Source organism: Clostridium sp. KNHs214, from assembly GCF_000744935.1.
Taxonomy (GTDB): Bacteria; Bacillota; Clostridia; order Clostridiales; family Clostridiaceae; genus Haloimpatiens.
In genome coordinates this window covers 1-115,343 of the sequence record NZ_JQMW01000004.1, presented here as the reverse complement: position 1 = coordinate 115,343, position 115,343 = coordinate 1, and the positions used below count along the sequence as shown (strand labels likewise).

The 115,343-nt window shown below is 29.9% G+C and carries 116 protein-coding genes and 7 pseudogenes (1 of these 123 running past the window's edge); 101 read left to right on the top strand and 22 right to left on the bottom strand.

Annotated elements, in window-relative coordinates:
- The 16 genes from CC89_RS00740 to CC89_RS00660 form a co-directional block, all read left to right on the top strand.
- On the top strand, positions 1-1,036 hold the 3' portion of the coding sequence (locus tag CC89_RS00740) for a hypothetical protein (RefSeq protein ID WP_035287963.1). Its footprint begins 632 nt before the window's first position; only the last 1,036 of its 1,668 coding nucleotides appear in the window; the start codon falls outside the window, past its left edge; it ends in the stop codon at positions 1,034-1,036.
- 63 nt (positions 1,037-1,099) lie between these two features.
- The gene (locus CC89_RS00735) at positions 1,100-1,510 is read left to right on the top strand and encodes a phage holin family protein (RefSeq protein WP_035287961.1); all 411 of its coding nucleotides are present in this window, start codon (positions 1,100-1,102) and stop codon (positions 1,508-1,510) included.
- A complete protein-coding gene (locus CC89_RS00730; protein ID WP_035287958.1) occupies positions 1,503-2,177 on the top strand; it encodes an N-acetylmuramoyl-L-alanine amidase in 675 nt (224 codons plus the stop codon). The genes CC89_RS00735 and CC89_RS00730 overlap by 8 nt, the downstream gene beginning before the upstream one ends.
- A gap of 79 nt (positions 2,178-2,256) precedes the next feature.
- Positions 2,257-3,546, top strand: a complete 1,290-nt coding sequence (locus CC89_RS00725; RefSeq protein ID WP_035287956.1) for a recombinase family protein — start codon at positions 2,257-2,259, stop codon at positions 3,544-3,546.
- The gene (locus CC89_RS00720; protein ID WP_035287954.1) at positions 3,491-4,822 is read left to right on the top strand and encodes a recombinase family protein; all 1,332 of its coding nucleotides are present in this window, start codon (positions 3,491-3,493) and stop codon (positions 4,820-4,822) included. Before CC89_RS00725 ends, CC89_RS00720 begins: the two co-directional genes overlap by 56 nt.
- A 269-nt stretch (positions 4,823-5,091) precedes the next feature.
- On the top strand, positions 5,092-6,336 hold the full coding sequence (locus CC89_RS00715) for a protein NO VEIN domain-containing protein (RefSeq protein ID WP_035287952.1): 1,245 nt from the start codon (positions 5,092-5,094) through the stop codon (positions 6,334-6,336).
- Between the two features lie 85 nt (positions 6,337-6,421).
- Complete coding sequence (locus CC89_RS00710; protein ID WP_035287950.1) at positions 6,422-8,083, top strand: hypothetical protein; 1,662 nt, start codon at positions 6,422-6,424, stop codon at positions 8,081-8,083.
- A 123-nt stretch (positions 8,084-8,206) separates the two neighbouring features.
- Positions 8,207-8,716, top strand: a complete 510-nt coding sequence (locus CC89_RS00705) for an RNA polymerase subunit sigma-24 (protein ID WP_035287948.1) — start codon at positions 8,207-8,209, stop codon at positions 8,714-8,716.
- Between the two features lie 1,127 nt (positions 8,717-9,843).
- Positions 9,844-10,317 (top strand): hypothetical protein, encoded by a 474-nt coding sequence (locus tag CC89_RS00700; RefSeq protein ID WP_185750629.1) that lies wholly within the window; start codon positions 9,844-9,846, stop codon positions 10,315-10,317.
- Positions 10,318-10,418: 101 nt separating this feature from the next.
- Positions 10,419-10,607, top strand: a complete 189-nt coding sequence (locus tag CC89_RS21370) for a type I restriction endonuclease subunit R, EcoR124 family (protein WP_051931354.1) — start codon at positions 10,419-10,421, stop codon at positions 10,605-10,607.
- A gap of 138 nt (positions 10,608-10,745) precedes the next feature.
- Positions 10,746-11,270 carry a KwaA family protein gene (locus CC89_RS00690; protein ID WP_035287944.1) on the top strand — a complete coding sequence of 175 codons (525 nt, stop codon included), beginning with the start codon at positions 10,746-10,748 and terminating at the stop codon, positions 11,268-11,270.
- Between the two features lie 4 nt (positions 11,271-11,274).
- Positions 11,275-12,162 (top strand): Kiwa anti-phage protein KwaB-like domain-containing protein, encoded by an 888-nt coding sequence (locus CC89_RS19340; RefSeq protein ID WP_051931353.1) that lies wholly within the window; start codon positions 11,275-11,277, stop codon positions 12,160-12,162.
- A gap of 223 nt (positions 12,163-12,385) precedes the next feature.
- On the top strand, positions 12,386-13,222 hold the full coding sequence (locus tag CC89_RS00680) for a Hachiman antiphage defense system protein HamA (protein WP_035287941.1): 837 nt from the start codon (positions 12,386-12,388) through the stop codon (positions 13,220-13,222).
- On the top strand, positions 13,219-16,224 hold the full coding sequence (locus tag CC89_RS00675; RefSeq protein WP_051931351.1) for a DEAD/DEAH box helicase: 3,006 nt from the start codon (positions 13,219-13,221) through the stop codon (positions 16,222-16,224). Before CC89_RS00680 ends, CC89_RS00675 begins: the two co-directional genes overlap by 4 nt.
- A gap of 425 nt (positions 16,225-16,649) precedes the next feature.
- Entirely contained in the window at positions 16,650-17,159 is a 510-nt protein-coding gene (locus tag CC89_RS00665; protein ID WP_035287936.1) for a superinfection exclusion B family protein, read from the top strand.
- An 18-nt stretch (positions 17,160-17,177) separates the two neighbouring features.
- On the top strand, positions 17,178-19,652 hold the full coding sequence (locus CC89_RS00660) for an HD domain-containing protein (RefSeq protein WP_035287932.1): 2,475 nt from the start codon (positions 17,178-17,180) through the stop codon (positions 19,650-19,652).
- 221 nt (positions 19,653-19,873) lie between these two features.
- On the opposite strand, the gene CC89_RS00655 is transcribed toward CC89_RS00660, so the two are convergent.
- Both CC89_RS00655 and CC89_RS20225 read right to left on the bottom strand, forming a co-directional pair.
- Positions 19,874-20,407, bottom strand: a complete 534-nt coding sequence (locus CC89_RS00655) for a transposase (RefSeq protein WP_035287930.1) — start codon at positions 20,405-20,407, stop codon at positions 19,874-19,876.
- A 54-nt stretch (positions 20,408-20,461) separates the two neighbouring features.
- A complete protein-coding gene (locus CC89_RS20225; RefSeq protein ID WP_185750628.1) occupies positions 20,462-21,355 on the bottom strand; it encodes a transposase in 894 nt (297 codons plus the stop codon).
- A 302-nt stretch (positions 21,356-21,657) separates the two neighbouring features.
- On the opposite strand from CC89_RS20225, the gene CC89_RS00645 reads away from it, so the two are divergent.
- The 5 genes and pseudogenes from CC89_RS00645 to CC89_RS21485 all read left to right on the top strand — a co-directional run.
- A complete protein-coding gene (locus CC89_RS00645) occupies positions 21,658-22,233 on the top strand; it encodes a GNAT family N-acetyltransferase (RefSeq protein WP_035287928.1) in 576 nt (191 codons plus the stop codon).
- 135 nt (positions 22,234-22,368) lie between these two features.
- Complete coding sequence (locus CC89_RS00640; protein WP_051931350.1) at positions 22,369-23,298, top strand: GNAT family N-acetyltransferase; 930 nt, start codon at positions 22,369-22,371, stop codon at positions 23,296-23,298.
- 115 nt (positions 23,299-23,413) lie between these two features.
- Positions 23,414-23,596, top strand: coding sequence for a helix-turn-helix domain-containing protein (locus CC89_RS00635; protein ID WP_035287927.1), 183 nt, complete (start codon positions 23,414-23,416; stop codon positions 23,594-23,596).
- An 84-nt stretch (positions 23,597-23,680) separates the two neighbouring features.
- On the top strand, positions 23,681-24,226 hold the full coding sequence (locus tag CC89_RS00630) for a helix-turn-helix domain-containing protein (RefSeq protein ID WP_286161266.1): 546 nt from the start codon (positions 23,681-23,683) through the stop codon (positions 24,224-24,226).
- A 337-nt stretch (positions 24,227-24,563) separates the two neighbouring features.
- Positions 24,564-25,216, top strand: a pseudogene (locus tag CC89_RS21485) (IS91 family transposase); the annotation flags it as partial.
- 63 nt (positions 25,217-25,279) lie between these two features.
- On the opposite strand, the gene CC89_RS00615 reads toward CC89_RS21485, so the two are convergent.
- Positions 25,280-25,930, bottom strand: a complete 651-nt coding sequence (locus CC89_RS00615) for a Crp/Fnr family transcriptional regulator (RefSeq protein ID WP_035287924.1) — start codon at positions 25,928-25,930, stop codon at positions 25,280-25,282.
- A gap of 113 nt (positions 25,931-26,043) precedes the next feature.
- On the opposite strand from CC89_RS00615, the gene CC89_RS00610 reads away from it, so the two are divergent.
- The 9 genes from CC89_RS00610 to CC89_RS00575 all read left to right on the top strand — a co-directional run bounded on the left by CC89_RS00610 (position 26,044) and on the right by CC89_RS00575 (position 30,900).
- Positions 26,044-26,526, top strand: coding sequence for a permease (locus tag CC89_RS00610; RefSeq protein WP_035287923.1), 483 nt, complete (start codon positions 26,044-26,046; stop codon positions 26,524-26,526).
- Positions 26,523-27,236 (top strand): permease, encoded by a 714-nt coding sequence (locus tag CC89_RS00605; protein WP_035287921.1) that lies wholly within the window; start codon positions 26,523-26,525, stop codon positions 27,234-27,236. The genes CC89_RS00610 and CC89_RS00605 overlap by 4 nt, the downstream gene beginning before the upstream one ends.
- Positions 27,237-27,531: 295 nt before the next feature.
- Complete coding sequence (locus tag CC89_RS00600; protein WP_035287919.1) at positions 27,532-27,789, top strand: type II toxin-antitoxin system Phd/YefM family antitoxin; 258 nt, start codon at positions 27,532-27,534, stop codon at positions 27,787-27,789.
- A 1-nt stretch (position 27,790) separates the two neighbouring features.
- Entirely contained in the window at positions 27,791-28,105 is a 315-nt protein-coding gene (locus CC89_RS00595) for a type II toxin-antitoxin system RelE/ParE family toxin (RefSeq protein ID WP_035287916.1), read from the top strand.
- Positions 28,106-28,312: 207 nt separating this feature from the next.
- Positions 28,313-28,663, top strand: a complete 351-nt coding sequence (locus CC89_RS00590) for a TIGR04076 family protein (protein ID WP_035287913.1) — start codon at positions 28,313-28,315, stop codon at positions 28,661-28,663.
- Positions 28,660-29,322: an alpha/beta hydrolase gene (locus CC89_RS00585; RefSeq protein ID WP_035287910.1), complete on the top strand. Its 663-nt coding sequence runs from the start codon at positions 28,660-28,662 to the stop codon at positions 29,320-29,322. Before CC89_RS00590 ends, CC89_RS00585 begins: the two co-directional genes overlap by 4 nt.
- A gap of 10 nt (positions 29,323-29,332) precedes the next feature.
- Positions 29,333-29,461 carry a hypothetical protein gene (locus CC89_RS20895; protein WP_286161265.1) on the top strand — a complete coding sequence of 43 codons (129 nt, stop codon included), beginning with the start codon at positions 29,333-29,335 and terminating at the stop codon, positions 29,459-29,461.
- A gap of 215 nt (positions 29,462-29,676) precedes the next feature.
- Positions 29,677-29,904 (top strand): N-acetyltransferase, encoded by a 228-nt coding sequence (locus tag CC89_RS00580; protein WP_035287907.1) that lies wholly within the window; start codon positions 29,677-29,679, stop codon positions 29,902-29,904.
- Positions 29,905-30,279: 375 nt separating this feature from the next.
- Complete coding sequence (locus CC89_RS00575) at positions 30,280-30,900, top strand: nuclear transport factor 2 family protein (protein WP_035287905.1); 621 nt, start codon at positions 30,280-30,282, stop codon at positions 30,898-30,900.
- A gap of 73 nt (positions 30,901-30,973) precedes the next feature.
- On the opposite strand, the gene CC89_RS00570 is transcribed toward CC89_RS00575, so the two are convergent.
- From CC89_RS00570 to CC89_RS00555, 4 genes and pseudogenes are all read right to left on the bottom strand, one after another.
- Positions 30,974-31,525, bottom strand: a complete 552-nt coding sequence (locus CC89_RS00570; RefSeq protein ID WP_035287903.1) for a TetR/AcrR family transcriptional regulator — start codon at positions 31,523-31,525, stop codon at positions 30,974-30,976.
- Positions 31,526-31,535: 10 nt separating this feature from the next.
- On the bottom strand, positions 31,536-32,114 hold the full coding sequence (locus tag CC89_RS00565; RefSeq protein ID WP_286161280.1) for an MFS transporter: 579 nt from the start codon (positions 32,112-32,114) through the stop codon (positions 31,536-31,538).
- A gap of 101 nt (positions 32,115-32,215) precedes the next feature.
- Positions 32,216-33,439: an IS701 family transposase gene (locus CC89_RS00560; protein WP_035287900.1), complete on the bottom strand. Its 1,224-nt coding sequence runs from the start codon at positions 33,437-33,439 to the stop codon at positions 32,216-32,218.
- Positions 33,440-33,563: 124 nt separating this feature from the next.
- A pseudogene (locus CC89_RS00555) lies at positions 33,564-34,199 on the bottom strand (MFS transporter); the annotation flags it as partial.
- A 268-nt stretch (positions 34,200-34,467) separates the two neighbouring features.
- Here CC89_RS00555 and rhuM point away from each other — a divergent pair.
- Positions 34,468-34,902, top strand: coding sequence for a RhuM family protein (rhuM, locus tag CC89_RS00550; RefSeq protein WP_081896912.1), 435 nt, complete (start codon positions 34,468-34,470; stop codon positions 34,900-34,902).
- A 1,031-nt stretch (positions 34,903-35,933) separates the two neighbouring features.
- Here rhuM and CC89_RS20890 read toward each other — a convergent pair.
- Positions 35,934-36,543, bottom strand: a pseudogene (locus CC89_RS20890) (IS6 family transposase); the annotation flags it as partial.
- Here CC89_RS20890 and CC89_RS20220 point away from each other — a divergent pair.
- The 5 genes and pseudogenes from CC89_RS20220 to CC89_RS19335 all read left to right on the top strand — a co-directional run bounded on the left by CC89_RS20220 (position 36,535) and on the right by CC89_RS19335 (position 40,416).
- Positions 36,535-36,684 carry a hypothetical protein gene (locus CC89_RS20220; protein WP_185750627.1) on the top strand — a complete coding sequence of 50 codons (150 nt, stop codon included), beginning with the start codon at positions 36,535-36,537 and terminating at the stop codon, positions 36,682-36,684. The pseudogene CC89_RS20890 and the gene CC89_RS20220 overlap by 9 nt on opposite strands.
- Positions 36,685-37,652: 968 nt before the next feature.
- Positions 37,653-37,766: pseudogene (locus CC89_RS21365) on the top strand (transposase); the annotation flags it as partial.
- Between the two features lie 130 nt (positions 37,767-37,896).
- Complete coding sequence (locus tag CC89_RS00545) at positions 37,897-39,117, top strand: alpha/beta hydrolase-fold protein (RefSeq protein ID WP_035287897.1); 1,221 nt, start codon at positions 37,897-37,899, stop codon at positions 39,115-39,117.
- 102 nt (positions 39,118-39,219) lie between these two features.
- On the top strand, positions 39,220-39,426 hold the full coding sequence (locus CC89_RS00540) for a hypothetical protein (RefSeq protein WP_035287895.1): 207 nt from the start codon (positions 39,220-39,222) through the stop codon (positions 39,424-39,426).
- A gap of 150 nt (positions 39,427-39,576) precedes the next feature.
- On the top strand, positions 39,577-40,416 hold the full coding sequence (locus tag CC89_RS19335) for a GNAT family N-acetyltransferase (RefSeq protein ID WP_051931346.1): 840 nt from the start codon (positions 39,577-39,579) through the stop codon (positions 40,414-40,416).
- A 228-nt stretch (positions 40,417-40,644) separates the two neighbouring features.
- Here CC89_RS19335 and CC89_RS00530 read toward each other — a convergent pair whose 3' ends face one another.
- Positions 40,645-41,679, bottom strand: coding sequence for an MBL fold metallo-hydrolase (locus CC89_RS00530; RefSeq protein ID WP_051931345.1), 1,035 nt, complete (start codon positions 41,677-41,679; stop codon positions 40,645-40,647).
- A 340-nt stretch (positions 41,680-42,019) separates the two neighbouring features.
- Here CC89_RS00530 and CC89_RS00525 point away from each other — a divergent pair, with 340 nt between their 5' ends.
- From CC89_RS00525 to CC89_RS00460, 17 genes are all read left to right on the top strand, one after another.
- On the top strand, positions 42,020-42,244 hold the full coding sequence (locus tag CC89_RS00525; RefSeq protein ID WP_035287892.1) for a DUF6608 family protein: 225 nt from the start codon (positions 42,020-42,022) through the stop codon (positions 42,242-42,244).
- Positions 42,245-42,300: 56 nt separating this feature from the next.
- Positions 42,301-42,957 carry a hypothetical protein gene (locus CC89_RS00520; RefSeq protein WP_035287889.1) on the top strand — a complete coding sequence of 219 codons (657 nt, stop codon included), beginning with the start codon at positions 42,301-42,303 and terminating at the stop codon, positions 42,955-42,957.
- Between the two features lie 309 nt (positions 42,958-43,266).
- On the top strand, positions 43,267-44,334 hold the full coding sequence (locus CC89_RS00515; protein ID WP_035287886.1) for a radical SAM protein: 1,068 nt from the start codon (positions 43,267-43,269) through the stop codon (positions 44,332-44,334).
- 99 nt (positions 44,335-44,433) lie between these two features.
- The gene (locus CC89_RS20885; RefSeq protein ID WP_286161264.1) at positions 44,434-44,559 is read left to right on the top strand and encodes a hypothetical protein; all 126 of its coding nucleotides are present in this window, start codon (positions 44,434-44,436) and stop codon (positions 44,557-44,559) included.
- Between the two features lie 75 nt (positions 44,560-44,634).
- Positions 44,635-46,356 carry an ATP-binding cassette domain-containing protein gene (locus tag CC89_RS00510; RefSeq protein ID WP_035287883.1) on the top strand — a complete coding sequence of 574 codons (1,722 nt, stop codon included), beginning with the start codon at positions 44,635-44,637 and terminating at the stop codon, positions 46,354-46,356.
- Positions 46,357-46,363: 7 nt separating this feature from the next.
- Positions 46,364-48,070, top strand: a complete 1,707-nt coding sequence (locus tag CC89_RS00505) for an ATP-binding cassette domain-containing protein (RefSeq protein WP_035287880.1) — start codon at positions 46,364-46,366, stop codon at positions 48,068-48,070.
- A gap of 399 nt (positions 48,071-48,469) precedes the next feature.
- Positions 48,470-48,664 (top strand): hypothetical protein, encoded by a 195-nt coding sequence (locus tag CC89_RS20205; protein WP_185750626.1) that lies wholly within the window; start codon positions 48,470-48,472, stop codon positions 48,662-48,664.
- Positions 48,665-48,793: 129 nt separating this feature from the next.
- The gene (locus CC89_RS00500; protein ID WP_035287878.1) at positions 48,794-50,380 is read left to right on the top strand and encodes an ATP-binding cassette domain-containing protein; all 1,587 of its coding nucleotides are present in this window, start codon (positions 48,794-48,796) and stop codon (positions 50,378-50,380) included.
- Between the two features lie 40 nt (positions 50,381-50,420).
- Positions 50,421-52,079 (top strand): ATP-binding cassette domain-containing protein, encoded by a 1,659-nt coding sequence (locus CC89_RS00495; RefSeq protein ID WP_035287875.1) that lies wholly within the window; start codon positions 50,421-50,423, stop codon positions 52,077-52,079.
- Between the two features lie 362 nt (positions 52,080-52,441).
- Entirely contained in the window at positions 52,442-52,816 is a 375-nt protein-coding gene (locus CC89_RS00490; RefSeq protein WP_035287873.1) for a YncE family protein, read from the top strand.
- A gap of 33 nt (positions 52,817-52,849) precedes the next feature.
- Positions 52,850-53,500, top strand: coding sequence for a serine hydrolase domain-containing protein (locus CC89_RS00485; protein ID WP_035287870.1), 651 nt, complete (start codon positions 52,850-52,852; stop codon positions 53,498-53,500).
- Between the two features lie 5 nt (positions 53,501-53,505).
- Positions 53,506-53,694, top strand: a complete 189-nt coding sequence (locus CC89_RS20200) for a hypothetical protein (RefSeq protein ID WP_185750625.1) — start codon at positions 53,506-53,508, stop codon at positions 53,692-53,694.
- 44 nt (positions 53,695-53,738) lie between these two features.
- Positions 53,739-54,236 carry a GNAT family N-acetyltransferase gene (locus CC89_RS00480; protein ID WP_035287867.1) on the top strand — a complete coding sequence of 166 codons (498 nt, stop codon included), beginning with the start codon at positions 53,739-53,741 and terminating at the stop codon, positions 54,234-54,236.
- A 312-nt stretch (positions 54,237-54,548) separates the two neighbouring features.
- On the top strand, positions 54,549-56,756 hold the full coding sequence (locus CC89_RS19330; RefSeq protein WP_051931344.1) for a lectin like domain-containing protein: 2,208 nt from the start codon (positions 54,549-54,551) through the stop codon (positions 56,754-56,756).
- Positions 56,757-56,875: 119 nt separating this feature from the next.
- On the top strand, positions 56,876-57,568 hold the full coding sequence (locus CC89_RS00470) for an FAD-dependent oxidoreductase (RefSeq protein WP_207641489.1): 693 nt from the start codon (positions 56,876-56,878) through the stop codon (positions 57,566-57,568).
- A 354-nt stretch (positions 57,569-57,922) separates the two neighbouring features.
- Complete coding sequence (locus tag CC89_RS00465; RefSeq protein WP_035287862.1) at positions 57,923-59,047, top strand: radical SAM protein; 1,125 nt, start codon at positions 57,923-57,925, stop codon at positions 59,045-59,047.
- A 178-nt stretch (positions 59,048-59,225) separates the two neighbouring features.
- Positions 59,226-59,405, top strand: coding sequence for a DUF2281 domain-containing protein (locus CC89_RS00460; protein ID WP_035287859.1), 180 nt, complete (start codon positions 59,226-59,228; stop codon positions 59,403-59,405).
- A 110-nt stretch (positions 59,406-59,515) separates the two neighbouring features.
- Here the strand turns inward: CC89_RS00460 and CC89_RS00455 are convergent, their stop codons facing one another.
- Together CC89_RS00455 and CC89_RS00450 are read right to left on the bottom strand one after the other, a co-directional pair.
- Positions 59,516-61,186, bottom strand: a complete 1,671-nt coding sequence (locus CC89_RS00455) for a hypothetical protein (RefSeq protein ID WP_035287857.1) — start codon at positions 61,184-61,186, stop codon at positions 59,516-59,518.
- Positions 61,187-61,203: 17 nt separating this feature from the next.
- Complete coding sequence (locus CC89_RS00450; RefSeq protein WP_035287855.1) at positions 61,204-61,986, bottom strand: ABC transporter ATP-binding protein; 783 nt, start codon at positions 61,984-61,986, stop codon at positions 61,204-61,206.
- A gap of 347 nt (positions 61,987-62,333) precedes the next feature.
- Between CC89_RS00450 and rd the strand changes: the two genes are divergently transcribed.
- The 3 genes from rd (at position 62,334) to CC89_RS00440 (ending at position 65,601) form a co-directional block, all read left to right on the top strand.
- A complete protein-coding gene (rd, locus tag CC89_RS19730) occupies positions 62,334-62,498 on the top strand; it encodes a rubredoxin (protein ID WP_081896905.1) in 165 nt (54 codons plus the stop codon).
- Between the two features lie 253 nt (positions 62,499-62,751).
- Positions 62,752-63,414 carry a ferredoxin-like domain-containing protein gene (locus CC89_RS00445; RefSeq protein WP_035287853.1) on the top strand — a complete coding sequence of 221 codons (663 nt, stop codon included), beginning with the start codon at positions 62,752-62,754 and terminating at the stop codon, positions 63,412-63,414.
- A 393-nt stretch (positions 63,415-63,807) separates the two neighbouring features.
- Complete coding sequence (locus CC89_RS00440; protein ID WP_035287851.1) at positions 63,808-65,601, top strand: oleate hydratase; 1,794 nt, start codon at positions 63,808-63,810, stop codon at positions 65,599-65,601.
- A 128-nt stretch (positions 65,602-65,729) separates the two neighbouring features.
- Here CC89_RS00440 and CC89_RS00435 read toward each other — a convergent pair whose 3' ends face one another.
- Entirely contained in the window at positions 65,730-67,700 is a 1,971-nt protein-coding gene (locus CC89_RS00435) for an alpha/beta hydrolase family protein (RefSeq protein ID WP_035287850.1), read from the bottom strand.
- 489 nt (positions 67,701-68,189) lie between these two features.
- Here CC89_RS00435 and CC89_RS00430 point away from each other — a divergent pair, with 489 nt between their 5' ends.
- The 21 genes and pseudogenes from CC89_RS00430 to CC89_RS00335 all read left to right on the top strand — a co-directional run bounded on the left by CC89_RS00430 (position 68,190) and on the right by CC89_RS00335 (position 84,552).
- Positions 68,190-68,486 carry a GNAT family N-acetyltransferase gene (locus CC89_RS00430; protein ID WP_035287847.1) on the top strand — a complete coding sequence of 99 codons (297 nt, stop codon included), beginning with the start codon at positions 68,190-68,192 and terminating at the stop codon, positions 68,484-68,486.
- Positions 68,487-68,708: 222 nt separating this feature from the next.
- Positions 68,709-69,239, top strand: coding sequence for a dihydrofolate reductase family protein (locus tag CC89_RS00425; protein WP_035287845.1), 531 nt, complete (start codon positions 68,709-68,711; stop codon positions 69,237-69,239).
- A 523-nt stretch (positions 69,240-69,762) separates the two neighbouring features.
- Complete coding sequence (locus CC89_RS00420) at positions 69,763-70,200, top strand: GNAT family N-acetyltransferase (RefSeq protein WP_035287842.1); 438 nt, start codon at positions 69,763-69,765, stop codon at positions 70,198-70,200.
- Positions 70,201-70,435: 235 nt separating this feature from the next.
- The gene (locus CC89_RS00415) at positions 70,436-70,825 is read left to right on the top strand and encodes a cytidine deaminase family protein (RefSeq protein ID WP_502685615.1); all 390 of its coding nucleotides are present in this window, start codon (positions 70,436-70,438) and stop codon (positions 70,823-70,825) included.
- A gap of 116 nt (positions 70,826-70,941) precedes the next feature.
- Positions 70,942-71,073 carry a hypothetical protein gene (locus tag CC89_RS20880; RefSeq protein WP_286161263.1) on the top strand — a complete coding sequence of 44 codons (132 nt, stop codon included), beginning with the start codon at positions 70,942-70,944 and terminating at the stop codon, positions 71,071-71,073.
- Positions 71,074-71,325: 252 nt separating this feature from the next.
- Positions 71,326-71,679, top strand: a complete 354-nt coding sequence (locus CC89_RS00410; protein WP_051931343.1) for a putative RNA methyltransferase — start codon at positions 71,326-71,328, stop codon at positions 71,677-71,679.
- Positions 71,680-71,955: 276 nt separating this feature from the next.
- Entirely contained in the window at positions 71,956-72,657 is a 702-nt protein-coding gene (gene mtnN / locus CC89_RS00405) for a 5'-methylthioadenosine/S-adenosylhomocysteine nucleosidase (protein WP_035287838.1), read from the top strand.
- A 658-nt stretch (positions 72,658-73,315) separates the two neighbouring features.
- Positions 73,316-73,837, top strand: coding sequence for a hypothetical protein (locus CC89_RS00400; protein WP_035287836.1), 522 nt, complete (start codon positions 73,316-73,318; stop codon positions 73,835-73,837).
- Between the two features lie 179 nt (positions 73,838-74,016).
- Positions 74,017-74,691, top strand: a complete 675-nt coding sequence (locus tag CC89_RS00395) for a DUF5680 domain-containing protein (RefSeq protein WP_035287834.1) — start codon at positions 74,017-74,019, stop codon at positions 74,689-74,691.
- Positions 74,692-74,703: 12 nt separating this feature from the next.
- Positions 74,704-75,204, top strand: coding sequence for an ATP-binding protein (locus CC89_RS00390; RefSeq protein WP_035287832.1), 501 nt, complete (start codon positions 74,704-74,706; stop codon positions 75,202-75,204).
- 228 nt (positions 75,205-75,432) lie between these two features.
- Positions 75,433-76,185 (top strand): methyltransferase domain-containing protein, encoded by a 753-nt coding sequence (locus CC89_RS00385; RefSeq protein WP_035287831.1) that lies wholly within the window; start codon positions 75,433-75,435, stop codon positions 76,183-76,185.
- A gap of 95 nt (positions 76,186-76,280) precedes the next feature.
- Positions 76,281-76,388, top strand: a pseudogene (locus tag CC89_RS21360) (GrpB family protein); the annotation flags it as partial.
- 131 nt (positions 76,389-76,519) lie between these two features.
- Positions 76,520-77,581 carry an alpha/beta hydrolase gene (locus tag CC89_RS00380; RefSeq protein WP_035287829.1) on the top strand — a complete coding sequence of 354 codons (1,062 nt, stop codon included), beginning with the start codon at positions 76,520-76,522 and terminating at the stop codon, positions 77,579-77,581.
- A gap of 146 nt (positions 77,582-77,727) precedes the next feature.
- On the top strand, positions 77,728-78,468 hold the full coding sequence (locus CC89_RS00375; RefSeq protein WP_035287826.1) for a class I SAM-dependent methyltransferase: 741 nt from the start codon (positions 77,728-77,730) through the stop codon (positions 78,466-78,468).
- Positions 78,469-79,022: 554 nt separating this feature from the next.
- Entirely contained in the window at positions 79,023-79,475 is a 453-nt protein-coding gene (locus CC89_RS00370; RefSeq protein WP_035287823.1) for a GNAT family N-acetyltransferase, read from the top strand.
- Between the two features lie 358 nt (positions 79,476-79,833).
- The gene (locus CC89_RS00365; protein WP_035287820.1) at positions 79,834-80,094 is read left to right on the top strand and encodes a TfoX/Sxy family protein; all 261 of its coding nucleotides are present in this window, start codon (positions 79,834-79,836) and stop codon (positions 80,092-80,094) included.
- Between the two features lie 466 nt (positions 80,095-80,560).
- Positions 80,561-80,848, top strand: a complete 288-nt coding sequence (locus CC89_RS00360; RefSeq protein ID WP_035287816.1) for a hypothetical protein — start codon at positions 80,561-80,563, stop codon at positions 80,846-80,848.
- 126 nt (positions 80,849-80,974) lie between these two features.
- A complete protein-coding gene (locus CC89_RS00355) occupies positions 80,975-81,946 on the top strand; it encodes a MerR family transcriptional regulator (protein ID WP_035287813.1) in 972 nt (323 codons plus the stop codon).
- A 497-nt stretch (positions 81,947-82,443) separates the two neighbouring features.
- On the top strand, positions 82,444-82,920 hold the full coding sequence (locus CC89_RS00350) for a GNAT family N-acetyltransferase (RefSeq protein WP_035287812.1): 477 nt from the start codon (positions 82,444-82,446) through the stop codon (positions 82,918-82,920).
- A gap of 98 nt (positions 82,921-83,018) precedes the next feature.
- Positions 83,019-83,594 carry a flavodoxin family protein gene (locus CC89_RS00345; protein ID WP_286161262.1) on the top strand — a complete coding sequence of 192 codons (576 nt, stop codon included), beginning with the start codon at positions 83,019-83,021 and terminating at the stop codon, positions 83,592-83,594.
- Between the two features lie 346 nt (positions 83,595-83,940).
- Positions 83,941-84,552, top strand: coding sequence for a class I SAM-dependent methyltransferase (locus tag CC89_RS00335; protein WP_035287810.1), 612 nt, complete (start codon positions 83,941-83,943; stop codon positions 84,550-84,552).
- A 236-nt stretch (positions 84,553-84,788) separates the two neighbouring features.
- Here CC89_RS00335 and CC89_RS00330 read toward each other — a convergent pair whose 3' ends face one another.
- From CC89_RS00330 to CC89_RS00320, 3 genes are all read right to left on the bottom strand, one after another.
- Positions 84,789-85,592 (bottom strand): ExeA family protein, encoded by an 804-nt coding sequence (locus CC89_RS00330; RefSeq protein ID WP_035287808.1) that lies wholly within the window; start codon positions 85,590-85,592, stop codon positions 84,789-84,791.
- Positions 85,585-86,844, bottom strand: coding sequence for a DDE-type integrase/transposase/recombinase (locus CC89_RS00325; protein WP_035287805.1), 1,260 nt, complete (start codon positions 86,842-86,844; stop codon positions 85,585-85,587). Before CC89_RS00325 ends, CC89_RS00330 begins: the two co-directional genes overlap by 8 nt.
- Positions 86,845-86,951: 107 nt before the next feature.
- A complete protein-coding gene (locus tag CC89_RS00320; RefSeq protein WP_035287802.1) occupies positions 86,952-87,527 on the bottom strand; it encodes a DUF6431 domain-containing protein in 576 nt (191 codons plus the stop codon).
- 401 nt (positions 87,528-87,928) lie between these two features.
- On the opposite strand from CC89_RS00320, the gene CC89_RS20195 reads away from it, so the two are divergent.
- From CC89_RS20195 to CC89_RS00295, 6 genes are all read left to right on the top strand, one after another.
- On the top strand, positions 87,929-88,069 hold the full coding sequence (locus CC89_RS20195; protein WP_185750624.1) for a class I SAM-dependent methyltransferase: 141 nt from the start codon (positions 87,929-87,931) through the stop codon (positions 88,067-88,069).
- An 817-nt stretch (positions 88,070-88,886) separates the two neighbouring features.
- Positions 88,887-89,318 carry a hypothetical protein gene (locus CC89_RS00315; RefSeq protein WP_035287799.1) on the top strand — a complete coding sequence of 144 codons (432 nt, stop codon included), beginning with the start codon at positions 88,887-88,889 and terminating at the stop codon, positions 89,316-89,318.
- Between the two features lie 213 nt (positions 89,319-89,531).
- On the top strand, positions 89,532-89,789 hold the full coding sequence (locus CC89_RS00310) for a hypothetical protein (protein WP_035287797.1): 258 nt from the start codon (positions 89,532-89,534) through the stop codon (positions 89,787-89,789).
- 1 nt (position 89,790) lies between these two features.
- Complete coding sequence (locus tag CC89_RS21355; RefSeq protein WP_035287795.1) at positions 89,791-90,126, top strand: CPBP family intramembrane glutamic endopeptidase; 336 nt, start codon at positions 89,791-89,793, stop codon at positions 90,124-90,126.
- A 76-nt stretch (positions 90,127-90,202) separates the two neighbouring features.
- Positions 90,203-90,385 carry a hypothetical protein gene (locus tag CC89_RS00300; RefSeq protein ID WP_035287793.1) on the top strand — a complete coding sequence of 61 codons (183 nt, stop codon included), beginning with the start codon at positions 90,203-90,205 and terminating at the stop codon, positions 90,383-90,385.
- Between the two features lie 61 nt (positions 90,386-90,446).
- The gene (locus tag CC89_RS00295; RefSeq protein ID WP_035287791.1) at positions 90,447-90,887 is read left to right on the top strand and encodes an LNS2 domain-containing protein; all 441 of its coding nucleotides are present in this window, start codon (positions 90,447-90,449) and stop codon (positions 90,885-90,887) included.
- A gap of 406 nt (positions 90,888-91,293) precedes the next feature.
- Here CC89_RS00295 and CC89_RS00290 read toward each other — a convergent pair whose 3' ends face one another.
- Positions 91,294-91,779: a methyltransferase domain-containing protein gene (locus CC89_RS00290; RefSeq protein WP_286161279.1), complete on the bottom strand. Its 486-nt coding sequence runs from the start codon at positions 91,777-91,779 to the stop codon at positions 91,294-91,296.
- 44 nt (positions 91,780-91,823) lie between these two features.
- Entirely contained in the window at positions 91,824-91,976 is a 153-nt protein-coding gene (locus CC89_RS20190) for a hypothetical protein (protein ID WP_185750623.1), read from the bottom strand.
- Positions 91,977-92,354: 378 nt separating this feature from the next.
- Between CC89_RS20190 and CC89_RS00285 the strand changes: the two genes are divergently transcribed.
- The 7 genes from CC89_RS00285 (at position 92,355) to mutT (ending at position 97,457) form a co-directional block, all read left to right on the top strand.
- Positions 92,355-92,816, top strand: a complete 462-nt coding sequence (locus CC89_RS00285) for a low molecular weight protein-tyrosine-phosphatase (protein WP_035287789.1) — start codon at positions 92,355-92,357, stop codon at positions 92,814-92,816.
- Between the two features lie 132 nt (positions 92,817-92,948).
- A complete protein-coding gene (locus CC89_RS00280; protein WP_035287786.1) occupies positions 92,949-93,872 on the top strand; it encodes an exonuclease domain-containing protein in 924 nt (307 codons plus the stop codon).
- A gap of 41 nt (positions 93,873-93,913) precedes the next feature.
- Positions 93,914-94,363 (top strand): NUDIX hydrolase, encoded by a 450-nt coding sequence (locus CC89_RS00275; protein WP_035287783.1) that lies wholly within the window; start codon positions 93,914-93,916, stop codon positions 94,361-94,363.
- Positions 94,364-94,533: 170 nt separating this feature from the next.
- Positions 94,534-95,175: a phosphotransferase enzyme family protein gene (locus CC89_RS00270; RefSeq protein WP_286161261.1), complete on the top strand. Its 642-nt coding sequence runs from the start codon at positions 94,534-94,536 to the stop codon at positions 95,173-95,175.
- 103 nt (positions 95,176-95,278) lie between these two features.
- Positions 95,279-95,401, top strand: a complete 123-nt coding sequence (locus CC89_RS20800; protein WP_081896903.1) for a GrpB family protein — start codon at positions 95,279-95,281, stop codon at positions 95,399-95,401.
- Positions 95,402-95,750: 349 nt separating this feature from the next.
- Positions 95,751-96,605 (top strand): AAA family ATPase, encoded by an 855-nt coding sequence (locus CC89_RS00260; RefSeq protein ID WP_035287780.1) that lies wholly within the window; start codon positions 95,751-95,753, stop codon positions 96,603-96,605.
- Positions 96,606-97,073: 468 nt separating this feature from the next.
- A complete protein-coding gene (gene mutT / locus CC89_RS00255; protein ID WP_035288454.1) occupies positions 97,074-97,457 on the top strand; it encodes an 8-oxo-dGTP diphosphatase MutT in 384 nt (127 codons plus the stop codon).
- A 187-nt stretch (positions 97,458-97,644) separates the two neighbouring features.
- Here the strand turns inward: mutT and CC89_RS00250 are convergent, their stop codons facing one another.
- The gene (locus CC89_RS00250) at positions 97,645-100,623 is read right to left on the bottom strand and encodes a DEAD/DEAH box helicase (RefSeq protein WP_035287777.1); all 2,979 of its coding nucleotides are present in this window, start codon (positions 100,621-100,623) and stop codon (positions 97,645-97,647) included.
- 694 nt (positions 100,624-101,317) lie between these two features.
- Here CC89_RS00250 and CC89_RS00245 point away from each other — a divergent pair.
- From CC89_RS00245 to CC89_RS00225, 5 genes are all read left to right on the top strand, one after another.
- The gene (locus tag CC89_RS00245; RefSeq protein ID WP_035287775.1) at positions 101,318-102,181 is read left to right on the top strand and encodes a hypothetical protein; all 864 of its coding nucleotides are present in this window, start codon (positions 101,318-101,320) and stop codon (positions 102,179-102,181) included.
- 96 nt (positions 102,182-102,277) lie between these two features.
- Positions 102,278-102,568 (top strand): hypothetical protein, encoded by a 291-nt coding sequence (locus tag CC89_RS00240; RefSeq protein WP_035287772.1) that lies wholly within the window; start codon positions 102,278-102,280, stop codon positions 102,566-102,568.
- Between the two features lie 344 nt (positions 102,569-102,912).
- Entirely contained in the window at positions 102,913-103,368 is a 456-nt protein-coding gene (locus CC89_RS00235; protein ID WP_035287769.1) for a LytTR family DNA-binding domain-containing protein, read from the top strand.
- A gap of 1 nt (position 103,369) precedes the next feature.
- Positions 103,370-104,068: a LiaF transmembrane domain-containing protein gene (locus CC89_RS00230; RefSeq protein WP_035287766.1), complete on the top strand. Its 699-nt coding sequence runs from the start codon at positions 103,370-103,372 to the stop codon at positions 104,066-104,068.
- 106 nt (positions 104,069-104,174) lie between these two features.
- On the top strand, positions 104,175-104,660 hold the full coding sequence (locus CC89_RS00225) for a cysteine hydrolase family protein (RefSeq protein ID WP_035287763.1): 486 nt from the start codon (positions 104,175-104,177) through the stop codon (positions 104,658-104,660).
- A 48-nt stretch (positions 104,661-104,708) separates the two neighbouring features.
- On the opposite strand, the gene CC89_RS00220 is transcribed toward CC89_RS00225, so the two are convergent.
- Complete coding sequence (locus CC89_RS00220) at positions 104,709-105,185, bottom strand: YbaK/EbsC family protein (protein ID WP_035287760.1); 477 nt, start codon at positions 105,183-105,185, stop codon at positions 104,709-104,711.
- A 438-nt stretch (positions 105,186-105,623) separates the two neighbouring features.
- On the opposite strand from CC89_RS00220, the gene CC89_RS00215 reads away from it, so the two are divergent.
- From CC89_RS00215 to CC89_RS00195, 5 genes and pseudogenes are all read left to right on the top strand, one after another.
- Positions 105,624-106,511, top strand: a complete 888-nt coding sequence (locus tag CC89_RS00215) for an AraC family transcriptional regulator (RefSeq protein ID WP_035287758.1) — start codon at positions 105,624-105,626, stop codon at positions 106,509-106,511.
- A 66-nt stretch (positions 106,512-106,577) separates the two neighbouring features.
- Positions 106,578-107,336: a class I SAM-dependent methyltransferase gene (locus CC89_RS00210; RefSeq protein ID WP_035287755.1), complete on the top strand. Its 759-nt coding sequence runs from the start codon at positions 106,578-106,580 to the stop codon at positions 107,334-107,336.
- Positions 107,337-107,987: 651 nt separating this feature from the next.
- Complete coding sequence (gene licT / locus CC89_RS00205; RefSeq protein ID WP_035287753.1) at positions 107,988-108,827, top strand: BglG family transcription antiterminator LicT; 840 nt, start codon at positions 107,988-107,990, stop codon at positions 108,825-108,827.
- 171 nt (positions 108,828-108,998) lie between these two features.
- On the top strand, positions 108,999-110,840 hold the full coding sequence (locus CC89_RS00200; RefSeq protein WP_035287751.1) for a PTS beta-glucoside transporter subunit IIBCA: 1,842 nt from the start codon (positions 108,999-109,001) through the stop codon (positions 110,838-110,840).
- Positions 110,841-110,851: 11 nt separating this feature from the next.
- Positions 110,852-111,672 (top strand): annotated as a pseudogene (locus CC89_RS00195) (PHP domain-containing protein).
- A gap of 396 nt (positions 111,673-112,068) precedes the next feature.
- Here CC89_RS00195 and CC89_RS20180 read toward each other — a convergent pair.
- Entirely contained in the window at positions 112,069-112,353 is a 285-nt protein-coding gene (locus CC89_RS20180) for a MarR family transcriptional regulator (protein WP_185750622.1), read from the bottom strand.
- A 312-nt stretch (positions 112,354-112,665) separates the two neighbouring features.
- On the opposite strand from CC89_RS20180, the gene CC89_RS00185 reads away from it, so the two are divergent.
- A complete protein-coding gene (locus tag CC89_RS00185; RefSeq protein ID WP_286161260.1) occupies positions 112,666-113,637 on the top strand; it encodes a MalY/PatB family protein in 972 nt (323 codons plus the stop codon).
- A gap of 348 nt (positions 113,638-113,985) precedes the next feature.
- Here the strand turns inward: CC89_RS00185 and CC89_RS00180 are convergent, their stop codons facing one another.
- A complete protein-coding gene (locus tag CC89_RS00180; RefSeq protein WP_353600884.1) occupies positions 113,986-115,002 on the bottom strand; it encodes a transposase in 1,017 nt (338 codons plus the stop codon).
- A gap of 34 nt (positions 115,003-115,036) precedes the next feature.
- Positions 115,037-115,343: pseudogene (locus CC89_RS21350) on the bottom strand (hypothetical protein); the annotation flags it as partial.

Here is a 115,343-nt window from a genome sequence, read left to right as displayed (position 1 = left end):
GTTCGACTATGCTAGAAGGATAATGTTTACTAGTCCGTCAAAAGGATGGGTTCTACTGGATGGTAAAGATACTAATATAACTCAAACAAGTTATATTCAATTTCCAGAACATTTAAAAGGTCACTGGTTAATGATTCCTTTTGATCTTAATATAAATGATGTAGCTATTTGGGAGCAAACAGTAAAGCTTTTAAATACTGATGGAAATCCCTTAGTTGTAGACAGTGCTGACCCAATTAAAAAGTATGATGGTTTGAGCGGAGGATGTCCTTACATTCAACCCGATGGAAATCTTGTGTTTATAGGGTATTATACTTACAGTGTTAATAGCGAGAATATGCTGAGGATATATAAATGGAGCAAAGTTGGGGTTCAACTAAGCTTTGTGGATATAAATATGAGTCAAGATTTTAAGGATATAGATTACAATATATTATTCTCTTATAGAAGCGTATCCGATGATGGGATTTATTTGGATGGGTGTCTTGATATAATTGGATACACCTATAGAACAGATGAACAGTATAATGAGAGTATTTACACAAGCAGATGGATAAGAGTTGATGCATTAGGTAATAAGGTTCAAGATATGAACATGAAGCCAAAGATAGGAAATTCTAGTTGGTTTGCAAAGATGGGTATGGATAGCGGAAATATTGAAAGAAGAGTGAGGATATATAACTTTTATAGAAGTGCAAATAGAATTTATCTGTATTATAGCGGTACCCAGGGAGGAACAAGTTTTTACCAAGTAATTACACCTCAAGGTAATCTTCTTGAACCTTATAAGATGTATTTTGGGTTTAATAGTGAAAGCTATACTACGTACCACAATATATTGGGAACAGATAGATGGATTAGCAGATACTATGGGAAATATGATGATCATTTATTAATCCAAAATATGCTAACAAGCAAACCAATAGGTGCCCACACAAAACTAACGTTACCTGTTGAAAAAACAGATGCTAATACTATGAAAGTTCAATACATGTTTGAAATTGACCTTGTTGATTACGGGGAAGATTATTTCTAAAGCCAAGACCTAATTTATAATGAAGGTCTTTTTATTTTGCTAAAAAAGGAGATGAAGATAACTATGAAAGATGTATTAAATGTTATTCAAATGATTATTACAGCCATTGGAGGTTATTTAGGGTGGCTATTGGGAGGGGTTGATGGGTTCTTGTATGCTTTGATAGCCTTTGTAACTATTGATTATGTAACAGGGATTATGTTAGCAATACTACAAAGAAAGCTTTCCAGTGACATAGGGTTTAAAGGTATTTTTAAAAAGGTACTGATATTTACAATGGTAGCAATCGGTAACACCATCGATGCCTATATCATTCAAAACGGTAGTGCTATTCGTACAGCCGTTATTTTTTTCTATCTTTCCAATGAAGGTATAAGCATTATAGAAAATGCTGCAAATATAGGACTCCCTATACCACAAAAGCTAAGGGAAGTATTGGCTCAACTTGGAAAGGAGGATAACACGAATGAGTAAGATTGTATACTTAAGTCCATCAACCCAGGAAAGAAATATTGGCTATGGTAACTATGGTACAGAAGAAAAAAGGATGAATGAAGTAGCTGATGTAGTTCAGAAGATTTTAGTAGAGCATGGAATAACAGTCTATAGAAACAAACCAGAATGGAATCTAGGGCAGGTGGTAAAAGACAGTAACTTAAAGAAACCTCACCTTCATTTTGCTATTCATTCTAATGCAGGTGGTGGCAGAGGTGCTGAAATATATGCATATTCCCCAGGCGGAGAAGGAGAAAAAGCTGCTAGACTAATTTATAAAGAGATTGAACCATTAACTCCAACAGGTGATAGAGGTGTGAAGTATAATCCGAGGTTCTATGAATTGAACTCAACCAATTCACCAGCTGTCCTTGTTGAAATAGCATTTCATGATAATAAAGATGATGCAGAGTGGATTGTGAAAAATATAGAAGTTGTAGGTACTGCACTTGCTAAAGGAGTACTAAAACACTTTAATGTTTCCTATAAAGAATCATCAGTCCCACAGGAACAACTAACCGGTGGCCAAACCTTATATAGAGTGATGGCAGGTTCCTATGGGGTTAGAGAAAATGCTGAAAACCAAGTAAAAAGATTAAAGAAAGCAGGCTTTGATGCTACAATTATGATTTTTAACAAGGAATAATCCAACCGTTAATAGCTTGACTTCTATCAAGTTTAGAGTGATATATAGTAGTATCAAATGATAGAAAGGGGTGACTAGAGTGCGTGTAAGGATTATAGAACCGATAAAGAAGGTTCAAAAGGCGAAGAAAAAGGTATGTGCCTATGCAAGAGTTTCAACTGATACTGAGAAACAAGGTGAATCCCTAGAGAACCAAATACAATACTATGAAAACATGATATCAAGCAATCCTGAATATGAATTTATAGGTGTGTTTGCAGATAGAGGAGTTACAGGAACTACTGAAAATAGACCAGAGTTTCAAAGAATGCTTCAGCTTGCAAGAGGAGGAATGGTGGATTTAATCATTACAAAGTCCATCTCAAGATTTGCAAGGAATACAGCAATCATGCTACAGAGAGTAAGGGAACTAAGGGATTTAAGAGTAGAAGTAAGATTTGAGAAAGAAAATATAAATACATTGTCAGGGGACGGTGAGTTAATGCTTACCGTCCTCTCTTCATTTGCACAGGAAGAAAACAAAAACGTAAGTGACAATCTTAAGTGGAGAGTAAGAAAGAAGTTTGAAAAAGGAGAGTTGATAATTAATACCACAAGATTTCTAGGCTATGACAAAGATGAATATGGAGATTTGGTTATAAACAGAAAAGAAGCAGAAGTGGTTAGAAGAATTTTTACAGAATACCTAAGTGGGAAAGGGAGCTTTACTATAGCTAAAGGGCTTAACAAAGATGGAATTCCTACCATAGGAAGTGGTAAATGGCATGATACCACCATTCTAGGGATTTTAAAGAACGAAAAATACAAAGGTGATGCCATACTTCAAAAGTATTACACTCCAGACCATTTAAAGAAACACTCTGTAAGAAATGATGGTGTAATTGACAGCTATTATATAGAAGATAATCATTCTGCTATTGTTCCTAGAGAGATGTGGGAGCAGGTTCAAGAAGAAATTGAGAAAAGAGCAAAAGCCAAGGGAAATATTGCAGGAGAAACAGATAAGTACACAAAGAGGTACCCACTCACTGGAATGCTTTATTGCAGTAAGTGTGGCGCTACTTTAAGACGTAGAACTTGGAACAGCAAGCATTCATGCAGAAAGATTGTATGGCAATGTAGTAACTACATTAAAAACGGAAAAGATGCCTGCCCAGGAACAAAGATAGATGATGAGGTTATAAGCAGGCTTAATATAAAAGAAGAAACTATTGTAAAGGAGGGCATAAAAGATGGCAAGAAACATTACAGTTATACCAGCAAGAGCAAGCAGGCAGAGCACAGCAGAGAGACTAGAGCCACAGAAAAAGAAAATGGCAGCATACTGCAGAGTGTCAACAGACCAACTAGAACAGTTATCAAGCTATGAAGCACAGGTAAATTATTATACTACTTATATTGAAAATCACCCAGATTATGAGTGTGCAGGTATTTATGCAGACGAAGGTATATCAGGTACCAACACGAAAAAGAGAGAACAGTTTAATAAAATGATTGAAGATTGTAAAGCAGGTAAAATAGATATGATCATAACCAAGTCCATATCAAGGTTTGCAAGAAACACACTTGATACTTTAAATTATGTTAGAATGCTTAAGGAGCATGGAGTAGGAGTGCTTTTCGAGAAGGAGAACATTAATACATTAGACTCAAAGGGTGAGGTACTCCTAACAATCTTAAGCTCCTTGGCCCAAGATGAATCGAGGAGTATTAGTGAGAACTCAACCTGGGGAATTAGAAGAAAATTTGAACAAGGCAAAGTCTTTGTAAACCATAAAAAGTTTCTAGGATATGATAAGGATGAAGAAGGAAATCTTATCATAAATGAAAAGCAAGCCAAGATTGTAAGAAGAATTTATAAAGATTATCTTGATGGTAAGGGTTCAAATAGAATAGCAAGAGAGCTAGAAGATGAGGGAGTTCCTAATTGGAATGGAAAGGCTAAATGGTATGAAAGTAGCATAAGAAAAATGCTAAGCAATGAAAAATATAAGGGAGATGCCTTGCTTCAGAAGACATACACTGTGGATTTTCTTACAAAAAAGAGAGTAGAAAACAATGGGGAAGTTCCTCAGTATTATGTTGAAGAAAGTCATCCCGCAATAATTGATAGAGATATGTGGGAGGCGGTTCAGCTTGAGATAGAGAGAAGAAAGGCCTTCGCTGAAAAATATGGGATTAGCAAACTTGATTATGCTTCACCTAATAATCCTTTTGCAGGGAAGATAATATGCGGTTGCTGTAGCAGTCCTTTTGGAAGGAAGGTATGGAATTCTAATGATGAAAGATTTAGAAAGATAATATGGAGATGCAATAACAAGTATAGAGTCAAAGGGGAAAAGGGGTGTAAAAACAAGCATATAGATGATAGAGTTTTACATCAAACATTTATAAATGTTTTCAATGCAATGATTGAGAACAGGGATTATTTCATGGAAAAATGGAAGGAGCACTTAAAGAGCAAGAATGCTTTGGTAAGGTACAAATCAAAGGAATTGATTGGAATTCTGAAAATCGCAGAACCAATAGAAGAATTTGATATGGATTTATTCATTAGTATTATTGAGAAGATGACTGTCTTTGAGGGGGAAAAAATAATTGTAACATTGCTTGATGGTACAGAGATTGAATGTGAAATTGAATAGATTGGAGATATACCGGTTGGGGTGAATTTTACCTTGACCGGTGTTTTTTGATTGGATTGAATATTCTGCCAAATAATGTTATAATTTAGTCTTAAAAAGATAAAAAACTATTGATTACTTTTGGTGCTTAGTGCAATCATTTTTAAGAGATTTGGGGAAATAAGCAAATAACTTCAAGCAAAAAATATGGTTATAAATTCACTGAAATTGATCATGTGGAATTATGTACGCATATTTTTATACGAGTCTATGGTGAGGGAGAGATTATTATGGATATAGCTTATCAAGTTCATATAGCAGGTTTTGAAGAAAGTAAATTTTTAGATGTAGATAAGGAAAAGGAAATAGAAGAACTAAGAGTTAGATTTGTTGCCGATTACTCCAAAGATTCAATATTGAACATGAAAATAGATGAGTATATAAATGGCAAGGGTGACAGAAACACGTTTTGTAATAGAATAGAAACGGAATTGAGAGACTTGGGTAATATGAAAGGTGCTTTTGCTACAAAGTTTGGGGTTTACTATGGCACTTTTGGTGCAGATACGGAGAAAAAATATAGAATTGTTGGTAAATGGGGGGACACAGTAGAAGAAGCCTTTGAAGCAATTAAAAGAGAAATAGTTAATTTAATTGAAGCGGGTGCCATTAAAGATTTCGATAAGATTAATAATAACTTAATATCACCAATGCTAAAAGGAAAAATACTCTCTATATACTATCCTAACGATTATCTCAATATTTTTTCCAGTAGTCATTTAGATTTCTTTATGAATCAGTTAAGCTTAGGACTTACAAAAGGGATTTCTGAAATTGATAAGCAGAAAATAATCCTAGAGTATAAAAATAATGATCCCATAATGAAGTCATGGAGTATATATAAGTTTGGAAAGTTCTTATATTATTTATTTGGAAGCCCTACCAATAATAAAGTTAAAGGTGTAATTGATGTTGATAGTAATAAGCCAATGGTAGAGGTATTTTCGGGTATTAGTGATGTGAATTACACAATTATTGAATTAAGGCCTAAAAGCATTCCAACAACTAAATCTACTTCTACAAACAATAGTGGCGGAAAAGTGGACTTTGAAGAGAAGAATAGGAATAATAAAAGACTAGGAGATAGAGGAGAACTAATAGTTTTACAGTCTGAAATAAATAAGCTTAAGACTTGTGGCAAGAGAAATCTTGTAAAAGCTATTAAACATATCTCAAAAGAAAATGATGCGGCAGGTTATGATATATTATCATTTGATGAAAATGGTAATGAAATTTATATAGAAGTAAAATCAACTAGAGCAAAACCAGGAGATGCTAATTTTTACTTGACAGCAAATGAGTTAGAACGAGCAAAAAATGATATTAACTACTGGGTGTATATAGTTTTTGAAGCTAATTCAGCTAATCCTAAAATATGGAGAATCAATAATCCGTTTGAAAATAATAAAGATGAGATTAGTTTAGTGCCAGTAGCATTTAGGGTTCGAATTGGTGTGGAAGAAAATTCGTACTAGAATCTATAGCAACTTTTATAGATAGAAATGAAATCAAATTACAACTTATGTCGGTATAAGTTAATATGATATTGGGGGGAAACTATTGAATAGTAATGAATCATTTGAAGAATTAACCTTATTTCTTTCCGATTATGAAGTGAAGTTATCAGAAAAAGTATTTGATAAATGTGTTTGTACAATAGAATTTGTAAAAATTATTGATTATCTATATTTGACTAATTTACGTAACAAAGATAAATTGAATAAAGCTTTAACAGCATATTATTTAGGAGCTTGGCCAAATATTTTAAATATATGTTATGAAGATTTTAGACGTGATGAGTATCCCTTGTTTACAACAAGTGGTGAAATAGAACGCTTTAGTCATCAGGTATTTTGGTTATTTTCAAAGATATGTGCTATAAAAAAATTACTATCAATGACGAAGTATAACCTTATAGGATTGAAGAAAATCAAGGATAAAGAGTATGAATTTAATGTTATGGTAGAAGGTCATCCTATTGAACAAGAAGAAAGAAATGACTATTTTAAGTTTATGGAGGAGCAACCTAAAGTACTAGCATTTACGGAGAATATAGAAGATGTCCATAAAATTATGGAGAAAATGGTTTATTTATATAAAAATCATTATATAGGATATTCAGCAAATAAAGAGATAGATGATTTCTATTTAGTTTTAGGTACTTGTATTTCTGATACATATTGGGGTAAGCATGATTTTCCTGAAGATGCTATGTTTGGGGGAGTAAAATATGTGGACTACATAGCAAGCATTGTTGTTTTTATTGGTATAACTTTAAAACACTTAGACTTTTGTGATTTGCTGATTAGACAGAATCCTAATATTAAATTAATAGATATTCTTAACGTATTTCATACTATAGAGGAAGAAATAGAAACCTTAACTACAGCATTAAATATTTCTGAGGATACAGCAAAAATAATAATGGATGTTTTGACTTATAATCAAAATGATTTGTCTGATTCAGTTGACAATTTTAACAATACATATCCTATGTTTTTAAAAGTTGCAAACAAAATGTTATTAAGAACAAATTTGGCATTTTTAACAGATCCATTTATGTGTTTGTTGCAACAACTAAGTAGAAGGTTTCCAAGGGATTGGAGCCGAGAAATAAACACAAGGGAACAGATTTTTAGAACTCAACTATATGATACTATTAAAGATAGTGGTATCTTTATAAAAATTGATAAAAATATTAATATATATGAAGATAAACGACGACTTACAGATATTGATGCTTTAGTTATCGATACAGAGTCTAAAACAATGGCAGTATTTCAATTAAAGTGGCAGGAGCCATTTGGTGGATCTATGAGTGAAAGGAACAGTAAAAAGAATAATTTTATTAACGCAAGTAATAAGTGGATAGATGATGTATCAAAGTGGTTATCGTCAAGTACTATCAAGGATAAGGCAGATGTGTTTGGAGTTAAAAAAGAAGTATTAAATGGAGATTGGAAATACAAGTTTTTCGTAGTAGGAAGACACTTTGCTCATTTTTCAGATTGCAACCATAATAATGAGAAAGCTGCATGGTGTAATTGGTATAAGTTAAATGAAATATGTAAAACACTTGAAAATGCAACATATGATAATTATTTTGAAACTCTATATTCAAAAATAAAGAGCGAATATGAAATAGCTAGAAGTAAAAAAGCTGAGATAGATAGTGATTGTATTGAACTTGAGAATTATAAATTTTTTTTAAGGAGCAATTAATTCTTTAAATTCTCTATTACAAGAATACCTACCTAAAAAATAAGTAATGAAGAATAAAATTCTTGACACATAGTTGATTTAGAGCAATTACTAGACTACTATTTGTTAAGGAGCTGATGTAAGGTGACTAATGAGCAAAAAGAAAAAATCAGACAATTGAGGCTAGAGGGGATAGGATATAAAAAGATATCAGATCAAATAGGACTATCAAGAGATTCTGTAAGAGGTTATTGCAGGAGACATGGACTAGATGGCTTTGGTGAAGAACTAGCCTTAAAGCGAAAGATATTGATGCAGGAAGAATTTATATATATATTCTGTCCTCAATGTGGTAAAGAAATAAAGCAGAATGCCAAGGGGAGAAAGAGGAAATACTGTTCCATGGAATGTAAAAGGAAGTGGGACAAAACTCATCGTAAAGCTTTTAATTTAAAATGTTCCTACTGTGGAAAAGAATTTAAGTCTTTAGGTATTAAGCACCTTAAGTATTGCTGTAGAGACTGTTACATTAAAGATAGATTTTGGAGGAAAGAAGACGCTAAAGAAATCGCTGATAAAATCTTAGAATTTAAAAAGGTTAGTAAACTACCTAAATGGCTTAAAGAACTGCTACTTGGAGATGAAGAAGTATAAAAATAAGAGGGTATATTTCGGATATTTGCAACATGCAAAATGAAGAAATAAAGAAAGGTGGGTATTGCAAAATAGGTAATATAGCCAATTTTAACCCAAGAACCCCCTCTTATAAAAAGACCTAGGGGGTCGAATTATTATTTTTGAGTATTTGTATTTATAGCTTGTCTACACACATGTGGAGACTGTGGTGAGCTTAACTAAGAAAATCAAGGGTTAAGCAATTTAGATAGGTTGAAATATATGATTTTTCCACTATTCTTCCAAACCACTGAAATTTGCACTAATTCATGGTGGAAGCCTCATAAGGGGTGGAAATATCTAAAAAAATCAAACAAAAACTAGAGCTGAGAGCAAAATCTTGGCTCTTTTTTTATGACCAGAATTAGATTTAAGGGAGAAAGGGAGTAGGGTTAAAGGGAGATATAGCAAGGGTTTTAGTAGGTTTATAGGATGGTAATGGGATGCTTCAGCTACGCCTTAATAGGAGTTAAGGATGATAGAAATAAGGTGGAATTTAGTCCTTATTACTAATAGATTTAGGCAAACTTTATTAGAATTGACCGAGAAATTAGGGCTGGCGGGGTGGAGTTTCGTCAGGGTTTATGGGGGGAGTACAAAAGATACATTATAATCCTTGAATTCATGTACTTTACCAGCTTTTTTAACTTTAGCACAAAAGGTGATGATTTTAAGAATAAAGAAGAAATTAATGGTGTTAAGGTAAGAGTTGGTATTTGATAGGGTGTAAGGGGATATGTTGTTGTAAATTTAATATAAAGTAGAAAAAGATCATAAAGAGAGCTATGGCTTAAAACTTCATGGTCCTTTTGTGTTTTATAAATTGTATAATGGTAAATTAATATTTATTTTGTATATCGATGACAAAATATAAATATATTGGAATATTTACTGATATTTAAAAGGTAAAGCTAGAAGTTTGTAGAATATTATAATGAATTGTTATTTTTAAGAAATCAATTAATAGCATTTAAGTAATTTATATCTTAATGAAAGGAAATAAATTATGAGCACATATAAAGAGGAAACATTAAAACAATTAATTAAATATATTAACGGGAAGAATGAAAATTTAGATAGAACAGCAATATTAGCTAGTTCTGTTATTGCAGCAGGCACAATTTGTTCAAGGAGTATCAACTGCATTTACAATTTTGGAAGCAAGTATTGCTCCAGAAATAAAAAAAGGATTCGAGTACTTTAATAAAAAAAGTAAAGAAAATGAAGCTTATGCTAATTATAAAAGAGGCAAATTTGCTGAGAGCGTTTTAGCTAGACTTGCAGTGAAACATGCTGTTGAGAATATGACTCAAGGTAAAGAACGGTTTATTAGCAGATGGAAGATATCTAATACATTGCGTGAAGATAAAAAGCAAGAAATCTGTGAAAAGGATATGCAGAGAGAAAATAAATATAATAAATTATTCATTGATACTTACGAATTTAATCGTGATGATTATTGGAATGAATTAATTGAAAAAGTTATAGAGATAAAAGAAGAGGAAGTTTTAGAATTTAGAGATATAATGAAGAACAGATTAAAGCGTGTTATAAGGCTTTTAGAATTCAAATTGAACTAGAATCTGAGTTGTTTTATAGAAACCCAAAAAAGTTTTTTGCTCTGCTGCAACCTTTTTTTTGCAGTACCCCTAGGGTCGTTACATGAACTGGAAGTTTATGTTTGCTAAATCAGCGTGAAAAGGAACTCCAAGCCATTATCACAGAGGAAAAGCTAAAACCAGCGGACACTAGAAAGTTTATTGAGAATGCATTCCGAGATGGAGAGATTAAGACAGTCGGAACAGATATTGAGAAGATTATGTCACCTGTTTCTAGATTTGGCAGTGGTGGTAGGGCAGAGAAAAAATAGAGGGTTATGGATAAACTGAAAGTATTCTTTGAAAAATATTTTGATGTTGGTGGTTCTAATTCATTTGAGAAGAAGTGGGTGAATGTGGTAAAAACAAGAAATAAAACGAGCATTATTTGAAAAGTGAGGTGAGTTTTTATGGGAAATATTGTACAGAAATTTATTTATAATGTTTCTACAGTAGCACCACTTAGTTTTATCTTTGCTTTGGTTTGGTATTTGCAAAAGGAAACATTAAAAGTTCCACTTATTAGTATTGCAGTTGGAATTGTACTCATTGTGTTGTTTTCAGTTTCTTTTTCTTATGGAAAAACACACATCGCTCCAATAATAATAAGAACAAATGATATTTCTCCATATGATGGGTGGGTAGTTTTGTATGTGTTAAGTTATGCATTACCATTTGCAAGTATGGCAATTAAAGACTTTGATGTGACAATATGTGCAATATTAGGTGTAATACTTGCTGTTGTAGCACCCTATGTTAATACATCAATTCCAAACCCACTTTTATGGGTAAAACAGTATCACTTTTACCAAGTAAGTGGTGAACATGGTATGTCTGGATATACAGTAATAAGTAAGAGAAAATTGAGAAGGTCAAAAGATCTAGGGACTGTAAACCGTATTTTTGATTTTTTACTTTTAGATACAGGGAGATGATAATATGTTTGAGGATTGTTCTGTAATGATTATTGCTGCTGGCGCCCATGCAAATGAAATATATCGACTTGATGTTGATGCGGATACGCAAAAAGATATTTGCAGTGCATTTGAAACTGCATTAGGTGATTTGATTACTGACAAAACAAGGATTAAATTTGATGGAAGTTACAAACCTCACAGGGATGAATTCTTGGCTGTTGAAAATTTTCAACTGGCAGACAAAATTAAGGATGCAATAAGAGATCCATTAGGAGTAACGGTTTATGAAAAGAAAGATGGGAATTTCCTTGAGATAAAGGCTGTGTTTCTTGGAAAAAGAACAGAGGCAGATGATACAGAAAAATTTAAAGTGGCATTTCAACGTTTTCGTAAAGAGCAATATATATCTACATCATGGTTTAACCTGTTTTTTACTGACGACACATTTCATAGAGAAAAAAATTTTGGAATTAGTATATCTGATAATATTGATTGCTTTTATACAGAAGGCGAATTACAGTTTTCTTCTTTTTTCTTTGCAAGGCAGGTGTTTGACTTGGGTGACTATTATCGTTCGGCAACAGATCAAGAGGTTGAATGTTTTGCAGGATCAGACAAGCTGAGTTTAGAAAATGTAGATAATTTTAAAGGAATGGCAAATACATGGAATAGAAGAAAAATTGCTATGATTAACGATTCTAAGGTACTTGAAAATTATTCTGCAAATGAAATTAAGGATTTGGCTTATGAATCTGGAATAATTGTGAATATAAAAGATGAAAAGGTTGTTATTCCAAATGATAAGGAACAGGTAAAAATTATTCTTGGATTTTTAGATGAAGAGGCGTATAAAGGACCATTTTCTCGGAATACATATCTTGCTAATTCAAAGAGAAAAGTAAGTAATTAATTCAGATAGAATAAGCAGAAGATTAATATTTTGCCTTACAGAAAGGATGTAAGTGCTTTGTGCATTCTGTGTCAAGCGTATTTTTGCACAAGAATGTCAGCATAAATAAAAATCAATAAGGGGAGGAGAATGTAGTAGACGGTATTTATTGTAAATAAAGTAATAAATGCTTATTATGTAATATTTATATGCATAATATACGGTTTGCTGCTAAGGATAAATTATGATGCAACCTGAGTATCTAAAATGGCTTACAAAAGAAAAAGATGTTATTTTTGATAATGGGAAATCTTTATTCTGTTATGAAATAGATTATGATGAGGAAGAATCAATACTTGATGATTGGGCACTTCATTTAAGAAGACATTATATTTCAGATGAGGAACTAGAAGAAGATAGTGAAGAGTTAAATCTGCCAGTAGAGGATTATTTGAGAAAATATATTATTCCACAAAAAACGGATCCAATGGGTGGAACAGCAAGGTCAAATACTATTAGTGAGATATTATTTTCTGATTTACTGGAGTTTGTCTATAATTATGAAGTTCCAAGATGTAGACAGTATAATATGTCAGGAAAAACTTTGTCAGAGCATGGAACGGACATTATAGGTTTTAAATTCCATAATTTAGATAAAAGCCCAAGTGAAAAAGATAAGTTGATGGCAGTGGAGGTAAAGGCTCAATTGACATCAAAGAGTACAAATCCAATTGAAGATGCAGTTTTAGATTCTGTAAAAGATGAGTATCGAGTTTCAATAACGCTTAATTATATGCGAAAGAAATTAAAAATGATGGGTAAGACTAATGTGGCAGAAGATGTTTTGCGTTTTCAGAAGAAAACAAAGGAGGGGTATAATTATAAGCTTAGATATATTGGAGCAGGAATATCTAGTTTGGATAATATTCCTGAAAAAAAGGTTAACGAGAAAACAATGAAAGTTATTCCTAATATTGAAGGGGATAAACTGCAAATAAAAACAGGAACAGCAGTATTCTATGTACATGGTAGAAAATTAATGGATTTAGCACATGAGGTTTACGAGAGGTGTAAAAAGTGAGTTCTAGAAGATCTGAATATATGTTAAAATACCAAAAAGCAAAAGTGAAACTTTTGGAATATAATATACCTGAAGATAGTCATCCTAAATTTCCACTAAATTATAGAGATTTGGTTTTTCCAACAGTGTTAACATTGTCAGAATATGCAGAAGCAATTATAAATAATGACAAGGATACTCAATACAAAATAAAAGAAAGATTACATTATTGTTCGGAATATTATGATGCAGCTGTCAAAGCTAGGGAACAGGAAGAACATGATCAAGATTTCTTGATTTCTGGTGCGGCTGCATATTTCTTTTTAGACGATTTTGGAAGTGCAAAAGTACTATCAGAAGCTGTAAATGATAAACAAATTCAGAATGATACAAGGGGGATTTTGGTTGAAGTATTCAACTTACTTTTTACAGGTCGAAGAAAACAATCTTTTGAGAGTACTCTTTTAAATTTAGTAAAAAATTATTTACAAACAGGAACAGAAGAGCAAGTTCTTCAAGAGGCAGATGAGTATAAGAAACAAATGGATATTAAAGGAAGCCCATTGGATTTGTTCTTCTCAGAAGTTTTGTGTGCAGTTTTAAGAATTATGCTAGGATATTCTGCGAGAAAACTTCTTCCGAAATATTCAGCTGTAGAAGAAGAAAAATGGAAAGTTTATTTTAATCAGAAAAATGCAATAAAGTTGATATGGCCATCTCAAAAACTTATTGGGGAAAGTGGAATATTAAGAGGGAAGAATGCAGTTGTTCAATTGCCTACAGGGGTTGGAAAAACAAAAAGTATAGAATTAATAATTAGATCAATGTTCTTGGCCGAAAGAGGGGATACTGCCTTAATTGTTGCACCGTTAAGAGCTCTTTGTAACGAGATAACAGATGATATGCATAGAGCATTTCTGAAAGATGTTATAATTAATCAGTTTTCGGATGTATTAGAATTTGATTTTGAAAGTCTATTTGAAAATAAAAAAAGGCATAAAATCTTTGTATGTACTCCAGAAAAATTGCAATATATATTTCATCATCAACCAGATTATATAAATGAAATTAATCTTTATATTTTTGATGAAGGTCATATGTTTGATGATGAAAGTAGAGGGGCATTGTATGAATTATTAGTTTCAGATATTACAACGAATCTACAAATTACTCATCAAATGGTTTTAATGTCTGCAGTTCTTTCAAATGCTGATAAGATATGTCATTGGGCATTTGGAGAAGATGGAATACTGGCTTATGACAAAAATATTAGAAGTACTCCTAAAGTAATTGGGTTTACATCAAAAACAAAAGAAATTCATTACTATTCAGATTCTTTTTCAGAAGAAGATTTTTATATACCAAGAGCAATTAATATAACGAAACTTAGCATGAAAAAACGGGAAAGAAAAGAGAAAGTATTTCCTGAGTTGAGCAAACCACAAGATGTTGCAATATATTATTCGAATTTATTATGTAAAAACGGTGGTATAGCAGTATATTTAAATCAAAGAAGATCTATTCCTAAAATACTAGATCGGGTTGTTGAACTAGAGGATAGAAGTTATGATTTGAGTAATATAAAACAATCAGCAGACATGGATGAACTAGATAAATTGAAAAACCTTATTCAAGCGTACTATGGTGATGATTATGTGTATACTAAAGCATGTGAAATAGGCATATTACCGCATTATTCTTATTTGCCAAATGGATTACGTATAGCTATTGAATACGCATTTCGAAAAGAAAAATTAAAAATTATAGCGTGTACATCAACTTTGGCTCAGGGAGTTAATATTCCTATTAAGTATTTAATAATGACAAGTATGAAGTCTGCTCAGAAAATGATGACAACTAGAAGCTTTCAGAATTTGATGGGAAGAACAGCAAGGTCAGGTGTTTATACGGAAGGAAGTATTATAGTTACAGATTCGAAACTTTTTGATAATAAAAGGAATGGTAGAGGCTTTTATGAATGGAAAGAGGCAACAGATTTATTTGATTCACAAAACGCTGAGGCGTGTGGAAGTGCAATTTTAAGTGTAGTCCAAGACTTTAAAGGAAATTATCAACTTACGGTATATGGTGAATTTGTTACGAAATATATATGTGATAATTTTTGTGAAAAATGGGAATATACTCTTGTAGAAGAATTGATGATGGATATTAAAGAACGGTATCCTGATGTAAACCAAGATCAATACCGGCGAAATATTACAAGTAAAGTTCAAAATTATAAAAGCATAATAGGTATCATAGAGAGTGAAATAAGTTATGTGCTTTGTAAAAATAATATACTAGATGATTACAATGAGATGCAGGAAGAGGCAGCTAGAGCATTTCAAAACACCTTGGCAATGTATTTGGCAACAGAAGAAGAGGAAAAACGCCTATCTATGATTATTTATACGATAGTAGAGGATATTTATAATAATAGAAAAGATATTAAACAATATTCAGCGGCAATACTTCCAAGGGATATTGCAAAAAATGTAAAGAGCTGGATTGAAGAATATGATGTTAATAACGAAACATACTCAGAAGAGCAATTAATAGAGATGACAGTTGGATTATATAATGAAATATATGAAGCGGATTTAATTACAGCAAATTTGTGTCAAGATTGGATTCATGGTATGTCATGCGTAGAAATGAGCCAAGCATATGATAAGACTATGATGGATGTCGAAAAAATATGTTGCCACTACATTTCGTATAAACTTAATTTTCTAATTGGTAATATTATGGATTTTTTAAATTCAGAAAGCACGAATCTCAGTCGCTTAATGATGCTTCAGAAAAAAATTAAATATGGTGTTGATTCACAAACTAGTATATCAATTTGTGAAAAAATTTTTAATGACCGATATCTAGCAACAGTACTATCAAATAAACTAGGAAATAAATTGATAAAAGAAGATGAAATAATAAAATACATAAAATCAAAGACTGATAAGGTAAAACAATTGCTGGACGAATATCCAACATATTTTAAAAAACGTATCAGATGCATTAAATAATAGGTGGTTAAATAGAATTTTATATTATTTAATGCGATAGGGCTAAAAAATAAATAAAGGGAGAAGATAGCAACCAGAAAAAGTTTTTCGCTCCGTTATAACCTTTTTCTGGAAGTGCCCCGGGGATTGTTACATAAACTGGAAGTTTATGTTTGCTATTCGTCAGGGTTTATGTGGGGAGTGCAGAAAGATATATAGAAATCCTTAATTTCAGGCACTTTCACAAGTATATTGTGTTTACTGATTGGGGTGAGAAAATGCGGAATAAGGAGATTAAGGATTATATCAATGTTTCGGTAGTGGTCGATATAGAGTGTGGGGATACAAAAACTAAGTTTTGATATGATGAGAAATAAGTTTTAACTTATAAATGATGAAAAAATACGGAATTCATTTATTGAAGGTTTAGAAGGAAGTGTGATAAGATGAAGGATTTTATAGAGTTTTTGAAATTACCACCAAATATATTAGGGGCATTAGCAATAGCAAGTGGTTTTTTGCTTTTTTTGCCTAATCGTATTATAAAAAAGTTGTATATGTTGGAGTTTCGTAATCGGTATGGTTTTGTAATCGGGGTAGTATTTGTTGTTTCATTAGCAATATTAGTTGTACTTTTGATGTCAAAAGTGTATCACCATTTCCATGATAAAAAAGTTGCAAAGAAAGTTTCTGAAGGACAAATTAAATATTTAAAGAATATGAATCAGGAGAAAGTTATGATTATAAAGGCTTTTTTGAGGGAGAGCACACATACGTTAGAGTTACCGATGAATAATGGTTTGATTATTGAATTGCAACATTATTTTGTAATTACGCCAGCTGGACAAAATCATATGGTAGACATGGTGAATCCACATATCAAATATTTTTTGCAACCGTGGGTTGGTGAAAAAATAGAAACTGATGAAGAATTAAAAAATAAGTTTGCTATATAGAATAAAGGGGGAGGTTTTTTGATAGAAAAAGTACAAGAGACACATCTATATGAGTGGTTAAGAAAAAAAGATAGTAAATTTTTAACACAACTCAACGAAGTTATTAAATATGCAAATGATGTATTGCCATTAATTAATAATGTTTTTACGAATTATACAGTTCATGGGATTAGACATTCTATAGATGTAATGGAATATATGTATAATCTAATATCAGATATAGATCAATTAAGTGAATTAGAGGTGATTTCATTAATATATAGCGCTTTATTACATGATATTGGAATGGTAACAAATAATGATGAAATAAGAGACATTAAAAATGATAATTCAATTTTAGGAGAGAGAAAGTATAGCAAAGTATTAGAAAAATTTGGAGAAGAAAAGATTGCCTTACAGGAATGTATTAGACCAATACATGGGAGACGTGCTAAAGAATATATAGAAAAAAATATGGATGAGAAATTGTTCTTGATTCCAGAATCAACAATTATATCTTTCAGAATAGAAATTAGTTTGATATGTATGTCGCATAATGAAGATTTTGAATGGATAGAGAAGAATCTATCCTATGAATCAACAAAAGGTAGATATGCTTTGAATTCACAGTACATTGCAGTATTGTTGAGAATTGCAGATTATTTGGACATTGATGAACAACGAGCGCCATTGTATTTATACAAATATTTAGCGCCAACAGAATATAGTGATCTTGAATGGAAACAGCATTTTGTTATAGAAAATTATGATAAAGTTTTTTTAAATGAACGCACTGGATTAAAGGAACTTATTTTTCAAGGTTCTAGTCAGAATCCCACGGTTCATAGAAAATTATTAAAATATTTTGATTCTATTAATGGAGAATTGAAAAATGCAGTGAGTTTATGTGAAAAATACGCCAGTGAAAAGTATTTGTTGGTGCTAAAGACAAATGTGATTAATAAAATACAGACAAATGGATTTAGTTTTTCGGATTTAAGATTATCACTGGATTATAATGCAGTAACAAATTTATTGATGGGTGAGCATATTTATGGAGATAAAAAATTTGGGCTTAGGGAGCTGATTCAGAATTCAATTGATGCATGTAAAACAATGGAAGAAACATCGAGGCGAATGGAGGATTTTCGATATCAAAAATATCAGCCATTTATTTCTATAACGCTAGATAAGGATAGAAAACAAGTAACTATTATGGATAATGGAAGTGGCATGTCTATAAATATCTTAAAAAAATATTTTTTAAATGTAGGCGTATCTTATTATGTATCTGATGAATATTTACTGCAGGGAAGAAAATATTCTCCGATTGGGCACTATGGAATAGGGTTTTTAGCTTGTTTTATGTTATCTGATAAAGTTGAGGTAAAAACTGTTTATTATGAAGATTATAAAATGAATAGAATTTCATTTGAAAGAAATAGTGAATATATTTGTTTGACGTATGAGGATGCACATAGGCCACAAGGAACAGAAATTATATTGGATTATGATCAATGTCTAAGTGTTTTTGATAATAAGATAGAGCATATAGTATCATTTATTGAAAACAATTTTCTTTATTCAGGGATTCCAATTAAGCTTTCAATGGTGGAGAATGGGGAAGCTACTGAACTTGAGTGCAAATTAAAAAGAGTAGAAAATACTTTTACTCAAAATATATGTTTGAATGAGTACTTGAATGGAGTAGAGGCTTATATTGATTGTAATTATAAGCAAATTAATTTTGCCGGTCAATTAAGGGATATTAATGGATGTGAAAGTTATTATTATAATAATGAAAAGTACTCTTTGGATGATGAAGAGTGCTTATTAATTAAAGATTGTGTTGAAGATGCTAAAATTCGATTATTAAATATTCCGATTATTTCTGATTGTGATGAATATGATTTCCTTAAGGCATATGAAGTACTAGAAGATTATGATGAAGCTCTTAATAAAATTGGAAATTATAATTCGATTAATGTTTGGGGAAAGAAAGAAGAAATAGATTATGGCGACCTTTGGGTAGATATGTCAAGTGATAAAATTGTTGGAGGATATACATTAGGTGGTTTTCGAGATCAGTTTGGGCATGGTGAAAATACTCCAGTAAAGATTTCTACTATTGTTCAGGATGTAATAAACAATGGAAGCCGAATAGTATTACCATATAATAAGGATTGTAGGGTTATTGGCAAATACAATTGGATTTATACAGATCGATGCTATTTAAAAGATGTATTGCTTTCAGGATTAAAATTAAAAATTCCGAATCTCGTGGATGGAATTTCTTTAAAAGAGGCTATTGTAAATATTACGAATTCAGAATTTGTTCCTAATGTATCAAGAAGCAATATTGGAGAGGTTCAACAGAAAGAATTATCATATGCAATAGGAAAAGCATTACATATGTGGATACGTGATAATGCGACTTTAAATCCAGAACAAAGAGAATTATTAACTTTATTTATCGAAACAGAGTATAGTCAAAAGAATAGTTGCTTGAAATAACGGAAACAATGGTATGGTTTGAAGCAAAATGTTTTACATTTAACAGGCAGTCCAACCGGAGGCTTGCGAAGCGAAAGCCGCTGTAATGGACTGGCCTGTGTTGGATTGGCGGTAGCAACCAAAAGAAGTTTTCCGCTCCGCTACAACTTTTTTTGGTAGTACCCAGCAGGTTGTGCGTAAATTAACTATAAAAAGATTACTTGGAAACTTTATTTCCTTTTTTAAGGGACTATAGTAATCTTTTTGTTCTTTCTCATAAAATGTATATAAATATTAGCAAGAAGGGCTCCTAGGAGCCTTTCAACTCCTAGAATATTTATTACTCTTTTTAAATTATAGGTAAAAATGGCAAGACTAATCTCACCCCTCACTTTTTTGAAACCTCTCAAAAGTAAGTAGTAAAAACCCATTGTCCTTTTTAATGTTCCAAAAGGATGTTCAACAATTGTTTGGCGAAGCATACATTTTGATTTATTCTCCTTAACTCTTTCGTTAACCGCTTCTGTAATATTTTCATTTTCGCCTCTTGTTATTGTTCTTCCTTTAGATGAATTTGTGCATTTAGATTTGTTTTTGCATTTACTACATGCATCATAATTACAATATCTTTTCTTTTTAGCATTAATTTTTTTGGTAATACAATGTAAAGTTTGTCCGTCAGGACAAATATATGCATCTTCTTCTTTTAAATATTTGAATTTATCAGTATAATATGTTGGATTTCCTATGCCATTAGAATACGTTGGTTTAGACACATAAGCTACAATATTTCCTTCAGCGCATTTAATAAAATCTTCTGTATGAAAGTATCACTTATCTGCAAGAACTTCTATAGAATCTACATCAAGAGCTTCTTTAGCTTTTTCACTCATATTAAACAACTGACCTTGATCTGCTGAATTATTAATAACATCATAAGCAGCTATAAGTTTATTTTTAGCATCTACTGCTACTTGAACATTATATCCCAAATCAGTACCTTGATTAGCTCCAAATTTTACTGTTTTAGCATCAGGATCTGTAAAATTAATCTCAGTTTCATCGTTTAATATTATTTGAGTATCTAATTGTTTGTAGTATTCCAATTTTTCTTCTAATGTTTTTATAGCAGACTCTATGGCTTCTTTATCAAAATCTTTATTTTTATTCTCATCTAAATTATCATTAATTTCTATTGCATGCATATATTCTTCAATTTTATTTTGGGTTATTTCCTTCATTTTAGATAGCTTATTTAGGCTGTAATTTTTTCTCTTAGATGCGGAAGCCTCTACTTTAGTACCATCTATAACAATTAGTTCTTTACCATATAAGCCCAGCTCAATACAGTAATTAAAAAATTTTTTAAAAATATTTTCAAGAGCTTCAACATTTTCTTTTCTAAAATCTGCAATAACTCTATACTTAGGTTTGATACCTTTAATTAACCAAATAACTTCCCTATTAATAAGGCATTGCTTTGCTAATTTACGTGATGATCTTATTCCGTAAAAATATCCATAAACGTATAATTTCAATAAATCTTTTGGATTGAATTTAGGTCGTCCCACTTCATCGTTATTTCCAACTTTGAAACCCATACTTTCTATATCCATAACATCAATTATTTTATCAATAATTCTTACTTCACTATCGTTATCAACATAGTCTTCCATTATTTCAATTTTTGTTTGTTTTCTATCATCACCATAAATATAATTCATTGCAACAACCCCTTAATAGAAATTTAATACTTATATATTAAATTATACCATAAATTATGGATTTTCGCACAACCTGCCAGGGGTCGTGACATAAACTGGAAGTTCATGTTTGCTAAATTTAATACCAACACCTTACTGTTAGATACATAAAAATTTGAAAGTAAGGTTTTTTTATTTTATAAATCTATAGGAAATATTTATAATATTTAATTAAATTAATACATTAATGTAATATAGCATGATATAATTATATAAGCAAGCTTGTTAAAAATAGTAATTATTTAGGATAACTGAATAGTTACATGAAATATTTAAAAAAATTAATCGGTGAAAAGTGTTATTTGGCACAAATGGTTTATGATGATCATGAAAAATTTGCAGAATGGTTTACAGACATGAATACAGCTATTGGGCTTGGAGATGCAGCAGGCAATTATTCTATAGAAAGAACTAAAGAATTTTTTGGAAAACATTATAGTAGCCAAGGTAATCATTTTTCAATAGTTGATTTAAAAGAAGATAAGTTAATTGGATTTTGTTGGCTTAAAGAAGTATGCTCTGTAGATAGGTCAACGGAATTAGCTATTTTAATAGGTGATGAGAATTTCAGATGTAAAGGGTATGGTGTTGAAGCAATGCAGCTTATTGTAGATTATTGCTTTAACATATTAAACCTACATAATGTGATGGTAGTTGTTTATTCTCATAATAATAAAGCAATACAAATGTATAAAAAAGTTGGTTTCAAGGAATTTGGAAGAAGGCGTGAATCTCATTTTATAGGTGGAAAGGCTTTTGATGAAGTGTATATGGATATTTTACCTAAGGATTATAAAGGAAAATCAATTACAGATGTATATTTTTCTAATAATTTATAGTTTTAAATAACGAAGAGATTAGTGGAAATATCACATATGCTACTGTATAGTTCAAGAAAATTATGAGGGTAGGGGGCGGTTCTCAAAATTGAAGCTATAAAAATTTGATAACCGTCCCTATATGGGGGGAAAGCTATGAATTTTGAAAAATGGTCAAAAGAAACAATAAAATATGATTTAGGTGATGGGTTTGTATTAGAAAGAGTAGATTACATAGAGTTTTCTAAATATCATGCAGTTTATCATGGGTTACAAAAGGCTAATGGATGGTTTAAGAAGAGCTTTGATATTATGCGTTCTACAGTTTGTAAAGATGATGATTATTTTTGGATAATGAAAGATGGGCTTAAAGTTGGTGGAGTTCTTATAGAACCAAACCTTATAGGTGAATTATTTGTTATCCCACCTTATTCAGATGAATATGAATTATTAAAAAAACTAAAAGAGATTTTAGTTTATTGGTCAGATGTAAATAAAGATATAGAAGCATCTGTAGTTAATCCATCACAGATAGATATATATGAAAAAATAGGTTTTGTAAAAGTCGAGAGTGGTTGCTGGATGATAAGACCAACTGAAGAGTTTAACGTCATTTGGGAAGGTGATTTTAATATTATTTTGCCTAAAGAACAGAACAAATTAGAAGTTGCACAATTAATATTTGAAGCATTTCAAAATGATGTAGGATCAAATTCCACATATAGTGTAGAAGAGCGTGCTTCGTGGATTGAAGATTATTTTAAAGATAATTATCATATAGAAATTTTAAATAAAGCTTCTACACTTATATATGATGAGAAAACTAAAGAATTAGTAGGAGTTTGCTTAATATCTTTATGGCAGGAATGGCCGCTAGTATGGGAAGTAGCTGTTAAGCCAAGCTATGCAGGCAGAGGGCTTGGAACTAAAATGCTAAAAAAAGCATTATCAGTTTTAAAGGAAGAGTATCCAGTACTTAGGTTATATGTAGATGTGGAAAATGAAGCTGAAAATGTATATCATAATTTGGGATTTTTAAAGGGGCTTGAGCTTATGGATATGAAGCTTATAGTAAATGATAAATAATTAATGAAACATAAATTTTATAAATGAAAGTAGAAACCAGAAAAAGTCTTCCGTTTCACTTCAGCCTTTTTCTGGAACAACCCCAGGGGTCGTGACATAAACTGGAAGTTTATGTTTGCTATCAATAAAACAGACATCTGAAAAGTGGGGCATCTCCGTTAGAAGGATCCAGGTATTATGTTCGGAGGATCGTATTCCAGGAGCGATGAAAGTTGGCTCATATTGGGCCATTCCTGACGATGCGGAGAAGCCGGATGATCAGAGAATTAAAAGCGGAAAATACATAAAAGGAAGATAAATACTTGTCGATTTTTTCGTTACTACTAATACTTGGGTAGTCAATTTTGTGTTGCAATATGCAATACTGGAGGTGCAGGAAGTTATGGAAAAAGAAGTCTTTGCAGCGCGCTTAAAAAGAATTCGCAAAGAAAGATGCTATACTCAAGAAGAACTTGCTAAAATAACAAAAATTTCTGTTCAAACTATCAGAAATTACGAACAGGGGAATAATGAGCCGGTAGCAGTGTATTTACTTGAATTAGCAAAAACTTTAGATGTAACTCCTGACTACTTATTATTAGGAGAAGAAAATATGAATACATATACAAAAGCAATTGAAGCAGAACTTAAACAACTTAGTGAGTTTGAAAAAATTAAAGAAATTAAGGCTCAGGAACTTAATGCTACAATTCTTTCACACCTTGAATTAAGCGAAGAGCTTGTAACTTCTATTAAAGATGCATGGGAAGAAATGAAACTTTTTACACGTGAAAAAGAAGATAACAATGGAAATAAGATTGTAGAAGAAAGTTATTGCACTCGCAATTATGTGCGTGAAATCATTTTGAGATATTGTCAAAATAGAACGTACTTTAAAACAAAGTTTGAAATTCAAGATGGAATGATTCTTAATATGAAACAAGAATAGTTTTTAAAAGAAGGATAATGTTATTTTATGAAAATGAATATACCGTATTAAGGCGGGGAAATTGTTGTAGGTAGAGACTTTGTTAATTATAAAGAAGTGGTAGAAGATTTTAAGAAGGCTAAGTGTATTCGGCTGATGACCTATAATATTTCAAAGAATAATTAGAACCCAGAAAAAGTTTTTCGCTCTGCTACAACCTTTTTCTGGCAGTACCCTAGGGGTCGTGACATAAACTGGAAGTTTATGTGTGCTAATAATGATTATGAAATAATTTAAGGAACTTACTATTTGGGGTAGGTTCTTTTTTATTTCTAAAATTAGAATAGGATTGATATAAATGCGTGGAGTAATAAAACAAATATTTGTTGATAATTGGGAAAAATTCCGTGAAATCAATAAGGGCAAAATTAGAGCTAACATAGATAGAGAAGTTTACAAAATGATTAACTGTGGATCGCTAGACAAAGGGTTTATTGAATTTAACTGTGAGAGTTGTGGAGAAATTAAGAGAGTTGGTTTAAAGATTTAAATAAAAAAGAATGTTTTACTCCAGGAATAATATCAGTTATTCATACTTTTGGTAGAGATTTAAAGTGGAATCCCCATGTGCATTTGATTGTTACCGAAGGTGGGGCAGGTGAAATTACAGCCTGGAAAAATATCAAGCATATAAACTATACAGCATTAAGAAAAAGATGGCAGAAAATATTGTTAGATGAGATAGGAAATAACCTTGAGAGTGACAGAAAGAAGTTTAAAAAATTAAAAAATGAACTGTATAAAAAATTAAAAAATGGATTTTATGTATATGGAAAAGGAAAAATAAAAACAGCAAAGGAAGCAGGAAGATATGTTGGAAGATATACTGCAAGGCCAGTAATAGCTGAATCAAGAATAAAAAGATATGATGGTGAAAAGGTAACTTTTGTTTATGAAAGGCATGAAGATGGACAGAAAATAGAAGAAGAACTTGATGTTTTTGATTTTATACTAAGATATGTGCTTTTTTTATTTAATGTGTAAAGTCAATATATTAATTATGTATAAAGTTGTTTAATATTTATATTTTTTTATTGCGATTGTACGGTTATTAATTTCAATAATACCTTCTTCTTTTAATTTTTTAAGTTCTCTAAACAGAGAAGGTCTTTGCACACCGAAATAATCTGCGAGTTGCCTTTTACTCATTGGAAGCAGAATTACTGAAGATTTCTGTATGATGGTTTGCTGTTTAAGATAATTCATAATATTTTCTCTAAGAGTTCGTTGTGTAAACATTGCTATCTTCTGATTTATTCCTTGCGAATTATGTGAGAGTGACCTTATATAATGCAATGTAAAATTGTAGTCGTGCAAGAATTCTAATACAGCATTTATGTCAATGTGGATAATTTGACAATCTGTAAGACAATAGATATTAAGAGGGTAATCGTGGCTTTCATCAAATAATAAATTTGTTCCGAGCATACTTCCCTTACTAAATTCAAACATCGTAGTCGATGAACCGTTGGTTGATAAAGAGTATGCAACTAAACTTCCTGATAATACAATATCTAATGTTTGGCAAGTTTCATTTGCATTATGAACGGTTACGCCTTTCATATAGTGTTTTTGATAAATATGATTACTTGCTATTAGTCTTTCTAAATCAGGTTCCCTTACAGTTGAAAATAATGAAATGTTTCGTAAAACGTCAATATTCATATTAATTAAGTCCTCCATTTTTAAATATTATATCAAAAAGAAACATCGGTGTCTATTTGAACATAATAAAGTAATTTATAATTATGTTATTACAAAAAGAATGGAGGATTTGTATGGATATTTTTACAGCAGCAATGTGGATAGGAACAATCATATTCCTTTTGATTTCTATAAAAAAGGATAAATCTAAGACATTGAAAGCACTTAAAATGGCATTTGGTATGGGCAAGGGTATGCTGGGAAGCATCTTATCAATTATTTTTTTAATTGGCTTAATTCTAACAATATTACCGCCAGAAAATATTGCCAAATTTGTAGGAGGTCAATCATTGCTCATAGCAACGGTGGGTTCGGCGGTATTTGGAACAGTTACTCTGATTCCTGCCTTTATTGCTTTTCCGCTTGTTGGAACATTGGTTGATGCCGGGGTTAGTATAGTTCCTTCTGTGGCATTTTTAACTACACTTACTATGGTAGGAATCGCAACATTTCCACTTGAAAAGCGTGAATTTGGGCTTAAATTTACTGCCACGAGAAATGGATTAAGTTTTTTATTTGCCATAATGATTGCTATGGTAATGGGGGTGATTGTATGAAAATCTTAAAGAAAGCAAAAGATAATACTTTTTTGGTAATGGTTATAGCTGCCTATATTATAATGTTTGTAACTAAACCATCTATGGGTGTTACATCAATTAAAAACAGTGCCTATTATATAAAAGAAATGCTTATGATAATGCCAGTGATATTTATTCTTACTGCGCTTTTGGATACATGGATTGCAAAAGAAAAAATTTCAAAATACTTAGGAAAAGAATCCAAGGTTAAAGGTATCATATTGTCGTTTGTTTTAGGTAGCATATCTGCGGGACCCATATATGCAGCATTTCCTATGTGCGTAATGCTTCACAAAAAAGGGGCATCTATACGAAATCTAGTTATAATCTTAAGTTCCTGGGCAGTAATAAAGGTTCCAATGCTATTAAACGAAGTAAAGTTTTTGGGTATAAAGTTTATGGCAATTCGTTGGGTATTAACTGTAATTGCTATAGTAGTATTTTCGTGGATTGCTTCAAAGATTATAAAAGATGAAGATCTAGCACAAAAAGAAGAAAAAGCAAGGGGACTTTCGTTAAACAGGGAAGCTTGTATGGGATGTACAATATGCAGCAGAAATTATCCCGAGATTTTTGGTATGCAAGGTAAAAAGGCATATATTAAATCTTATGATGTAGATATAGACAGAGAGAGGCTTCAGCAAACAATTCTTTCTTGTCCAGCAAAAGTTATAGATTATATTGAATAATATTTTAGATAATAATTTTGTAAATACAACATGGCTATGACCCCAGGGTCATGACATAAACTGGAAACGTATGTTTTCTAAGTTTTACCTAAGGGAAGCTGATGGTCAATATAGATTTATTGCTGATGAGGATGGCGTTGAGGTGGACGCAACAATTATTAGTGGATGGTTTACTGCGGTACCTAGTGAACCCGTAGTGACACCATAAATAAAAAAAGTTGATTTACGACAGAATATTGATTAATATATCAATAAAGTGATATAATATTGATATATTAATCAGGAGGTGTATGTTATGCCATCAATAAGACCGAGTTCAGATTTAAGAAATAATTATAGTGAAATATCAGCATTTTGTCATAAGTATAAAGAACCAGTTTATATAACAAAGAATGGGCAGGGAGATTTAGTGGTTATGAGCATTGAAACCTATGAAAAGCTTGTAGGCAAATTTGAGCTGTATAAATTGCTTGACGAGGGTGTTGATGCTATGCAAAAGAAAAAAGTTAGACCGTTTAAAGAAGCATTGGCTGATATAGAGAAGGATTTATAAAATGAGTATGTATGATATTCAAATTACTGAACCCGCTGAAAAAAATTTATATGAGATTGGTGCATATATATCTAAAGAACTTTTAGAACCTGAAACTGCAAAAAAGGTAATTTCAAAAATTGCTAAAGGAATTAATCCTTTAGAAGGTATACCACTAAGGAATGCATTAGTAGATGATGATAGACTTGCTTATAAAGGTATACGAAAAATTATGGTGGATAACTATATTGTATTTTATATTGTGACTGAGGAGAGTAAAACAGTTACAATTATTAGAATATTATATAGTAGAAGAGATTGGATAAATTTATTATAGATTAAGTCATTAACAGGGAAATTAAACCCTGTTTTTTTCTTGCCTAAAAATACAAAGGAGTTGATTATTTTGAAAGCATCGGAACTTAAAAATAAAGGTATAAAAATAAATTGAGAAGCTTTCAACAAATACTTGAATCAATGTTGTATTTTTATTGAAGTTTATGTATTATATAGATAGAAGTAAAATGGAAAGGAGGGTGGAAGTGTGAAAAAATGGTATGACGAAGAATATGAATGGGAAATTGAAGTTACAGGTTTTCTTCGCAGTGACCACACTGAAAGATATTGCAGAAATGGAGAGGAAGTGGGGGACAAATATACCTGTACATACGGCTGCCCTGTAAATGAAGATGGACAGGGAATCTGCTCCAAGGTAATGATGATTTTGTTTCCAATTATGGAGGCAGTAAGAAGTGGCGGAGATTTAGAAAATATCGGGGGTAGCAGCAGATATAGCAAGGATATCGTATGTCCAGATGGTTGCGTTATGTTTAGGGTCACAGCAAAGAACCTCAGAAATGAAAATTTCTTCAAAGGAAAATTTTTTGAGGAGTGATTTGTACGAAAATTGGAAGAGTTTTAAGAGTTGTTAAGGACAATAGCAGAGATGAAATATTTAGCTGCAGTAAGGAAAAAAGAACTATAATCATGAGCATATTCTATCCTGCAGAAGAACAATCCTGCAGTGGAGAGGGCATATTGTACAAGGATTTATTCCAGCCCCATACAGAGTTTTTTATAGAAGATGTAGGCAATACAAAGGAAGCTGTAGAATATATTAATAAGTTAAGGATAGATGTATTTTTAAATGTTCCTATTAAAAATGGTGTGGATAAGTATCCCGTAATTATTTATTCACCAGGGATATTTCAGGACAGGGATTTTGCAATATTTACTGCAGTAAACCTTGTAAAGGAAGGCTATATTGTAATTACCCTTGGCTCCTTATATGAAACTGATTATACTGTTATGCCTGATGGTGATGTTATCAGGGTTACAGGGAAGCTTCAAAAGGAAATGATGGGTTCAATAACAGATGAAACCTGGAGACAGTTAAGGGATATTAGAAAAAGAGACATGTTATTTATGGTAGACCATGTTTTTAATATTAATGAAAAAGATGAATTATTTAAGGGCAGGATTGATATAAACAGTATTGAACCTTCAGTATGCAGAGTGTTTTGGTGGGAGAATCTCAAGCAAAAAGGTTCATGAAATTGTAAGCATGGCATCCTTGAAATTCTTTAATGAATTTCTACGTCATAGGGATATGGAATATGAGAACTTTATTAAAAATAAAAATAACTATGCAGAGCTTAAAAAAATTAATGCTGAAGGTGAAGTTATAAGGTGATTTTACTAATCTAACATGATAAACTGTGCTCATACTGGGTGTATAATAAGAATTATAATGCCAGGAGATTAGGAATAATACTCTTGGTATTTTTTTATTCTGTACACACTTTATGTAATAGAGAGTAAACAAATATTATTTGCACAATAAGTGACATTTGTTAAGTAAACGTCAAATAATACAGTGCATTGTATGGATCGACCGATTCAACGTTAATGACGCCTGATAACGGAGTAGAGCTAAGTATCTCAGGTAGTTGCGGTTCTCAAAGTGGAAATGGTGTTGGTAAAAAGCTAATGAATGAAGGTTATAGAATCATGAAAGAAAAGGGATATGATTATATAACAGCAGATTGGAGGATAATGAATCTTACCTCTTCAACATTTTGGCCTAAGTGTGGATTTAAGCCTATAGAATGGTTAGATATATTGATAACAATGTAGCATGGGCAAACTTTGATAACCTGGGTATTAAGTCATTAGATTAATAAGTAACAGACACCGTATTTCCGTACTTGTTTAAAACCGCAGTTACAGTGATACGGTAAACCGTACCATAGTGTGACACGTTGCAATTTGAAAAGAATTGCCTAAGCAATTGAAAGAAATTGTTTAAGAACTGATAGTTTGAAAAGTCAAATGAGAGGGTAACGCCTTGAAGGGCTTTCTCTGATACTCCGAATAGCGAAGCTTTTAGCAACCAGAAAAAGTTTTTCGCTCCGCTACAACCTTTTTCTGGCAGCACCCCAGGGGTCGTGACATAAACTGGAAGTTTATGTTTGCTATGTTTTGTAGAATTTTATATTAGGGGGATTTTTTATGTTGATTTATGATAATAAAAGCAGAGTAGCAGTTAAAGGTAACGCTTGTGAAGAAGTGCAAAAAAATGTTAGGTTAACATTAACACGATTTCAAGAGGGATATGGAAAGAGAGACTTGGATGCATTGGATGAATTTGTTGAGGAGCTTTTTGTAAATGACGATGATTCTCTAATAGTTGGAACAGCAGATTCTGAATGGTGTAACGGAAAAGATGAAATTAAGAATTTAATTGGTTCAGACTGGAAGTATTGGGCGAATGTTGTCCTTGATATTGATGGAGCTACAGTTTCTTCACTAGGAGATGTTGCTTGGGTTACTACAGAGGGATTCTTACATAGTGCACTTAAAGAAGCTAGAGCATATGAGAAGTGCCTAGATAAAATCAAACAAAGTATAGATTCAGATATCAAATCAAAAGATAAAGTGCTAGATACACTAAGAACTATTTCAATGAGTTTGTTTGATCTTAATCTAGGTGAAGAAGTAATAAGACCGTTTAGATTTACTGCAGTCTTATTGAGATGTAATAATTGCTGGAAGTTTCATAGTATACATTTCTCACATCCAACAAATTTACCAGCAGATGTAAGAATAGTTGGAGATATGAGAATCAGCTAACTTTGGGCATCGTCTAACAATACACTCCCATTAATACAATTATTGAGTTCCATTAAACATAACTTATATTCTATTAATTTTTTAAAATACCATAAAGAAGTATCTTTAAAGTGTCATCCATTGCATCTTTCATAGTTATATTGTTTTTACTTAAAAATTTATAATCTAAAAGGGTACTACTGACACTTTCTAATATAAAACTTATAATGTGAATATCTATACCCTCTTTAAGCTCACCTGATTCCATAGCTTCTTTTAATATATTTTCTATGAGTTTTAATTTAAAATTTTTAAGAGATTCAATTTCCTTCCATTTTTCATAATAAAACTTATAGGCTTCATCTAATATGCTAACAGGAAGCTTATATTTATGATAAGAAAAAATTATTGAACTTAACTTATCTTCTAAAGAGCTTTGTTTTTCTATTCCTTCCATAGTGTATTTTTTATCACTTTCAATTATTTCTTTAAAATATTCAAAAATAATATCATTTTTACTTTTAAAATACTTATATATAGTTTTTTTACTTATTTTAAGCTCTGAAGCTATTTCATTCATAGTAAACTTTCTTAATCCGTGACACTGTATTTTTTCAGCAGCAACTTTCATTATTGTATTTTTCAATTGATCACCTCTATTTTAGTTTTAACTCTCTAGATAAAATATTTTTAGGCCTTTCTACAGTAAATATGCCAAGGACACATATTAAAATTATTAAAAATAATTCAATATCTTTATGATTATTCCACAAAGCGCCTGTAATCACAGATCCTACAAAGGAGCCAACATATTGAAAACTATTTATTATTCCATTTGCAGTTCCTCTATAACTATTTTCTGCGATATCATTAGCTACAGAAGGTATTACAGTAGCTAATAAAATATATCCTGTCATAAATAATATACTTCCTATTAATATAAAATAAAAGGAGTTTTCATTAAAATAAAAGCATATTCCTACAGCAGCCAAAACAAAGGCTAACATAATTAAAGTTGAACTGTACCCTTTTTCAACTAATACAATAGATTTTCTCATAAATATTATTGCAATAATAACAGAGGGCATAAAAATCTTCCACATACCACTTGACCCAGTAATTGGGTTAAGGTAAATAGGAACTATATAAAATACAGCAACCATTATATAATTATTTAAAAACCCTGCTATATTAAGCCCTAAGAATTTCTTATTCTTTAACTTAACTTCTTTAATTTTAAAAGCTAAAAATCCATTTATAGATAAATATTTATATATGTGAATATTATTACATTGGTAATACTTATAGTTATCCTATAAATAACTAACAAATTTTTCTAACAGGCTAACTTTAGCTCGGTAAGTACTTTTTCTATAGGTACATCTTGTTTAGCTTGCTCATAAACAAAATATACTAGTTCTTTAGCCGCTAGGCTTTTGATGGATTTTATGGTATCTCCAATTGTTTTAAGCTCCTTAAGATGATATAACCTATAAATCTCTAGGAAATTGATTGCTAAAAATGTAAGCAGAAAGTATCTCTCTATAGAGAGTATACCTTGAACTTTATATTCATCAAATCCTAAGTGTGTTTTAAGATATTTGTAGTTAGTTTCAATACTCCATCTTTTTAGATAGTATTTTATTATAGCCTCGTTGTTAAGTTCTACATCCGTAGACATTAGGTATACAGGATCTTTGAAGCCATCTCCATCAACTTCATAGCAAATTAAGGCTGTTGCATTTTCAAACTTTGAAACTTTACCTTCGTATCTATATATTCTATACTCAGTACCTTCGATGGTAACTACATCTAAGGTAGCTGGATTTATATATTTAGCGAATTCCTTAATTTGCATTGTGATTCCTAATGGAGAAATTTTTCTGTTAGATTTTAAAGCACCAATAAGGTTAAAACCTTTTAGCATACAACCGTTTATTAACTTTTCGCTAGTATACCAACTGTCAACAAGACAATATACTTTATCGCAGTTAATAGGTTTTTCAAAAGAACTAATAAAATTTAAAGCTATATCCGACTTTCCCATAAAAGTTTTATTGTGTTTTTTACAGTTTTCTTCACTTAAATAAGGCTTGTAGGTTAAAGGGATAGACATATTCCCTGCAACAAAATTAGAAGTAACTACACAGTGAGACCAAAGAGTTTTACCTTCTGTATGGCAGTGATTATAGCTTAATCCTTGCATTTTCTTTGCTTGTATTTTAGGATTCACGGTATCATCTATCACTAAGAATCCTACGGATTTTGATTTTATGAGTTTATTGAAATGTAAATTTAAATAGTTAATGCGATTTCTATCAATGAGACTATCGTCCCACTTGGAGTGACTCAAAAATCTATATATTGAGCTACTACTTTTAGCAGTTAGTATATGTTCTGAGATTTTAAGTAAAGACTTTGTGCCATCTAAATTTATTAATCCATTAATAATAGTGGTTATATGATGAAATTGCGGTTTACTCATTCCATAATTTACATCATTTAAGTAATTGTAAAGTTCATCATTAATGGATATAATATTATTAAATTTATTTGGCATACTGACCACCTCCGGGTAATATTTGTGTTGTAACTTATATTTTACACGGAAAAAGTCAGTGTGCCATATTTATTTTTTGGTAATAGTACCAATTCAACTTTTTATTTTGCAGAAGTTAAGTCTTTAATAAAATCTTTACTCCATCTTTAATTTTAACTTTATTTTCAATGGTTTTATGAGAGTTTTTATTATGATCTTCTTTTAAAAAAACTAATATAATAAGCCATACTAATAAAATTAAAATAGCACATACTAAGAACATTTGTCTTACAGATAAATAATTATTGATTAAAGGACCTATAGCAAAGGCTGATGCTGCTGCAAATCCTATAATTATCCCTAAAATACTTAAAGCTCTAGGCCTTTTTTTATTATCTACACTACTACTAATCCATGAATATCCAGTAGCTAACACAGCTCCACTTCCTTGCAAAGCTCTAGCAAAAATAAGCATATATATGCTTTTAGAAAGAAAAGCAATAAAAAGTCCTACTATTACTTGTAAAAGTCCAATTAAAATTACAGGTTTGTTTCCTATTTTATCACTCCATATTCCAAAAGGAATTTGAAATACAGCTTGCATTAAACCAAACATACCAAGGGCTACCCCAGCTAAAGTTGCATTACTATAGGTTAAAGTTTTACTATAGGTAGAAATAAAGGGCATAACCATAGTCATTGCCATTTGTCTAATACCTAAAGCTAAACTTATTGTAATTAAAAATAAAAGCTCTTTTCTAGAAAATACCTTGTTTTTCATTTTAAAAACCCTCTCTTTCAATCAGGAAACCAATTAAGTTTTTGTGGTTTCCTGATTGAAATTATAGTTTTTATTTATGTAATTGTCAATATGTAACTATTCAGCTATAACAAAATTTAACTATATTTTAAAATAAAATTTAATATATTGCCATTATCATTGAGTATTATAAATATATCTAAAAAATTAGCAACCAGGGAAAGTCTTTCGTTTCACTTCAGCCTTTTTCTGGAACGACCCCAGGAGTCATGACATAAACTGAAAGTTTATGTTTGCTAAAAACAATAATAAACTTCAAATAAGGAACAGCACAGCAGAATTTTTAATTTTTACTTCACAAACAGAAGAAAATTCCATAGAGGTTATGGTTGTAGATGATAACGTGTGGTTAACACAAGAAATGATTGCAACTCTTTATGAAAAAGGTCGTTCAACCATTACAGAGCATTTAAAAAATATTTTTTTAGATGGTGAATTAGATGAAAATTCAGTATGTCGGAAATTCCGACGAACTAGTTCTGATGGGAAAGAATATAACACTAAATTTTATAATTTAGAAGCAGTTATTGCAGTTGGATTTAGGACTAATTCTGAAAGAGCAATAGAAACCAGAAAAAGTTTTTCGCTCCGCTACAACCTTTTTCTAGGAGTACCCCAGCAGGTTGTGCGAAAATTATTTTCAATGCAATATTTTGATAATTAACTTTCAAAAATAACTTATGTTTTATCTTAAATCAATAAAATAAGACTTTTTAAAACTATTTTAAAGGCACATTTTTGGTTTTTTTATCAAAAATAAAATGCCAAACTAAAAACTTGCAAGCAATTTTGATTTTCGCATAACCTGCCAGGGGTCGTTACATAAACTGGAAGCTTATGTAACAGCGACTAGTGGGAATATTTTCTGAAGTAGCCTTTCGGATCTTAAGTAGAATGAGCGGAAAGCTTCAAAAAAATCTGCAATGCTTTTAATGACAACGTTTTTTTTATTAGGAAGCTTTTTATTTTTGTTTTTAGATGTTTTTTCTTATATAAATATGTCTTTTTAAGTTTACTTCTGTCCGATGATAGATTTAAGAGGCATAATCTAGATATAAAATCATAATGAGTACCAAGTGATGGGACATTACTTTTAGTGAAATCTATACAGGTCGCAAGTAACTCACTAGTATGAAGCTTTTAAACTCAGTTAGTAATGCTTGTTTTTTTTGAAAAAGCATTAAAGAAAATGAACGAAATATTTCAGGTTAAAGGGTTGTAGGTTTACCAGTATTAGAATAATAAGGTTTTAATATCTCGCTAAGAATATCTAAGTCTAAGCAATACAACTTAGAGATAGAAGGTTCAAGTTCTATAAAATTTTTAGAAAAAGATTTGTATAAACAAGGAGATTTTAAAAATAATTGCTGATAATTAGCATGAGAGCTCCAATTTTTAAGCATAAAATAAATCTTGTATTAAAACATGTTTTTAATAGGGTGGTCGCAACTTTTTACAAACTTGTCAGGTGTTTTATGTAAAAAAGTGGGGTTGAGTAATAAAAATTGATGATACTAAAAATGAGCAATTACAGGAGCTAAGGACTTTCTGTGAAAGCTCAAATAGGGAATCTGTTAAGTTGATATGAAAAAGGAGTTTAATATTTCATACAATTACTCGTTCTTTGAAAACTATATAAGTTTGATTATTTTATTGTATGGCAAACAAACCTGCAATAAAGCGGATTTCTGCAGGTTAATCAAAGATATTAATAAAAATTATACAGCGTACAAACCAAGAAAATTTATTTAATTCATCACTTTCCAACCTTGCTACCTAGTAGTAGTTAGTTTATTTAGTGAACTATGTGGTCTAATAAAGTTGTAGTAAAAGATAAATAAGGATATTAGATTATTCGCTTTCTCAAAAGAATTAAATCTTTTTTTAGCTTTATACCATGCTTTGAATGTTTTATTAAAAGACTCTATTAAGTTATTAGTTATGTCGCTAGGCATAGCAGTAACAGGTACATGTTTGCTTTCATTCAATAGCTTCGAGCTTGGTTATAAGAAGGTAGTTTATCAGTTATAAAGTTTAATGGATTTAGAAAGTGTTTAGCTTGGTTTATCAGTGTGAATGATGAGTCTTCACTGCGTGATTTTTTTATATGAAAGGGCAAAACAAATCGTGTTTCAGAGTCAATGACTAGCCATAAATAATAACGTTCACCATTAATGAAAATGACTGTTTCATCAGCCTGGCAAGCGTTAGATTGTAAATTTAAATTAGTCTTAAATTTATCAGCTTTCGCTTTAAAGTAAGGAGCAAATTTATTAGTGCAATTAGATATAGTAACATGTTTTATAGTAGATGTAATAGCATCTTTTGGGTTAAAAATAACTATGATAAATCAAAAGATACACTTATAATAAATGCTGATAATGGATTAGAAAATAGAAGTTGTAGAATTCAGTTTATAAAGAAATTAGTAGAAATTTTTAGCTGAATATGATAAAAAGTGATACTAGCTTATTATCCCTAATATCATAGTAAAGATAATACTATAAAAGGGATATGAGGGTAATTAGAGAAACGTTAGAATAAAAGCAAAAAAGAAATAATGAAGGGATATAAAGACGTATTAGAAAAAATGAAAATATTGAAAATGGATTATTGCAATAAATATTGAAAAATGAAAGAAGGGGTATTTAAGTATATAGAATTAACTTTGGAGTAAGGGGCATTATATTCATTTTGGAGAAAAACAATATTTTAATTTATATTTTTGTATAATAAAAGCAAAAATTATTTTGTTAGATTAAGTATATTATGCTAAAATTAAGTATAAATCAACAATTGTTTTAAAGTAATCTGTTATTTTTTTATTGTGCCTTAAATAGCCTAAATGGGGTAACATCGCAAACAAACCCATGAATATATTGTTATAGATGTAGATATTTTGTGAAAGAAAGTATCTTTAATCGTTAAAAAATAAGCTTAAGATGTATCCATTGTCATCATAGAGAAATTCCAATTAAAATATCATTTTTACAAAAACATCAAAGAAAAATTGATAGGTTTAAGGAGTAAATTATTAAAGTTGCTTTGAAAACAAGTGTTAATGAAGTTGCAGAAGAATTAGAAAATTGATATCACAAAGTAAAGAATATATTTCACAATTATATAGATGAGTTAATTTAAAAATTTAAAGAAACTTTATACAAAAAAAGTGTAGAGTATTTTGAAATTGATGAATTTGCTGTAAAGAAAGGACATAAATATGTGATAGCAATTATAAATTCATATTCAAAAAGCAATAAAATAATTTATATTCTTGATAATAGGAAAAAGAAGAGTTAATAGTTTACCTTAGAAATTGGCTAATAGATGCTTAAAAAATGGTGTGTAAAAGTAAAAGAATATGGGATTAAAGAATATTATAAGGTTATAAAAATCATTTAAAATTGGTTTGGAGAAATTTTAAATGATTTTGAGAATAGATTAATCAATGATTCAATAGAAGGTATAAATAATAAAACGAAATTTATAAAAAGAACTGGAGTAGGAGTGATTATCTACAGTGCCTAAGGTTAAAAAGTTTTTGGAAGGGGGTGTTGAAAAAGATTAAAGTTACTACAAATTTTTATATTCACTTTGCATAACATTTATTAAATAGGCAATAAAATTGAAAATGACAATAAATTTAAGGAGTGAAATTATGGAAAAATCATTATTAAGAAGTAAAAAAATTATAGAATTAGAAGAAAAGATTCAACAAGGAAATAATCAAGCTGTGGAAAAATTTTGGTGTGAGATAGAGGAGAATGGTACCCCTTTAATAGAGAAAATTGATGGAGATCATGAAAATGTATTAGTTTCTTTTATTTATAAAGCTGATAAACAAATTGAAAATGTAGTATTAATACCACCAATAGGAGCAGGGAATTTTAGTGAGAATAAAATGGAAAGACTTTTAGACACAGATATATGGCATATAAATTATAAAATAAGAAATGATGTACGCTTTAGTTATTTTTTCTCTCCAAATGATTTTTTTGATGATGATTGGGAAAAAAGATATAAAAATTCAACACATGATATATTTAATAAAAATCTAATAGTTTTTACAGATGATGACGGGGAAGATGAGTTAATAAAATCTTATGCGCTAATGCCCAATGAAAAAGAACATTTCTTTGTTAAAGAGAGAACTGATGTTCCAAAAGGTAGTATACATGAACATAAATTTCATAGTGAAAAATTAGAAAAAGATCGCAGAATTAGAATTTATACACCTTATAATTATGATGAAAGTAATAAACCATATAGATTTTTGGTTTTAACTGATGGAGATGAATACATTAATATGCTTTCAGCTACCAAAGTGTTGGACAACTTAATATCTGATAAAAAAATACCATATGTAGTTGTAATATTTATTGATTCTACTGAAACAAGAGAAGAAGAATTAATGTGTAATGATACATTTGCAGATATCATAGTTAAAGAATTAATTCCATGGGTTAGAGATAATTATAATATTTCTAATAAAGCTGATGAAGGTATAATAGGGGGACTTAGTTTAGGAGGATTGACAGCAGCATATTTAGGATTAAAGTATTCAGAAGTTTTTGGAAATGTAATTTCTCAATCTGGATCATATTGGTATAAACCAGAAAGCTATGAGGGTGCTGAAAGTGATTGTTGGCTTAGTACTCAATTTGATGCAATAGATAGATTACCTCTTAAGTTCTACCTAAATGTAGGTGTTCTAGAAGATAAAGAAGATATGATTGATACAAATATAAAATTAAGAGATGTGTTAATAAAAAAAGGATATCCTGTTGAATTTGAAGAGTTTAAAAGTGGACATGATTATTTATACTGGGGAGAAACATTGGCTAATGGGTTAATTTCACTCATTGGGGTGAATAATTAATTAGAAACCAGAAAAAGTCTTTCGTTTCACTTCAGCCTTTTTCTGGAACGACCCCAGGGGTCGTGACATAAACTGGAAGTTTATGTTTGCTAAGCCCAAGTTGTGGCTTTTGAGTTCTGGAGTAAGGCAAGGAATGACAGGGAAAAGGCCTGGAAGGATTATGTTAACTTATGTAAAGCAGGTGGAGCTTTCACATTTAATGAAGTTATTAAGACTGGAAATATGAAAAATCCATTTGAGATTGGAAGCATTGAAGGAATTGTCAAGGAAATTAAGGAATGGATATTTGAAGCAGAGAAAAGATTATAAGAAGATTTTGAGGTACAGGTAGTGGTATGTGCTCTGTTACTGTTGTAATATTTAGCAACAAAAACTAGAAGTAAACTTCCAGTTTTTGAAAGGGATCTGGCTCATTACAGAATTAAAAGGGCATAAATAAATGTAAAAAGAGGGATAAAAGTGAGGTATATAGAGGACAAAAAATTTCAATATAAGGATATACTGATAAAATATTTAAGAGATTACAACAAAAAATATACTGGTGAAAGAGAATCATCAACTGAATATTTTTATGCTGTTGATGGTGAGAAACTGGTTGGAGTTGTATATACAAATTATTTTTGGGATTGGGTAAGTATTGGTAGTGCGTTTTATGAGAATATTGATGTTCTAAAAAAGTTGATTTCAGAAGTCAGTGATTATTATAAGAATAAAGCGGTAGGATTAAAATTATATACTGAAGTTGAATCTAGAGTTGAAGATTTTAAGTCTATAGGTTTTGATATAGGAGGAATTACAGAAAAAACACCAAGAACAACAAAATATTTCTATTTGAAGAATACTGATTTTAATATAAAAAGCAATGCGCAAACAGAAGTTATTGTAGCTACTGATAAAATTGATAAATATAACTCTATTTTATTAAATCAAATAGAGAGATTTAATATAGATAACAATATTCATCCAATTAAAGAAAGAAATATAATGTTTGTGGCATTAGATGATAATAAATTTGTTGGCGGAGTTCAGGGGATCATTACTGAAGATTCAATGTATATAAGCAGGCTTGTAGTTGATGAAGAGTATAGAGGCAATAAAATTGGTAAAAACCTTATGTACAAGATTGAGGAAAAAGCAAAGGAGTTAAATGTCTATAGCATTAATCTAGGTACAGTAGAGTTTCAAGCAGAAAAATTCTATGATAAATTAGGATACAAGATAGTTTTTATAAAAGAAAATGATCCAAGAGGTTATAAATCATATAGTATGGTAAAAAAAATATGTGACCAAAATAAATAAGTTGAGTTCTCTGAGGAATGGAGGAGTGGCTTTTTTAAATGGTGGAGAATATTTGGAGCGAATGCTGAAACTATTAGCCACGAAATGCAGGTGTTGGAAAGGACAATAATATCCTGGGATTAGAAGTCAGAAAATATGTAGTCGTTATTGCAAGACTACATATTTTCATGTGATTCTAAGGTGTAGCATGGTACATACTTTTTTATGTCTTATGCAAAATGTACTGCATTAATTTTCATATATACTTCCAGTTTCATTTACAAATGTCTGGTTTGGCATCTGTTCCTTGAACATTTTTGTAGCCTTAGGACCTGTACAATGAGAAAGCCCTATTTTTTCAACTCCAAGTTCCTTGAAACGATCAATAGTGGACTGAATCTTTTCATCTGATGCATCAAGAAGATGGAATCCACCTATAACAGCATAAACCTTTTTGCCAGTTCTCTGCTGAACTGTATTTACAATATTAAGTATTCCTGTATGAGAACAACCTGATAGAATTACAAGTCCCTTATCTGTTTCAATAGAAACTGCTACTTCTTCGTCAAAGTCATCTACTATGTACTTGTCTCCATCTTTCACCAACATATTTGGTGCTAGCTTGTCTCCTTTGTTAATAGTGAAATGCCCATGCACTGTTATGCCTTTTTCCATGTCTTGACTGTCACCATTAACATAGCTGATTTTCACACCTTTGTCTGTAACATCCTTTTCCTTAAAATTAATTCCTACTGGAAAATAACCTGGTTTTCCATCTGTAAAGTCAAACTTCTGACCAATTTTATCATAATAATATTTGTTATCTGATAATTCAAAGAAGGAATCCTTTAAATATAACTTTGTGTCCTTTGCATCGTATTTGTTTAGATAAGGCATAAGTCCACCACAATGGTCGTAATGAGCATGACTTAACACCATATCATCTACCTTGCTAATATTCACATTCATCTTTTCTGCATTTTTTATAAATTCTCCGGCTTTTCCAGTGTCAAAAATAACTTTTTTGTCACCATATTCAATTAAAACAGAAAAACCGAATTCATTCTGTAATGTTTGATGTTCCTCATTTTTATTTTCAGCAAGAGTTGTTATCTTAAGCTTTGGACTAGCATTGTCAGTGTTTGCTTTTTTTGCCACTGCACTATTGTTTTTAGTTTTGTCCTTAGTGCTATTATCTGTTTTATTACTATTGCCACAACCTGTAATACCTAATAAACTGATTAATAATGTTGTAGCTATTAACTTCTTAATTCTTTTGTTCATTTGTATACCTCCTAAAAAGCATATAATACCGTTGTACAACATGTGTCATTATATATTTGTAAGAATTATTTGTCAAATTGCTTTTTGAAATAGTTGTTTTGATATCTATGGATATTATATATGCCTTTTTTGACAACATTCCATGGGTCGTTACATAAACTGGAAACTTATGTTTGCTATGTTTGAATTAAATTGATTATATTAGGGTTTTTAGTCAAGATAAATGTACCTCAGATATGTTTTTTGCTTATACAACTTAAATATTTCAAGTTGTAGGATAAACAGGAGATTGTTGTAATTAAGAAGAAGCGTGATATAATTTATATGAAAGGAGGATAAATTGAAGATTAATTATTATGAAGATAAAATGATAGAAGGAAATGGCACATTATATAGTGAAAAAGACCACGAAATCATGAACTATTTAGAACTATATGAAATAATTTTAGTAAAGAATGAGGAATTGACGAAAAAGATACTCCCTAATTCATATAGGAATATATTTTTATCATTTGCAATTTCATATATTATAGGTGTTGCTATTTATTATTTAAATGTGTTATGAGAAGTAAAAAATGCTAATCAAATATTAAGGAATATAAAGAAGAAAGGAAATTGAATATGGAAAAGAAAATTACTGGGTGGGATTATTTCTCATTAGGAATGCTTGCATTTGCTGGATTAGGGCTAGAAGCATTATATGCTTATTTATTAGAACCGATGATATATGGAGTCGCAATGCAGGAATGGAATACAAGTCAGACAATCCTTCATTGGATTATAACCTGCATTTCTTGGGGGATAGTAGGTTATCTGCTTATCCTTACATCTAAGAAGAAGTATCAGTTTAATCTTTTTGAAACAGCAGATAGGATGACAAAATGGCAATGGGTAGCTATTATATTTTGTGTTGTTCTAGCATTAGTGGCAAGCTATATAGATTGGAAAGGATTTAAGGTTATCAGAGAGTTTCAGCATAAAGGGTTATTATTATTTGTTTTTCAGTATATATATTATGTATTTGAAACAGTGTTATTTATGCTTATTATAATTTTTACTCAGAAGGCATTTGAAGTATGGTATAAAAGAAAAAACATCCCATATGGGGGAATAATCTGTGGAATTACATGGGGATTGGCGCATGCATTTACAAAAGGTAGTATATGGATTGGATTAGAAGGAATTGTCATGGGATTTTTCCTAGGAGTAACTTATTTATTAGTGAATAGAGACATAAAGAAAACATATATAGCATTGTTTATTATGTTTGTACTATAGTTGATTGATATAGGCACTTTTTAGCTGGTGGTAAACATAGTAAGGTATAATACTAAAATACAGATGAGATATTAAGGCTAAAATAAAAATCATTATTTCCAATGTTAATACAGAATACATTAAGCTTGTCTTAATATATTCTAGAACCTTATTTTGACAAAATATCAAAAAATAATTGTAATAAGTATATAACGGAGATTCAAAAAATATGTATAAATAACATAATTTTTTAATTGATAAATAGTAGGGAGAATTTTTCTTAATATGTATGGTATATACTAATAAACTATAATTTAAGGAGATAAAATGATGGAATTAAAGCATATGACCATGTTTTTGACAACCCAATGTAATCTAACATGTACATATTGTTTTTGTGGTAAGAAATATAATTCTTCTATGAAGTGGAATGTTGCAGTTGGGGCAGTGAACTTTTTTGAAAAAAATAGAGATTATAAGGATAATACTATAACTTTTTTTGGCGGGGAACCTTTAATTGAAAAAGAATTATTATTTAGAATTGCAGATTATGTAATGGAAAATTGTCCAGATATAAAAATGCACGTTACTACTAATGGTACATTATTATCAGAGGGTGTATATGATGAATTAAAAAAAAGAAATATAAATATTTTATTGAGTTTAGATGGATATGAAGAAAATCATGATTTTTATCGTAAATACACTAGTGGAAAAGGGTCTTGGAATACAATAATAAGAAATTTGAATTCTCTTCATATAGATGTTTTTCCACCTATTAGAATGACTGTAACTGTTAAAAATGTAGAGAAATTGAGTAGCAATGTAATAAATTTATACAATATGGGTTTTAAGTCAATAGCCTTTTATATAGCCTATGAAGATAAGTGGGATGAGAATAAAATTTATATATATGAGTCTGAATACAGGAAAATTGCATTATTTTATGAGCAATGTTTTGAAAATGGACAACCTATATATATAGATTCAATAGATAAAGTAATTGATAGTAATATAAATAATATTATAAATCAGTGTGCTATTGGAAATCAGTGTATAAGTGTTTTGCCGGATGGTACTTTTTATCCTTGTCATCGGATAGATTTTACAAAAAAACCTTTAAATATGGGGGATGTTTATAATGGAGTAAAAAAAGAAGCCTGTGAATTTTATAGAAATATATTAGATTTATCTGATCCAGAATGTGATGAGTGTGTGCTACATACAAGGTGTTTACAATGTCCTATTCAAAATAAAAATATTACAGGGGGGTATCACTTGGTACCAGAAATTTCATGCGAAGTTAATCGTATTCATATAGTATATGGTGATAAGATTGCAGGAGATTTATATCAATCAAACAATAATATGTTTTTAAAAAAGTTTTATAATAGTTAATTTGTTCTACATTAAATATGTGTATGTGTATCCAAAAGGAGTATTATAAATAAAAAAAATGTAGTAAATTAATATAAAAATAAGGAGGAGGTGATAGGTGTGAAAAAAATAGTTAAGAAATATGAAGTGTTATATCCAGTTAAAAATAATTTAAAAGGATTAGAGAAAGTTGAAAAAAGTGATCTTTGTCAATATATAGATACTTATGCTAGTCCAAGTCGTTAGTATTAAATAAGAATCCCAAAAAACTCCTTTTGAATACATACTATATATGTAATTATGCTAGGAAGGAGAACAATTATGATTACATCTACATGGGGAAAAACAGTAAAAAATTATACAAAGAAACATGTTTTTAAAGTTTTTATACTTATAATTTCTATTAGCTTGGTTTCTGTAATTTCTAGTGCTGTATATGCTGACATTATCAAAAAAATAGTAAGTGCGGTAATAAATACTGATTCATCAAAACTAAAAAAAGTATTAATATGGCTTATTGGTGTTATGACCACTTCAATTATTTTTAAAATAATTATTGCAGAGCTTACATTCTTTTTTAGGAAGAATATTAAAATTATTTTAGAAGATAAAGGACTTTTTCATGTGTATAACACCCCAAATTTAGATAAGGTTAAACCAAATGAAGTTATGCCAATAATGCAAAATACCATAGGAAAAGTTACAGATAAATTAGTGGATACTTCGAAAAATTTTATTAGTACTACAGCTTGTATTATTACTGCGGTTATTTATGCAGTTAGTATTAGTTGGCAGGTAGTCCTTTTTTGTTTTTGTGTTTGTGGTATTATGATATTTTTTTCAATAAATAATAATAAACAAATTCCCTTAAAAGCTAAAAGAGTAGGTGAATCTTTTAATAATCTTTTTTCTATTATGTGGGACCATTTATATAATGGGGAGGTGACTCCCTTTTTAAATAGTTCTAAGGTGTTTTCGAATTATGATAAGGCTGTTTTTAAAAATAGCCAATTTCAAATCCAGGCTAGTAGAGCACAGAATGTAGCACGTATCTTTTCAAGATTTGGTACTGTCATGATAGTTATTGCAGTTTCTTTATATGGTGGATTTATGGCTATAAACTATAAAATGCAAGTTTCAAATGTCTTAGCTCTTATAGTTGTAATACCAATTTTGTCAGATTCACTTTTGAAGTTTCCAAGTATCATAATAGATTTTAAGGCAGTTTGTGGAGAAGGTAGTGTGATTGACAAATTATATGAATTGAATATACAAAATTTGAAAGGTGAAGAAAATTTTAAAACTATTATAAAAGACCTAAAGAGGATAACAGTTAAGGGGGTTAAATATAGATATTCAAAAGATACACCGTACATATGTAATATAGATTCTTTAAAGATAGAAAAAGGTGAAATGCTTTGTATAGTAGGGGAATCAGGGGTAGGCAAATCAACTCTTATTAATATTTTTTCATCAATAATCAATGACTATGAGGGTTCTATTTGTTGGGATGATTTAGACATTAAAAAAATTAATCGTAAGTGTATGTGGAGTTATATGGATATTTTACAACAGACTCCTTGCTGTCTTGCAACTACTATAAGAAATAATATTATTTTAAATGATAAAGAATACGATAAAGAACGTTTTGAAAAAGCAATTAGAGATTCCGGAAGTTATGAATACATAAAAAAACTACCATCTGGCATAGAAACCATTATAAATAGTAAAAAATTATCTAGTGGAGAGATGCAAAAGATATGCATGGCAAGGGCATTTTATCAGAACAAACCTGTACTGATATTAGATGAGGCCACTTCCGCTATGGATCCAAACTCTGAAAATAATATATTAGAGGAATTAAAGAAGCGTACAAGGGAATTAGGACTAATTTTAATAGCGGTCACCCATAGTGTCAATTTTATAAAGAGTAGTGATAGAGTTCTTTTTTTACAAAAAAATGCACCAGCACTTTTGGATAGACACGATGTGTTAATTAAAAACTCTAGTGAATATAAAGAAATGATCTGTGGGGAAAGGTAGTGATTTGATGTTTAAAGATTTAATATATGCTTCTAAAGAGACTTGGAGAATTTTAGAGGGAAAAAGAAAAATGTTTATGCTTATTTTACTTCCTATTTCCTTAATTACTATTTTAGCACCACTTATCATACCATTTATGTTAAAGCAAATATTTGATGCAGTGGGAACTGGAGATGGAAATACAATACTTATGTCAGTGGGAAAATCATCAGGGTTATTTTTGGTACTTCTTGTTCTTGTTTTTTTTATAAATATATATGGAGATGCATGGGCCACAAGATTATCATTTTATGTTACTAAGGATATGTATTCACAATTCTATAAATTACCAGTGTCAGAACTTATTTTAAAATATAAAAAAGAAGAGGTTTTTAACCGAATACAGTCAGGTTGTAGCTGCATAATTGCCTTATGGATTCAATTGGTGAGTTTTTTAAGCAATATAGTTTCTATTATTATTTTACTTATGATGGCTTATTTTATATCACCATATTTTTTTATAATAGCATTTATTTTGGCTTTATCTGAAATCATTAGAGCAATATATGCATGGAAGAGGAATAGGGAAATAAGTAAAAGTGTTCAGGAAGGGGAAGAAGAGAGATTAGAAAATCTACATTCACTTATATACCAATATAGATTTTTAAATATTACGGATTCTAAAGATTTTGCATACAAATTATATAATGAGGCTAGAGAGAAGAAGTTTAATAGAGAATATAAAGAGGTACACCTTAATGCATGGCTTAGTGCAATTATGGATGTATTATCAATATTTTACCATATACTACTTGGTAACGTGTTAATTTCCCTAAGAAGGGATGAGAGGGTATCTTTAGGTGGAATCACTTCATCTACATCCATATTTACATACTTGCGAAATAAAAGTTCAGATTTTGGAAATGTGTCTATGAAATTACCCAGTGTTATTGTGCCTATTAAAAGGATGATAGAATTTATTAATGATGCTAAACCTTATAGTAACTCTAATGTAACCGCTCATAATAATGATATAGCAGTTACGATGAAAAACGTAAGTTTTTCAATAAAAGATAAAAAGATTCTTAAAGATATAAATATAACTATAAATAGAGGAGAAAAAGTTGTTATAATTGGTGAAAACGGAAGTGGAAAATCTACGTTAATAAAGCTTTTAGGCGGATTATATGAGAGTGAAACAGGGAGTATAAAGATACTTGGAAGAGATATTTCTTATTATTTAGATAAAAATAAAAGAAGTGATTTTATATCATATATCCCTTCAGATTCACAGTTATATTCTAAAGAAACAGTATTTAAAAATATAGATATGGGATCATTTAAAGATAAAGGTGAAGAAATTTATGAAGTAGTAAAAAAGATAGAAATTGATGATGATGGGATTTTAAACAATTTAGGTAACAAAATTTCTGGTGGACAAGCACAAAGGGCTAATATAGCAAGAGCATTAGTAAATGATAAATCTTTAATATTATTAGCAGATGAGCCTACATCTTCTCTAAATGTGGAATTATCTAAAAGGGTTTTAGAGTGCTTACTAGATAGCAAAGAAACCGTAATATTTATAACACACAATCCATCTTTTGCTTTAAAAGGGGATAGAATATTATACGTAGAAAATGGATATTTGGTAGATGATTTTTCATCAAATGGAGGGGCCAATAATGATAATTTTATAAAGTGGTCTTCAAAGACTTCTTTGGAAGAAGTATAAGAGATTTACAAAAATATATGCATAATTAGATTACAAAAATAAATATAAAAATTTTAGATATAAAGGGAAATGAATATTTCAGCGTGGACAAAATACCACTATACACAGGCACTTTAATCTTGAGTATAGTGGCTTTTCATCATTTTGGTTGTAAGTTTATGGTAAAGTGTTATAATTGAATAAAAGATTTTAGTGGAACCAGTTGGAGTGAGTTTATCGCTTTGACTGGCTTTTTTTATTTAAAATACACTTTTAAAAAATAGCAAATGAAAAAGCTTGTCATCAATCCTAGTGTAGGCATCGTAGGCTTAGAAAACACTTAATGTCAGGTATTATTGAAAAATAGAGAAGTTTCTGATAAATAGTTCTATAAATGTTATTGTTTTTATTTATTGTCGTATGATATACTTAGATGGTGTTATTTATAAATTTTTAATAAATTATGGAACTATTTTGTATATGGGGGAAATGCTATTGAAGCTAAATGATGAAAAAATGAAAAATATATGGAATGAATCTGAGAGAGTAAGGAAGTTAAGAAATTTCAAGTGGGGAGATACAGAAGTTTGTTGGACATGTAACATGAAAGATTAGTGCAGTATACGTCCTCAGTATGCTGTAAAGTTTTATCGGGTTGCTTCTGGGAAAAATAGCAAAACATGTGATTGGACAGCTATTACTAAAGATGTGTACACATCCATAATGGATTAGGAGAAAAGTATTATGAGAAAATATTTTAAAAGTATAAGAACAGATTTAATTATAAGCATAGTAGCTGATGGACTAATAACTGCATCTAGTTCCATGCTTATTTATATTCAAAAGATACTGTTTGATTCAATAGGTTCAAAAGAAAAGGTTAAGATTTGGAGTTACCTGTTGGCTATGGCTATATGTATAGGAGCAATTATACTTTTTTCATATGTAACAATGATATTTAGTATAAAAGGCAGGGTAAAGGTTGGAAAAGAAATGAGAAGTGACTTTTTTTCAATTATTACAAGATATAATAGTGAAAAATTTCATTCAAAACAGTTAGGTGAGTATATATCCATACAAGGAAATGATATAAAGGTATTAGCTAATTCATATTTGAATTCTGTAGTTGATATAATAAAATCAATTAATATGTTTATTATTTATGGAGTAATAATGTTTGTATTTGTCAATTGGAAAATGGCAATAATAGCTTTATTTTTAGCACTTTTTTCAGCCTTGGTGCTTCCTAAAATAACTCAAGAAAAATTATCAAGGGGAAATAAGGACTATTTAGATGATACTGGGAGATGTAATGCAAAAATACTAGATTTACTGTACGGATTTAAGCTCATCAACAGTAATACTAGAGAAAGTTTTAATAGAATTCTTAATGATACTATAAAAGTCAACGCCAAAGTGGAGTTTTTGTATAAACATGTGGTTGCAATTGCAAACGCAATGAACTCAACGGCCACATACTTAATTAACGGAATTGTAATTATTATGGCTTCAGTTATGATGTATAGTGGAGAAATAACAATTGGAACAGCTGTTGCATCTATTGGATTTATAACTTTATTTGAAGAGCCAATTGAAACCTTTATCTATGCTGTAAATGGGTATAAAGCAAGCAAAGGAGTCAAAGAAAAAATAAGGGATATGATGAAAGTCGAATCAGTTGGAGTGGTTGAAAAGAAATCATTTAATAAAGGAATTGAATTTAAAAATGTAAGTATAAGATATGATGATTTTTGTATGGAAAATATATCTTATAATTTTATTAAAGGAAAAAAGTATGCCATAGTAGGCGGTAGTGGTTCAGGAAAGAGTAGCTTGATGAGAGCATTAATTAAAGAGAAAGTAACTTCTGAAGGTGAGATATTAATTGATGGAATAGATATAAAGGATATAGATATAAGTCCGATTATTAGCTATATTAGTCAAGAAGAGCATATATTCCAGGATAATTTCTATAATAATATTACATGTTTTTCTTCATATTCTGATAAAGGGTTACAGGAGGTTAAGAACTGTCTCAAAGAAGAGTTTTTTGAAGTAATTAAAAATAACCCTAATTCATCAACGCTGAGTGGTGGACAAAAAGGGTGCATTAAATTTATTAGAAGTTATCTTGAGGATAAAGAAATATGTATATTTGATGAGATATTTGCAGGTGTAGATAATCAGACTATGAATAGACTTAAAGAATATATATTAAAAACAAATAAAACAATTATAATGATAACGCATAAAATGGTTGATAATTTAGAGGAATTTGATGAGGTCTTAACCTTGGATAAAGGAAAAATTTTAAATAAAAAATATTGTTAAATATGTTTTTATGCAAGCTTAAGCTGAGGAGAATGATATTATGAAAAAATATATAATGAAAGTGAAGAAATATCTTATTGCCCAAATTGCAATAGATGCTTTATTGATAATAATACTTTCATTTTTACCGGTTATTCAAAGAAATTTATTTGATACAATTGAGCAAAAGCATGAATTAAACATAGGATATTATATATTTTTATATATGCTTAGTTTAATTGTTATAGCTGCCTTATCTTACTTTGGTTATTTAATAACAAGTAGAGGAAGCATTGAGTTTAGAAGAATATTGAAAAAAGACTTATTTAGGGCAATGACATTCTACAGTAATAAAAAATTCATAGAAAAATCAGTTCCGGAGTATATATCAATATTCAATAATGATATAGCTTCCATTGATGATGACTATCTTTCAGGGATAGTGAGCATTATTAAGGCTGTTAACATGATTATTATTTATAGCATTACTATAATACTATTTTTTGACTGGAGAATTGCAGTGTTGCTTTCGGTGATATCAGTCATAAGTATAACAATTTTCCCTCGGTTTACTTCAAAAAAATTAGCAGAAGAGAAATATGAAGAACTTAAAAAAACAGAATTATATACATTAAAATTTACTGATTTACTTCAAGGAATTAGATTGTTTAATAACAGAACGAGAAAGCATCTAGAATTAGAACATGATAAAAAGTTGCGGGAAATGGCTGATATTGAATATAAATACGGACGAACGAGAACAATTGCTATAATTATAAACGGTGGTTCTACATATTTGATAAATTTTTTTTCTGTAGTATTAGCAGCATATCTTTGCATTAAAGGAAAAATTACAATAGGAGCTGCAGTAGCATCATTAGGCTATATATACTCATATATAGCTCCTATGCAAATGTTAATGAAAGCTATAAACGGGTTGAATGCATCGAAAGATGTAAGGGCAAAATTGGAGAATCTTCTTGATAGTGAGAAAGGAACAACCCATTGTGAGAGGGTAAAAGAATTAAAATCCAATATAGAAATAAAAAATATGAATATTAATTTTGATGAATTTGAAGTAAAGGATTTTTCATTTAAGTTTGAGAAGGGAAAAAAATATGCACTTATCGGAAGTAGTGGCTCTGGAAAATCAACTGTGTTAAAAAGTTTAGCAGGTATTAATAAAATAGAATCAGGAAATATTTATATAGATGGATTGGATATAAGTAAGATTGATACAAGTGATGTTTTAGCATATTTAGATCAGAATGAATATATTTTTTCTGATGGATTTGAAAATAATATTACTGTATATAACTCTTATTCAATGATAGGAATAGACAGGATAAAAAACAGTATAGACAAATGTATATATAATACAATTGCTAAAAGTAAAAATTGTAATAAGCTAAGTGGTGGAGAAAAAAAGATTGTTGCTATCTTTAGAAAACTTATACAAGAGCCATCTATTCTTCTATTAGATGAGCCTTTTACTGGAGTAGATAAGAAACTTGCAAAAACTCTAATGAATGAGCTATTGAAACTGGAAGATAAAACTATTATTATGATAACTCATGATATAAAAGAAGAGTTAGAAAAATTTGAAGAAATAATACTTATGGAAGATGGGCAAGTGATTAAAAATGGAGAATTTAGTGCGATAAGCGAAACGTCGGAGTATAATAGTTTGGCAAATGCAGAAATTGCTACAACTGAGTAATAATTAATAGAGTATATATGAGGGGAGATTATAAAATCCAGAGAACAGAAATAAAAAAACAATATATCTCCAATATCAGATATTAGAGGTAGTAACCAGAAAAAGCTTTCCGCTCTGCTACAACCTTTTTTGGCATTAATCTAGGGGTTATGATATGAACTGGAAATTTATGTTTGCTTTCTGATTGGAGTAAATGTATAATGAAGTATAGAATAAATAAGGAGATTATTGGAAAACATAATTTAATTTAGCATTAAATTTAATGTATCTGCAAGTAGACTCTATTCAAAACAATGCAATAAAATATGATATTAAAGAAATGACTAGGATTAAAAATAATGACGTGTTTATAGGCAGTTTAAGTGAAACGAAAAATTCAGGAATTTAAAAGTATTGATGGAAAACATTTGAAAGATATAAGGCTAAATTGTTTACCATCAAATATAGTTATTGATAAAAATGATATTGCCTATATAACCAATAGAGATAAAAATAGTTTTTGGGATCAGATGGGAGAAAAAATAACTATAATAGATACTAAAAAAGATGAAATTATAGGAGAATTAGAAAGATTTAAAGGACCATCGACTATGGTGCTTAAGGATTTTTATTTGTTCATATCAGATACTGGAAATAATGTTATTGTAGTGATAGATATAGATTCAAAGAAATTAATTGGAAGAATTAATTTAGGTAAGGGTATGTATCCATATAATATGGCTATTATAAAAAATTAGAGGTATAGCTAATAGTTTAATAAGGGGCTTAGCATGAAAAAATTTTTAAATATCATAAGCATAATAGTGTTTTCTATAATTATACTTTGTTGTGTAATTTCAACTAGGGAGGCATTGGCATATGATAATTTGGATTTGAAAAAAATAGATAAATATATTAATGAAAAGTTTAATGCATCAAATGCGCCGGGACTTGGAGTAAGTATAATTAGTAAGGATAAAGTTTTATATATGAAAAGTTTTGGGTATAGAGACGTGGAAAATAAGAGAGTATTAAAAAATGATACGCCATTAATTATAGGATCTACAACTAAATCTTTTACAGCACTGGCTATAATGCAATTGGTTAAGCAAGGCAAAATAGATTTGAATTCTACAGTTCAAAATTATTTGCCGTGGTTTAAGTTAGAAAATATTAGAGCTGCTAGTGAAATTAAAGTAATAAATTTATTAAATCATACTAGTGGATTAAGTAGATTTTCAGCTATTAAATATGTATCTAAGAATGATTTAGATAATACTAAGGATTATATTGAAGAATTGAGAAATGTTGAGACAAAAGATCCGATTGGGATTAATTATAACTATTCTAATGAAAACTATCAGATACTTGGGTTAATAATAGAGAAAGTTTCAGGATTATCATATGAGGAATATATAAAGAAATATATATTTCAACATTAAATTTTATGTTGCCTATTTTATCATTAATTTATATTACTAGTATACTAGGAAGTTCATGGTTTTATATATTTAGATACGCACTAGATGTTGGGTGTGTAATGATATTAAGCTATGTATTGTTGTTTATTACAGGTGTTATAGAAATAATCATTGTAAAGAAAAAAAGAAGATTATTGGAGCATGCTGAACTTTAAATAAATGTCTTTATAGAGGATAAATTTTATTTTGGGAGGTTAATATGTTAGAGACAGAAAGGTTAGTTTTACGAAATATGAACAAAGAGGATGCAGAGGAGATTTTTCGCATATGGGGCAATCCGAGAGTAAATAAGTATCTGTGGGATTCTTTGTATAAAAATGTTGAAGATATAAGGAACATGCTTCCTGACAGTAATAGTGATTCAGATTATTCATTTGTAATTATTAGGAAGGATACGGAGAATATTATTGGAACATGCGGAATTGGATCAGAAGGATTAGAAGATGAATGGGGATTTGGATATTGTTTAGAACCCGAGGCTTGGGGAAATGGTTACGCTACCGAATTACTTCAGGCTCTGATTCGATTAGCGCAGGAAAATGGCATTAAAACCATTGTTGGAGAAGCAGCAATAGAAAATCCACAATCGATAAAAGTGATGGAAAAGAATGGTCTAAAATTTCATCATAATAGTGTTTTCACCAAGGCAGACGGTAGCGCTACATTTGAATCAAAGATATATAAGATGGTGCTATAGTTAGAAATTAGGAAAAAGTCTTCCGCTTCACTACAGTCTTTTTCTGTCAGTACCTCAGGAACTGTGACATAAGCTGGAAGTTTATGCTTGTTATTCAGATTTCATCCCTAAAGTGAAAAAAGTCAGTAGTGAATTTTTGTTATTGTAGACTTTTTTTTTGCAACCCATTGTTAATAAAATACTATAATGGTAAGATATATACTATATTACATTATATTCCGTAAAAGTTTCTTAAGAACAATTATAAATCTACAAAGGAGGGAGGTCATAATATCGCATTAAATCGTAAAGGATATAAGGGGGTATATTTTTATGAAGGGGAAATTCTTATCAAAGGGTATTAGTGCTGTTTTAATTACAGCAATGCTGATGCCTAGCAATGCAGTTTTGGCTAAAGAGAAAGAACAAAAGGTAATACAATCTCCACCAAAGTATCAATTTTTAGAAAAAGAAAACCAAGCTAAGAACTATCCAGATAAATTTGACTTGAGAGAAATAAACAAGGTGAATCCAGTTAGAGATCAAGGGAATGTTTTATGTTGCTGGAGTTTTGCCGCTATTGCTTCATTAGAAAGTAATATACTAATGAAGGAAAATAAAAGATATGATTTTTCTGAGATAGATATTGCAACTCATAATCTTTATGATAGACCAAATTATGTAGGAACTATGCTTGAGGCTGCTGCTTATTTCCTACGTGGAGAGGGTCCTGTACTGGAAAATCACGCTCCTTTTCCTGCTTCTGGGGAACCTAAAGATGTTGTAAGACGTGATGGCAACAAGCCTGTAATGCGTGTAGAAAATATAAATTTTATACCAGAACGCCAAAATCCACTAGATAACGACATGTTTAAAAAGGCTATAATGGAAAATGGTGCTGTAGATAGCTACTTACATTTTTACGAAACTTTAGAGGATAGAGCAAAGGTGTACAATAAAGAAAAAGCATCATTTTACTGGAATACTGATTATACTGGGGCTGGTAGTCCATTAAATCACCAGGTAACTATTGTTGGTTGGGATGATAATTATTCAAAGGAAAATTTTGTGAATACTCCTCCTGGAAACGGTGCTTTTATAGCACAAAACAGTTGGGGACCAAAGTGGGGAGATAAGGGTTATTTTTATGTATCATATTATGATAAATATATAACTAAGTACATGTCAACGCAATTTTTAAGGGGTGCTCCTGTAAAGGAAAATGACAAAATATATCAATATGATCCTTTAGGTTTTGTTACTACTACTGGTGTAAATGATAGTAATAGCGTTTGGTTTGCTAATGTATTTACTTCAACAGAAAAAGAAAAATTTACTTCCGCTGGTTTCTACGCTTTAGGACCAAATACAACTTATGAGCTATATTTGCAGCCTGATTATGAGAAAAATGGTTTTAATAATGCTATAAAGATAAAGAAAGGTACCTTTGAATATGGTGGATACCATACTGTAAAGGTGGACAAACCTATAGACCTTATAAAAGATAAAAGATTTGCGGTATTAGTTAAAGTTACTACTCCTGGAGAGGTTGAACCTATTGCTATAGAGTATCCTTGGGAAGGTTATTCATCAAAAGCTACAGCAAATGCTGGTGAAAGTTTCATAAGTGGAGACGGTAATGAATGGAATGACCTTACAGATATCTACAAGAATACTAATGTATGTTTAAAGGCATATACTGAAAAAGATAATGTTTCAGCTGCAAAGCCAGAAAATATTATATCAGTAAAATCTGCAAAAGCTCTTTTAGCTAAGGATAATGATGCTGATAACAAGAAGGTAATTGTTCAAGGATACCTAACTTCTAAAGATGCAGCGTTTGGTGAGGAAAAAGTATTTATTTTATCGGATAATAAGACAAGCACTGATTACAGGAATGATCCAAGTGCAATAATTATTCCTCAGCAGGTTATTTCAAAGTATTTTAACCCATTAGAAAACAAGAATATTTTAGATAATGCTAAGGTTGGAGATTTTATTGAAATAAGAGGTTCTAGGGATTTATATAGTGGTACACCATCTATAGAGTCAATTACAGAGATAAAAACAAAAGTAGCAGCTCCAATGATAACTATCCAGGGATTTGAACATGGTAAGACTTATACTGCTCCAGTAACTCCATCAGTAGCAATAAATAATGAAACTGCTGCAGTAAATATGGAGCTTAACGGAAATACATTTAATAACAATACTGAAATATCAAAACCTGGTGTTTACTTCTTAAAGGTTACTGCTGTTGATGGTTTTGGAAACATAGCTGTTAAGGTAAAGGGGTTTACTATAACTAATCCTAAGCCAGTAATAACTGTTACTGGAATAGAGGACAACAAGACTTATAATGAGGCTGTAACTCCAGTTATAAGTGTGGATCTTAAGGATTCTCATGTTGTTATGCTGTTAGATGGTAGATTTTATGACGGAAAGGAAATATCTGCTAAAGGCAAACATGAGATGAGAATTACTGCTGTAAGTAAGGATGGAGAGGTCACAATAAAAACTGTTAAGTTTAATATTGAATAAAAATCAACGGGGTTGTGGTACTAAGAATAAATTCTACAACACATATTGTTGTAGGTAAAAAAGATATTTATACTGTAGAGGTATAAATGTTGAAACTGTTAGCCACGAAATGCTGCAGCTTGATTAAGAAGTTTAATACAAAGGTAGATATGGAATTAATAAAAGATCAATTTGATGCAATGGTATTTGCTAATGGTACAAGGGATATTGTTCCACCATTTGAAGGTTTAAAAAATACTCCTTATGCAATGGCTACCGAGGCCCTTGTAGATGCTTCTATTTTAGATGGAAAAGAGAAGATAGTAGTTATAGGCGGTGGTGTTGTAGGAGTTGAAACTGCATATAAATTAGCTTATGAAAATAATAAAAAAGTAGATGTATTAGAAATGGCAGATAATTTTATGGAAGGTGTATGTACAGCTAATCGTGGACATTTATTGAATTATTTAAGATTAAATGATAATGTGAATTTATATAATGGTTGTCGTGTTGAAAAGTTTGAGAATGGCAAGGTTATTGCAGCAAAAAAGACTAGTAAATACTTACCAGACCCTTATATGAGCTGGACTCCATTACTTCCTAAGAATACAGAAAATCCACTGGCAAAGTCATCTGGAACAGAAACAAAACAGGTTTCAATAGATGCTGATTTTGTATTGCTTGCGCTAGGATTCAAATCAGAAAATGAGCTGTATTATAAGGCTCTTAAAAATCATATTGCAGAAGAAATCTACTGCATTGGAGATTCACTTAAACCAGCAAAAGTAATTGATGCAGTAAGAAGTGCTTATGCATTAGCAGTAGAAATTTAATATGGACATAAATATATAACTTTTTTCTGGTACGACCTTAGAAAAAGTGACATAAACTAGAATTTTATGTTTGCTAAGGGGGCTGTGGCACTAGGGAATTTACATACAATATGTTGATTTGCAAATTAAAAATTAGCATAATATATTGTAGCGTTTATTCTTAACGCCACAGCCCCTTTCACTTACCAAAAACAAGATAAAAAGCTTGAAATAATGGTTCGAATCATGTATCATCAAAGAGTTATAGGGATAAAAATAGGCGGAAATCTCAATAAAAAAGAGAAGAGATACAGAAGAAAAGCAAGAAGATATAGATTGACTTTTTTATGAAGATTAATTAGAGGAGGATACATTATGAAAATTTCGAAGAAAGATGCGTTAACATGGTTTGAATTTTTTTCCATGTTACCAGAAGATCAGGAAGTTATGATAAAACAACAAGAAATTATTTATGCTACTTTTGCACAAATTGAGGAAGCAATCAATCATAGAAATGATATGTTAATGTCGGAAATTAAAGGTTTGAAAACCTTAGAGAATAGAACTTTTTTTGTGGGAAATGACAGCAAATTTTCTAAGGGATGTCGTTCTTGTCTCTTAGGAACTGGTTTGAGTGCAATTAGGAAAACCAACAAATGTAACATACAGTGTAAGTTTTGTTATAATTATGGAGAACTAGATGATATTCCTCCAATTGGTGAAGGTATGTGGGAAATCGGAGGCACAAAATTTTATGAGAAGGATATTGATTTACTTCTTTCCATACACCAGAAACCTACTGGAATTTCCTACGTTTATTTAGAACCATTTATGGAAATTGAAAAGTACTATTTGGTTATAAAGAAATTTAGTGATGCCCAAATTCATCAACATCTATATACAAATGGCATTTTAGCTACAGAAGAGACATTGAAAGCGTTAGGTGAAGCCGGTCTTGACGAGGTGCGTTTCAACCTAGGTGCCTCTAATTGTTCAGACAAAGTTATTGAAAATATTAGAATAGCTAAAAAATATATTAAAAATGTAGGAATTGAAACTCCAATGACTCCTGAGTTTTTCGAAGCATTTTTTAAGAAAAAGCAAGCAATCTTAGATACAAAACTTGATTTTATAAACTGTGCAGAATTACATTTAAATGAAAATAATATAGACAATTATTATGGAGAAAATATGTATATTTCTAGACATGGTTATATTTCTCCAATTTGGAGTAGGGAATTAACTTTGAAATTCATGAAGATAGCCGATGAAGAAAACTGGGATTTAGCAGTTCATGATTGCTCAAATCATACAAAGTTTGCTAGAGATTTAAATTTAAGTAGCAAAGAGGGTAAGTGGTTTGGAGCAAGTAGTTATGCTTGTGAGTTTTCTAAGATACCATACGAAGTATTTTTGCCAATACTACGTGATGACAATTTCAAATTTTTAAGTGAAGAAGAATTGCCTTCTGGCTATAAACCAGGAGAATTGATTTTTTAGAATGATGAGATGAACCTTTTTCTAGCAGCACATTAGAGGTCGTGACATAAACTAGAAGTTTATGTTTGCTATCACTTTTAAGTGAAATATATAATTAAAACATTAAAAAATAGTAAAATCAATGGTAGTAGCATTCTCCAACGGACTATATTATAATACATGGAAAGGAGTGATTTTAATGTCTTTGGCAAAAAAACTTATAGAACTATCTAAGGATATGTCAGAAGATATGTTATCAGAAGTTATAGATTTTGCAGAATATCTAAAAGAAAAAAATAATAAAGAGCATAAAAAGTTAGTTGATGAATTTATAGAAGAAAATGACGTAGCTTTAAACCAGCTAGCTAAATGCAGCTAATGGATCTTTTTCTAAAGATGACATAAAACAGTGGATATTAAACCATAGTATTTAAGCATAAGATAGCAAATAGTTACTGTCTTATGCTTAAATTTTTTCTTGGAACCTTTTTATGATAATTCTTTCCAACTAACATTTAATTTTTTTCTCCATAGGTAAATATTTAAAAATAAAAGTACAACACCATATAGGAGTATTCCGTGTTTTAAAAACTTAGTAGCAAAATGTATAAAAGCTAAAAGCCCACCTAGGCACATAATCAAAATGCACAAGAGTATATTTTTAGGGCCATTAGTTGTAAATTTCAAGGAAAATGGAAGAGATTTTTTGAGATTTTTAAAGGTAATTATATTAATTAAGCTTAAATTTAAAAACATGATAATTATGTTAAACAACAAATGTATATTGAACTTTCCTAGCATTAAGAATATCACACTATCAAATATAAAAGTAGAATATATATAGTAGAAGCTGAAGCTTTTAAAAGCACCTTTTAATAAAGGAGCCGGAGTTTTTATGGGTAAAAATCTATATAGCCATGCGGCTTTATGCTTGCTGCTTTGAGTAATTAGCACTAAGTCTAAAGGCAAAAATATTACTAAAAAATATAAAACTAAGTATAGATTACCACTAGCAATTTCATTTGAAACTTGCGAAAATGACGTTGCCTCGCGAATAAATGGTAGGAGAATAATAAATGGAAAAGCTAAATAAAATGCAAGTCCTGGATATAATCTGAGTTTAAAATTTCTTTCATTTGAGCACATGTTCTTAGTGAATATAAATGTAGAACTTTCTATATTATTTGAACAAAAAAGTGATGCTATTTTTCTACTTCTATTTAAAGTTCTTTCTGTTTTATTAGATTTTTTGCTATAATTATTCATAAGTTTTTGGAGATTGTTTTCAAAATAAGTAATAATAAATTTAAAATAAATAAATATTGATAAAAGAGGAATAACTATTGCAAATATTGAAAATACGATATTCAATGTTTCAAAATTACGTTCATTAATAAGTGAAAGCAAGGAGGCAAACCATGTACTTGGAAGAAAGCCATGCTGCCACTTTAAGGTGAAGCTAAGATTTATATCTAAAGCATCGAATAGTCTTCCTAAAAATTGATATCCAAATGTTAGCAATATGCTTAAAAATATTTGAAAATAATTTATTACATCTTTCAGTTTTTCTCCATCAAAAAAGTATAAAATAGCCATATATAACAATGAGGTAAATAGTATACACATTAAGTCTATTAGTATTATTTCTAAAAAGAAAATAAATGCAAATAATATCCCATGTTTTGCGGCACAAGCAATTATTGAGGGACCAGCAAAGGCCATTGTGATTAAAAACATATATATGAAAATGTGAACTATTTTTGCCACATTTATAGTTTTAATATCAATTGGTTTTGGTACAAGTATATTTTTGTATTTAATGTCAAGAAGTACAGACGAAAAATCAGATATAAATGTAGTTGTTACCATAAAAATTATGATACCTAATATTAAAGACATCTTTAAAAATATCGGTAATTTTGTAAAAATCACCATAGAACACAGGCCACCTATAACTAAATATAGTAATAAAACCTTTGAAAAGTTTCTATTTTCTTCTCGATTTTTTTTGTCATTAGAAATAAATGCAGTGGGTGTTTGTCTATCATCAAGCGTAAGCTGAATTTGGACAATTTTCCTCATTACATTATAGTTTACTCCAAATTTTTCAAAGATAGCTTTAAATTTATCTAGTACTTTTAAACTTTTATAATCATTCATATTTAGCACCTTCTTTTTTACACATTTTCAATTGCACTTACAAATTCTTCTGCTATTTCTTTATGCTTAGTAAAACCTGTAAGTTCATTGAAAATTTGTTCAAGTGAACCTTCACTGCATTTACTCTTAAGTTCTTCAAAGGTTCCATCTGCTGCAATTAAACCATTGTTTAGAAGTACTATTCTACTGCTTAACTTTTCAACTACATCCATTATATGAGATGAATAAAATATAGTTTTGCCTTGCCTAGCAAGTTTAGATAAAATTTCTTTAAATATCATTACACTATTTGCATCTAATCCATTCAGAGGCTCATCTAAAAATAATATATCAGGGTTATGAAGAAGAGCACATATTATTAAAAATTTTTGTTTCATTCCTTTAGAATAGGAACATATTCTTGAATTATATGTAGTATTTATATTAAAAAGTTCCATAAGTTTTTTTGTCATTGAATACAATTTATTATATTCAATACCATAAATTTCTCCTAGAAATGATATATACTCAATGGGTGTAAGGTTGTCATATATGTCATCAGCTTCCGGTACATACCCTATTCTCCTTTTGTATTCAATGTTTCCATTAGAAATATCCTGCCCAAATATTTTTATACTTCCGTTATAATTGTTTAATAGTCCAAGCATTATTTTTACAGTTGTGCTTTTACCTGCTCCATTTGGGCCAATATAGCCTATTATTTCTCCTTTATGAATTTCTAAATTAACACCTTTTAACACTTTTTTTGTTCCATAGCTCATTTCTAAGTCATTAATTTCTATAACTTTTTCACCTAACATATATATTCCCCCCAACTAAGGTGACCAACCCATATAAAATGCAAAGAAAGGGCTGCCCCCACTTAAAAATTATATATTTAAAACATAATATATTTTACACATTATACTAAATATACATTAAATAATTAATAAGTAATATATTACCTAGTAATATATTAACACAAATAGCATTGCAATAGTATATAAATTTTCTGACAGGGTTCCAGACTCGGATTTAAGATGTAATGTTACCGGAAATAGCAGAAGTATATTCACCAATTTATTGGAAGAGTGTAAAATACTAATAATTAAAAAACATAGTTTGAGGGTAAACTAAATATTATAAAAATACTAGGAGGTGAAAGCTTATGAAGAAGTATATATGCATACCTTGTGGATATATTTATGATCCTGAACTAGGAGATGAAGACTCTGGTATCGCACCAGGAACTAAATTTGAAGACATTCCTGAGGATTGGACTTGTCCTATTTGCGGAGTTGGAAAAGAAGAGTTTGAACCAGTAGAGGAGTAATTTATTTAAGCATAAATACAATTAAACTTACTGATATTAAATTATTTTTAGCATAATTATATTTTAAAAATATTCCATAAAGATGTTAATGGCCTTTATGGGATATTTTTATTTAACATTAATAATTGTAATAGAATGGGCATCATATGATTAGAAGTTTATTTTACTAAATACAGGATAAATACGGATGTCTTTTTTAAATATATTAAATGGGATATAATATATTTAAAAAATAAAATACAGGAGGCAATATATGGGAGAATATTTTGGAAATTTGCAAAAGATAAGGGGAGGCAAAAGGAAATATGGTATAACTCCGCATATACCTGGGGGGTTTATAACCCCGGAAAAGCTTCAAAAAATAGCTGAAGTAGCTAAAAAGTATAATGGGGCTATAAAAATAACATCTGGACAGAGAATATTGATAACTAATTTACAGGAAAGTGATTTGCCTAAAATATGGGAAGAACTACATATGGAGCCGGCTGTTAAAACTCAAAATTCCGTTAAAAATGTAGAGATGTGCCCAGCAGGATTTTGTAAGAGGTCAAAATTTAATACCATTGGTATAGGTATGAAATTATCTAAAAAATATCAATGGATGGATATGCCTTGTAGAACTAAAATAGGTGTATCAGGATGTAGAAATGCTTGCGGAAGTGTTTATAGTAAGGATGTAGGAGTTATAGCGGATATTAATGGTAAACTTATGGTAACAGCAGGTGGTTCAGCGGGATATAATCCTAGGATTGCGGATATTATAGCTAAAGATTTATCACAAGAAGAGGCTTTAAGGTTAGTAGATGATATATTTGAGTATTATAAGGAAAATGCCAATCAGGGAGAAAAATTAAGCTTTTTTATTGAAAGGGTTTCAATAGAAAACTTTAGAAAAGAAGTCCTAAGTAAGTGCTAAGAGACAAAACTGTTTTGTGAAATTATTATAAGACAAGTTGAGCAGCTTTTTCATGGAAACATTCTCTTATCCCTTAAGCCAAGTGCTGATTTAAATGGTATATGATAAAAAATAAGAGATTTCTTTTTATTAGTCATTTTAATGTGAATGCCTAAAAATTAGATAAAAAAACTGAGGTGTTGGAGTTTCGAACACTTCAGTTTTTTTATCTAATGTAAAAGACATAAAAAAGTTATATTATAAATATAAATAAATCCTACTGATAGCAAGTATCACAATGCTTAAGGTAATTTAATTATTATTGTACTATAGGGACATAGTAATAAACTGAATACAAAAAATTAAAGTATAGTAGGATTTAAAAGAATATAAATTAGGAAGGGAAGGGGTAAAATGAAATTAAAGACACATGATGATAGGCTTACGCTTACAAATGGGAATTATCATTCTTTAGTAAATGCAAGAAAGCCTGAAGGAATTGATGATAAAAAGGCTTACTTAATTGGTACAGGAATTGCTTCTTTGGCTGCTGGCTGTTTTTTGATTCGTGATGCTCACATGGATGGAAGTAAGATTACTTTTTTAGAGCAATTAGATATTCCTGGAGGATGTTTGGACGGACAAGTTCGCCAAAACATTGGTTATGTGGCACGGGGTGGACGTGAACAGGGACATCATTTTGAGGTTTTATGGGATTTATTTAGTTCCTTACCATCTACAGAAGATCCCAACATGACTGTGTTAGACCATTTTTATTATACAAATCATGACGACCCAAACTTTAGCAATTGTCGTATTACTAATAACCAAGGTGAACGCTATGACAATGGAAAATTCAATCTAGGTCAAGACTTGGCAAAAGAAATAGCTGCTTTTACAATGATGACAGATGAAGAACTTCAAAACAAATCTATTGAAGATATTTTTTCTGAAGAGCTTTTAAACACTGATTTCTGGACAATATGGAGAACAATGTTTGCTTTTGAGAACTGGCATAGTGCTTTAGAGATGAAATTATATATGAATCGTTTCATTCATCATGTTGACGGCTTAACAAATCTTTCGGCACTACAATTTTCACGCCATGACCAATACACTTCATTTGTAAAACCTATGGTTAAATATTTGGAAGACAATGGTGCTAAATTTGAATATGGAGTAACTGTTGATAACGTTGAGTTCTCAATCTCAAATGATAAAAAAATCGCAAAGAGAATAGTTGCAAGGGATAAAAGTGAAAATGATATTTCTATTGACTTAACAGAAAATGACTTAGTATTTATTACTAATGGTTCCATGACTGAAGGAAGTGGATATGGTGATGACAATACTCCAGCTCCATTTAAAAAGGAACCAAAAGGATGCTGGACTTTGTGGAGAAATATAGCAGCTCAATGTGATGAATTTGGAAATCCAGATAAGTTCTGCACAAGTACAGAAAAATCTAATTGGGAATCTTGTACAGTAACTTGTCATGATGAACGTGTTCCTGAATATATTGAAAAGATTACAAAACGTTCCCCATATACTGGACGCACTGTAACAGGTGGTATAGTCACAGCAGTTGACTCTTCTTGGTTGATGAGCTGGACCATAAACCGTCAAGAACAATACTATGGTCAACCTGAAAAAGATGTTGTTGTTTGGGTATATGGTTTGTTTACTGATGTTCCTGGAGACTACATTAAAAAGCCTTTGAGGGATTGCACTGGTAAGGAAATTACAAAAGAATGGTTATATCATATAGGGGTTCCTACAGATAAAATAGAAGAATTGGCAGAAAGTTGTACTGCAGTTCCTGTTATGATGCCATTTATAACATCAATGTTTATGCCTCGTGAATTTGGAGATCGTCCTTATGTTGTACCAAAGAATGCAGTAAATTTTGCTTTCCTTGGACAATTTGCTGAAACACTAGATGATCCGGGACGTGATACTGTATTTACTATCGAATACTCAGGACGTACAGCCATGGAAGCAGTATATGTATTGACTGGAGTTGAAAAAGGAGTTCCTGAGGTATATGCTTCGAGATATGATATCCGCTATTTGTTAAATGCAGGTGTGAACTTATTAGATGGTGAAAAACCAAAATTGGATTTGCCACCATTAACTAGACGTAAAATTCAAAAGCAAATAGCTGGAACAGAAATTGAAAAGTTATTGAAAGAATATGGAATTGTTTAACGATATTTAACATTAAATAATTTGATTAAAATCCCGAATTTCAAAAGAATCGGGATTTTAATTTATATGGAATTATTATAATAAACATCATACTACTGGATTTAGTTGTATCCAAAAGTTTTTGTATTTTAAATATGCTTAACAAACCAATCTAAGTTTTGTTCCATAATGGCTCTGTGGAGACCTGGCTTTGTTGGACCGTGTTTCATTCCTTTGAATATTACAAGTTCAGTTTCTACTCCCATATCCTTTAAGCCTCTGTATAGCTCAAATGCATTTGGAGTTGGAACTCTTCCATCCTTGTCCCCATGCTGAATTAGTGTTGGGGTACATGCTGAAGTTATATAGGTCATAGGTGATGTCTTTTCATATATCTCTTTATCCTTCCAAGGATTATTTCCAAGATATTCTCGTGTAAATGTTGTAATATCCGTATTTACATAGTAGGTAATCCAGTTGCTTATACCAGCTCCTACAGATATTGCTTTAAATCTATTGCTGTAGGTTGAACAGAAGGCAGAAATATATCCTCCCTGGCTCCAACCCATAACACCAACTCTTTCCCTGTCTGCAATGCCCTTCTCTATAAGCATGTCCACTCCTGATATAACATCCTCATAGTCACCGAGTCCAAGCATCCTATGGTTTGCAGTAATAAACTTACTTCCATAGCCTGAGCTACCCCTGTAGTTTGGCTCTAATACAATAAATCCCTTTTCTATAAATTGTTCAATTGGATAGTTTCTAATCATATTGTGTACTGGGAAGGATGCCCATGTAGGTCCTCCATGTATTACAACTAATAAAGGGTACTTCTTCTTATCATCAAAATCTTGAGGAAGTGACAATACTCCTTCAATCTCAAGACCATCCTTTGTTTCCCATGTAACCAAATCCTTACGACTTAAAAGCTTATTTTCATAGGCCTTAGAATCAGAAGTAATTTTTCTTTCATTTAAATAAAATTCACAGGTTTCATTTTCTGCTATCTTTATATATGCAATATTTTCTCCATCTGAAGTTATTGCAGCATCCCAAATAACACATATGGCATCATCGCATAAAAGCTTTGTTTTTCCATTTTCTAAAATAAAGCCCGATAATATACGTGTTCTATCCTGCCATAATGTAAATATACCTTTACTTGTCCACTTAAATTTCATGATACCTGCGTCAAATTCTTTAAACCTATTTATTATCTTGTTTTTATCTAAATCATATATCTCTAATACATAGTTTTCTTCAACATTTGTCTCATAATATTTTTTATCCCTTGGTGCCCTTAGATATGCTACCTTTTTTCCATCTGGTGAAAAGGATACAGAGGAATCTAGCTTTGCGGTAACCTTTAACTTTGTAACACTCCTTGTTTTTATATCAAGAATACATAAATCGGTATTATCATCTATAATACTGCTTGTTGGAGTAGCTACAAATATAATTTTTTTTCCATCAGGTGAGATATTGAAGCCCGATATATGAAACTCCTTTGGGTTAGTTAGCTGAACTGCGTAATCCTTAGCTTTATCTTCTTTATGATTTTCAGCTATATTTGTAGGAGCATTTCTTGATTCCTTCATTTCTTTTAATACCTTATCTATTTCAATATAATAGAGTGAATGGTTTTTATACTCCTTGTCTATATATTCAAAATCACCATAAATTTCTTTTCTTCTCTTAAGCTCTTTTGAATCTTCCTCTGTGGCTGTATAAAAAATACCTTTACCATCAGGAGACCATCTAAAACTTTTTATGCCTTCTTTACTGTTAGTGATCTGAATTCCATTCAGATCATCAAAGGATTTAAGAAATATCTGAGTTCTTTTTTCATCCTTTTCTCCAACCTCAGCTGTATACGCTAAGTAGTTATTTTTAGAAGACCACAATGGATTATTACTTTCATTCTTTCCAGTAGTTATTGGATAGTGTATATTTCTTTCCTTTTCATATACCCATATATGATTTCTATATGCATTATCTTCCCAATCAGTAGTCCTTTTTACATAAGAAGCATACATGCCATCCTCACTAATACTAACGGATTCCATCCATGGCAGTGAAACTACATCTTCAATTGTCATATATTTGTTTTTATCCATAAATCAACCCTCCTATAATGTGAAATTATCCATATAATTCACAACTTTCTATTATTTTATCATATATATAAAGACTTTGGGGTTTTTATAAAATATTATTAAACATGTTCGAACCAGCATGTACTGAGAATAATAGAAGCTTATTTCACTCTTGGCTACTGACTAATATGCTTGTATGAATGCATTTCAAATATATCTTTCCTTGCTGGAAGGGAAAATCCATCGGGGAACGTGAACAAATTGTAATATAATTTGTTTTGCTAATAAGTTATTATTTACCAATAAATGGACTTTAAACAATTATAATACAAAAAGATGGTTTGAATAATACTTTTATTAAGTAGTATTTTTTAATGTAAAAAACAATATAGAAATGTTTTTTATCTTTGATTTAGTATTAGAATGATTTAAACTAATATTATATATAACTTATTTTAGGGTATATGGGAGGTATATATATGATTATAAAGTTTAGAAATAAAAGCATCTGTGATAAGGCCTAATGTAGATTTAAATTTAAAGGTAGCAGTTGTTAATTCAGAGGGTAATTTTGTTTCTTATTGTGGTATGTGGTATGAACCTAAAGCTGGTTTTGCTGTTATTGAGCCTGTGGCAACTGATCCAGCTTATAGAAAGTTAGGATTAGGGAAGTGTGCAGTTTTAGAAGGAATTAGACGAGTAAATTTACTTGGAGCTAAAAAAGCAATAGTTGGTTCATCACAACAATTCTATTACAGTATTGGATTGTACCCATTTTCTACATCTACAATGTGGAGAAAAAGATAGATATAGATTTTATTTCAGAGTGTGCTAATGTAACCCATTCATATATCAAAATAAAAGATTTTAAAAATAGAGAGCCAATGTATGTATAGCAGGTGTGATATTTTGTAAATTATGTTATAATAAGTGTTATTAAAAACTAAAATCTAATGAACAATAGTAATTTATTGTTCGCTAATTATGTTTTAAAATTAGATTGAATTTTATAAGTATGGAGGTTTATATATGTCCAACAATAGAAAATTAGTTTTATATATTGCAACAAGTTTAGATGGTTACATAGCGACAGAAGATGATTCCTTGGAATGGTTGTTTAAAACTGAAGGAGAAGGAGATAATGGATATTCTGAATTCTACAACACAGTTGATACTATACTAATTGGCAGAAGAACTTATGACTGGATTATTGAAAAAGAAAAAGGTAATTTCCCTTATAAGAATAAAAAGTGTTATGTATTTTCTAAATCAGAAGAAGGTAAGAATGAAAATGTAGAATTTATTAATCAAGATGTAGTGGAATTTACAAATAAAATCAAAAGACTGGATGGAGGAAACATATGGCTTGTTGGCGGCGGTGTTCTTCTAAATTCCTTTATTAAAGAAAGGTTAGTTGACGAATTTATTATTAATATATCACCTACACTAATAGGTCATGGAATACCTTTATTTAAAAAAAATGATTTTGAGATAGAACTAAAGTTAAAGGGGATAAGGAGATTCAATCAATTTGTTGAACTCCATTACGAGGTGAAATAAAACAATTGATATTTAGTTCTCAATTTTCTTTTATTGAGTATTATAGGTGGCCAATCCCACCTATAATTTATAAGGCTATATTTCAACATTATATTAAAACATAGCGTTATAAATAAGAAATTATCTATATTTTATAATCTCAAATCCATAATACCTATGACAATGCCATAGTATTCTAATCACATATAAATATCCCCAAAGGATTCTATCAAATTTATTAAAAGCACCAAAGGCTTAAGTAAAATTAAAAATACTAAATATAGTAGAAATAATTACTTTAACAAAAGCAGAGCTAAAATATTATACTTTAAACATTAAACAAAGTATATAACTTAGATTTTAATCTTATAAACTGCGATATCAGATATACATTACCTCATGGTTATTTTTACAACAATATAATACAATTTACATATAGATTTAATTATTTTTAATACACATTTTATGTGGAGTGTGAAGCAAAGGAAATATAATAGTTCAAAGTAGTAGTATAACAAAACGAAAGTTACAAGGAGGAAATAAAATGGGGATTTCATTGAAACAAGTAACAAAAGAAAATTGGTATGAATGTACTAAATTGGAGGTTTATGAGGAGCAAGAGGGAATTGTAGCACCAAATTGGAATTCAATTATTATAAGTTTATTATGTGATAATTGGAATGCAAAATGCATATTTGAAGATGAAACACTAATTGGATTCCTCTTATATGGAATTGAAGAAGATACAAGTAAGCCAATGTTACTTAGATTTATGATTGATAAAAAGTATCAAGGTAAAGGATTGGGAAAAAAAGCAATCTTAAAGATGCTTGACTTAATAAGAATTGAATATGGAAATATAAAATTTTATACAACAGTTTCAATTACAAATGTATCTGCTGAAAAGTTATATGAAAGTGTTGGCTTTGAAAAAAATGGAGAAATAATGTGGGATGAAAACGTGATGGTAATTCAATTGTAAATTATTAAAAATTATATTTAACAAGTATTGTGATCAACATATAAATATCTCCAAAGGCTCAATTTTCAATAATACAGTTGGTTTATATAGTGTTTTATGAATTAGATTGTGTTAGTAGTGCTTAAAATATGTACAGTTTTAGGAAATAATGGTATTATATTCATGAAGAGTGTTACATAATAGTAAGTTATTGTGAAGTGAATTAATTTTGAAAAAATAATGTGATTAAAGGAGTATGATATTTATGCAATTTGATGAACTATATGAACTAGCAAAATCGGTAATAAATCCGCGTAAGATTTCAGAATGTGCAGAAGCAGGTGAAGTTGGTGCTGCTATTCTTACCAAAAGTGGGAATGTATATACTGGCGTTTGTATTGATACTGGGTGTGGTATGGGCTTTTGTGCCGAACATGCTGCTGCGGCTGCAATGATAACTGCTGGTGAAAGCCAAGTGCTAAAAATGATTGCTGTAGGTTGTAATGGAGGTATTATGCCACCTTGTGGTCGATGTCGTGAATTTATAAGTCAACTGCACGAAGAAAATCTTAACGCCGAAGTAATGGTTAAGAAAGGTGTAATTGTAACTATACGAGAACTTTTACCCTATGACTGGCGTAGGTAATAGGCATTTCATTCAAATAATTTCCTTCAGATTATTCTTAAGTTATGACATAACGCTAATATAAAGCAAAATGGTATTCTAGTCTAACTGGATTATTTGTTGAAATAAAACGTGTTATGCTTAATGATAAGAATAAGTTTAAAAAAGCATTTAAAGGAACAGAGGGGTCAGTATTAATGTTGAAAATATCAGATTATTTTGAAGATAAAGATTATATAAATAAAGTTTATAAATTATTAAGCGATTAAATGTTCAATACTTATTATGGTAAATAAGCTAATTTAGTTCATTAGGGTTAAACAAATTCTAATTATTGAGGTAGAGGGAATAATAAAGCAGAGAAGGTCTCCTTATCTTTATGCTAGATACTATTATAGCTTGAACGCATATTTATTAGATGTAAATATCTTACTATAATGATTCTAGGTGTATTTTAAGTTAAGAGTAAAATATAGGAGTTTGATGAGGGATGTTATTATGATTGAAAAGGAGATTACAAAATGGATAATTTTCTTTGCCCTGTATGCAGAAAGCAACTAAATTTATGTAATAAAAGCTTATCTTGTGAAAACAAGCATAGCTTTGATTTGGCAAAAATCGAATATGTAAATTTGCTATTATCCAAACAAAAAAAAGGAAAGCAGCATGGAGATGATAAGTTGATGGTTCGTGCTAGAAGGGATTTTTTGAATAAGGAATATTTCGCGTCTCTTTTAAAGAAGCTTTCAGAACTTATAAAAAAATATGTATGGGATGGCTGCGTAATTCTGTATGCCGGTTGTGGTGAGTGCTGGTACACTGCTAATATTTATGAATATTTCATTGCCATGAACTGGAAGGCTTTGAGGTTATAGAAGAACATGAAGTTAGGGAAATAATTAATCTATCATGTAACGAAGATATTGTTAATCTTTTTACTATGACACCGTATTATTATAAAACAAGTGTTGACGATGAAAGAAAATTGAAAGCAATTTCTCAATTGGATACTGAAATTGAATTTGGAATACTAGTTTTTCGAAAAAAATAATATTAAAATTGATATTAAATATTATAAAGAAAGAAGAAAGAACAAAAGGTATTCTGTGTTTTAGTATTAAAAGTTATTTAAAATTTGGGGAGGAATTACCATGAGATGGAAGATAGGTATAATATGTGCAGGAGATAGAGAGATAGAGCCATTTTTAACTCATATACATAATTGTAGTATTTCAGAAAAGGCTATGCTAAAAATTTATGAGGGAACAATAGATGGAGTATCTGTTGTTGCTCTATTTAGCGGAGTTTGTAAAGTAAATGCTGCAATAGCCACTCAAATATTAATTGATACTTATAATGTGAATGCTATTGTAAATGCAGGAACAGCAGGTGGGATGGACAACAAGGTTAATATTTTTGATACCATAATCTCTACCCAAGTGGCACATCATGATGTTCATGATAATATATTGACAGAGTTCCATCCATGGATGTCATCAATTTACTTTGATTCTGATAGCCTATTACTTGAGTTGTCAAGGAAATCAATTCGATACAAAAAATCTGATTATACTGTACACTTTGGAAAAATGGTTACAGGGGAAAAGTTTATTGAGGACAATATGAGAGAAATCATTAATGCTAAATATGATCCATTATCCATTGATATGGAAACAGCAAGTATTGCTCATGTATGTTATGTAAATCATATACCATTTATCGCTATTCGAACGATTACTGATACAGTAACACATAATGGAATCGATAATTTTGAAAAAAATTGCGAAAAAGCATCAGAAATATCCAAAAACTATGTATTAGGGTTATTAAAAGAAATTGAAACTTATATATAAATTTCCAATTTGTAGTCTTGAAGTAATATAATTTTAGCTTAATGGTATTATGGTTATGAATAGTGATAAATAATTGTAGAATATGATGGAATAATCAAATGGGGAAAGGTACAGCCTTTTGCAAAAGAGTGGACATGGTAAAATAAAAAAGCAACAAAAGGTTTAAATAGTTATAAATCAAAGTTAGGGCAAACTTTTTTAAGTTATTACATAACACTAATGTAAACTAAAAGGGGCTGTTACATTAAAGAATTTACATACAATATATTGTACTAAAAATTAAAATCTAGCACAATGTATTGTAGTATTTATTCTTGATGCGACAGCCCCTTTTAAATTTTTATAAACTCAAACCAATAATCTTATTCCTATTACAATATCCAAGATTATAAGCCATATATAAATATTGAAAAAAGGATATTATCAAGTTGCCATCCATATTGGAGACTCTGCCAAAGGGGCCTTCTCCAATATGCTAGTTGGCTTATATAATGGTTTTATGGATTAGTTGTATTAGCAGTGCTCAAAACATGTACATTTATAGAAAAAATGGTATTATATTTATAAATAGTACTACAGAATATATAAGAAAGTACATAATAAAACATGTAATATTTTAAGGCAAAATTTTATATATTAATCAGAAAGGAAAATATATATGGATAAAGAAATTTTTACTACAAGAAAGGCAATATTGGCTATATTTTTAGGAATTTTAATACTAGTATTGGCACAGGGAATAAGCAGTCTTGCATATACATTACCATTGCCTGATGGAGTGAAAGCAGGTATATTCGGAGTATCTTATGTTGTAATTTCATATAATTTCATTAAATTATGTTGTAATAAGATATTATATATTTCTTTAAAAGAATGTCATATTAACAAGCCTAAAATTCAAATTCGTTGGATTATATGTGCAATTCTATTACCTGTTGTAGTTTCAACAGTATTATTGTGTACTTCAGGTGAATTAGTAAAAAATAGTATGGATGCTGCACATATAGTAAATATAGTGGTATGTGCTATTTTTTCATATAAATTATTATCAAAATCATTTATTTTAACGGGAGGAAAATTTGGAGTAGAGTCATCAATAGTTGCAGTACTAGGATATATTATGGTTATAATTTTCACATTGTTTTCAATGAAGAGAAAATCTAAGAGTGTACAAGCTTAAATTATATGGGAATGTTGAATTGATTATAAGCTATAGATTGTGATATATGAGAGTCGTAAAACAATTCAGTAAATAGGAATTTGTAGAATGTATGCAACCACTGGTAGCATAATTGCATATTGTAAGTTGGTAGTAATATACCTGATTTATATATATCATTATTTTAGGAGGTGTTGGCGATGAGTATTGCAGAAAATATACAGATGTTACGAAAAAAAAATAGTCTTTCACAAGAGGAACTGGCGGTAATATTAAACGTTTCTAGGCAGGCAGTAGGAAAATGGGAAAATGGAACAGCTTATCCTGATTTAGAAAGATTGATTCAGCTAAGTGACTATTTTAAAATTTCATTAGATCGTTTAGTTAAGGAAGCTGAAAATTGTGATTTACATGTAAAGAATAAAGAGAATCCAGACAAGAGCCAATTGATTCAGTTTCTTCTCAGGGCTAAGAAAGGAACATATGCAGGTCATGGAAAAGAAACAAAAGCAAGTAGGATTGCTTCACATGATTTGGAGTATAAAGAGGGGGAATTCTATTATTATGATACTTATATTGGTGGAGAATGTTTTGGTGGTGAAGAGGCAGTATGGATAAAGAATGAACCATATTGGTGTATGAATTACTATGGAAGAGTTATAGGAGAGCATTTCAATGGAGACTTTTTAAGAGATGCTCTGTCAAATGCACCATATGATTCACCATATAGAGGACCAGCATTATATCAAAATGGAGGGTATACATATCACTGTAAAACAGAAGGAAGTTTCGAATTCTATCAGGGATATGAGGAAATTCTTTATGATGGGAAAAAGATATATGAATGTATTTTTAATGGTGGAATAGTAATTTAAGAAGGTGTTGTAATGAAAAACATTTTGTTTTTATGTGGTCCAAATGGAATAGGAAAAACTACTATTTGCAAAGAAATTATTAAACAATTGCCAAATTCAGCTTATGTTGATTCTGATCCATGTAGGGTCATGAATCCGTTTGTTTTAAATGATGACACCATACCTACAATCGCAAAGAATATTAGCGATTTACTTATCAATTATTTACAATGTCCTGTTGTTAATACTGTTGTTTTTTCATATGGTTTTCATGGACGAAGAAGAGAAGTGTTTCAAAGGATTCTATTAGAAATTTCCAAAAATGAACATGACTTTATTCCTTTTTTACTTTGGTGTAGTGAAGAGGAAAATATCAATAGAATGAATGCTGATAACAGGAGTGCTAATCGTATTAAAAGAACTTTGAATGAATCTCGAAAAGCTTTTGACAGTGTAACTTATCCTAAATTAGATATAACTAATTTGTCTGTTTCAGAAGTTGCAAAGACTATAATTACTAAAGCAAAATTATAAGTAGCTTCAAATGACAAATTTGTAGAGTTAGATTAATATATAAATATCTCCAAAGGCTCCATTTTCAATATTACAGTTGATTTATATAGTGTTTTATAAATTAGATTGTGTTAGCAGTGCTTAAATATGTACAATTATGGGAAATAATGGTATTGTATTCATAAAGAGTGTTACATAATAGTAAAAAAATGTGAATTACCATTATTTATACAAGGGGGAGGTATTATTATGGATTTTAGGAAGGTTTTTGACAGCATTCCTGAAAAATTTGATAAATGGAGAACCCGTTATTGTGATGAACTTTTCGCCGATGTTATAGAATACTCAAAGCTCGATTCTGGCAAAACAGCTCTTGAAATTGGTCCCGGAACAGGCCAGGCTACTGAACCGATATTGAAAACAGATTGTTCGTATTTGGCTATTGAACTTGGCGAAAATCTTGCAAAGTATACAAAGAATAAATTTAGTTCATATGATAATTTTAAAATTGTAAATGCTGATTTTGAAACATATGATTTTGGGTATCATCAATTTGATTTGGTTTATTCAGCGGCAACAATCCAGTGGATACCGGAGGAAATGGGCTTTCCAAAAGTTTATGATATATTAAAAAGCAATGGAACATTTGCGATGATGTTAACTCGAACAGATGAAAAAAGTGCTAATGAGCCATTATATTCGAAGATACAGGAAATATACTCTGAATATTTTCATCCAAAAGCAGAATATACATGCAATTTAAATTACAACAATACTGAAAAATATGGCTTTACTGATATTGAATGCCGTCATTATCATAAAACAAGAGAATTTAACGCTGATGAGTATGTTTCATGGATAAGTACACATGCTTGTCATATAACTCTGCAGGAACCGTATAAATCAAAATTTTACGCAGGCATCAAGGACGCTATTTTAAGTTTTGGTAATAATATAAAGCTTTACGATACAATAGTTTTGTATTTGGCAAGAAAGCCATAACCTCGTAGTATAAGCATAATTTGAAGTTCACTATCTTTTTAAGTTATGACATAACACTAATATAAAGCAAAAGGGTCAATGGAGAGCTATGGAAAAATCATATATATTTTCGTGACTATCTTAGGTTAAATAAGAAAGCAGTTGAGGAATATTCAAGATTGAAGAAGGAATTATTCATAAAATATACTAATGATAGAGGCTAATATACAAACGCAAAAAATGAATTTATTAAATAACTATATTAAAAGCTAAGAATGAAAGGGTTATTTAAGACGTAATCTACTATTGTGAAATAAAGATTATTTATATGATTCTGAAAGGGGAATATGAATTTATGGAATCATTAATATTTACTTTGAAATCTTTTGATGGATACCCATTAAACATTAAGTTAAGTATTCCAAATGAAAAATATATTGAAAGACTTGTTATTTTTGTACATGGCACTGGTCCAAACACTTATGATAATCATAGAAAAATAGGAGAATTACAATTTAATTATTTTGATTTATTTGCAAATGAATTTTGCAAAAATAATATTGCTTTTTGCCGTTGGAATACAAGAGGATGTTCTATATCTCAAAATCCTCCCATGTATGTTGATATTGATGAGGAAAAATATAAGACATATCTTCCTTCTACATCTATTGCAGATATTGAGTTTATTGTAAAGTATTTGGAAAATCAGGAACAGTTTAAAAATGCAAAAGTAATTTTATTTGGATTTAGTGAAGGCTCAGAGATTGCACCGTTAGTAGTATCAAATGCGAAAGTACATATTGATGGATTGTTATTAGCAGGTTATGCAAATGAAAATTTGAGAACAACATTAGAATGGCAGTTAACAGGTGGTAGCTCTATGGTAAACATGTGTAAATGGTTTGATTATGATAATAAAGGATATATAACAAAAGCTAATTTTAAAGAAGATAGATATAAGGTTCGTAAAACATATTTAAAAAATGCCTGGTTTTGGTGTTATGATGTAAATCATGATGGGATTATAGACCGAAAAGATTTTGAAATTAAGCTGCAAAAATATAAAAATAAAATGTTTAGAGCAATAGAATCTGGTGACGATAAATGGTTAAAGAATAACTACCCAGTTAGAATTACTTCTGCATGGTGCAAAGAACATTTTAAATTACCAGCAACAAAGGAAGTTCTATCACAATTAAATATCCCTATCCATATTTTTCATGGGACAGATGATGCATGTATACCAGTGGAAGATGTTTTAGACATTAATAACAAATTCAAGGAAGTAGAAAAGAGTAATTTACATATCCACATTTTTGAAAATCATGACCACGATTTAAATTACTTACTATACCCAATGAAAAAAACTATTTCTGAAGGCTTGCAATCTATATTTGATACAGCTTTGACCATTTAATGTATAACAAGGTTATGAGCATAATCTACTATGTAGGTGGACTTATTTTGATGATAAAGGCACAAATCAAATATAATAAAGGAATATTTTAAATAAATTCCAGTTTTAGATTGGATAATAAAGTTGGTAATTAATGGAGGGATAAAATGATAAAAGACAGTTCAACCGAATGTTGGAATCAGGTGAATATAGACGAATGGATTGATAAAGCTCAAACAAATGATTTCAGAGTATATTACATAATGCCCTACACACTAGAACTATTGGGGGATGTCAAAGGAAAATATATTCTTGATTTGGGATGTGGCGAAGGTGGTTATTCCAGAGCATTAGCACATAAAGGAGCAAATGTTACGGCTGCTGACTGTTCAGAAGTTTTTATTGAGTACGCAAAAAATAAAGCAAAAGAAGAAGGGTTAAGGATTGAGCATTATGTTCTTAATGCAAATACACTAAATGATATTGAGGACAATTATTATGATATAGTGCTCTGTTCCATGATGTTGATGGATGTTGAGGATTTGGATGGAACCTTGAAGGAAATTCATCGTGTTTTAAAGCAAACTGGAAAGGTATTCATATCTATGCTGCATCCATGCTTCAAGGGAAAGAAAACTAAATGGATATTAAATAACGAAAATATAGAGGTGCTTATTTCTGATTATCATAATCCAAAAGAATGGATTGGAGAAATCAAAGGAATGAATGCTCCAATTGTGTATAGACACAGGACTTTATCAGATTATATAAAAGCATTTGTCAAAAATAGTTTTAAACTAATTGATATGAATGAACCAATACCAACAGAAGAACAATCTCAGATGTCATCAAGAGTTGCTTGGCTGAAGAAAATACCGATGTATTTGTTTATAGAATTAGAAAAATAAAGTTTCAATTTATGAGATTAAAGTAACATAATTATAGATTAAGGGATAGCTTCGTATCCTTCTTAATCTATAATATTAATCTAAAGCAAAAGGGTCTCATCACGAGACCTTTTAAACTTTTATAAATAAGAAACTATCTATATTTCAAATCAAACCGTATATGGACATTGATCATAATACATGGTCGTAATGATTTTGCATATATTACTTTGGTAAATAGGAGAAATATTTTTCCTTATAAAAAATTAAAGTAATAATTAAATTTAGTATTAGAATGAAACAAATCGAAAGGCATATATTAATAAACTGAAAGGGCTTACAAAATATTATCACAAAGATATTTATGCTATAAGTGATGATGAGGCTATCTTGATTGAGAGAACAACTAATCAATTTGAAACATTTGGAAATGCGTGGAAAAATTCTTCCACTAATGTGGAATTTGAAAATAATCAATAGCCGAAGTAATACGTAACATTCTTATATTGAAATATAAATATTACCAATGGTTCAATAAATAGTAATTTGTTGAAGTTAACTTTGGAGGTATAGAAATGATTGAGGTTGGATTTGCTACAGTTTCAGATTTTTTATCTTGGATGGAATTAATGCGGCTTGTAAGTTGGAATTTCCCCGGACTTGAAACAAAAGAAAATATGTTAGAATATGAAAAAACATTGTTTAAAAATATAAATAGACAAAGTGCTATTTGTGCAAAAGAAAATAGTAAGGTCATTGGAATACTAATTTTTTCTGTAAAACATAATATGCTTTCTTGTATGGCTGTTCATCCAGAGTATAGACGAAGAGGTATTGCTTGCCAAATGATATCTTTAATGTTTACCAAGCTTGATATTACGAAAGATATAACAGTATCTACTTTTAGAGAAAATGATGAAAAAGGAATTGCTCCTAGAGCGTTATATAAAAAATTAGGATTCGTTGAAGATGAACTTATTGAAGAATTTGGCTATCCAAATCAAAAATTTATTTTATATGCAAAATGATCATACTAAGAACATTACTAAATTCCAATTTACAGAGTTGAAGTAACATAATTATATATTAAGGGATAGCATATTCTTCTTAAGCTATAATATTAATTTAAAGTAAATGGTCTCTCATCATGAGGCCATTTAAATTTTTATCTACCGCCTTTCATATTGGAGCCTTTTCCAAAGGGTCTTTCTCTAATATTACAGTTGGTTTATATAGGGGTTTTATGAATTAAGTTGTATTAATAGTGATTAAAATATGTACGGTTGTAGGAAATAATGGTACTATGTTTATGAAAAGTGATACATAACAGTATAAAAAGAGGCGTAAAACAATTCAGTAAATAGTAATTTGAAGGGAAGGTTTACTATGGGAGAATTATCAAAACTACCTAATATCGGAAAAGAAGTTGAAAGGCAGTTGAATAAAGTAGGCATATTTACTTATGATGAATTAAAAGATATTGGCGCAGAACAGGCTTGGCTGAAAATACAAGAGATTGATGCTTCTGCGTGTATTCATAGACTATTAGCACTGGAAGGTGCAATTCAAGGTGTTAAGAAAACAGCCTTACCACAGGAACGAAAAGCAGACCTAAAAGATTTTTATAATTGGAGAAAATGTAAATAGTAAATTTGAAAGTGGGGTGTTAAAATCAGAAGAGAATTAGGAATTGCGCGTTGTGGACTTGCTTGTTGTCTGTGCTCAGAGAATATAAAATGTTCTGGTTGTAATTCAGGTGAATGTCCAGATAAAGAATGGTGTGAAAATCGTAAATGTTCTATTAAAAAAGATATAACTGCTTGTTATTTATGCAAGGAAGAATGTCATAAGGGGTTATTAAATAAAGCCTTATGGATTTACTTTATTTATTAAGAGATATGGAATTGAAGAGCTTCTTGATTGTTTAGAGAGAAATGAAAAAAAAGGAGTAGTATATCATAGAGAAGGAATAAATGGAGATTATGATGATTTTGATAATGTTGAAGAACTAATATCTTTCATTAAATTTGGGATTCTATAAATAGTAATTTGTAGGTGAGTTCTAAATGATAAAAATTAAACTAGATGAAAAAATAGGCATGTTTTTGAAATCGTGTATTATCTGAAAGAATATATACCACAGAAATATTTTGATAAATATGAACAATATATTGAGATACATTTTCTTGAAGATTTATTTACTCAAGATTCAAAGATTAAATTTTTAGAAAAACAACATAACATATGGACGATACATTTTGATTATGAGTATGAGGGCAAGAAATTTGCAATGGTATTGGATGAGGGTTATGGTAGTATTTCTTTTTTTACTGAAAAAAGAAATGATAGAAAAGTGATAGCAGAATATTTGGTATCACTTATTGAAAAGTTTAAGCGATAAATATATTATAATTTATTAAAATCAAATAGTAATTTCAAGTGCAGATTATTTATATAATTTTTTAAAAAACCATTGACTTTGACGTCGTGTCGTCCATTACAATGATTTTAGAGAGGAGGGGCGAGAATGAAATTGATGAAAATCAGTGAGGTAACTAATACCTTTAATGTTTCGACAAGAATGCTCCGGTATTATGATGAAATTGGGCTTTTGCCCAGCAATCGCATGGAAGGTTACGCTTATCGAGTTTATGACGAGTCTGCTGTAAGACGTCTGCAACAGATACTTACATTGCGAAAACTGCGTATCCCGCTAAAAAAGATTGCTTTGATTTTAGAGTGTCCTGAGCAAATGAAAATTGTCGAAGTATTTCATGAAAGCATGAATGAACTTGATGATGAGATATCGGCGCTTCAAACGATACGAGATATTTTATGTATGTTCATCACACGATTAAACACATCGGCACATACCAATGTCAAGCTCGACATGTTCAATGATGCTGAAATTATGAGTGTCATTCAAACTCTCAGCCTTTCTAAAATCAATTTTAAGGAGGAACGTTCAATGGACGACCTTAATAAAGCAAATGAAACTTTATCAACCTTAAAGAATGTGCGTATTATTTATTTGCCTCCATGCACTGTTGCAGCAAGTCACTATTTTGGTGAAAACCCAGAAGATAATGCCTGTAAATCTTTGGATGAGTTTATCAGAAGAATTGAACTTCAAAAAATGAAACCCGATTTGAGAATGTTTGGATTTAACAATCCATGTCCAAAGGGTAACGAAACATATGGATATGAATTTTGGGTTACCATACCCGAAGAGTTAGATGTGCCAGCACCTCTTCAAAAGAAGAAGTTTGTTGGTGGCCTGTATGCAGCGCATTGTATCAAAATGGGCAATTTTCATGAATGGCAGCTTCTTGGCAAATGGGTTGAAAATAGCACCGAATATGAATATGACGCGCGCGAGCCGTTTGGAATGGGCGGTTGCTTGGAAGAACACCTCAATGCATATTCATACTTTGCGGATAATGGAAAAGCGGAGAGGTTTATTCAGCTTGATTTGCTTACACCTATAAAGGCAAAATAAATATCTATGTTCTCACATTTTGAGCATAACGCAAAGCTGACAAATTCTAATTTGCAGAATTAAATTTATATAATTATAGCTTAAGGTATAGAGTATCCTTCTTAATCTATAATATTAATCTAAAGCGAAGGGGGTCTCATAACGAGACCCTTTAAATTTATATAAGTAAAAAAACATCTAAGATAAATCATTGGAAGAGTGTATAAAATTATATATCATTGACCATATTTTCTAATAGTTTTATTGAATGATTAGTAGCATCTAATCGTGTCCTAATTCCTAAAGGGCTCCTTTTCAATATTTCAGTTGGGTTAGGTTATGTAGTAACGCTCAAAATATGTACAATTAAAGGAAAGGATGGTATTATATTTATGAAGAGCACCACGGAATAGTATAAAGCTGTTAAATATAGATTACTTATATAATCCACAGGCAATTAGTAATTTCAAGTAAAGATTATTTATATAACTTTACATAGAGCAGGGGAGGGGATCTATATGGAATTAAGGAAAGTAGATTCGAAAAATATCTGGAGAATAATCCAATTATCCGTAAAGGACGAACAATCAGATTTTGTAGCTACGAATACGGAAAGCATACTGGAAGCGTATACCGCCATTACTTCGGGCATTGTTGCGCTACCGTTTGGAATCTACGATGAGAATACCTTGGTTGGTTTTATTATGTTTGGGTATGATACCATAGGCGACGAAGATGAACCTAACATTGCTGCAGAAAATTATTGTATTTGGCGCTTTATGATTGATAAGGCATATCAGAAACAAGGCTTTGGGAAAAAAGCGATGCAGGTAGCAATTGATTATTTGCGAAGTTGGCCATGCGGAAAAGCAGAATATTGCTGGCTTTCTTACGAATCTGATAATGTAGGAGCGAAGGCACTTTATCATTCCTTTGGTTTTGTCGAAAACGGCGAAATGGACGGGGAAGAAATGGTGGCTGTTTTGAAGCTTTAAAATTAGTATATATTTGCATTGGATTATGAGCATAATCTCCAGACAAATTCAAATTTAAGGTTGATTATTATAAATGGGAATTTTATTTACCAAAGGATTTGCCTCATTTTTGCTGTGGATGTAAAAATTGTTTTTTTAAAGGTGAGCAGTTCTGTCCTCACGCAGAGTATGTTATGCCTATCTGGAATGCTATTTTGAATGCTGATTTGCTTATATTTGCGTCTCCGGTTTATGCACTAAGAACTACTTCGCAGATGAAAACTTTACTTGATCATTTGTGCGTGCATTGGATGGTACATAGACCTGATGAAAGAATGTTTAACAAAAGAGCTGTGATTTTGACAAATGCTATAGGGATATTTAATGGTGGAGCACAAAATGACATTGCAACAAGTCTATCTTGGCTTGGCGTCTCGGATATTAAAAAGTTGGGCATAGGATTACTTGAGGTTGTTATTTGGAATGAACTATCCAATAAGCGTAAAAATATTATTATAAGAAAAACGAAAAAGGTTGCTGAAAAATATAAAAAAACCCATACAGCACATAAGGGAATAAAAGTAAGGATTAAATTTGCCATCACTAAAATGATGCATCAGGCTATTGCCAAAAAAGAAAGAATATTATCGGTTGATAATAAGCATTGGGTGGATAAAGGATGGATAAAGATATAAACGATTATTTTTAGATTGCTTGTGAGTAAATCTGTGATCGTAAAATTCCAATTTGTAGAGTTAAATTAACATAATTATAACTTAAGGGATAGTGTATCCTTCTTAAGCTATAATATTAATCTAAAGCAAAGGATTCCTCTCCAATATTTCAGTTAGTTTATATAGGAGTTTTATGTATTAAGTTGTGTTAGTAGCGCTTAAAATATGTACAGTTATAGGAAAAAATGGTATTGCGTTTATGAAGAGTGTTACATAACAGTAAAGTATTACGAATAAATGTAATGTTGACCTCAAAATAATAGTTCTAAATTCCAATGATATCAAATATAAGGAGTGAGAATGAAATATGCATAATCTTATATATGCTTTTCCGTTATATAACTTTTTAAAATATTGTAATACCAACCCCAATGAAAAAATTATTCTTGATTGCGGTGCTGGTGGAAGTAATCCACCACTTTCTCTATTTTATGAGTTTGGATATAAAACTTATGGAATTGAAATGTCCGAAGAACAATTAAAAAAGGCAAATATATTCTGTGCTAATAATAATGTAGATTTAAATATTATACATGGCGATATGAAGAAACTTCCGTTTAATAATGAATTTTTTAGTTTTTTATTTTCATATAATACATCTGTTCATATGAGAAAAGAGGATTTTTTACTTGCCTTATGGGAGTTTTACCGAGTATTAAAAGATGGAGGACTATGCTATGTGAATTTTTTAAGTGAAGAATGTGATTCATATGGTAATGGCGAACAGGTAGGTGAAGGGCAGTTCATACACACTGATAATAATGAGGCAACACTTTATTGCCATTATAAGGATAATGAAATTGAAAAATACTTTAGTAAATTTGAAATTATCTATAAGGAGAAGCGAATAATTCAAAGAAAAATAGATGAAGAAAAATATATATCGGCTTATTATGATTATATATTATTGAAAAAGTAATGAACAATTATCATTTGTAATATTCTTATATTATGATATGTGAGAGGCGTAAAACAATTCAGTAAATAGCAATTTGTATATTAAAATGTTAAACGTCAAATTCTTCCTAATTTAAACGTCAGTTTATTTCTATAATTATTGTACAATTTACGTCAAATTATTTCTACAAAATCACTTTATTTTTAATGAAAAATCATTTTGCACCTAAAAGAAAAAGGAGCTAGCGCTCCTTGATTTTAATGCAATGATATTTCATTGGCGGCAGCCATTATTATATCAGTATCGATTACGTTTTTTTCGTGCTGCGCACCTATTATTAAAGCCTTGGTTAATATTATATTTAAGTATCTTATAGAGCCAGCACAGCTCCTATATGCAGCTAAAACAGCGTTATTATCGAATATTTCTGGCGAAGCCCCCGATAATGATAATCTGGAATGAATATATTCTAAAGCTTCGTCTTCAGAAAGTCCTCCAAAATTATAATTTATTATAATTCTTTGCTTTAATGCCTCATGTATCTGTTTTTCTAAGATATTATTTAACACAGGTTGTCCTATCAAAACTAAAGAAAAACAGTCCTTTGAATCCATGGAGAAGTTCATAAGTAGCTTTAAATCCTTTAAAATATCATTGTTTAGGTATTGTGCTTCATCCCAAACTAATATATAGTGCACACGTTTATCTGTACTCATACTTTCCATATAATCTTTTATACTCTTAAACATATCAGATTTACGAGAGGAAGGTTCAATTCCTAAGGAGATGCAAAATTGTCTATAGAACTCAGTAGTAGTTACAGTAGTAAAGCAAAGATATATAACTTTTGTCAAATTAGGGTTTACTTTTTTAGTAAAGCATCTTAAGGCAAAGGTTTTTCCACTGCCAGGAGAAGCTGTAAATAAGCCGATTCCCCTAGCTTCATTAAGATACTCAAGTCTTGATATCATCTCTTTTAGATCATTTGACATATAGGCATCTTTTTCTTTTATACCTTTTTCAAATGGATTCATTGTCATACCATAAAATTGTTTAAACATTTTTAACACCATCCTTTGAATAATTTATAGTAAATGCATTCTTACGCTTAGTTTTACCATTTTCAACCTTATTTGTTTTTCTAATACTGTATTTAACATTTTCATAATATACATATGCATTATCCATATCATCAGGTAAATATCTTATTTCAATTTTTTGTCCTATAAATTGCATAGGTACATCATAGGATATTTTATCAATGCTTATTGTTGAGTCATTATTAACTCTTCGTTGTATGCGATTCATAAAGCAATTATCCAACCACTCACTATCAGCAGCTACTTTAACATGAGCTAAATCGCTTTTATATCTATCGATAGGACGTTGTGATGTAGCTGAATGTACTGTTACATTATGCTTGTTTATATATGCGAATAGCTCATCGTTTAGCTCCGCTAAGGAAGATATAGATTCTGTATCTAGAGCGTTTAGCCATCTACTTTTTAATGTTCTAAAGTTTCTTTCTACTTTTCCTTTGGATGCTCCATCCCTTACCATGGTGTGCAGTTCTACTATTCCAAGGGATCCACAGATAAGACTTAATTGTTCATTTTTATAAGGAGAACCGTTGTCTAAATAAAGTTTATTAGGTATGCCGTATCTAGCAATAGATTCTTTAAGTACCTTTTGAAAATTATAAGAGTTATCATTGTAAAAAAATCTTCCGCCAACGATAAGCCTTGATTTGTCATCAATTAGCATAATTAGATATGTTCTTTTACGTATGCCATTTTCAGTAATATACGGGCCATAACATGTATCACCTTGGTACATACCAGTTGCAAACTCTTCTTCAAAGGCTTTTCGATCTTTCATATTTATGCATCTAGCAGATTTAAGATCATTATTTTTTATAAATCTTTGAACTGTAGATAAGGATATGCTTTTTTCATTGATAAAGCCATCTTCGATAAGTTTATGATATATAAGAGTAGCATTAATTTTAGGAAATGTATTTTTTAGAATATATATCTGTTCTATGGCTACATCATTTAATTTTCTGGTTTTACCTATGTCGCTACGCGTCTTCGGTAGAAGGGCCTCAAAACCAAACCTATTATAATCTGATTCCCAATTAGATAGTGTTCCAGGACTATACAAAACTGACTTACCGTTAGGTAATTTTACAGGAGTAGTTGCAACACGCCTATAATAAGCAATTTTGGAGCTTTCGGTATAAGTGTTATTTATAGCTGGAGCTATTAGGGCTAGTCTAATAGAAGCTATTTCAATCATTTCTTTGTTATTCATTTCAACATCACCTCTATAAAAATGCTATCATGGAGAAATTATAATATCCATTATCGTATTGAGTGGTATATATAAAATAAAATTAAAAGCATATAGCTATAGCTTAATTATGATGTTCCTTGAAAAAAGGATAATCCATTTCTATTAAAAAAGTTTGTTATAAAGGTTTCAATTTCAATAAAGGTACTATTTATAACACGTTGTATAAAACTTAAGTTAGAAATAAGCCTGTCTTGTAAAAGTCCAAGCCATAGTTGTTTATGCTCTTTGAATTTATTTAAAATTCGATAGAATGTAGATATTGCTATACAGTAATGTTCACACATAGCTTCTACAGAGGTAAATTTATGTACAAGATAATCATGAATAATAGACACAGTAAATTTAAAGCTAAATGACATGTAGGGCACAATTACCGAAGGTAGGATAGCATGAGTATGTCCACATGACGGGCAAATATATCTATTGATAGTTATTATATTATCGTGAACTTCATTATTATCATAAGTCACAAGATGGCGTTTATAAGAGGCAAATAGGGATAGAGCGTGTTTAGATCCGCAGAATGGACATACCAAAGCCTCTGAATTAACCGTTTTCATATACTCTTCAAAAATATTTATCTCATTTTCAAAAGAAATTTGTTTAAAACACTTGCATAGTTGTGAAAATAATCTTATCATAATAATAGGTTGTAAGAGCTTACGCTCTTATTTTTAGGGAAGAACCTTCGCTTTGCACGGCTTGGGGTTCTTCCCTTTCCTTTCTCTAGTTTTTATAATAAGCTTAAAATAACCTCCAAATGATGTCAAGTCATTAGGAGGTTTTATTTAGCAATAATATGATTATTTAAAATGCATTTAATTACTGGATAGTTATTGGAGTTATAGTTATAATTTGACTTAGAAATGCAGTTTTCAAAAGCTATATTTTGACGCACTACAATTAAAAGTTAAGGAAAAAATAAATATGAATGGAAAATATGATAAATGCTTAAATAAGTGGAATAATATATTCTCAAAAGAAGTTTCTAAAACTCTAACAAAGTCGAGTCTGGAAACAATGCTCTAGATAAAGCAATTGAGTGGATTTTTCATCTTTTGATGCCGTAATTTTATCTAACATTATTGATAATTTATATCCAGACGATGCAGAAGTTTTAATTAGAGAAGTAGAAAGAGTTTTAAAAGATAAGTTTAAAAAGGCACATTGTACAATAGGATGAACTAACAGATGGGTTATATTGCTATCTTCTTAAGTTATGACATAACATTAATATAAAGCAAAATGGTCTTATCGCAAGATCATTACTTTATATAAATAAAAAAATCATCTATATTTCAACAACTTCAAACCATAATTCCTATTAATAATCCCATTCATATTACAATATCCTAATATTCTAATCTCATATAGATATCCTCAAAGAATTCTATCAAATTTATTAAAATCACCAAAGGCTTAAGTAAAATTAAAAATACCAAATATAATAGAAATAATTAAGAGAATTATCAGTTAAGGCTCTTATTTTTTTATCTACTGTTTCCATATTGGAACTTCTTCCCAAGAGGACCACTTCAATATTCCAGTTGTTTTATACAGGGGGTTTATGGATTAGATTGTGTTAGTAGTGTTTAAAATATGTACAAGTATAGCATATAATGGTAATATGTTTATAGAGAGTGGTACATAATAGTAAACTATGGTGAAATAAAAAAGAAGGAATATTAGTATAATTTTATATATAATCAGTATTAGTAAAATAAAATTAATGAGAGAAAAAATAAAATGGAGTATAAAAAATAGTTGTACTATTTCAAGGAGTGAATTATAGTACAGATTGTCCGTTATTAGATTATACAGGTTTTAAATTTGAAGTTCAGGGATATGAAAAGTAGCCATTATTTATGAAGATTTACTCAAGCAAGATAGAGCATTGGAAGAGTGTATAAAAGATGTAAAGATTTTAGCACTAATACAACTACAAATGTCTAATTTAAGGTTGATTATTATAAATAGTAATTCGAAAGAGGGAATATGTAATGAATTTAAAATATAAGAAACTTATTTGCGCTTTAGTTGGAGGGGTTATTATTCTTTCATGCAGTTATAATTTTTATCAACATAATAAGATAAATACTCATAAAAAAGAATTAGCTTATATAGTGAGGAAGAATATACAACATTTTGCTGGTGTTGCTGGTAATATAGATGATGAAACTGTTTATGCTGAACAATATGCAAGTATTGTTACTGCTCAAGAAACGTATATTGTTTTAAGTGATAAGAACGCTATTCCTTCAGATGAATGGTCTTCTAGTCTACCTGGATTATTTGTTGAAATAAAACGTGTTATGCTTAATGATAAGGATAAATTTAAAAAAGCATTTAAAGGAACAGAGGGATCAGCATTAATGTTGAAAATATCAGAAAATTTTAGTATTCATCATGGCTACGCAAATAACCTAACATAAAAAATCACCTCGCAATATTTTGTAAATAGTTTTTATAGTGAGAGGTAGCAAATTTTACAAACTTTGTCAAGTAGTTTTGGAAAAAATATAAGTTTTTTTGATATTTTGTTTAAAATTCTGGGGGGGGAAGTTAAAATTGACACCCTTCGGTATTAAAATAAATGGAGACCTAGGGGTTTCCGAATATATTTCTTTATTTTGGGGGGGCATTTTATGGAGTGTTTTTTTCTTATGGTAGGATTGATTGCAGTATTAGTTGATATTTTTTTATTACCTAAGAGTTTAAGAATAAATATAATAAAAAGATTAATATTTATATTTTTAGGACTAATATGTATATATATAATAGAGCCTTCATATATGTTTCTTACATATAAAGGAGTCATTCTAGCCTTTACAATAGGACTAATATTTATAATTATACATTTATTTATTTCAAAAGGGATAAAACTAAAGGTTACTGAATATTAATTTGGGATTAATTAAGACATGTATACTTATTTATTTTATTGAACTACCAGCAGAAGAATTATTATATAGAGGTATATTGTTAATTCCATTAGTACATATAATTAATCCCATAATTGCTGTATTTATATCATCAATACTGCTCAGTTTATTACATATAAGAACGTGGAATAACAAATTTATTTGGATAGGTTCTTTTTTTCTTGGTATTACTTGTGCTACGAGTATATTGATATCAAAAAGTATATGGACAGCAATTATAATACATGATCTTAATGACTTTGCATATATAACTTTGGTAAATAGGAGAAATATTTTTCCTTATCAAAAATTAGAGTGATAATTAAATTTAATATTAGAATTAGTGTTTAATAATAAAAAATTGTTCATTAATTTTAGTTAGGGGAGGGAGAATTATGGAGTTAATTGGATTATCAGTACTATTAGGAATAGTTGGAGTTTTATTGGCTCTTCTATTAGGTATCGATGGCAGTGAGGTTAATGGAAATTTCGTTTTTGCAATGTGGATAGTTGGATTTTTTAGTCCTTCTATTTATGTATTAGGAAAACTGTATCAAAAGTTTAAAGATAAAAAATAATTAATACATAATAGTAAATTTTTGCTAAGTATAATAAATATTATTGTATGGAGGTTAAAGTATGGATGCTATTCTTATATTCATTGATGGAACTATATGTGATACAAGACATCGCCATCATTTATTTGGAACTACTGATTTTTACAGTGAAGGTGAAATTCTGAATGATTTGCCTACACCAAACAGCATTAACTGCATAAGAGAGTTATCTCAAAAATATAAGATAATATATATTGGAGCAAGACCTGAATGTTACAGGGATATTACTAGAAAATGGATTAATTATACTGGATTTCCAGATGGAGAGGTCTATTTATCAGAAAATCAAAATGAAAGATTAGAAATCGCTAAAAAGCTAAAAGAGCAATATAATATCATAGTAGGAATAGGTGATAGATGGGATGATAATGAATTACATTTAGAAATAGGTTGTACAAGCATAATATTAAAAGAGTTTGATGGTGATTGGAATATAGTACGAAAATATGTATTGAAGCAATAAATTTAAATATTATTAATTAAAATATACAGCAATATCTTAATTCTATGTCACAATATTCTTAAGTTATGACATAACACTAATATAAAGCAAAATGGTCTTATCGCAAGAGCATTATTTTATATAAATAAAAAATCATCTCAAGAAGCGTAGCAACCAGAAAAAGTTTTTCGCTCCGCTACAACCTTTTTCTGGGAGTACCTCAGGGGTCGTTACATAAACTGGAAGTTTATGTTTGCTACTTTTAACATTTAAAACTTTCATTTTTACAGTATTTTAAATTATAAACAGGTGAATAGTTACCTAATAAGTACATTTTACATTATTATGCTTATATTCTAAATTTCTTCACATCTTGACTTATGTTTCCCACTCATAAACCACCATGTTATGTTTGTTTTATTCATTTTTATCCAGCAATTTGTTTCCCAATAATTATACATAAATCAATAGTGAAATTATTTATTTCATTATCCAGTATATCTTGAATTTTCTTATCATCAGCGCCCCATGAAAGTGGTGTCATTTGTATTAACTCTCTCAATTCATCTTTGTTTAAATTTATATTATATGTGATATTATCTTGATAAATATTATTAAAATTAGTTTCAAAATGCTTTATAACTTTCTCATTGGAGTAACTTTGTTTATCCGTTTCTTTATAAAAAAACGTTCGCAGCTCTTTAAGGTAATCACTTCCAGGAATCACTTTTATTAAAAGTCCATCCTTCTTAAGGATCCTATTAAATTGAGAGTAATTTGAAGGTGAAAAAATATTAGTGATTATGTCAAATTTTTCACTTTCAAAAGGCAGCTTAGCTAAGTCTGCTACACACCATATTATATTAGAGTACTCTCTAGAAGCCATCTTTATTGCTTCTTTTTCTATGTCTATTCCAACTCCCTGGAAATCAACATTTTATATGTATCAAAAAATAATTATTCTACAAAAATGTTCATTTTTTTGAGTGCAACATAAATTTCTTTGTTTTTTGTTAAGTCTTCTTGAATTTTATTACTATTTTTAACAATAGCAATAGTATCTTTAGACACATCCTTAATCATATATTCATGTGGAAAGCATGATTTCATTGGACTAAGGCACATTTAAATAAATAACAAGTCAGTATGCTAGTCTATTTTGCGTGATACTGCGTCAACAGAACTCGACGATAGTCATACTAGGGGCGGAACCTGCTTCCTTGTCTGACACAAAATATACCAGCATCTTTGACTTGTTATTTATTTTCATGTACCTAATAGGAAATTCCCCACAATATATTCTTTTACCATTAACTGAACTTAATAATTTAAATGCAAATAAATGTTTGGTATAATAAAGTATATGACTAGTACAACTGTAAAAAATTAAGAATTGTAATATGAATAATTTGGGTAACAAGTAGAGTAAATGAGTATTAATAACAGTTTTATATTTTGAATTATTTTAGAATAAGGAGTTAAAAAAATATGGTAAAGATAATGTTTATATGTCATGGTAATATTTGTCGCAGTCCTATGGCTGAATTTGTATTTCGTCATATGGTGGAAGAAAAATGTCTTTTGGACAAGTTTTATATAGCGTCATCTGCTACCAGTAGAGAAGAAGTAGGAAATTCTGTGCATTGGGGTACAAAAAATAAGTTATGCGAAGTGGGAATTTCTTGTGAGGGAAAGACTGCAGTTCAACTTACTAAAAAAGATTACGAAATGTATGATTATATTCTTTGCATGGAAAGTTATAACATTAAAAATGCTTTACGCATCGTTGGAGATGACAAATACGGAAAGATTTATAGATTACTTGATTTTTCTATTTCTCCTCGAGATATTGCTGACCCTTGGTATACAGGTAATTTTGATGAAACCTATAAGGATATTAAAGAGGGATGTGCTGCACTACTGGAGCATATTTTGAAAACAAAATTTTAAAAAAGTTTAGCATTTTCATAGTAATAATTTTCTTTTGAAACTGTAAAAAAGATAAAATGCTGAAATAAAATTTAAAAAAATTTACCGCATAATTTAGTAAGCAAGAGTATAAGTGGAAGGGAAAGAAGATAAATGAATTTTGTAGCTATAGATTTTGAAACTGCTAATGAAAAAAGAAATAGTCCATGTTCTATTGGCTTGGTAGTTGTTAAAAATGGTGAGATTATAGAAAAAGTATATCATTTAATAAAACCTAAGGAAATGAGATTTATGCCAATAAATATTGGGATTCATGGAATAAGACCTCATATGGTTAAGGATGAATTAGAATTTGATAAAGTTTGGGAAAAAATTAAACACTATTTTAATGATAATTTAGTCATAGCTCACAATGCTTCATTTGATATATCTGTATTAAGAAATACGTTAGAGCTTTATGATATAAAAATGCCAAGTTTTAAGTATATATGTACAATGAAACTTTCTAAAAATTTTTACAGTAACCTTGATAATGCAAGACTGAATACAGTAAATAATTTTTTAGGATATGAGTTTAAGCATCATGATGCTTTAGCAGATGCAATGGCCTGCAGTAATATCTTACTTAATATATCACAAGAATTAAATTCAAAGAATATCAATGAAATATCAAAATTACTTGGAGTTACTTTAGGATATGTAAATGAAAATGGATATAAATCATCTTCAACTAAAGGAAGAATTTTTAGAAAATCTAATAAACAACCTTCAAGAAAAAACATAATAGAAAGCTTTAATTTTACTGCATTTAAAGATGAGATTGTTGTATTTACAGGAAGATTAGCTTCCATAACAAGAGATGAAGCAATGATATTAGTTAGAAAGCTTAGCGGTAATGTTGGAAGTTCTGTAACTAAGAAAACAACATGTATAGTTACTAATACAAAAGACATAGAGAATTTAAATAGGGAAGAGATGAGTAATAAGCTTAGGCGAGCAGTAGATTTAAAGAAAAATGGACAAGTTATAAAGTTTTTAAATGAAGAAGCATTTTTTAAAAAATGTAGAGGTAAGTAGAAGTAGTATGATTTAGCTAAAAATTAGAAAGGATTTTGATAATGGATTACGTAAAATATATACGGGATAGAGTTGGACATGATCCAATAAATCTAACAGGAGTAAATGTACTCATCATAAATAAAGACAACAAAGTTTTACTTCAAAGAAGAGGGACCTTTCCATACAAGTGGGGTCTGGTCGGTGGTATTACAGAATTAGGAGAAGCTTTGGAAGATACCGCTATTAGGGAGGTAAAAGAAGAGAGCGGATTAGATATTAAGGACTTAAATTTACTTGGAACTACCTCAGGGGAAAATTGTTATATAGATTTTCCTAACGGTGATAAGGCATATTTTTTAACTGTAGGATATTTTACTAAAAATTTTAGTGGTACATTGAAAATAGATGATTTAGAAACTAAAGAATTAAAATTTTTTAGTTATGAAGAATTACCTAATAATATACCGAATAGCCACAGAATAATGCTAAATAAATATTATCTTAAATAAAAGTTTTTATTCTATGAAAATTTTATGAATTTAGATAGGCATTAAACAGTATAATAACACTTAAAATAAGATAATATTAATGTGAAAATATGTGATACAATAATATATATATAAATTTAGTTATTATTTAAACTATTAAGAATATTTTTTAAGGATGGAATTTTAAATGAGTGAAAATATTAATAATATTTCATAATTGGGGTCAAACTATGGGGCAGATTCACGCTTTATCAAAAGAATATAAATTTACCAAGAGAAAACAGTGGAATGAAGATATTTATTTCACAGGTGAATATAGCATTTCTATAGCAGATAAAAAAGTCCTTGATGTATGGAATAAAATTGTAAGTAAATTAAAAGCTTTACCTAAAGATAAGGATTCTTATGGATTAATACATAATGATTTTCATCAATATAATTTTTTTATTAATAAAGACAATAAGTTAACAGTTTTTGATTTTGATGATTGTTTATATAGTTGGTTTATCTATGATATAGCTATTGCATTTTATCATGCAGTAGCTTGTGTACCGGCAAATGAATTGCAAAATCAGATTAATTTTGCATGGAGCTTTATAAGAGCATTTTTACAAGGATATACAAAAGAGAATGTAATTGATAGTTATTGGATTGAAAAAATTCCTTTATTTTTAGAATATAGAAGGCTATGTTCATATATGTTCTTCGTAAAAATGTGGAGTCAAGAAAATATAGAGCCATGGCAAAAAGAGTATCTTGAAAGAATGAAATATAATATAGAAAATGAAATTCCTTATATAGAAATGGATTTTAAAATATTAAAAGAAAAATAGGATTAGGGGAAAAACCGTGGATTTTACGAATCTTACTGAGATTATTGTAGCAGGGTCTGAAGCTGATGTTTAATGTTGAACAAGTGGTAAATGTTGGTATAAGATGGAAAAACAACAACTTTTAAATTGTATTGATAGAAAAAATATTATGCGTATTAATTATATAGGAAGCAGTGCAGTTGAAGGTTTGATTGCTAAACCAACAGTAGATATTTTATTAGAATAAATAATAAAACAGATATTGAACAGTTAACAAGTATTTTAACACAGAATGGTTGGACTTTCATGTCATCTCAAAAAAATCCATACATGCAAATATCCTTTAATAAAGGATATACAAAATTAGGATTTGCAGAAAAAGTATATCACTTACATATTCGTTACTACGGTAACTGGAACGAATTATATTTTTAAATCAAGAAGGCGCATTAATCTAATTTAAAGGGTCTTGTCACGATGTAAGTTAGTTGAACGGGAAGTTTGCGCTTGTTATGGTATCATGTGCTTTAAAAGTATGGGAAAACAGATTATGATGTGAAGATTGTTTATATAATGTTATGATAAGGAAGATGATAATGATTTATTTAAATGTTTTTATATTTCCAAACGATGATATGGAATTTGATTTTTTTATGGAGGAAAAAAGGATGTGCTACGATTCGTTTTATCCATTTAAGATATTATCAAAACATGGTTTTGAAAGAATTGATTTTGAGCCAGTTACCATTTTATATGGTGGAAATGGTTCAGGAAAATCAACGGCATTAAATGTGATAGCAGAAAAAATAGGAATCACTCGACAGGCTGTCTATAATAAATCTAATTTCTATCAGGACTATGTCAATATGTGTGATATAGAGATTGAAGAGGATATTACTAAAAATAGTAGGATTATAACAAGTGATGATGTATTTGATTATATGTTGAATATACGTAACCTCAACGAAGGGATTGACCAAAAACGGGAAAAACTTTTTGAAGAATATTTGGATGTGAAATATTCTCATTTCCAAATGAAGTCTATAGCAGATTATGAGCAACTAAAAAAAGTAAATACAGCTAGAAGTAAAACACAGTCACGGTTTGTGAGAAATGAATTGATGGATAATGTGAGGGAATATTCAAATGGAGAAAGTGCATTTCGATATTTTATTGAAAAAATTGATGAAAATGGATTATATATACTGGATGAGCCTGAAAATAGTCTTTCTCCAAAACGTCAGATGGAATTAATGAAATTTATTGAGGACTCTGCACGATTTTTAGGCTGTCAATTTATTATATCCACGCATTCACCATTTCTACTTGCTATGCACGGAGCAAAAATATATGATCTTGATGAAGATCCAGTTGATGTGAAAAAGTGGACAGAATTAGAAAATGTGCGTACATATTATGAATTTTTCAAAAGATATGAAAGCGAGTTTTGATGTTGTCCGGCACTTGTACCAAATTACTTACAGTGCTATAATACAAAGGAAAAATTTGATTATTTTAAATTTGGGGGGGAGGTGACTGTTGCAATAATTCTATAAAGATATAATAAAATCTTATATAAAATTGCAGGTATATTTTATCTTATTTTGAGTTATAATATAATTAGCTATTGTGAATCCAATATATTGCTAAAGTAATATAGTCATAGGGTAGAACCTTGATGGTGTTAGTGGTAATAAAAACTACTTACGCAAGTAGTTAGCGAAAACCAAGCAAAATAAGTAAATACAAGATGTTGCACTTAAAAGTAAACTTGTATATGTACCATGCGTTGTATGGGAATTTAAGCCCTTGGAGTGTTATACCAAATGAAAGTAGCTTTATTGCAAAATCGGACACGTTGAACAGGGAATTAAACAATGCTTATAGATTTTTATAGGTTATTGGCAACGGAGATACATATGAAGAAGATAGAAGTAGTGGCAGCGATTATAAAAAATCATGATAAAATATTTGTTACCCGTCGTGGTTATGGTGAATTTGAGAACCTTTGGGAGTTTCCAGGTGGGAAAATAGAAACGGGAGAAACCAAGGAAGAAGCTCTTCAGCGTGAAATTAAAGAGGAACTAGAGTTAGATATCTGTATAAATAAATATTTAACTACTGTTGATTATGATTATTCAAGTTTTCATCTTACAATGCATTGTTTTATATGCAATGTATGTGGTGGTGAATTGCATTTAAACGCCCATAATGATGCTAAATGGATAACCTTAGAGGAAATAGACAAGCTTCCTTGGGTACCAGCGGATTTATTAGTCATTGAAAAACTTAAGGAAATATAAAATAAATTTAAAAGAAACTAAGGAAATCTAAAAGAAAAAGCATTACATTACCTGAATTATGAAATTTCTTTGGAATGACTTGCATAAAAAGAAAAGGAACTGTTTAAAGTTATTGTTCCGAGCTCTTATGCAAGTCATGGAAGAGGAATTTCATAATTCAACCACAGTGTACCTTTTTATGGTTTAATCATGAAATAATATATTCATAAATATCTTCTCTTACAGGAGTGTGTAATTTATATTTAATTTCCACAGCAGTTTTATTAGTATTTTTCATTATAATGGTTTTGGGGTTTCCTGTAGCATTAATCTTTCCTAGATAATAAAACTCTTTTGATATTTTATCATCTTTATTCTTTCTAACAAATAAACTCATTTCAACTCCATCTTTTTCAGCATTATATGCTTGTACAACATCATCGGAATTTTCGGTTCTTCCTGATTTTGATAGTGCAATTAATTGAGAAGAGGATTGAAATCTATCTTCGTAATTTATGGAATCTACAACATCCTCAGATTTTTTGTAATTTATAAAAACGGGATAGGTTTTTGTTTTTTGATTAAATTTGTAACCTCCAATATTAAGAGGTACTTCACCCTTTTCCCATTCTAATAATCTGCATACATCTTCATAGGTATATTTTTGATATAGCTGAAAACTTGTATTCATATAGCGCTTGCTATAAAATTTTTTATATCTATTTATTCCGAAGTCTATTAATTCAACAACCATTTCTTTAAATGCTTCATTTTTAAGATTTTCTTTAAAGACTTTTGAGATTTGATAGTCTAAACCGAATTTTTCTAAAAAAATGCATTCTCTATAGGTTTTCTTACCAGAGCCGGTGGCAAACTGATTTGTAAGTACATTGACTATAGAGGTTTCTGTAGTATCCTTAAAGCTTATATCATATTCTTTTTTTAGAATATGCCTTAATTTGCACATTAAATTGAAATTATAATTCAATGCACATTTAATCATCTCTAGCTCATGAATTCGCTTTCCAGAAGCAAGTTTTTTTGAAATGAATTCTATGAATAATTCTTGTACAGTACTGAGCTCTGCATTGTATTCACTTTCATATTTTTTTAAAAACTTATGATAAGAACCTAAGTTTTTATTGTCAAAAATTCTTAAGGGATCAATAGATTCATATAAATCAAAGTCCTTTAGTTTAGGAATTCTACCTAATTTTTGTTTTAAACTATTATAACTCTCTTTAATAAGTTTCATATCATTAAAGTTAGCTTTATCAATAGATTCAAAAATACGATTTTTAGAAATTTCATCAAAATTTACAGTAGAGCAGCCTGGAATGACTCTATTTCCTTCCATAATATATCTTCTAATAGTATCTTTATTGTAGGTTCTATCCCCTGAAAGAGCTATTGGAATTAGAAAATTATTATTATAGTTTCCAACAAAGTCTATAATAACAACATATTCTTTACTATTATATTTCCTAAGGCCACGTCCTAATTGCTGTACAAAAATTATGGCTGATTTAGTAGGTCGTAACATGACCACTTGATTAACTGCTGGTATATCAACACCTTCATTGAAAATATCCACTGTGAAAATATAATCTAAACAGTTAATAGTTTCATCTTGTTCCAAGCGTTCAATAGCCTTTTCACGTTCATTTTGCGAATTTTCTCCTGTTAATGCCAATGTTTTAAATCCTCGTTCATTGAACTTATAAGATAATTCCCTAGCTTCTTTTTTATCGCTACAAAATATTAATCCTTTTACTCTATCTCCACAATATCCATAAAAATTAATTTTATCAATAATATGATTAACCCTTTCGTCAGCCACTAAATATTTAAAATCTGTATTATCATCTAAGTCATTGCCATCTATAGATATATCTGTGATTCCAAAATAGTGAAAAGGGCAAAGTAAATCTTCCTCTAAAGCCTGTTGAAGACGAATTTCGTATGCAATATTATAATCAAACATTTTAAAAATATTAAATTCATCATTTCTTTCTGGAGTAGCTGTCATACCTAATAAAAATTTAGGCTCAAAGTAATTCACTATTTTTTGGTAGCTCGCAGCACCGGCTTTATGGACCTCGTCTATAATAATATAGTCAAATTCATTTTGGGGAAAGTTTAGTAATACTTCATCTTTTGATAGAGTTTGTACTGTTGAAAATATAAATTCACTGTTTGAGTCTTTTGAAGTACCTGAAAGAATGCCCATGTTTTTAGTATCACCAAAAACATTTTTGTAGCTTTCCAAGGCTTGTTTTGCAATTTGTTCCCTATGTATAATAAATAATGCTCTTCTTGGATTAAAGTTTCTAACATCGAAGGCGGATAAATAAGTCTTACCTGTTCCTGTAGCTGAAATTAATAGAGCTCTTTTAGCGCCATTTTCTCTTACCTTATCTAAAGCTTGAATTGCGGATACCTGCATTTTATTTGGCTTTAGTGTATATTGTGAAACTCTTGGAACTTTACTTTTTCTAAAATATTCTCTTTGCTTTAGATATATTTTTTCATAGGTTTCAATCCAATCTAAAGTTAAATCATCAGCATCGTTCCACATGGATTCAAATTCATTTAATACTCCTTCTGTCAAAGAGCCTTCCTCTAAAGAAGATACTTTGATATTCCATTCTTTATTTTTAGTTAGAGCAGTTTGAGTTAAATTAGAACTACCTACAATAAGTTTATAATGATCACTATTTTTAAAAATATATCCTTTAGTATGAAAGCTGTCTTTTAAGTATAGTTTAATATGAAGATTAGAAAATCCTAGAAGTTTTTTTAATGCCTTTGGTTCACTAAAGTTCAGATAATCTGTGGTTAAAATTTTACCTTTAACTCCTTTGTTCTCTAAGTATTTTAGGGTTTCTAAAAGAGGAGTTACACCACTATTTGTAATGAATGCCACAGATATCATAAATTCATTACATTTCATCAATTCTGAAGTAATATGGCTTAAAACTTTGCTGCCTTTATTGTAATCATTTACAATAAGTTTGGGTCTTAAAGCTAAGTTAGAATCTACCAAGCTATTTACTAATCCTGTTTCATTTGCTTTTAAAATATCTTTGGCAATTTTAATATTATTATCATAGCTTACATCAATTGATTTAAAATCTATAATAGAATCTATAATTTCTTTACGATCTATTTTAGTTGAATTATTCATAGTAACACTTCCTTGATCTATAGATTTCAAAAATAAAATTAAACAATAATTACCTTGCCAACTATGTCCATATAAATTAAAATTCACCTGTTATTATAACATATACTATAGGATAATTATGACACAAAAAGTATTAAATTACTTGAATTATGAAATTTCTCTGGAATGAGTAGCATAAGAAGCCAAGGAATTATTTAAATTTAATTTTATAAATTCTTCTTTTAGATAGATAAAATTATCGTAAGCCTGGCAAGGACGCCAGGCTAGCGTACCTGAGGCAGGACGCTGAATGCGAGCGTTAGGTAATTTTATATGGCTAAAAGATTAGAATTCCTTAAATTAAATTTATTGTTTCGAGCTCTTATGCAAGTCATTGAGGAAAAATTTTATAATTCCAACACAGTATCCTTTAATGGTAAAAAACAGTGTTAGAAATATATGATATAATATAATAATAAATGGTAAAAACTAGTGAATTGTTTAAAGAAAAAGGTGTAATTAAATTTATTAGTGAAGAATATATGTAGTTGCAACATTTTATTGACAGTGAAATGTCTACAACAAATTGGGATGAAATTGACATATGCTATTTAGAAAAAGTCTTAGTTACTAACTTAGCTAAGTAAGAAACTAAGAGATTTGCTTCATAAAGGTATGGGAGGCACAAAGATATGATTCAGTTAAGGAGGGGTTTATGAAAAAGAGATTTAAGATAATATTATTCATAATAATTATAATCATAATACTATTATTCATAATAAAGAATTTTATAACAGTAAGCATAAAAAATGAATTTATAACAAAAGAACAGTGGAAGGAAGATATAGAGTATATAAGTAAGAATTTACCTAAGAAACATATTAATTTATTTTTTAAAATTGATAGAGAAAAGTTTTATAATTCTATAGAAAAATTGGAAAATGACTTGGAAAATCTAGATTCTTCTGAAATACAAGTAAGGATTATGGAAATTATAGCCAGTGTAGGAGATTCGCATAGTACTATACGTAATTTTCAATCTAATATCATATATCCTATAAAAACTTATTGGTTTAAGGAAGGTCTCTATGTTATTGAAGCTGATTTCCAATATAAAGAAATACTGGGTTGTAAAATATTAAGCATTAATAATGTTCCTATTGAAAATATTGTTAAGAATATAGATACATTAATACCTAATGAAAATAAATTCATGCTTAAGTTAAAAGAACCAGAATATCTGGTAGATCCTAAAGTTATGGAGTATTTTAAAGTTACAAAAGGCAATAATGAAATGAACTTTACACTTCAAGATTTAAATGGCGGAACGTTTAATACGAAAGTAATACCTAAGCGTACAAATGAAATAAAGTATTTGCATTTAAGTGATTCTGTAAATATAAAACCTTTTTATAGTGAAAAGGAAGATGCATTTTGGTCTAAATATCTAGAAAATGAAAAAATACTTTATTGCCAGTTTAATTCCTGTAAAATTGGGACACCTAGCAAAAATGATATAAACTCAATAATAACTACAGTAAAAGAAAAAAAAGTAGAAAAGTTAATTGTAGATATGTGAAATAATTGTGGTGGAGTTTATACAGGAAAGAATAAATTTGTATCTAAAATAGCAAGTATTACAAATGAGAAATCACCAACCAAATTATACGTTATTGTGGGAAGAAGAACTTTTTCATCAGGAATTTTATATGTTTTAGAATTCCAAAAGTTAACTAATGCTAAATTTTTTGGTGAGCCAACTGGAGGAAAACCAATTCATTATGGTGATATGAGAAATATGACTTTACCGAACTCTAAATTAAATATAACTTACTCAACAAAATTTTTAAAAACTTCAACCAATGAAGCTGACACTTTTACACCAGATTTTATTATAGAACCTAGTATAAAAGACTATTTAAAAGGAATAGGTCCTGTAATTGAGACCATAAAATCAAAACATTAGTAACCATAAAAATTATCTATTCTAAAATATCCCTTTTTCAGCAGTTCTCAGAATCATGTCATAATGGAGAAATAGATATGTTTCTTAATCATTAAACAATTATATATTGTTAATATATATAATGTAAGGTAAGCATTATATATAGCTTATTGAAATTAAATAGAGGATACAGAGTATGATTTTAAAATATTTAAAGAAAAATATGATTTTACCTACAAAAGAATTTCTTATAGATAAATATGCGTAAAAAACATACCAGTTACAAGTAAAAACTAACCACTTACTGTTGTTATATTTACAAGGAAAAAAATAGGCAATATAATAAAAATGTGGGGAGTGAAAATATGAAAATACGAATTGAAGTGGATAACAAAATCAAAGAAGATGAAGTTATTATTAGATGTAGTGAACTAAGTCAAGATGTTAAAAATATTCAAATTATACTTGATGATATGTTGTCCCAGAAGAGGCATATAACTTTTTACAGAGGTGGTACTGAGTATTATATTTCCTTAGAAGAAATTTTATTTTTTGAAACTGAAAAAAATGGGATTTGTGCACATACCATTGACAATATATATAATGTGAAATATAAGCTTTATGAACTTGAAGAATTTTTACCAGGATATTTTATGAGAGTTTCAAAATCAACAATTTTAAATACAAATCATATTTACTCCATAACACGCAGCATATCATCATCAAGTAAGGTTGAATTTCAAAATACTCATAAACAGGTATATGTTTCAAGATATTATTATAAGCCATTAAAAATTAAATTATTAGAAAAGGGGAAATGATATGAAAAAAGATGGGATTTTTTGGGGATTGATATTTATATTAGGAGGAGTTCTCTTGATTATAAATAAGCTTGGATACTTTCCTGATGTAAATGTGTTTAGTTTATTGTTAACAATTTTTTTAGTAGTAGTTATTGTGAAAAGTTTATTTACTCTTAATTTTTCAGGTATTTTATTCCCTATTGCATTTATTTGTATAATATATGATAAACAATTAGGGATAACAAAGATTACACCTTGGACTGTATTACTTGCAGCAGCACTTGGTAGTATTGGCCTTTCTATGATTTTTCATAAACGTACTAAAACGGTTAATTTTAAATGTCATTGTGAAGGCGATAAGTTTGAGAAAATCGATATAGAAGATGGAAGTTATGTTAGATTTAATAATTCATTTAGTGGTACTATAAAATATATAAATACAGATAAGTTTGAACAAGCGGATTTAAAGTGCTCTTTTGGAGCTATGAAGGTGTATTTTGATAACGCAGTCATGAGTAATAATAATGCTGTAGTTAGGATTAATGCTTCTTTTTCAGGAATAGAACTATATATACCTAAAAGTTGGAAGATTGAGAATAAAACTGATGTATTTTTAGCTTCCATTGAAGAAAAGAATAAAAACGATGAAATAACAACAAATACTTTAACATTAGTTGGTAACATTAATTTTTCAGGAGTAGAAATACTTTACATTTAATTAAAATTGTAAAGATGGAAAAATCACATATTTAGTATATTAACCAAGCATTTTCTGTATGAAAATAATTGCTAAAAAATTATATATTAGAGGGGAGTGTATATGTATGAAAGCAGCTTTTTTAATCATAGATATGCAGAATGGATGTCGTGAATTTTGTAAGTGTCAAAGGGAATTTGATGATGCAGTGGAGTATATAAATGAGGCAGCTAAGTTGTTTAGAGAAAAAGATTTACCTGTTGTAAGAGTGATGGATATTGAAGTAGGGGATGGACCTGGTTCTAAAGGATTTGAATTTGTGGATTCTATTATTGCTAATGAAAATGATATTATAATTCATAAAGAGTATAATAATGCATTTTTTAAGACAGAACTTCATAATAAATTACAAGAACTTGAAGTTGATTTTGTGGTTATAAGTGGATTTGCAGCTGAATATTGCGTACTTTTTTCATATAATGGAGCAATAGAAATGGGATATGGAACATCATTGCTTCAAAATGGTATAGCAGGCGTTGAGTATGATGAAGTGAAAAAAATGCAACTAATAAGACCAGTAATTAGTATTGAAGCATTGGAATACTTTTTATAGCTTATGTTGCAAGGTATTTCATTCCTAATTAACATTAAATAAATATTTTTACTGGTTAATCCATCCTTTACATACATTAACCCATTTTATTGGATTGGAATACTTTTCTAGTTCCATTATGCTTAATTCCACAGCACTGTTTCCGCTTCCTGCAGCTGGGTATACTGTAGAAAATCGTTTTATTGAAATATCAAGATAAACTTGAACTTTTTCATTTATGGCAAATGGACACACTCCACCTGGTGCATGACCGACTATTGTTTCTACTTCTTTAGCAGGAATCATTTTGGCTTTTTCATGGAATTCTTCTCTGTATTTTCGATTATCTATTTTAGCATCGCCCGCAACGACAATCAATATTCCTTTACTACCAACTAAAAATGAAAGAGTCTTTGCAATCCTTTCCGGCTCGCAGTCAAGTGCTTTTGCCGCAAGTTCCACTGTTGCACTTGACTGCTCCAATTCCATTACTTTGTTTTCAATACCAAAGCTTTTAAAATATTCTTTTACCTTAGTAACTGACACTTTTTTAACCTCCTATGTTTTATTCATTCTTATATGCTCTCAGTATACAATAAGTTTATATATAAGTAAAACAATGTTTTTTAATTCATAAATTGCTGAAAATATCTCATCATTACCTAAGGCATATATATGGTATTTAGTATAAATCTTATTACTTGCCTTTCATGATTAATGTACATAAATTCTGTTTTATTATAGTCCAGTAATTTAAAATTAAAAGTCCTTATAAGATTATATATAATAAGCCCCTAAATTAGTTTGGATAATTGTCTATGCATTTAATGTAATGTAGAAAGTAGTTAGGGGGAAGTTATGAAGAGTAAGATTTAGACAAAAAAATTAAAAGTGGAAATATCAATATTTAGCAAAACAGGAACAGTTCTATTGTCAAGTTGTTGTTATAATAAAATTATCCTAAGGATAAGGTGGAGGTGGACATTGAATTATAGGAAGGATATTGAGAAATGTATTGAATTCATTGAGGAACATATTAAAGAAGATATTACTATTGAAGAAGTTGCTAATGAATCTGGATATTCCCTCTATCATTTTTGTAGGGTTTTCAGTCTATGTAAAGGTATGTCTGTTATGGAATATATTCGAAGGCGCAGATTGTCTTTAGCAACCGCAGAGTTATTCAAAGGTAGGAAAATTATTGATATTGCTTTGGAGTATGGGTTTGAAACGCATAGTGGTTTTACTAAGGCATTTCGTAAAGTGTTTGGTTATAGTCCCACACAGTATATGATACGAATGAATGGATATTTGGATGAAAAAATAACATTTGAAATTGGGGGTGATATTATGAAGCCTGTTATTGTAAAAAGACCTGCATTTAAGGTTGCTGGTTATGGAATTAATATCAATATTACTGGAGTCACATATACAAAGGATATTGCATCTTTCTGGAGCAATTATAATGGTGAAAATTTAGAAAGTAAAATGTATGAAATTTTAAATCCACCTAAACATGCTGAAGTGGGATTGTGTGTTCCATTATCTGAAGATGGAAATGCAATATATCTTTTAGGTGTAATTGTTGATGACTTTTCAAAGGTAGAAGAAGATATGCTAACAGTTGAAGTTCCAGAAGCTGAGTATGCCGTTTTTACAACCACTCCTGTTGATACTACAAATGATAAAGAACAAAAGGAGTTTGCAAAGATTATTAAAGGAACGTGGAAATATATTTTTGAAGATTGGTTTAAAAACAGTGGATATGTTTATGACGAAAATAAACTTGATTTTGAATTTTACGATGAACGTTGTCATTATAGAAAGGACACTGTTATGGATATTTATGTTCCTGTTAGAAAAGTGAAATAGAATTGAATACTTTTTTTATACTTAAAATAAGTATTTAGAATAAATCAAAGAAGAAGGTGATAAAAGGTGTTAAGTTATTATGGTAGTTTGTCTTCAGAAGTATATGATATGGATAAACCTATAGGCCATTCTTTTGGAGATGTAGAATTTTATATGAATAGATTAGAGTCATGCAAGGGACCTATTCTTGAACCTGCAACAGGAACTGGTCGTATATTAATTCCTCTTTTAGAAAAAGGATTAAATATTGATGGATTTGATAGTTCAAAAGATATGTTAAAGATATGTGAAAATAATTGTAAAAAAAGAGGCTTGAACCCTAAACTTTTTGAGGCAAAGATGGAGTCTTTTTCACAAGATACAGAATATGATGCCATTATAGTGCCAACGGGAACGTTCCTTCTACTACATAAAAGAAAAGATTCAATAAAGGCATTAGAAAACTTTTATAGACATTTATCTAATGGTGGTAGATTAATTCTTGATATATTTTTACAAACGGATATTTCTATAGGTACAGTTTCCACAAAAACCTTGGAATGTTCTAATGGAGATATAATTACATTAGAAAATAAAATTGTAGAGGTTGACCATATAAATCAATATACTGTTTCTCATGGACGATATGAGAAATGGCGTGAAGGAGTACTTCTACAAACAGAATTAGAGTATTTTCCATTACGTTGGTATGGAGTAGAGGAGTTTAAATCAATACTTGAAAGTATAGGATTTAAAAATATTGTGATTTCTTCAGGCTATAAATTTGACCAGTATCCATCAAATTCTGAAGAAGTAATTACTTTTGAAGCTGTTGCTCTTAAATAGAAATATAATTACTAATTAGATATTTAATATAGTAATCAATCGAAAAAATTTTTTCTCCACTAGGAGTTTTTTTGCAAGAGCCCCTAGGATGATAATGTAAGCTGAAACATATTTTATGGAACTTATTAAACTGATATAAGCTAAGAATGCAATTAAGGTTATCAAAGAAATTCATCTATATGAAGAACCTCTAAGTAATATTATCCCACATCTTCATTTTCAATTGATGGACTCTCCAAATATATTAGAAGCAAACGGATTGCCAATAATGTTTCAGGATATAAGTCTTAATTCAATTAATTTTAATTTGAATGAAGCTAATTCAATAGTGTTTTCCGATTTTTTATATGTTGATGTAAAATAAATAATAAAATACTCTAGGTGGTAAGATAGTAGTTGTAGATGAAATTTGTTTAATATATAATTAATTATAATTTATATTAGTATAATATATTAAAAAATAATAATTTATTTTTATAATATGTTTACAGTGATGTATTTATGTAAGCGTTGACGATGAAAGTTATAATGTAGTATAATACAGATGTAATATACGGATTGTAATAGCACTTAGCTTGCTACACAAAACCTATTTACAGATATTTTTGTTATATCTGGAGATAGGTTTTTTTGTTTTGGGGGAGGAATTTTATGGTAATAAATAAGATTTTAAACAATAATGCAGTCATAACATTTGATGATAAAGGAAAAGAAATAATTATAATGGGAAAGGGAATAGCCTATGGTAGGAGAAATGGTGATGCTATTGAACAAAGTAAAGTTACTAAAAAGTTTATTTTAAGTTCCATGGAATATCCCAACCATCTTGTTGATATTTTAAGTAGTATTCCTACGGAATGTATTGAACTTTGCTATGACATTGTACAATATGCAAAGCAGAAATTATCTATGAAACTTGATGATTCCTTGTATATTTCCTTGATGGACCATATAAGTACTAGTATTGAACGCTATAATAAAGGAATTACACTAAAGAATAAGTTATTATGGGAAATCAAACATTTTTATAAAAATGAATATGAGATTGGACTATATGGAATTGCTATGATTAAAAAAATTTATGGTTTAACCATGTATGAAGATGAAGCTGGATTTATTGCACTCCATATTGTCAGTGCTGAGGTCAGCAATAATATTCATGATGTATATGAGATAACTGGATTTATACAAAATATTATAAATATTGTTAAATATCACTTTAAGCGTAATTTTGATACTGATTCACATAATTATTATCGTTTTATTACTCATTTAAAATTTTTTGGACATAGAGTTTTTTCAAAAAAATCTAATAAAAATGACGAGCTTAATAATAATCTGTTGGACATTATAAAAGAAAAATACAAGGAACCGTATTTATGCAGCTTGAAGATAAAACAATTTATTGAAAAAAAGTATTATTATTATTTAGATGATGATGAAGTGCTATATCTTACAATACATATTACAAAGCTTATAAGTGATAAATAAATTAAGACAAGTTATAAAAGTAAATAGCTTATTAAAATTTTTATTTTAGTTTATAAATTGAATAACAAAATAGAGGGGGTGATTGTAAAAAAAGAAAATATTTATTGTTGGGTAGTAACATTAAGTTGGCTAAACCTTCATTTTATAAAATAGGAAATGGAGGAATTTAAAATGAATTATGAAAAAATGGCTAGTGAAATTTTAAAAGCTGTAGGAGAAGAGAATAATATTAATTCTCTAGTTCATTGTGCAACAAGATTAAGATTTAATCTTAATTCTGAATCAAAGGCTGATGATGAAAAAGTTAAGGCAATTAATGGGGTATTATCTTTAGTAAAAAAGGGAGGACAATATCAATTAGTAATCGGTAATGATGTAGACAAAGTCTATAAAGAAATAATGAAAGTTACTAATTTAGATTCATCAAAGGACAATAAGAGTAAGGAAAAGGACGGGATTATAAATAGAGTTCTGTCAGTTATTACTGGATCAATTGCACCAATGATTCCATTACTTGCAGGAGCAGGAATGGGGAAAGTATTACTTTTAATTTTAAGTTTAGTTGGAGTTTTAGATAAATCATCTCAAACATATACTATGTTAAAATTTATTTTTGATACGGGTTTCTATTTTATGCCGGTATTTGTTGGTTTTTCAGCGGCAAAAATATTTAAATGTAATAGATATTTGGGAGCATTTATTTGTCTATCAATGCTTCATCCAAAGTGGATTTCATTAGTAGCTGCAGGAAAACCTGTATACTTTCTAGGAATACCACTATCATTAGTAAGTTATTCTTCACAGCTTGTAACTGCTATTTTAATTGTATGGATAATGTCTTATATTGAGAAATATGTTTATAAGTACGTTCCAGAAATGATTAAAGTGTTTATGGCACCATTGCTAGTTATATTAATCACTGCACCATTAGGATTTATTATAATTGGACCAATAGGTAATTACATTGCACAATTAGTTGCGGATATTGTAATGTTTGTTCAGCAACATTTTGGCATTGTTGCTATTCCAATTTTAGCAGCTGTATATCCATGGTTAGTATCCATAGGTATGCATAAAGCATTAAGTCCAATTTGTGTTATGCTCATCGAACAAAATGGTTTTGACCCTGTTACACGTGTTATTGCATTATGCTCTAATATTTCTCAGGCTGCGGCATCACTTGCAGTATCATTAAAGACTAAAAATAAAGAATTTAGACAAATTGCATTTTCATCAAGTGTTACAGCATTTTTAGGAGGAATTACTGAACCAGCAATGTATGGTGTTAATCTTAAATTAAAAAAGCCAATGTATGCTTGTATGATTGGCGGAGCAACAGCAGGATTATTTGCTGGAATAGTTCAATTAAAGGCTTTCGTCTATGTAACACCAGGATTATTGAGTTTACCAATGTGGGTATCTCAAGGTACTAACAATTTAATATATGCTATCATTACATTAACTATATCTGCAGTAGTAACATTTATTGCTACATTAATTATTGGGTTTGATGACCCAGTTGAAGAGAATAAAGAAGAACAGAAAAAAGTTATAGAAAAAACAGGTTATGAGAATATTTTAACACCAGTAAAAGGAGTGACTGTTCCCTTAAAGGATGTTGCTGATGAAACTTTCTCAAGTGGAGTAATGGGTGCTGGAATAGGAATTATTCCTAGTGAAGGCAAAGTATATGCTCCAGGAGATGGTGTGATTAGTGCCTGCTTTCATACAGGTCATGCTATTGGAATGACTATAAATGATGTAGAAGTATTAATTCATGTAGGAATAGATACGGTATCTTTAGATGGAAAGTATTTTAACTTATTGGTTCAACAAGGGCAAAATGTTAAGAAAGGTGATTTACTATTGGAATTTGATATTGATAAAATAAAAGATGCGGGATATGATTTAACAACAAGTGTAATTATAACCAATAGTAATGATTATATGGATGTATTGCCAACTAATAAGAATAAAGTTGACATAGAAGATGTTTTATTGACAGCAATTTAGGGGGGATTAATATGATATATGCTGATTTGCACGTGCATACAAACCACAGTGATGGTATTTGTGAAATTGCTAATGTTCTTGATATGGCAAAAAAGAAAGGAATAAAGGCATTAGCTATTACTGATCATGATACAGTTGACCAATTTGATGAAATTAAGAAACTAGGCGATAAAATGGATCTTGAGGTAATAAAAGGTGTAGAAATGAGCTGTTATGATTATGATGTATTTAAAAAGGTTCATATTGTTGGACTATGGCTTAATGAAAATACCCCACACATTAAAAAGTTATGTGATAAGACTTTAAAATGTCGAGATAATTATCATAGAGACTTAATAAAGGAATTGTCTCAAAAAGGGTATGATATTACTTATAAAGATGCTAAAAATATTCCAAATACAGTATTGTCTTTAAAATGAATATTTTTCAAGCTCTAAAGGAGAAATATACATATGAGATGACAAAGGAAAAATACAAGGAACTTTTTGCTTCAAAGACATCAAAGGAAACTGATTTAAGCATGGGATATACTCCTGTAATGAAAGGGATTGAAGCAATAAAGAAAGATGGTGGTATACCAATTATTGCTCATCCATGTCAATATAATAATTATGATGAGATTGAAAAATATGTTGAATATGGATTAAAAGGAATTGAAATAAATCATTCTAAGATGAAGAAAATAGATTACGAAAAAACATTAAATTTGGCAGCTAAATATAACTTAGCTAAAAGCGGGGGCAGTGACTTTCATGACCCTGATTTAATTGAATTTGGGTGTTTTGGTTTAACAAAAGAGCAGTATGAAGAATTAAAGCATTGGCCTAAATAATTAACTTATATGATGAAAGTGCATTAGAATAGAAATATTTTATAGATTTTTTAACAGATATAAAAGTAGATTCGAATGAATCTACTTTTATCATAAACATATGAGCTGGAACGAAAAAGGCATTGTGATGGTAAAGCGGACATTTAAAATCTCATATCCGACGGCGATGAAGTAGGTACTTCCTATCCATAAAAATGCATGTAAAATTATTTAAAATCCTTTTTAATTAGTTCTATATAAGTATCGATAACTTTGTAAAAAGAATCGATATCTTCAATAGTACATTTCTTCAGCAAATCATCTAATGTTTTGGCAATATCAATAGTGTCATATAATTTGTGAGCTTGACTTAATTTTAAACCTTCTTCAGTTACCTTGAGAAGAATAGTTTTTGCATTATCCTTTTTTTGATAACGAGTTACAAATCCACGTTCCACTAAGCGGCTTACGGTTTTTTGAAATTGCTCCTTTAGTGCGATTCCAATATTTTGAAAGTTCAGTGACAGTTGTTCCAGGGTTGTCGTCAATAAAAGTTAATATATGTGCTTCAATCATTGTCAATTGATGACCGGTGCCATAATCATGTTTAGAATTCATATAATCCCCATACAAAATGACAAAATGATATAATTTGCCAATACGATCATTAAGAGTAGCAAATTGTTGATTTAAATCTGACATAAAAATCTCCTTACATATTTTTTAATAATAGTTAATTGTGGATCTTTTGTATTGTGAAAATAATTTCAGTACAAGATAAGATCCATTTTTTAGTATATAGCCAATTTATTTTTGAAATTGCAAATGTCTACCTTTTAATATTATTACATATATGCATACATTACGCAAGAAGTACAGTTGTAAGAAAAAAATATCGTTTCCCTTGGAAACAATTACAGAAAAATATTGACTCCATTATGTATATGTGCTAGTATAAATACATAAAATAGTTTACCGCGGAAACAAAAATAAAAATCAGGAGGTTAGTGAATTATGTCTGTTAAAGAGTTTTGTGATAAGTATTATATGGATAGAAAAGGTACAAATTCATTAAAATGGGACGCACTAGATGTTAGATTTGGCGATCCAGATTTAATTTCAATGTGGGTAGCAGATATGGAATTTCGTACACCACAATCTGTAATTGATGCATTAGTTAAAAAAGTAAAGGAAGGAATTTATGGATATTCATTTGTTCCAAACTCATATTATGAAGCATTTATAGCTTGGGAGAAAGAACATCATGGATATGAAGTAAAAAAAGAGAGTATTCGTATTTCTCCAGGTGTAGTAGCTGCGTTGTATTGGTTAGTAAATGCTTTTACTAAAGAAAACGATTCAGTTATCATTTTGACACCAGTATACTATCCTTTCCACAATTGTGTAAAAGACAACAATAGAAAGCTTGTCACTTGTGATTTGATTAATAATAACGGTGTATTTACAGTTGATTTTGATGAGTTTGAAAGAAAGATCGTAGAAAATGATGTAAAAATGTATATTTTATGTTCTCCTCATAATCCAGCAGGAAGAGTGTGGAAAGAGGAAGAGTTAGTTAAAATGATGGAGATTTGTAAAAAGCACAACGTTTTAGTTGTTTCTGATGAAATCCATCAAGATTTGACTGCACCAGGACATAAGCATATTCCAACAGCTACTGTAGCAGGTGGTATTTATGAGAATAATGTCATAACAGCTAATGCACCATCAAAAACATTTAACTTAGCTACTTGCTTAACATCTAATATTATTATACCATGTAAAGAAAAAAGAGCTATCTATGATGCATATTTAAAAACAGTAAGTCAAATAGAAGTAAATATTTTTGGTTTGGTGGCTTGTGAAGCAGCTTATCGTACTGGAGAAGAATGGAGAAAAGGCCTTGTAGAAGTAATTTATAGTAACTATGATTATGTAAAAACTCAAATGGCTAAGGCATTCCCAGAAGTTGTTGTATCCCACTAGAAGGAACATATCTTCTTTGGATGGATTTAAGAGCTTATGTACCTTTAGACGAAATTAAAAGAGTTTACCCCAAAATCAATGCCATTTAGCAGTAGATTATGGTGAATGGTTTGGAGAAAACTGGAAGGGATTTATCAGGCTTAATATGGCTACACATCCAGACATTGTTAAGAAGGTAGTAGATAATATTATTACAGCTTTAAAAAATAGACAAGCACATTAGTCCAGCTAAGAAATGTCAATAAGAATTAAAAAAATAATTAATATTTTTATTATCTTAAAAAAGGGTAACCTTAATAAACTTTTGTTAGACTAACAAAAAACGGAAATTATATTTATGGAATTATACTACGCAGCGAAGCCGCATTTCGCTTTGAGATAATTCTTTTGGTGTTCTTCTGGTGTAATTATTTCAAATTCTTTCCCATCACGAAGAATGGCAAATAATATGTTACAAACTTTATGCATAACTGCCCCAAGAGCAATCATTTTAGGCTTACTTTGGCACTTTAAAAGATAGTATTCTCGAAGTACTTGATTTTTGGCGGAGCCATCTTTGTTTTTGCTTATGCTGATTAATGCCATAGTGTGAATTACTCTTCTGGCAATTCGAGAGCCTCGCTTTGACATACTGATTTTTGTGCCATTAAAGTTGCCAGATTGCTTTACTGCTGGATCTAAACCAAAATAAGCAAAAAGCTGTTTTGGTGAGTTGAACGCAGAGAAATCTCCGATTTCTCCCATGAGGCTTACAGCAGAAAGAAAACCTGCACCTTTAAATGTTTCAATCAAGTGAATTTGCTTTACAAAATCAGTATTTTCATTTTCATCAACAAGCTTATGCATTTCAGAGAGTATAGAAGAAATCTCTTCATCATACTTTCGAATAAAGCTTATGTATAATCTAATACGCTTAAAATTACTACTTACAGAATAACCGAAGGTCTTTGCATCATTGGCAGCCTTTATAATGGCATTATACTTATTATTAGCATATGTAAGCCCAAAACGAGCTGTAGATCTTATAGAATCAATAATCTCTTCTTTGGAAGCATTTAAAAATGCATCTGGAGATGTGTATGTTTCTAATAAGGTTAATGATGTATTAGTAGTTATTTTTGAAAAAATTTTAAGGTATTCTGGAAATACCATCCGAAGTTCACTTTGAAGTTTGTTCACATAAGCAGAACGGTTGTCCATCAAATCATAATACTCTCTTGAAAGATTTCTTAAATCAAGAGCAAGATCTGATGGCATAAGAGATACTTTTAAATCTGGCTTTAAGCCTATTAAGGCAGCTTTTTTTGAATCAAATCTGTCATTATGCACTTTTCTAATGTTAATGTTTGTGCTATTCTTAGTGATGATAGGATTAATTAGGTTAACATTAAATCCAGTATCACGAAGATAGCCAGAAGAGTGGGTAATGATAAATTCCCGTGGATTCTAGGAAAATGCGACTTTCCAAAGAATACAACTCTTCTGCTTCTTTTATTTTAGAAACAGCGAGTTCAAGGGAATCAATGTTTGAATGTAGTATTTTAAAAGGCTTTCCAACAAAGGTCTGGTTAGGAAGTGCGATAGACATCCAACTGAAATCTGCACCAACATCAATACCGACCGAGATAAATAAATTTTTAAATAAAATGTTTGACATGAGCAAAAGCTCCTTTCCGATAGGAATCCATTTCCATCTAATGAGTACA

Bases quoted from the DNA above. Each gene is read 5' to 3' on its own strand.
- CC89_RS00735 (WP_035287961.1), top strand. From the start codon at position 1,100: ATGAAAGATGTATTAAATGTTATTCAAATGATTATTACAGCCATTGGA.
- CC89_RS00730 (WP_035287958.1), top strand. From the start codon at position 1,503: ATGAGTAAGATTGTATACTTAAGTCCATCAACCCAGGAAAGAAATATT.
- CC89_RS00720 (WP_035287954.1), top strand. From the start codon at position 3,491: ATGGCAGCATACTGCAGAGTGTCAACAGACCAACTAGAACAGTTATCA.
- CC89_RS00715 (WP_035287952.1), top strand. From the start codon at position 5,092: ATGGATATAGCTTATCAAGTTCATATAGCAGGTTTTGAAGAAAGTAAA.
- CC89_RS00690 (WP_035287944.1), top strand. From the start codon at position 10,746: ATGGGAAATATTGTACAGAAATTTATTTATAATGTTTCTACAGTAGCA.
- CC89_RS19340 (WP_051931353.1), top strand. From the start codon at position 11,275: ATGTTTGAGGATTGTTCTGTAATGATTATTGCTGCTGGCGCCCATGCA.
- CC89_RS00680 (WP_035287941.1), top strand. From the start codon at position 12,386: ATGATGCAACCTGAGTATCTAAAATGGCTTACAAAAGAAAAAGATGTT.
- CC89_RS00665 (WP_035287936.1), top strand. From the start codon at position 16,650: ATGAAGGATTTTATAGAGTTTTTGAAATTACCACCAAATATATTAGGG.
- CC89_RS20225 (WP_185750628.1), bottom strand. From the start codon at position 21,355: ATGAATTATATTTATGGTGATGATAGAAAACAAACAAAAATTGAAATA.
- CC89_RS00645 (WP_035287928.1), top strand. From the start codon at position 21,658: ATGAAATATTTAAAAAAATTAATCGGTGAAAAGTGTTATTTGGCACAA.
- CC89_RS00640 (WP_051931350.1), top strand. From the start codon at position 22,369: ATGAATTTTGAAAAATGGTCAAAAGAAACAATAAAATATGATTTAGGT.
- CC89_RS00630 (WP_286161266.1), top strand. From the start codon at position 23,681: ATGGAAAAAGAAGTCTTTGCAGCGCGCTTAAAAAGAATTCGCAAAGAA.
- CC89_RS00615 (WP_035287924.1), bottom strand. From the start codon at position 25,930: ATGAATATTGACGTTTTACGAAACATTTCATTATTTTCAACTGTAAGG.
- CC89_RS00610 (WP_035287923.1), top strand. From the start codon at position 26,044: ATGGATATTTTTACAGCAGCAATGTGGATAGGAACAATCATATTCCTT.
- CC89_RS00605 (WP_035287921.1), top strand. From the start codon at position 26,523: ATGAAAATCTTAAAGAAAGCAAAAGATAATACTTTTTTGGTAATGGTT.
- CC89_RS00600 (WP_035287919.1), top strand. From the start codon at position 27,532: ATGCCATCAATAAGACCGAGTTCAGATTTAAGAAATAATTATAGTGAA.
- CC89_RS00595 (WP_035287916.1), top strand. From the start codon at position 27,791: ATGAGTATGTATGATATTCAAATTACTGAACCCGCTGAAAAAAATTTA.
- CC89_RS20895 (WP_286161265.1), top strand. From the start codon at position 29,333: ATGGCATCCTTGAAATTCTTTAATGAATTTCTACGTCATAGGGATATG.
- CC89_RS00580 (WP_035287907.1), top strand. From the start codon at position 29,677: ATGACGCCTGATAACGGAGTAGAGCTAAGTATCTCAGGTAGTTGCGGT.
- CC89_RS00575 (WP_035287905.1), top strand. From the start codon at position 30,280: ATGTTGATTTATGATAATAAAAGCAGAGTAGCAGTTAAAGGTAACGCT.
- CC89_RS00560 (WP_035287900.1), bottom strand. From the start codon at position 33,439: ATGCCAAATAAATTTAATAATATTATATCCATTAATGATGAACTTTAC.
- rhuM (WP_081896912.1), top strand. From the start codon at position 34,468: ATGTTTGCTAAAAACAATAATAAACTTCAAATAAGGAACAGCACAGCA.
- CC89_RS20220 (WP_185750627.1), top strand. From the start codon at position 36,535: ATGTTTTATAGTAGATGTAATAGCATCTTTTGGGTTAAAAATAACTAT.
- CC89_RS00545 (WP_035287897.1), top strand. From the start codon at position 37,897: ATGGAAAAATCATTATTAAGAAGTAAAAAAATTATAGAATTAGAAGAA.
- CC89_RS00530 (WP_051931345.1), bottom strand. From the start codon at position 41,679: ATGAACAAAAGAATTAAGAAGTTAATAGCTACAACATTATTAATCAGT.
- CC89_RS00520 (WP_035287889.1), top strand. From the start codon at position 42,301: ATGGAAAAGAAAATTACTGGGTGGGATTATTTCTCATTAGGAATGCTT.
- CC89_RS00515 (WP_035287886.1), top strand. From the start codon at position 43,267: ATGGAATTAAAGCATATGACCATGTTTTTGACAACCCAATGTAATCTA.
- CC89_RS00510 (WP_035287883.1), top strand. From the start codon at position 44,635: ATGATTACATCTACATGGGGAAAAACAGTAAAAAATTATACAAAGAAA.
- CC89_RS00505 (WP_035287880.1), top strand. From the start codon at position 46,364: ATGTTTAAAGATTTAATATATGCTTCTAAAGAGACTTGGAGAATTTTA.
- CC89_RS20205 (WP_185750626.1), top strand. From the start codon at position 48,470: ATGATATACTTAGATGGTGTTATTTATAAATTTTTAATAAATTATGGA.
- CC89_RS00500 (WP_035287878.1), top strand. From the start codon at position 48,794: ATGAGAAAATATTTTAAAAGTATAAGAACAGATTTAATTATAAGCATA.
- CC89_RS00495 (WP_035287875.1), top strand. From the start codon at position 50,421: ATGAAAAAATATATAATGAAAGTGAAGAAATATCTTATTGCCCAAATT.
- CC89_RS00485 (WP_035287870.1), top strand. From the start codon at position 52,850: ATGAAAAAATTTTTAAATATCATAAGCATAATAGTGTTTTCTATAATT.
- CC89_RS20200 (WP_185750625.1), top strand. From the start codon at position 53,506: ATGTTGCCTATTTTATCATTAATTTATATTACTAGTATACTAGGAAGT.
- CC89_RS00480 (WP_035287867.1), top strand. From the start codon at position 53,739: ATGTTAGAGACAGAAAGGTTAGTTTTACGAAATATGAACAAAGAGGAT.
- CC89_RS19330 (WP_051931344.1), top strand. From the start codon at position 54,549: ATGAAGGGGAAATTCTTATCAAAGGGTATTAGTGCTGTTTTAATTACA.
- CC89_RS00465 (WP_035287862.1), top strand. From the start codon at position 57,923: ATGAAAATTTCGAAGAAAGATGCGTTAACATGGTTTGAATTTTTTTCC.
- CC89_RS00460 (WP_035287859.1), top strand. From the start codon at position 59,226: ATGTCTTTGGCAAAAAAACTTATAGAACTATCTAAGGATATGTCAGAA.
- CC89_RS00455 (WP_035287857.1), bottom strand. From the start codon at position 61,186: ATGAATGATTATAAAAGTTTAAAAGTACTAGATAAATTTAAAGCTATC.
- CC89_RS00450 (WP_035287855.1), bottom strand. From the start codon at position 61,986: ATGTTAGGTGAAAAAGTTATAGAAATTAATGACTTAGAAATGAGCTAT.
- rd (WP_081896905.1), top strand. From the start codon at position 62,334: ATGAAGAAGTATATATGCATACCTTGTGGATATATTTATGATCCTGAA.
- CC89_RS00445 (WP_035287853.1), top strand. From the start codon at position 62,752: ATGGGAGAATATTTTGGAAATTTGCAAAAGATAAGGGGAGGCAAAAGG.
- CC89_RS00440 (WP_035287851.1), top strand. From the start codon at position 63,808: ATGAAATTAAAGACACATGATGATAGGCTTACGCTTACAAATGGGAAT.
- CC89_RS00435 (WP_035287850.1), bottom strand. From the start codon at position 67,700: ATGGATAAAAACAAATATATGACAATTGAAGATGTAGTTTCACTGCCA.
- CC89_RS00425 (WP_035287845.1), top strand. From the start codon at position 68,709: ATGTCCAACAATAGAAAATTAGTTTTATATATTGCAACAAGTTTAGAT.
- CC89_RS00420 (WP_035287842.1), top strand. From the start codon at position 69,763: ATGGGGATTTCATTGAAACAAGTAACAAAAGAAAATTGGTATGAATGT.
- CC89_RS00415 (WP_502685615.1), top strand. From the start codon at position 70,436: ATGATATTTATGCAATTTGATGAACTATATGAACTAGCAAAATCGGTA.
- CC89_RS20880 (WP_286161263.1), top strand. From the start codon at position 70,942: ATGCTTAATGATAAGAATAAGTTTAAAAAAGCATTTAAAGGAACAGAG.
- CC89_RS00410 (WP_051931343.1), top strand. From the start codon at position 71,326: ATGGATAATTTTCTTTGCCCTGTATGCAGAAAGCAACTAAATTTATGT.
- mtnN (WP_035287838.1), top strand. From the start codon at position 71,956: ATGAGATGGAAGATAGGTATAATATGTGCAGGAGATAGAGAGATAGAG.
- CC89_RS00400 (WP_035287836.1), top strand. From the start codon at position 73,316: ATGGATAAAGAAATTTTTACTACAAGAAAGGCAATATTGGCTATATTT.
- CC89_RS00395 (WP_035287834.1), top strand. From the start codon at position 74,017: ATGAGTATTGCAGAAAATATACAGATGTTACGAAAAAAAAATAGTCTT.
- CC89_RS00390 (WP_035287832.1), top strand. From the start codon at position 74,704: ATGAAAAACATTTTGTTTTTATGTGGTCCAAATGGAATAGGAAAAACT.
- CC89_RS00385 (WP_035287831.1), top strand. From the start codon at position 75,433: ATGGATTTTAGGAAGGTTTTTGACAGCATTCCTGAAAAATTTGATAAA.
- CC89_RS00380 (WP_035287829.1), top strand. From the start codon at position 76,520: ATGGAATCATTAATATTTACTTTGAAATCTTTTGATGGATACCCATTA.
- CC89_RS00375 (WP_035287826.1), top strand. From the start codon at position 77,728: ATGATAAAAGACAGTTCAACCGAATGTTGGAATCAGGTGAATATAGAC.
- CC89_RS00370 (WP_035287823.1), top strand. From the start codon at position 79,023: ATGATTGAGGTTGGATTTGCTACAGTTTCAGATTTTTTATCTTGGATG.
- CC89_RS00365 (WP_035287820.1), top strand. From the start codon at position 79,834: ATGGGAGAATTATCAAAACTACCTAATATCGGAAAAGAAGTTGAAAGG.
- CC89_RS00355 (WP_035287813.1), top strand. From the start codon at position 80,975: ATGAAATTGATGAAAATCAGTGAGGTAACTAATACCTTTAATGTTTCG.
- CC89_RS00350 (WP_035287812.1), top strand. From the start codon at position 82,444: ATGGAATTAAGGAAAGTAGATTCGAAAAATATCTGGAGAATAATCCAA.
- CC89_RS00335 (WP_035287810.1), top strand. From the start codon at position 83,941: ATGCATAATCTTATATATGCTTTTCCGTTATATAACTTTTTAAAATAT.
- CC89_RS00330 (WP_035287808.1), bottom strand. From the start codon at position 85,592: ATGTTTAAACAATTTTATGGTATGACAATGAATCCATTTGAAAAAGGT.
- CC89_RS00325 (WP_035287805.1), bottom strand. From the start codon at position 86,844: ATGAATAACAAAGAAATGATTGAAATAGCTTCTATTAGACTAGCCCTA.
- CC89_RS00320 (WP_035287802.1), bottom strand. From the start codon at position 87,527: ATGATAAGATTATTTTCACAACTATGCAAGTGTTTTAAACAAATTTCT.
- CC89_RS00315 (WP_035287799.1), top strand. From the start codon at position 88,887: ATGAATTTAAAATATAAGAAACTTATTTGCGCTTTAGTTGGAGGGGTT.
- CC89_RS00310 (WP_035287797.1), top strand. From the start codon at position 89,532: ATGGAGTGTTTTTTTCTTATGGTAGGATTGATTGCAGTATTAGTTGAT.
- CC89_RS00300 (WP_035287793.1), top strand. From the start codon at position 90,203: ATGGAGTTAATTGGATTATCAGTACTATTAGGAATAGTTGGAGTTTTA.
- CC89_RS00295 (WP_035287791.1), top strand. From the start codon at position 90,447: ATGGATGCTATTCTTATATTCATTGATGGAACTATATGTGATACAAGA.
- CC89_RS20190 (WP_185750623.1), bottom strand. From the start codon at position 91,976: ATGAAATCATGCTTTCCACATGAATATATGATTAAGGATGTGTCTAAA.
- CC89_RS00285 (WP_035287789.1), top strand. From the start codon at position 92,355: ATGGTAAAGATAATGTTTATATGTCATGGTAATATTTGTCGCAGTCCT.
- CC89_RS00280 (WP_035287786.1), top strand. From the start codon at position 92,949: ATGAATTTTGTAGCTATAGATTTTGAAACTGCTAATGAAAAAAGAAAT.
- CC89_RS00275 (WP_035287783.1), top strand. From the start codon at position 93,914: ATGGATTACGTAAAATATATACGGGATAGAGTTGGACATGATCCAATA.
- CC89_RS20800 (WP_081896903.1), top strand. From the start codon at position 95,279: ATGGAAAAACAACAACTTTTAAATTGTATTGATAGAAAAAATATTATG.
- CC89_RS00260 (WP_035287780.1), top strand. From the start codon at position 95,751: ATGATTTATTTAAATGTTTTTATATTTCCAAACGATGATATGGAATTT.
- mutT (WP_035288454.1), top strand. From the start codon at position 97,074: ATGAAGAAGATAGAAGTAGTGGCAGCGATTATAAAAAATCATGATAAA.
- CC89_RS00250 (WP_035287777.1), bottom strand. From the start codon at position 100,623: ATGAATAATTCAACTAAAATAGATCGTAAAGAAATTATAGATTCTATT.
- CC89_RS00245 (WP_035287775.1), top strand. From the start codon at position 101,318: ATGAAAAAGAGATTTAAGATAATATTATTCATAATAATTATAATCATA.
- CC89_RS00235 (WP_035287769.1), top strand. From the start codon at position 102,913: ATGAAAATACGAATTGAAGTGGATAACAAAATCAAAGAAGATGAAGTT.
- CC89_RS00230 (WP_035287766.1), top strand. From the start codon at position 103,370: ATGAAAAAAGATGGGATTTTTTGGGGATTGATATTTATATTAGGAGGA.
- CC89_RS00225 (WP_035287763.1), top strand. From the start codon at position 104,175: ATGAAAGCAGCTTTTTTAATCATAGATATGCAGAATGGATGTCGTGAA.
- licT (WP_035287753.1), top strand. From the start codon at position 107,988: ATGGTAATAAATAAGATTTTAAACAATAATGCAGTCATAACATTTGAT.
- CC89_RS00200 (WP_035287751.1), top strand. From the start codon at position 108,999: ATGAATTATGAAAAAATGGCTAGTGAAATTTTAAAAGCTGTAGGAGAA.
- CC89_RS20180 (WP_185750622.1), bottom strand. From the start codon at position 112,353: ATGTCAGATTTAAATCAACAATTTGCTACTCTTAATGATCGTATTGGC.
- CC89_RS00185 (WP_286161260.1), top strand. From the start codon at position 112,666: ATGTCTGTTAAAGAGTTTTGTGATAAGTATTATATGGATAGAAAAGGT.